We start from the raw sequence: 115343 nt of genomic DNA, 5'->3' as shown, positions 1-115343 counted from the left end.
ACTCCGCTTTCACAGGGGGGCAGGTGTCGTCATGGACGAGCGTAGTCCCCGGTTCGAGCACAGAAACTCGCGCCAACGGACCGTCGCACTGCGGTCCTTCGGCTCCATCCGGGGTTCTCGTGAACCGTATCACAAACTATTTGATGAGGTCTTTACCTGGCTGGTGTGCTCGGTGTCACACATGAGAGTGAACCTGCGCGTCTGTGCAGTTCCGGCGCCGACTTGTCTGGTATTGGGCACTTTATCCGCGAGACGCTCTCTCTGTTTCAAGCAAAGTGTTAGTCAGATTCTTACCTTGGGTCAGCGTGACGACCCTGCCTTGCGCCGGTCCAGAGGTCGCGATCGGGTTCCGATCGCGGTCGCTCCGTTGACTCCCGAGACCCCGGACCGCACCGGAGAGCGGTGCTCCGCGGGGGCGGCGGGCACGGAGGCTGCGGGCGCCGTCGCGGCGGCCTCCGCCACGGTCGCGGCACGGGCGCGACGGTAGCGCGGCGGCACGAAGCGCTCGGCCCAGCGCGGGGTGCGGGGCGCGAAGCGCGGCAGCAGCAGGAGTACGAGGCCGATCGCGCTCAGAGCCACCACACTGAGGACGATCCACATGGACGCGTTGTTGACCGAGTAGGACAGCGCCCCGAAGCCGATCAGCGCCGACCAGAAGTACATGATCAGGACGGCCCTGCTGTGCGAGTGGCCGACCTCCAGGAGCCGGTGGTGCAGATGCCCCCGGTCGGCGGCGAACGGCGACTGACCGCGCCAGGTGCGCCGCACGATGGCCAGCACCAGGTCGGCGGCCGGGATGGCGATGATGGTGAGCGGCATCAGCAGCGGGATGTAGACCGGCACCATCTGGTGGACGGTGTTGCGCTCGGACCCGGAGAACAGGTTCATCGCGTCCGGGTCCATCTGCCCGGTGATGGAGATCGCGCCGGCCGCCAGCACCAGGCCGATGAGCATCGACCCGGAGTCGCCCATGAAGATCCGCGCGGGGTGCATGTTGTGCGGCAGGAAGCCGAGGCACATGCCCATCAGGATCACCGCGAACAGGGTGGCCGGGGCGGCGGCCTCGATGCCGTACGAGACCCAGATCCGGTAGGCGTAGAGGAAGAACGCGGCCGAGGCGATGCACACCATGCCGGCCGCGAGGCCGTCCAGGCCGTCGACGAAGTTCACCGCGTTGATGGTGATGACGACGAGCGCGACCGTCAGCAGGGTGCCCTGCCACTGGGTCAGCGCGACATTGCCCACCGACGGGATCGGCAGCCACAGGATGGTCAGACCCTGCATGACCATGACGCCGGCGGCGATCATCTGGCCGCCCAGCTTGATCAGGGCGTCGATCTCGAACTTGTCGTCGAGGACCCCGATCAGCCAGATCAGCGCGGCACCCGAGAGCAGTGCTCGCGGTTCGTTCGAGTTGACGAAGACCGTGTGCAGGTTGGTGAGGTGGTCGGCGACCAGCAGGCCCGCGCACAGGCCGAAGAACATCGCGATCCCGCCGAGCCGCGGAGTGGGTTCCCGGTGCACGTCACGGGCCCTGATCTCCGGCATCGCTCCGGCCACGATCGCGAACTTCCGTACCGGCCCTGTCAGCAGATACGTCACCGCGGCCGTGATGCAGAGCGTCAGCAGGTATTCACGCACGGGCTTCCCCACAGGTCTCGCTGGCCATCCAGGCCCCACACCCTAGCGAGGGACGCTTAAGGATGGGGACTTCCGGGTAGCGACGATGGTTGCACGCGTGCCTGTGCACAGGTTGACGATTACCCCTCACCGCCCGGGATACGGCGGAAATCTACCGGCCAGCTCCCGCACCTCTTCACGCGCCCCACCACTCTCCAGGGCCCCACGCAGCACACCCGCGAGCAGTACGGCGACCCGTGCCATCTCGGCCTCGCCCATCCCCTGGGTGGTCAGCGCGGCGGTCCCGAGCCGCAGCCCACGCGCCTCCCCGTGCGGCAGCGCACAGCAGTCCAGAACCACTCCGGCGGCGGAAAGCAGCCCCCGCGCGGTACGCCCGTCGACGCCGAGCGGCGCCGGATCGACGGTGATGAGATGCGTGTCCGTCCCCCCGGTGGTGACCGTGAACCCCTCGGCGGCCAGGCCCGCCGCGAGCACGCGCGCGTTGGCGACCACCTGATGGGCGTACGCCGTGAAGGCCGGGGTCGCCGCCTCGCCGAAGGCGACGGCCTTGGCGGCGATCGTGTGCATCTGCGCACCGCCCTGGGTGAACGGGAAAACCGCCCGGTCGACCCGTTCCGCCAGCTCGGCACCGCACAGCAGCATCCCGCCGCGCGGCCCGCGCAGCACCTTGTGGGTGGTCGCGCAGACGACATCGGCGTACGGCACCGGACTGGGCGCCGCTCCCCCGGCGACGAGCCCGATGGGATGGGCGGCGTCGGCGATGAGGTAGGCGCCCACCTCGTCGGCGATCTCGCGGAAGAGGGCGTAGTCGATGTGCCGGGGGTAGGCGATGGAGCCGCAGACGACGGCCTTGGGCCGATGCGTACGGGCAAGCGTCCGCACCTGCTCGTAGTCGATGAGCCCGCTCTCGGCGTCCACTCCGTACGGAACGAACTCGAACCAGCGCCCGGAGAAGTTGGCGGGCGACCCGTGGGTGAGATGGCCGCCGTGGGGCAGCCCGAGAGCCAGAACGGTGTCACCGGGGCGCAGGAGGGCGGCGTAGGCGGCCAGAACGGCCGAAGACCCGGAGTGGGACTGGACGTTGGCGTGTTCGGCCCCGAACAGCGCCCTGGCCCGTTCCACCGCGACCCGCTCGGCGACGTCGACGATCTCGCACCCACCGTGGTGCCGGGCCCCGGGATACCCCTCGGCGTACTTGTTGGCGAGCGCCGAGCCGAGGGCGGCCAGCACGGCGGGAGAGGTGAAGTTCTCGGCGGCGATCAGCTGCAGGGTCGTCGCCTGCCGCCGGGCCTCACCGAGCAGCACTTCGGCCAGCTCGGGGTCCTGCCGCCGCAGTACGTCAACATCGCTCTCAATGGCATGCGTGACCGACATGGTGGGCTCCGGACGTCGACGGTGACGTGTAGTCCAGAGTAGGCCCCAGCGCCCCGAAGGGGCGCGAGGAACTGCGCGACAAGCCACAACGGACCCGCAGCCACAGACCAAGCCCCCGAGGCACCCCGATAGGCGCTCAGGCCTTGGCAGGAACCCCGGTCAGCGCAGTCACCACCGGATCCAGCGCCTGCTGTATCTCGTCCCCGATCGACCGGAAGAAGGTCAGAGGGGCCCCGTACGGGTCGTACACCTCGTCCGCCTCCGCCGTGGGCGCCAGGAGCCACCCGCGTAGAGCCGCCGCCGCGCGGACCAGGGCACGGGCGCGTTCGATCATGCCGTCGTCCAGGGGCGGCAGGGTCGCCGGGTCGATCGCCTTCACCAGGCGGGTGAACTCCTTGAGGGTGAACGTGCGCAGGCCCGCCGAGTGGCCCATCGAGATGACCTGCTGGCGGTGGTCCCGGGTCGCCGTCAGCACCAGGTCGGCCCTGATCACGTGCTCGTCGAGCAGCTCGCGCCCGGTGAAGCCGGAGGCGTCCGCGCCGAACTCCGCGAGGACCGCCTCCGCGTTGGCCTCCATGGGCGCCCCCTCGTGACCCCACGTACCGGCGCTCTCCACGATCAGGCCGCCCCACAGCGGGTCGCCGAGGCGGTCCGCCAGGGCATGCCTGGTCAGCCGCTCGGTGATCGGTGAGCGGCATACGTTGCCGGTGCTGACATGGAGGATGCGGAAGGCGTCCCGCGAGGCCCCGTCCCAGTAGTGAGCCCCCGTGACCCCCTGACGCGTGCCTATGCCACGCCCCGCGTCAGGGGCTGTCAATTCGCCACCTCGAGGTCGGGGACCACCTTGCGCAGCTCGTCCGCCGACAGCGCGCCCGCGCGCAGCAGGACCGGCACCTTGCCCGTGACGTCGACGATCGACGACGGGACGATTCCGGGCGTGGGGCCGCCGTCCAGGTAGACGGAGACGGAGTCGCCGAGCATCTCCTGCGCGGCGTCACAGTCCTCCGGCGACGGGTGGCCGGTCAGGTTGGCGGAGGAGACCGCCATGGGGCCGACCTCGGTCAGCAGTTCGATGGCGACGGGGTGCAGGGGCATGCGTACGGCGACCGTGCCACGGGTGTCCCCCAGGTCCCACTGGAGGGACGGCTGGTGCTTGGCGACGAGCGTGAGGGCGCCCGGCCAGAAGGCGTCGACGAGTTCCCAGGCCATCTCGGAGAAGTCCGTGACGAGCCCGTGCAGGGTGTTCGGGGAGCCGATCAGGACGGGCGTGGGCATGCCACGGCCGCGGCCCTTCGCCTCCAGCAGGTCGGTGACGGCCTCGGAGGAGAACGCGTCGGCGCCGATGCCGTAGACCGTGTCGGTCGGGAGGACCACCAGCTCGCCGCGGCGGACGGCGGACGCGGCCTCGCGCAGACCGGTCGTGCGGTCGGTGGCGTCGTTGGTGTCGTATCGCCGAGCCATTTAGCGGGCCTCCTCGTACACGTACTGCTGGGGGTAGGAAGTGCGGGTGACGTTCACGGCATGGCCCTGCGGGCGGTCGCGAAGCGCGGGCGGTTGTTGAGGTCCGGGTGGTCGGCCGCGTCGGCCCAGCCCCGTTCCTCGGTGAAGATCCACGGCACCTGGCCGCCCTGGGTGTCCGCGTGCTCGACGACGACGACGCCGCCGGGACGCAGCAGACGGTGGGCGGTGCGTTCCAGGCCCCGGATGAGGTCGAGGCCGTCCTCGCCGGAGAACAGGGCGAGTTCGGGATCGTGGTCCCGGGCCTCGGGGGCGACGTACTCCCACTCGGTGAGCGGGATGTACGGCGGGTTGGAGATAACCAGGTCGACCTGGCCGTCGAGGTCCGGGAAGGCGTCCAGGGCGTTGCCCTGCCGCAGGTCGACCCTGGACCCCTCCATGTTCTTGCGGGTCCACGCCAGGGCGTCCTCGGACAGCTCCACGGCGTGCACCCGGGAGCGCGGGACCTCCTGCGCGAGGGCGAGCGCGATGGCGCCCGAGCCGGTGCACAGGTCGACGATCAGCGGCTCGACGACGTCCATCGCGCGGACGGCGTCTATCGCCCAGCCGACGACCGACTCGGTCTCGGGGCGAGGCACGAACACCCCTGGCCCGACCTGGAGTTCCAGGTACCGGAAGAACGCCCGCCCGGTGATGTGCTGGAGCGGCTCACGTGCCTCGCGGCGCGCGATGACCTCCCAGTAGCGGGCGTCGAAGTCGATGTCCTTGACGGTGTGCAGCGTGCCCCGCTTCACGCCGTGCACGAACGCGGCGAGTTCCTCCGCGTCGTTGCGCGGCGAGGGCACGCCGGCGTCGGCCAGCCGCTGGGTGGCCTGGGCCACCTCGGCGAGCAGCAAGCTGCGGGGGCTCGGGGGCCGTCCCCCAATGTTCTGCTGCACGCTGGTCCTCCGGTACTTGTTGCTCGTACGGGGCTATGGTCCACGGTCCTCGTACGGGTTTACGCCGCCGCGAGCTTCGCCGCGGAGTCCGCGTCGACACAGGCCTGGATGACGGCGTCGAGGTCGCCGTCGAGGACCTGGTCGAGGTTGTAGGCCTTGAAGCCGACACGGTGGTCCGAGAGTCGGTTCTCCGGGAAGTTGTACGTACGGATCTTCTCGGAGCGGTCGACGGTGCGGACCTGGCTGCGGCGGGCGTCGGCGGCCTCCCTCTCCGCCTCCTCCACGGCTGCCGCGAGGAGCCTGGAGCGCAGGATACGCATCGCCTGCTCCTTGTTCTGCAGCTGGCTCTTCTCGTTCTGGCAGGAAGCGACGACTCCGGTGGGAATGTGCGTGATGCGCACGGCGGAGTCGGTGGTGTTGACGGACTGCCCGCCGGGCCCGGAGGAGCGGTACACGTCGATGCGGAGGTCGTTCGGGTTGATCTCGACGTCGACCTCCTCCGCTTCCGGGGTCACGAGGACACCGGCGGCGGAGGTGTGGATCCGGCCCTGCGACTCGGTCGCGGGCACGCGCTGTACGCGGTGCACGCCGCCCTCGTACTTCAGGCGGGCCCAGACGCCCTGGCCGGGCTCGGTGGCGCCGTTGCCGCCCTTGGTCTTCACAGCGACCTGGACGTCCTTGTAGCCGCCCAGCTCGGACTCGGTGGCGTCGATGATCTCGGTCTTCCAGCCGACGCGCTCGGCGTACCGCAGATACATCCGCAGGAGGTCACCGGCGAACAGGGCGGACTCGTCGCCGCCGGCGCCCGCCTTGACCTCCAGGATGACGTCCTTGTCGTCGTTGGGGTCACGCGGAACGAGCAGCAGGCGCAGCTTCTCCGTCAGCTCCTCGCGCTGCTTCTCCAGTTCCTTGACCTCGGCGGCGAAGTCGGGGTCGTCGACGGCGAACTCCTTCGCCGTGCCGATGTCGTCCCCGGTCTGCTTCCAGGAGCGGTACGTCGCGACGATCGGGGTCAGCTCGGCGTAGCGCTTGTTGAGCTTGCGCGCGTTGGCCTGGTCGGCGTGGACCGACGGGTCGGCGAGCTGCTTCTCCAGGTCGGCGTGCTCGGTGAGCAGATCCTCGACGGCCTCGAACATGGGGGCTCCTGAAAACGTGTGGTGCGTGGGGGAAGGCGGGCGACCAAAAACGCCGGTCCAGGTACGCCCCGCAGGGCGACCGTGGACCGGCGCTGGTGCCTCGCTACTTCTTGGAGCCGGCAGCGGCCTTGCCGAAGCGGGCCTCGAAGCGGGCCACGCGGCCACCGGTGTCGAGGATCTTCTGCTTGCCCGTGTAGAACGGGTGGCACTCGGAGCAGACCTCGGCGCGGATGTTGCCGCTCGTGATCGTGCTGCGGGTGGTGAACGACGCGCCGCAGGTGCAGCTGACCTGGGTCTCGACGTACTCGGGGTGGACTTCGCGCTTCAAGGGGTTCTCCTAGGTTCGGGAGGGCGCCGGGTCGCTGCCGCGGGGTGCGGTGGCGTGAACCGGGGCCGACGTACCAGTCTGCCAGGACTGGGCGCATCCCCCAAAACGGGGGGTGGGGGTTGGATATTCCCGGGGGGCGCGGGAGGGGGTGGTGGGGTGGTGTTCGCGGGCGGGTGCGGGTGCATTGTGGCTTGTCGCGCAGTTCCCCGCGCCCCTGAAAAACGGAGGGCTGCGCCCTCCTGTTTTTCAGCTCACGACACCCGCCGCGTCGCCCTTCGCCGTGCCCTTTGTCGCTGCTGCCGGGATGGGCTTGTCGGCCTTCAGGGCGTTCCAGACCAGTTGGGCCTTGGTGTCGTCGACTATGACCCTGTTGGGGTTCGCCGGGTCGTACTCCACCGGCATGGTGATCATGGTCATGTGGGTGGAGCTGAGGTTCTTCAGGCCTGTCGCGAAGGAGGTCAGGGAGCCGACCGAGCCCAGGTCGGAGTCGGTGGTGACCGCCTTAGTGGCCGTGTCCGCCAGGTCGAAGAGTTTTTTCGGGTTCGTCAGGACTCCTACGTCCTTGATCTGGTCGACCAGGGCCTTGATGAACGCCTGCTGGAGCTGGATGCGGCCCAGGTCGGAGCCGTCGCCGACGCCGTGGCGGGTGCGGACCAGGCCCAGGGCCTGCTTGCCGTTCAGCTTGTGGGTGCCGGCCTTGAGGTTCAGGTGGCTGTCGGAGTCCTTGATGTTCTTCGTCGTGGTGATCTCCACGCCGCCCAGCTCGTCCACGAGCTTCTGGAAGCCGGTGAAGTCGACCTCGATGTAGTGGTCCATCCGGATGCCGGTGAGCGACTCGACGGTCTTCACGGCGCAGGCGGCGCCCCCCGTGGAGTACGCGGAGTTGAACATCACGCCCGTCGACGCGTCGTGCGTGACGCCCTTGCTGTCGGTGCAGGCGGGCCGGTCGACCAGGGTGTCGCGGGGTATGGAGACGACACTGGCCTTCTTGTGGCCCTCGTACACGTGGACGATCATCGCGGTGTCGGAGCGGGCGCTGCCGTCGTCCGTACCGCCGCCGAGCTTCTTGTTGGCGCCGGAGCGGGTGTCCGAGCCCAGGACCAGGATGTCCTCGGAGCCGTTGTCGACGTTGGTCGGGCGGTCGGTGCCCAGGACCTGGTTGATGTCGACGCTCTTGATGTTGCCGTTGAGCTTGAAGTACACGTATCCGAGTCCGGTGCCGCCGAGCACGACGATGGCCGCGGCGATCCAGGCCGTGACGAGGAACGCCCTGGAGTGCTTGCCGCGGGGCTTGCGGCGGCTGCCCTTCGCGCGGACAGGCGGATTGCTCTCGGCGGACATCTGTTTCCCTCGGTCGGTGTCGTCCCGGTCGGTTACCCCCTGCTTTCAGGGCCAGTCCTGGTTCCGTCGTACCCGGTCAGTCAGACGGTCATTACGGAAAAAGGGTTGCACAACGAACTGTGCCCTTCGCGTGGTGCGAAGGGCACAGTGTGTGACGGAGCGGGTGGGGCTCTCGGTCGGAAGATCCCGGAGAACCCCTCTCACCTGCGGGTTAGGTGATGATGTCCCACTGCTTGTAGTCGGAACCTACGGACTTCGGTGTGCCGAAGATCTCGCTCGTGCCCTTGCCGGTGCCTGGGTAGAGGTACATCACTCCGGCGGGCGTACGGGCCAGGAAGTCGGCCTTTCCGTCGCCGGTGACGTCACCGGGGGTGACCAGGGTGTTGAAGCCGCTCCAGCTGCGGACCTTGACCCGGGGCACGAAGGCCTGGGAGCCGGTCTTGCCGTTGCCCTTGAGGAGGTAGCCGACGCCGCCGGTCTTGGTGCGGGCCAGCAGGTCGGCCTTGCCGTCGCCGGTGAAGTCGCCGTGGCCGACGATGGTGCTGTACTGGTTCCAGCCGCTGGAGACCTTGGACGGCGCCCCGAAGGTGCCGTTGCCGTTGCCCGGGTAGATCCACAGGACGCCCGCGGAGTCGACCGAGAGGACGTCGGGCTTGTAGTCGCCGGTGACGTCGCCCGGGGTGATGATCCGGGTGCGGCTCTTCCAGTTGGCGAAGATCTGCTTGGTCTCCCAGGTGCCCGCACTGCCGTCGGTCGTGGGCACGTAGTGCATCCAGTAGACGGCGCCCGAGGCGCTGTCGCGGATCACCAGGTCCTGGTAGTCGTCCCGGTTCAGGTCGGTCTGCAGGACGACGTTGACGCCGTCCCAGTTGCCCCAGACCACGCTCGGGCCGAAGCTCGTGCCCTTGGAGTCCTTCTCGTAGCCGACCTTGGTGGACGCGCGGCGCAGCCACAGGTCCGCCAGATGGTCGCCGCTGAGGTTGGCGTCCTCGACGCGCGGGTACACGGCGCCGACGTACGAGGTGACCTTCGAGAAGACGCTGTAGGCGCCCTTCTCGACGCAGTCCGTCACACCCCACGACACGACGCCCACGACCTTGCCGGCCACGACCAGCGGGCCGCCGGAGTCGCCGTTGCAGGCGGTGGTGGTGCCGGTGTCGCTGCCGGTGGCGGGCGTGCCCGCGCAGACCATGTGCCCCGCGACGAAGTCCGTGCCGTACGCGCCCTTGCAGGTGGCGTCCGACTGGATCGGCAGCGTGGCCGCCTTCAGCGTCGGGGAGATGTCCTGGGAGGTGGAGCTGGTGCGGCCCCAGCCGTAGACCTTGGCGTTGGTGAGCGCCTTGTAGGAGACGGTGTCACCGGCCGTCGTCATCCGGATCGGCGCGGCCTTGACGGGCCGGTCGAGGGTCAGGACGGCGATGTCGTTGTCGAACGTCGTCGAGTTGTACGACGGGTTGTTCCACTGGCGCCAGACACCGGCCTCGGACCCGTCGGTGTTGCCGTCGGCGTCCGGCAGCGACGCGGTGCCGGTGATGACACCGCCGTTGGCCTGCCAGTTGTAGCCCTTGACGCAGTGCGCGGCGGTGAGGATCTTCGTCGGCGCGATGACGGCGCCGCCGCAGAAGAACCCGATGTCGTCGCCGGTCGCGGCGGTGCCCTTGTCGTCGTAGTACCAGAGCTGCGCCATGTACGGCGCCGCCGAGATGGTGGTCGTCGCGCCACCGATGATCTTCGCGTCCTTGGTGCCGGCGACGGTGCCGGCGGTGAGCGCGGACTTCTTCGTGGTGGCGCCCGGGGTGTCGTCCCCGGCGACGGCACCCGCGAAGCGCTCCTTGAGGTCGGCGGAGCCGGCCACCGCGCTGTGGCTCAGGTCCGCGGTGGGCTGCGGCAGGGCCGTGGCAGCGCTCGCGGACGACATCATCAGCGCACCGGTGACCGCGGCGGCGAGGCCGGCGGCCACCAAGGGAACGGCGATCCGCGCACGACGTCTGTGGCGGCGCTCACCGGACAGGGATATACCCACTCAAGTCCCCCCTAGGGATCGTCAGTTCGGGCACACCACGAGAACCGGCCCGAAGAGCGCGATCGTACACCTGTCCCAAACGGCACAAAGGGCCACCCCTGGAACAGGAAGTGACCCTTTGTGCGTTGCTTGCCGACCGTTTACCGGACGTCAGGCATTCCGTTCGTCCGGACGTCAGTCGTTGCTGTTGCCGTTGCCGCCCGGCGTCGTCTTCTGGATCTGCATCAGGAACTCGGCGTTCGACTTCGTCTGCTTCATCTTGTCGAGGAGCAGCTCGACCGCCTGCTGCTGGTCGAGCGCGTGCAGCACCCGGCGCAGCTTCCAGACGACCCCGAGTTCGTCGGGGGCGAGCAGGATCTCTTCCTTACGGGTACCGGACGCGTCGACGTCCACCGCCGGGAAGATGCGCTTGTCGGCGAGCTTCCGGTCCAGCTTCAGCTCGGCGTTGCCGGTGCCCTTGAACTCCTCGAAGATGACCTCGTCCATGCGGGACCCGGTGTCCACCAGCGCGGTGGCGAGGATGGTCAGCGAGCCGCCGTCCTCGATGTTGCGGGCCGCACCGAAGAAGCGCTTCGGCGGGTACAGCGCGGTCGAGTCGACACCACCGGACAGGATGCGGCCGGAGGCCGGGGCGGCGAGGTTGTACGCACGGCCCAGACGCGTGATCGAGTCGAGCAGTACGACGACGTCGTGACCCAGCTCCACCAGGCGCTTGGCGCGCTCGATGGCCAGCTCGGCGACCGTGGTGTGGTCCTCGGCCGGGCGGTCGAAGGTCGAGGAGATGACCTCGCCCTTCACCGACCGCTGCATGTCGGTGACCTCTTCCGGACGCTCGTCGACCAGGACGACCATCAGGTGGCACTCGGGGTTGTTGTGCGTAATCGCGTTGGCGATGGCCTGCATGATCATGGTCTTGCCGGTCTTCGGCGGGGCCACGATCAGACCGCGCTGGCCCTTACCGATCGGCGCGACGAGGTCGATGATGCGGGTGGTGAGGATGCCCGGGTCCGTCTCCAGACGGAGGCGGTCCTGCGGGTAGAGCGGCGTCAGCTTGTTGAACTCCGGGCGGCCACGGCCGTGTTCGGGCGCCATGCCGTTGACGGAGTCGAGGCGGACGAGCGCGTTGAACTTCTCGCGGCGCTCGCCTTCCTTGGGCTGCCGGACCGCGCCGGTGACGTGGTCGCCCTTGCGCAGGCCGTTCTTGCGGACCTGGGCGAGGGAGACGTACACGTCGTTCGGGCCCGGCAGGTAGCCGGAGGTCCGGATGAAGGCGTAGTTGTCGAGGATGTCGAGGATGCCCGCGACGGGGATCAGGACGTCGTCGTCGGCGACCTGCGGCTCGTTCGGGCCGAACTCCTCGCGCCCGCGCCGGCCCCGGCGGTCCCGGTAACGGCCTCGGCGGCCACGGCGTCCGCCGTCGAAGTCGTCGTCGTCCTGGGGGCCGTTGTCACGGGGGCCGAGGTCGCGCGGTCCGGTGTCCCGCTGCTGGCGGTCCTGCCGGTCCTGGCGATCCTGCCGGTCGGGACGGTCCTGCCGGTCCTGGCGGTCCTGTCGGCCGCCGCCCTGCTGGCCCTGGCTCTGCCCCTGGCCCTGCTGCGTACCGCGCTGCGGGGCGCCGCCCTGCTGCTCGTCGCCCTTGTTGCCGCGGCGGTCGCGGTCCCGGCCGCGGTCACCGCGGTCCCGGCGGTCGCGGCGGCCCTGACGGCCGTCGCCGTCACCGGCGTCGGTCTGCGCCTGCGGGGCGGGCGTCTCGGCCTTGGGCTCGCTCTTCACCTCGGCGACAACCGTCTCGGGGCTGCCCGCCTCGGCGGTGGCACGACGCCGACCGCGCCCGGCGGGGGCATCCTCGCTGGCGGGCTGACCGGGGATCTCGATCTGCTGCTGGGCCACGGCCTTCTCGGCGGGCGCCTCGACCTGTACGGCCGCCTTCTTCTCTACGGCGGCCACGGGCGCGGCGTCCTCGCCCGTACGGGCCTTGGAGGTGGCGCGGCGCTTCGGCTTGGCCTCGGCCGCGTCCCCGGCGGCGGGGGAGGCGGCCTTGGAGGTCCCGCCTCCGGCCTGCGCCTCCTTGATGACCTCGATCAGCTGGCTCTTGCGCATCCGCGCAGTGCCCTTGATGCCGAGGCCGGATGCGACCTGCTGCAGCTCGGCCAGCACCATGCCGTCGAGGCCGGTACCGCGGCGCCGCCGGGAGCCGGCACCCGTGGCAGGCGCGGAGGCGTCCGTGGAGGGCGCGGCAGCGGTCTCCTCGACACGTGCGCCCATCAGATCGGTGGTGTCGCTCACGAAGGGTCCTTCCCTGGAGCGGACGTCGGCCTGTCTGGCACGGCGACCGGTTGTGCTGTCCGGCTTCGGTCCTTCATGAGTGGACCGTGCCGGGGCGGTGGTCCGCCGAAGCGGCGGAAGAGGTTTCTGGTGATGGCGTTTCCCAAAGCCATGACACTGAGTGTCCGTGTCAGGCGGCTTGGTCACACCGGTTCCGGAGCGTGCCCTGAATGCCGCTCAGCGCCTGCATACGACGAATGGAACGCCGCATGAAACACAGAGTGGCTTGGGAGGCTCCCGGAAGAATGTCTGTCCCGGACGGGGACACAAAGCACCTCGCCATGGTGGGGTCGGGTGCAGACTTGAGGTTAACACTACCGGATCCAACAAACATTCCCCCTCTCCAAATCCGGCAACCGTATGTAGTTGAATCTCATAGCGTCGGAGGTCACGGCGTCGGTTCAGCTCTCCCCGGGCGCCGCGAGCGGCAGCACGCTGGCCCCCCGGGCGTCGAGACCGAGCCGGTTGGCGGCCCAGCCCTCGCCCGCGAGCCGGGAGACCTTGTCGGCCGTGGCCTCGTCGGCCAGCGCCAGGACCGTGGGCCCGGCGCCGGAGATCACCGCGGGGATGCCGTCGGCCCGCAACCGCTCCACCAGTGCCGCGCTCTCCGGCATGGCGGGGGCGCGGTACTCCTGGTGCAGCCGGTCCTCGGTGGCCGGGAGGAGCAGCTCGGGGCGCCTGGTCAGCGCCTCCACGAGCAGTGCGGCACGGCCCGCGTTGGTGGCGGCGTCGACGTGCGGGACGGTGCGCGGCAGCAGCCCGCGCGCCGTCTCGGTCAGTACCGGCTTGCCGGGCACGAAAACCACCGGAACGATGGAACGGGCGGGCTCCATCCTGATCGCCCGGGCGGCTCCGGACTCCATCCAGGAGAGCGTGAACCCGCCGAGCAGACAGGCCGCGACGTTGTCCGGGTGGCCCTCGATCTCCGTGGCGAGTTCGAGCAGCGCCTCGTCGTCGAGCCGGCTGTCGCCACCTATCGTGACGGCCCGCGCGGCGACGATCCCGGCGCAGATGGCGGCCGAGGAGGACCCCAGTCCCCGTCCGTGCGGAATGCGGTTGGCGCACACGATCTCCAGCCCGCGCGGCTGTCCGCCGAGCAGGTCGAAGGCGGTGCGCAGGGACCGTACGAGCAGGTGGTTCTCGTCGCGCGGGAGGGTCTCGCTGCCCTCGCCGGCGATGTCGATGTGCAGCCCGGAGTCGGCCACCCGGACGACCACGTCGTCGTACAACCCCAGCGACAGGCCCAGGGCGTCGAAGCCCGGACCGAGATTGGCGCTGGTGGCGGGGACGCGCACCCGGACGGCGGCGGCTCGGAACGCTGGACCGGCCATCGCTCGATGACTCTCCTTGAGCTGCGAGTTCGTCGAAGACACTCGATACGACACTGGAAAACTGCTGCTGAAAACGGCTGAGGACCTACGCGGAGACCCTCAGGGCCGCTGAGACGTCGCGGCGCCGTGCCATATGCCGGGGCATATGCGGCGGGCGGGTTCACCCCAGCTTATCGAAGGAAGGTTCTGTGGCGACATAGGGCGCACAGGAGGCGCACGATGCGTGTCGTAAGCCCCCTGTGCACCCGCCGTAGGGACTACGTAGGGAGTACCCAGGTTCGGATGGTCAGTACCCGGTCTACGCGAGTCCGAGTCGCTCCGCGGCCGTCGCGGCGTCCACCGGCACGACGACCGGCTTCGGTGCGCCCTCGGTGGCCCAGCCCGGGTCCTTCAGGCCGTTGCCGGTGACCGTGCAGACGATCGTCTGGCCCGGGTCGACCTTGCCCTGCTCGGCCAGCTTCAGCAGACCGGCGACGGACGCGGCGGACGCGGGCTCGACGAAAACGCCCTCCTGCGCGGCCAACAGCCGGTAGGCGCGCAGGATCTCACGGTCCGTCACCTCGTCGATGAGGCCGCCGGACTCGTCGCGCGCGGCCAGCGCCTGCTTCCAGGACGCCGGGTTGCCGATGCGGATCGCGGTGGCGAGCGTCGAGGGGTCCTTGACGACCTCGCCGCGCACGATCGGGGCACTGCCGGCCGCCTGGAACCCCCACATGCGCGGGGTGCGCCGGGCGATGCCGTCGGCGGCGTACTCGGTGTAGCCCTTCCAGTACGCGGTGATGTTGCCCGCGTTGCCGACCGGCAGGACGTGGATGTCGGGGGCGTCGCCGAGCATGTCGACGATCTCGAAGGCGGCCGTCTTCTGCCCCTCGATGCGCACCGGGTTGACCGAATTCACCAGCGCCACCGGGTAGTTGTCGCTGAGCGACCGGGCGAGGGTGAGGCAGTCGTCGAAGTTGCCGTCGACCTGGAGGATCTTGGCGCCGTGCACGAGCGCCTGGCCCATCTTGCCGAGGGCGATCTTGCCCTGCGGCACGAGGACGGCCGAGACCATGCCCGCGCGCACGGCATAGGCGGCGGCGGAGGCAGACGTATTGCCCGTAGAGGCACAGATGACGGCCTTGGCCCCCTCCTCCTTCGCGCGCGTGATGGCCATGGTCATGCCGCGGTCCTTGAAGGACCCGGTGGGGTTGGCACCCTCCACCTTGAGGTGGACCTCGCAGCCCGTGCGCTCGGAGAGCACCTGCGCGGGGACGAGGGGCGTGCCGCCCTCGCGGAGCGTCACGACCGGCGTGCTGTCGGAGACGGGCAGCCGGTCCCGGTACTCCTCGATGATTCCGCGCCATTGGTGGGTCATTGCTGGTTACTCTCCTTCAACCCGCATGATGCTGGCGACACCCCGCACGGTGTCGAGCTTGCGCAACGCCTCGACGGTTCCGCCCAGGGCGGCGTCGGACGCACGATGGGTGACGACGACAAGGGAGGCCTCGCCGTCCTTGCCCGTCTGGCGAACCGTATCGATCGAAACACCGTGCTCGGCGAACACGGTGGCCACCTGGGCGAGAACACCCGGTTTGTCGGCGACGTCGAGGCTGATGTGATAGCGCGTGACGACGTCACCCATGCCGGACACGGGCAGCGCGGCGTACGCCGACTCCCCCGGCCCGGTCGATCCGTTGAGCCGGTTGCGGCACACGGCGACGAGATCGCCGAGCACGGCGGAGGCGGTCGGCGCACCGCCGGCCCCGGGCCCGTAGAACATCAGCTGACCACTGGCGTCCGACTCGACGAACACGGCGTTGTAGGCGCCGCGCACGGAGGCGAGCGGGTGCGTCAGCGGAATCATGGCCGGATGCACCCGCGCGGTGACGGACTGCCCGTCCGCGGCCCGCTCGCAGATGGCGAGCAGCTTGATGGTGCAGCCCATGTTCCTGGCGGAGGCGAAGTCGGACGCGGTGACCTCGGTCATGCCCTCGCGGTATACGTCGTCCAGCCGCACGCGCGTGTGGAAGGCGATCCCGGCGAGGATGGCGGCCTTGGCGGCGGCGTCGAACCCCTCGACGTCGGCGGTCGGGTCGGCTTCGGCGTACCCCAGGGCGGTGGCCTCGTCGAGGGCCTCCTGATACCCGGCGCCCGTGCTGTCCATCTTGTCGAGGATGAAGTTGGTGGTGCCGTTGACGATGCCGAGCACCCGATTGACCTTGTCCCCGGCGAGGGACTCACGCAGCGGCCGGATAAGAGGAATCGCACCGGCGACGGCGGCCTCGTAATAAAGGTCGGCGTCGTGGTCCTCGGCGGCGGCGTGCAGGGCGGCGCCGTCCTGGGCGAGGAGTGCCTTGTTGGCGGAGACGACGGAGGCGCCGTACTCGAAGGCGGTGGTGATGAGGGACCGGGCGGGCTCGATCCCACCGATCACCTCGACCACCACATCGATGTCACCACGTTTGACGAGGCCGGTGGCGTCGGTGGTGACGAGGGCGGGGTCGATGCCGTCACGCACCTTGGAGGGCCGCCGAACGGCGACACCGGCAAGCTCGACGGGGGCGCCGATGCGGGCGGCGAGATCGTCGGCGTGCGTCGTCATGATGCGCGCCACCTCTGAGCCGACAACCCCACAGCCCAGCAGCGCCACCTTCAGCGGACGCTTACGCATCATCCGACCTCGTTTCCTCATACCGTCTACGGTTCGACAAGTCTCACTCACCGGACCGAAGTTTCTACCAATCGTCCGGATCGTGAGATGTTTATTTCGTTTTCCGAGCGGCGGAAGACAGGAGATCTTCCGCCGCGAGGCGTACAGCGGGTTTCTGCGCTCTCATCTCATCCCACGTCTCATCCCACGTCGAGACGGAGAAGATCCTCCTCGGTCTCCCGCCGAACGATCACACGGGCCTCCCCGTCGCGCACGGCGACGACGGGCGGCCGGAGTGCATGGTTGTAATTGCTGGCCATGGACCGGCAGTACGCACCGGTCGCCGGCACCGCGATCAGGTCACCGGGTGCCAGGTCGGCGGGCAGGAAGGCGTCCTTGACGACGATGTCCCCGCTCTCGCAGTGCTTGCCGACCACGCGCACGAGCATGGGCGCGGCCTCGGAGGTGCGGGAGACGAGAGCGACGCTGTATTCGGCGTCGTAGAGAGCGGTCCGGATGTTGTCGGACATCCCGCCGTCGACAGAGACGTACGTGCGAAGGTTTTCGAGGGGCTTGATGGTGCCGACCTCGTAGAGCGTGAAGGCGGTGGGCCCGACGATGGCCCGCCCGGGCTCGACGGAGATCCGAGGAGTGGAGAGCTGGGCCCGCTCACACTCCCGACTGACGATCTCGTTCAGCGCCTTGGCGATCTCGTGCGGCTCGCGGGGATCGTCGTCGCTGGTGTAGGCGATGCCGAGCCCGCCCCCGAGGTCGATCTCGGGCAGTTCGACACCGTGCTCGTCCCGAATGTCCTTGAGCAGCCCGACGACACGATGTGCGGCGACTTCGAAGCCCGACATGTCGAAGATCTGGGACCCGATGTGCGAGTGAATCCCGACGACGTCGAGCCCGTCGAGCTGAAGCGCCCGCCGCACGGCCTCGGCGGCCTGCCCACCGGCGAGCGGAATCCCGAACTTCTGGTCTTCATGGGCGGTGGCGATGAATTCATGTGTATGGGCTTCGACACCGACGGTGATACGGATCTGCACGCGCTGCCGCTTACCGAGGGAGCCGGCGATGTGGGCGACACGGACGATCTCCTGGAAGGAGTCGAGCACGATCCGCCCGACACCGGCACGGACGGCGGCCTCGATCTCCTCGACGGACTTGTTGTTGCCGTGGAAGGCGATGCGGTCGGCGGGCATACCGGCGGAGAGCGCGGTGGTGAGTTCACCCCCCGAGCAGACGTCGAGGTTGAGCCCCTCGTCGTGCAGCCACCGCACGACAGCCCGCGACAGGAACGCCTTCCCGGCGTAGAAGACGTCGGCGTCGGGCCCGAAGGCGGTACGCCAGGCGCGGGCACGCTCACGGAAGTCGGTCTCGTCGAGGAGATAGGCGGGAGTCCCGAACTCCTCGGCGAGCGTAGTGACCTCGACCCCACCCACAGTGACGACCCCGTCGGGGGTACGGGTGACGGTGGACGCCCAGACCTTCCGGTCGAGGGCGTTGAGGTCGGCGGGCGGCGCGGAGGGGTGCCCCTCGGGCAGTACATCGGCGTGACGGGGCCCGGCGGGGTGTGCGGAACGGCTCATGGCTGTGCGGCTTCCTCAGAGGTGTCAAGACATGTCAGAGGTACGGAGAGAGGAACGGAGGGGAGAGGAGAAGAGATGGGGCGAGATACAGCGAGACATGGCGAGATATGGCGAGCGACATGTCAAAGATATTCGGGTGCGTCGATGCCGAGCAGGGACAGGCCGCCGGCCAGCACCGTCCCGGCGGCTTCGGCGAGCGCGAGCCGGGCCCGATGGGCGGCCGAGGGTTTCTCGTCCCCGATGGGCAGCACGGTGGGCACGAAGGCGAGCGTGGCATCGGCGACGGTGACGAGATGCCGGGCAAGCCGGTCCGGGGCGCGGTGGGTGGCGGCGCCGAGGAGAAGGCGGGGGTGGTCGGCGAGGGTGGCGAGGAGGGGGTGGGCCGCGGTTACGTCGGCGAGATCGCCGGGGTGGGCGGTGAGGCCGAGGTCGACGGCGTTACGGCCGAGCGCGCGGGTGCGGGCGTAGGCGTAACGCACCCGGAAGAGGGGGTTGCTCTCCCGCTGGACCAGATGCTCGGGCCCGAGCCGGGGCCGGTCGTGCGGGGCGGGGTGGAGAAGGGCCCAGCGGGCGGCGTCGGGGCCGAGGGGGGTGGGGTCGGCTGGGGCAGGGGGCAGGGTGCGCAGATCGAGGACATCGGGGACATCGGGGACATCGGGGATGAGGATGTCGACAGTGCCTTGCGGTTCACCGCCGCCGCGCTGGACACGCACCCGGACCCGACCCCCTTGGGTGGCGACGATCCGCGTGACGGCCTCGGCGACGGCGTCGGCGCGGGGCTCGCTCCTACCGGGCAGCCGCAGCTCCAGCACCTGCCCGGCGAGGGCGTCGCTGTGCCCGTACCGCAGCCCTTGGGTGCGGATCTCGCGTACGAGGGCGGCAGGGGCGGCGCTGTCGAGGCTGATATTGAGGAATCCCGGCCCGGTGATCTCGACGTCACGGACACCGGGGGCACCGCTGATCCGCTCGCGCAGCACTTCGGCGACGTAACGGGGGGTGCGGCCGGCGGGGCGGGCCAGCTGAAGGGCGATGTTGGTGGCGTAGTCCCCGGTACCGCCGGCCCCGGGCACGGAGACGACGGCACGTGCGGGGACGGCGACACTCAGTTCACCGGCGTCGACAGCATGGCGTACCGCGCACAGCACGGTACGGGAGAGCTCGACGGGGGTCACGGGACAAGCGTATGGGAGGAGGGGGGTGGGTATGCGACTGGGTTTGGGGGGGTCCGGAATGTGGACGGGCGGGGAGTGGGGGTGGCGAGGAGGGGTGGGGGGAGGCTGGGTTTCGGAGACGGGCGGGGGCCGGGGCGCGGGCCCGGACATGAACGCGGGGGCGGGGCTGGGATACGGGGGCAGAGACGGACGCGGGCTCCGACGCGGGCGTGGCCTCGGGCTCGTATACAGGCTCGGGCTCGGGCTACAGGTTCGGGCTCGGATGTGGGCTCGGGCCCAGTCGTAGACCGTAGAGGGAGCCGACGGAACGGTGCCCGGTTCAGGCGCCGGCGGCTCGGCCGGCGCGCTCGGCTTCGCCGGGTGTGCCGAGTGAGCCGATGGAAGGGGGCCCCAGAGGACCGACCGAAGGCCCGAGAGAGGTAATGGAAGAGGGACCGAGGGCGCTCTCCAGAGTGGCGCCGTCTCTCCCCCGCTCGGCCAACTGCTGTACGAGGCTGATGAGTTCGGCGGGATCGAAGGGCTTGGCAAGGAAGGCGTCGACCCCGACCTCGAGCCCGGCCTCGACCTCGTACTGCGAACAGGCGCTGATGATGGCGAGGGGCAGGTCGCGGGTACGGGGGTCGGCGCGCAGATGGGCGGCGGTACGCAGGCCGTCGAGGCGAGGCATGGCGACGTCGAGGGTGACGACGTCGGGGCGCACCTGATGCACGACATCCAGACACTCGGCACCGTCAGCCGCGGTCACGACCTCGAAACCCTCCAGTTCGAGGTTGACCCTGATCAGCTGCCGGATGACCTTGTTGTCGTCGACAACAAGCACCCGGCCGGACACGCCTGGCACAAGTCGAGGGTAGGTCGAGACCGGCCACCGCGTCCGGCTTTTCCCCACTTCCACGACGGCGACCTCGTCCGCGACGGCCCCCAAAACCCGTTCCTGATCACCCCGAACGAGCTGGTAGTGTTCTACCCGTCACCGCGCAACGCGCAGGACACGCCCCCGTAGCTCAGGGGATAGAGCAACGGCCTCCGGAGCCGTGTGCGCAGGTTCGAATCCTGCCGGGGGCACCTTGAATGAGGTGCCTAAAGACCCCGCCATCAGCGCTTCAGCTGAGGACGGGGTCTTCGCGTGTGCGCAGGCGGATGCCGTCGAAAGCAGCTGTTTGCCAGTGGTCACGTAATGGTGACGTAATGATCTTGATGTCTCTTCCGGCAGGTCAACGGCGATAATCCGCCCCGCGCGGGTCTGGCCCATCGAGTTGCGCGCCGTGACATCACTCGCTCTTGCTTGCAAGGCCAATGGCTAGCATCGCTCCAGCAGCGGCGATCACGACCGCGCAGATCAGGTAGGGAGGAGCCGCGCCCTGACATCCTGGCCACTTGTGGAACGCTGCGGATACTGCTGCCCCACATGAGTACGTTGCACCATCCACGTCGCTGGTAAAGCTGACAGGCAACAACGCGACGACAACAGCAACGGCACCTGACGCTACGGCAGCGAGTTTGGCGCGGGTACGAGACGGCACTTGCGTCCTCTCACGGGAGCCCATGCCGTCGGCCTGGCAGCCAGAGTGATCGTATGACTCCACGGAGTTGCCAGTCGTCGTCTTCGCAGTTCTCTCGAAAAGACTCCAGAGCACGACGAAAGCCCCGGATCTCGCCGAGGCTTTCGCTAGCGGCACCGTAGGACCGCCCCAATCGTTGATGCCCTCTCCACGCCATCAAGGCTCGCTGCGCTCACTCGTCCAGCGACCGATGGCGCTCCTCGAACGCTAGCCGCAACTCCCACCCATGCGCATCGAGGGCCGCTTCCGGCTCGCACGCCGCCGCCACCACGATCCGGCCTCGAAGAGGGAACAGAACAACAGCCGCCAGGCGCCAACTCTCCCGTTTCGGGGGCCATCACGCACCCATTTCCACCCAATTGCCTACACACGTAGGTCGGATCAACCGAGGGCCGCGCCGCCCGTCCGTCGCCACACGCAGCGGCCACATTCCAACACGGGCACGGGGGCAGATGCGATCCCCAACGGTGCAGGCCAACGACGCTTTGTACTACCGAAAGAGGACGGATCGTGGTGGCGGTGGCACGCGGACCGACGCGGCCAGAAGCGCAGGCATACGAGCGACGCGACGAGTCGACGCCAAGCCGCCGGCCGGACGGCGGGCGTAGCCATCCAGGAGGGGAAACCCGACGTGGCCGGGGCGGTCGGCTCCGCGACTTTAGCCAGCCACTTTGGGGGGAGCCTCGAAGATCATGGCCCCCACGTCGCGCTTTAACGGGCAGGTCCACAGCCTGCCCGACGCGCCGGAGGCTTACGGGGCCATGATCACTCCCCCAAAGCAGCTCCCGGCCAAAGTCGCTCCATCGACCTTGGAGCAACCCTCAGCTCCTGCAACAGGGCACTCCATCCGGGCTGGGAATACAATGACGCCATGAGAGGAGTTCCACACTCAAGTGCTGAATTTCATCACGGGGTTGACCTCAAAGTTGAGGTTTCTACCAATGACCACCAGGGGGCATCTCAGGGCACGACGGCTGGCTGGAGATCACGCTTAATAATCTCACGTTGATGAACATGCCGAATGAGTTCGGCCATACAGATCGTCTCGCCGTCCCGGCTGGAGAAGACTTCAAACTGGCCTTGTTCGCAAGTGGCCTTGAGTGGGCACGGCGGGAGCTACACAGGCTAACTAAAACGGACGTCATAGACCCCGCGAATAGGACGCCGAAGCATCTCATCTGAGAGGTGGCGGGTCATGCAAGCTTGGGAAGTAAGTCTGGTAGTCGCTGGCTTGGGTGCGCTCGGAGGTATCCCCAGCGCCCTACTCTCCGAGGACAAAGGGTTCGCACTACCCCACAAGGTAGATGCGCCGGACAACACGAAAGTTATTCGCCCTGGTTTCCTTGGGCACATCATCGTGGGAGCTTTTGCGGCGTTCTTGTCATGGACCTTCTACGGCCCTCTTACGGGTAACTTCATCATCGGAGGGCCGGACAGCGAACCAGGCAAAGACGACTTTGGCCTGACAGGGACAGCCGTGGCAGGCGCAATCGGTGTGGGTATAGGCGGGGCACGCTGGCTTGCCAACTATGTGGACAAAGAGATTCTCCAAAAGGCGGCAGCGACTGCTGCGGGGCGTCAAGCTGACCAGCTGGCGCAAAACAAAATCGCCAATGCCGATCCCAGCGAAGCTCTCGAAATCGCCATGAAACTACCGGTTCAGGGGGATCAAGTCCGTGCGGCTGACAGCCATACAATCACTACGATTGAGGGCGGTTAAGTCGGCCCGGGTGAGCAGTGAGCTCCCCGATCACGTGCGTGGAAGCACCCGGCCAGCCTTCCGATCGGCCAGATAGAGCTGTATCGGATCACCGCCCCGCATGCCGACGAGCATGAGGTAGTAGGCGTCAAGCTCCCGGGCACACCGCGCGCACACCCAGCCGTAGACTGGCTTTTCGGTCCGGCAACCGGCTCCACACCGCTCGCATGTACCGCTCGACTTGGTCTTGGACTCCCCACTCATGAACGCGAGTCTGCGTGGTCGAGACATCCGCCACAAGACCACTTGTGGCCGTGCCACTCTCGTGCCAGAACGAGCAGGGAACAGCGGGGAATCAGGGTTCAGAGCGGGACCCCCCGAAGATCAGTCCAAGCCCAGATGTCCGCAACTCAGAGCCGTGATCGCCCAACCTCGCTCCTAAAGCGGTGCCCACTCGCCTGTCCGACGTACGCCAGTGCAGGCCACCAGTGTGCCGCCCTCTTCGGTGAGGAAGAGCATGAAGATCCATGCCCTATCGGCAGCTGTGAGTTGCCCCAGCCGGTCGGCTGAGGAACTGCACCGCTCGATCCAGTCCCAGAGTCTCGATGCTCTTCCGCCGCGTTTGCCGAAGCTGGCGCGTATAGGTCCGGGCAAGCAACTCGGCGGCGAGAGTCCCATCCCATGCAACGTGGTTAGCGCCGCTGGGGAGGGCAGCCAGGGCAGCCATGGATGCCTCGTCGTCGCCGGTCAGCAGCCGCATCAACAGATACCGTTCCATGGTCACTTCCTACGGGATCCTGTTGTACAGCAGTGAGGTACAGCGACCCTCTCGCCCCTGAGTGACCGACAGCAGCCGTAAGGCCCCACCGACCAACTCCGCAGCCCTCAGTGACCATCCCGCCCATAGTTCGCATCGAGGGGGCGAGCACGTGCAGCAATGACTTGACTCGGTCATTGAGACTCCGCCAACCTTCGCGAAAAAACAACTGCCGCGTGTATTTAAAAGCGGAATCCGAAAAGGCCCCCATCTTCCAAGGCATCTGTCAGACGCGGTTCGCGCACAAACGGAGCATCATCGAACCCCAGGCGAACTGCCTTAGCTAGGTCGTCAGAGTTGATCGTCGCAATGTACTGCATTCCCTCCTCTGTGCTTACTTCTGCAGCAAGCGCAAAAGCCTTTACTAGTTGCCGCTCGTCAACACCGTCAAAGAGATGGCTATCGTGTACAAGGAAGTCCGGGCCACGCCCGTGCCGGTGCGCCAGAACAGAAATTGCGAGATCGAAACAAAAGATGACCATGTTTCCGATGCCGCGACTGTTGTCGCTGCGGATGTACGGCGTGATTTGGAGATTCTCACGACCTGCCTCGATGCGCAGGTAAGCTTCTCGCTCGCCGTACAACTCTCGCGCAAACCGCGAGAAAAGCAGTGTCGCCTCAGCTTGCTGCTCACGTCGCTCATTAAGATCAGTTGCGACAGCTTGTTGTTGTTGCAAACGCTGGGTCGTTATTTGCCGCGCGCTGGCTTCAAGTGCTTGAGCTGCCTCATATCGGTGGCGCAATGCCTCAACGTTCGCCCGCTCGCGAGCCAAAGCCTGCTGAAGAGCCGTCAGAGCTTCGAGAGCACCGCCTTCACTCAGCGTACGCAAAAGCTGTGCTTGCTGCTCGCCGAGCCGAGCTCGCTCCCCTCGCCGCTCAGCCAATCGAATTGTTATGGCCTCGATTTCAGCTTCAAGGAATACCCGACGGTTCCGCACCACAGATTGATGGAAGGTTTGGACATCTTCAAACCGTCGCCGGACTTGATCTCCAAGCAGTATGCCCAGTTCACGGTATGCCGACTCCACGTAGTCAACTGCAACATCTCTGGCCTCCGTAACGGCTTGCTGCAGCTCTTCGAGGTTGCTTTGGTCAATGATGTCTTCTTGTGCAAGCTGCTTGATTCGTCGGGCTAGTACGTCCGCTTCCTGTTTTACACGCTCGTATTCCGGAACCACTTGGAAATCAGAAGTCTGATCTTCCAAGCGTCGAAATTGCGCCTCGGCGAGAGTGATCTGACCGCGCAGGTCTGCGGTCGAACCGACAATCCGACCCCATACGGGATCATTAACCGCCTTAAGCAACTGCGTACGAGTGGCCTTCTGCGCGGAAAGTTTGCGGTACCCATCGGCCAGCTCATAATCAAGACCCAAGAGGTAGGCCAGATTAGTTGCAGCGTCGGCTTTCCTCTGCTTGGAAAAACTCTCTGTCGCCTGATTAAATCCATGCGCGGACGCCCGCCGAACCAAGAAAGACAGCATAGTGCGACCGCTCACGCCAGAAGCACCTGAGCGAACACCAAAAAGATCCTTCTCGATTAGCTTGTTCCACTCATCAAGCGAAACCTCTGCCGGCCCTCCTGCCGAGAACATCTCCTCTTGTCTGCCCGAGCGCATATCCGGATCAAGTTGCACTATGTTAGGTCGACTGGCCCGGCGCCCCACAGTCAGAGCGCCATTATTGGGCCAATCCATCTTCAGGTGAAATCTGATATTACGAAGATTCGCATCACTCACTAGCGAACGCTTGTCTACACGCGCACCAAGCAGGAAGTGGATAAGCTCAATGAGACTTGATTTGCCAGCACTATTGCGACTGTCAGTCGCTGCGGAGGAGGCCCTCTTCTCCGCCACAATCAAATTCATTCCGCTGGTGAATGATGCGGTTTTGAACCGCGGGTCGTCAGCGCTGAGCTGATGCAGCATGGATCCTCCTCGCGACAAGCAAGTCCTGGCGAAGCTCCACGGCGTCCAAGCTGTACAACATATCCAGCGCTAGGACGAACCATTCGAACGACACCGGAGAAAAGTGTTCATTGTCAGCACGCCATGCTTTGAATCGCGCCCATGTTTGACTCACAGTACGCGGTTCTTCAAGTTGCATGAGGATCTGTGCACCAACAGCCAAGAGGCACCGGTCGGGAGAAATCCCTTTCGTAGGAGTAATCATGCAGACGCCTCAAGGGTATGCGCAGTCCATCCCGGTGGTGGAACTTCGAAGATGTCACATCGGTCGAAGAAATGAGCTAGAACTATCCATGCTGCGCGATGCACCTTGGGATGCTGTCGTTCATTTCCAAGGACGTACATTTCCAGTTGCCAAAGGACTTCCTCAGCCTCCTCCCATTCTGCTTTCAGATGCTCGTAATAAATTCGGAACCCTTCTGCAACCTCGTCGTGTTCGATCTCCCTCAATGACCCGTCGTAAAAGGCCTCGACGAGGTGGGCCTGTCGCCTTCCTTTCTGCAAGTCTTCGCGGGCCTCTTCATCCAGGCGGTTATAGTCCATCTTGGTAGGCGGCACATCGTCCAGAGGCATCAAGGGATCAGACTTAACCCTAAGTTCCCTCAGATGCTTCAGCAATGGGGCAAGGTCTTCCATTCCGACGCCATACACGACTGGGCGTACGGGTATCTCGCAGTCAAGGACATCTTCCACTGACTCAAGATCTAGGCGCATACACTCTTGCCAGAGACGCCGGATACCCATCTGCTCGAATTCCAGATTAGAATTTTCGGCTTTCGCGTCAACCAGGAGTGTTGCGATCTCCGGATGCATACCTCTGCGATCGTTATGGACAAAGACAAAGGCATCGAATTGCCCCGACCGCTTTTGTTTCGCTTTCTTCAAGTCTGAATTGAACTTAGCTTTAACGTCGGCCGCATTAAAGGCGTGAGGTGCATAACTGGCGAACAGCTTCCTACTGTGGAGCGTCAGCCCGTCGGCCCCCTGATCTCCGAGATTTCCGTGAGTGCGCACATCGAGAAATTCGGGGTATCGTGCACACATCAAATCATGGAAGAAGTCCTCGAAAGCAGACCCGGCCAAATCGCTCATGCGTTCAAGAAAGCGGATACGCGCGAACAGCCGTTGCTCGTGGCTCATCCTCATATAGCCCCCCTCACCCCTACGCATAACGTATCTCTTCGTGATACCCGCTGGAACCAGCTAGACACAACTTGTCACGGGCTAACGTCACCTAGCTGGGACCCGCCCTAGTCTCGCCACCGCCCCGAACCACACCAGCAACCAGCGTGTGTTGGGTCCGTCTGGAAGGCCTCGGTGACGCAGAGAGATCCTGACGAGCTGTCGGAATCTCGGAATAGACACTCTGCCAGCTTCTTGCTGCTCTGGAAGCCTTCCACACCTAGTCTCAATCGAAGGCTCCGGGAGAGCCGCCCATAACAGTCGCACCACGGGCGCACCAGACGAGCGGGGAACAGCAGGGAATCAGGGGGGGGCAAGCTCACCGGACCGAAGAGGCCGTCACACAGCCGTCCATGCAGGTCAACGTCAAGATCAGCCGCCAATGCCCTCAGCTTCCCAAGCTGATGTCACCGTTCGACCTGCCGCTTCGTCCGGGCTGCGGCGCTGGGGCGTCGGTCCCGGCCGAGCGGCAGGCGAGCCTGACGGCCCGGTACGCCGGCAAGCAAAGGAGCCCCGTACGACAGCGCGGGGGACGGTGTCGTACGGGGGCCAGGCCAGCGGATCGAGCGAGCAGTCTCGGACCGCGAACCGCTGGCGTCTGAGGAACGGTTCAAGCCGCCGGCGTTTCCTACCGCATGGACGGGGATGTTTCAGCCGCTGTGCCATGCAGCTCTGCTTCCAGTCCCGCCGTGATCAAGTTCGCCAGTAACTCGGCCCCTTCAGGGTGAGCGGTCCCGAGTTGTACCGGCCCGTCGCCGAAGACGCTCACGTCGGCCAGCAGACCGGGGAAGTCGGTGTCCAAGGCCAGCAGGACAAGTTGGTCGGCCAGGGGCCCGCACTTCGTCGTGCGCGGTTCCAGCCTCAGACGTATGGCACGCCGGGCATCAGGTCTTCCGCCCGATTGGCGACCGGTCGGTCATGGCGTCAGGTTCTTCCCTGGCGTTCCTCGACGGTGGTCGGTGCATGGTTGTCGTCGTCGTCACGGTCTGCGCCGAATCCGTTTGTCAGGGCCAGGCGCAGGAGTTCGGCGAGACGCTCGGCCGTGTCCGGGGTTACCCGGCCCAGCTCGACGAGGCCGTGTCCGAAAGCGTTCAAATCCGCGCGCAGGTACAGGAAGTTCTTCTCCAGGCCCGCGTGCATGAAAGCATCCCGCAAAGCCGTTGTCGCGTTTCGGGCCGCGTACCATCCGGCGCTTTCGAGAGGCGACCACGCGGCAGCGTCGCGCCCGTCTGGTGGCTCATCCGGCATCGGTGGTCGGCTCCTAAGGGAGGGCGGCGACCGCCGAGTACGGGGTCGGGTACTGCTCGTCGAAGCGGTCCATCCTTGCCAGGAGTTCCGCGGAGGCGACCAACGTCGTTGCCAGGGCGACCGGACGCAGCGGATTGGCCTCCGGCCGGCGCGTCGGCGCCATGGAGGCCCGTGCCCTGGCGCGAACCGGTGATGTCAGCGCGTGCGAGGCCGTGTTGAGCGCGGCGACGAACGCCCTGGAGAGCCGGAACAGCGGTGACGAGCCCGAGTGGATCAGTTACTTCGACGAGGCCGAGCTTGCCGCCGAAGCGGCGCACTGCTTCCGGGACGTGAACAGCGCTTGCAGGGCTGTGGCACACGCTGAGAACGCCATGAGCGGCAGCCACGTGCGGAGTGATTTCTTCGCGACCATGGTTCTGGCGGACGCCTATCTACGGGCTGGAGAGACCGAGGAAGCGTGTCGCGTCGCGCTCGATGCGCTGGATCTCGGTGAGCAGCTCAAGTCCGGCCGATGCGTCAGCTATCTCGCCGAGTTCCGGCGGAACCTTGCCGCCGCCAGTGTCAGTGCCATCTCGCGGAGCTTTACGGGGCAGGCTCAGGAACACCGGTTGTGGATGGCCTCGGAGACTCAGCTCAGCATCTGAATCTGAGTGCACCTCAGAACGGACCCCACTCGTCTCGTCCCTCGCCGGTTCTGAGCGACCGCACTCGTCGGGCAAACTCCGCCGCGGAACGGTCGCTGGCACCGACCTGGTGGCCGAGCCAGGCAACCATCATCAGTTCGCGGAGATCCGCCAAGGTCTCGTAGCCGGGCCAGTTCATCAGGTCGAAGCCGTAGCGGTGGACGAACTCCGTGTACTCCGTCTTCGTGTGCCAGCCGTACCTGTCGTAGAACATCGCTGTCTGGATCAGGTCCCACTCGCGCGGGGCCAGGGAGACGCTGTCGAGGTCGATCAACGCCGCGTGGCCATCCCGGTGGCGGAGCACGTTGCCTATGCTCGCGTCTCCGTGGATCAGCCCGAAGGGGAGCACGAAGTCCAGCCGGTCGTAGTCCTTGTGGAGGTTCGCGGTCCGCTTCTCCAGGAACCTACGGTCGTCCTCCGGTACGCCGTTCATCTGCCTCAGGGACGCCGACAGCTTCGCGAACGGATCGAAGTACGGGAGTCTCAGGGACTCGGGCTCCTCAAGCCGGTGAAGCCGGCGGAGCAGATCGGCCAGCTCGCCCACCGTGGCGTACTCCTCGTGCTCCTGCACGCTCTCCCAGAACGTCACAACCCTGCCGCCGACCACCAGCGGTTGGGAGACGTCCGCCAGTACTCGGGTAGCCGGAAGATCCTCCGCCTCCAGCCACCTTGCGACCCCCACCGCCCGCTCCATCTCCTCCCGGACATCGGGGTCACGGGCAACACGGACGATAGTCGGCGACGTCGATAACCTGTACACGGCGTTGGAGCCGAGCCTCAGCAACTCGGCGCCGTCCGGGTCAAGTTGGGCCGTCGCGCACGCCTCGCGCAGGACAGGCCCGAGGCTTTCCGCCGTGAACTCCGTACCGCCGTCCTTGCCCTCGCCTCTGCCCGAGATCATGCCTTCGACCATACGGCGCCACCCAGCACCCCGACAGGTCAGCCACGCAATGGGGGCTTCGCGTATGTGCCGCCGCAGGCGAATGCCGGCGCGCGCTCACTCAGCGTCCAGGTCGATCCCTGACAGTTCGGGGACCGCCCCGAGGAAGGCCGCTACGTCGGGCAGGCTGTCCGCCCGCTCTTCGAACGCCTCGATCCGTCGTGCGAAGTCGTTTGCCAACTCGTCGAGTCGTGGCTGGAGGTCGGTGTGGGAGGCGACCGTGATCGCGTCGTAGTAGTCGACGTCGCTGCCGATGGTCAGGTCGACGAAGATTTCCGTGTCCCTGATGACCGAGGGCAGGCTGGGTCTGGACGGGCCGGACAAGGCGGTGACGAGATCCTTCAGGCGGGCGGGGCCGGGGGTAATCGCGAAGACAGTGATCTCCGAGGACGCGTCCAGCAGTACGGCCTGCAGTAGGCGGACGAGGTCTCGGGGGGTCGAGAGATTGAACAGGCCGGCGCGGTTGGTGTCCTTCCAGGTAGTTGGCCGGAGACCAGCGGCAGTTGATTGTCCCGGGACGAAGCCGTTGTCACGCACCTCGTGCGGAACCTCTGCTTCGATTTCGTACTCCCAGTCGACGAGTATCGGCTCGCGTCCCAGAGTCTGCGCGGCCTCTTCCCGGTAGTAGGAGGGGATCGCGTATCTAGCCAGTCCCGCGGTCAGGCGCCAGACCAGACCGGTGTAGACGGCCACCTCCTCCGTGTTGTTGTTGTTCACCGCGTACTCGGTGAAAGGCGTCGGCTCGGGTGGCCAGTCCTGGAACAGGCCCGGCCAGTGACGGGTCACGGCTGTCTGCGCGCCGGGAAGGTAGCGGTAGACATTGATGCCCTGTTCCGGTGCGTACTGGAAGTGAAGGGGATGCACAGTCGTAGTTTGTTCCTCGTTCCGCTCGACGCTTGTCCTGGCGATCCGATCGCTGCATGCGCGCCGAGCGGGCCGGTCTCCAGGCATGACGACGTCGCGACCGCGTTGCTCCGCCCGATTCGTCAGCCGTCTCGCCGAGGTGTAGAGCGATGGGTGGATTCCGCGTACTCCGCCGATTTCCCCGTACTTCGCCTTCGTGTGCCCGGTGTATCGGTCGGGGCGAGTCGAGTGGGGCTTTGTGTGTTTGTGTTTGCCGCGCGGAGTTTCTCGTGGTCCTCCGTAGCCGGCCGCTTACTTCGGCTCGGGCTTGTGCAGCAAGTGGGTCAGCAGCAGTGCGCCTCCCGCTGCCGCCCCTACCGCTCCTGCTGCCAGGAAGCTGTGAGATGAGCGCCAGGAGAGTACCGACCAGCGGGAGTGGGCCGAGAACAGGGAGCCGGTGCTCAGCCAGGAGCCTGTGGAGAGGAAGGAGAGGGACGAGCCGATCGAGGCTACCGACAGGGCGCTTCCGATCGAGGCCACCGACAGGGCCGAGCCCACGGAGCCCACGGACAGTACCGATCCCACCGAGCCGATCGACAGCACGGAGTCCTGGGACCACAGGGACAACACTGAGCCGGAGGAAGGGCACCTGGTCGGCTGTGCGGGCTGTTTTGTCATGAGGCCATCTTGCCGGGCTCGGGGCCGGTTCGTGTGTTCGAGTGGGATTCGAGGTGTGGTGGTGAGACTGGGCGGTCACTTGCGCGGTGGACGGACCCTGGGGGATGAACGAGTGAATACCGTACGCACCTTGCCCGATCTCCTGATCCGGCGGGCGGAGGCGGAGCCGGAATCGGTGGCCTACTCGCTGCTCGACTGGTCCGTCGAGGAGGGCGGGCGGGAGCGGATGCGGGTGCGGCAACTGGGGTACGGGGAGTTGGACCGCGCCGCGCGGCGGCTGGCCGGGTGGTTGCTGGAGCGGGGGTTGCGGGGCGAGCGGGTGCTCGTTCTTCAGCAGCGGCCCGAGTCGTTCATCGTGTCGCTGTTCGGGTGTCTGTACGCCGGTGCCATTCCGACTCCCTGTCCTGTGCCGGAAGGGCGGCGCAGTGCGGACGAGAGGGTGCTCAGTGTCGTGCAGGACGCCCAGGTCTCGCTGCTGCTCACCGACCGGGAGTGGGCCGCCGACGTCTCCCGGCTGGTGTCGGCGGTGGGGCGGGCCGACCTGCCCTGTCTGGCGCTGGACGACTCGACGGAGTTGCCGGACGCCTCGGACTGGCGGCCTCCGGGGTGGGACCCGGACTCGGTCGCCGTACTCCAGTACACCTCGGGGTCGACGCGGGAGCCGCGCGGTGCCCGGCTCACCCATCGCAACCTCCTTGCCAATCAGGAGGAGTTGGTGGCGTTGCTGGGTACGGGAAAGGGGGCTCGTGTCGGTGGCTGGCTGCCCTTCCACCACGACATGGGGCTTTCGGGGCAGTTGCTGCATCCGCTGTGGTTGGGGACCACCGGTGTGCTGATGTCCACCTCCGACTTCACCCGTCGCCCGGGGCGGTGGCTCCGGGCGGTGAGTGAGTGCGGGGTGACCGTGAGCGGGGGGCCGGACATCGCCTACGAGCTGTGCACCCGCAAGGTCACCGACGAGGAACTGGCGGAGCTGGATCTGTCGGGGTGGCAGGTCGCGGTGAACGGTTCCGAGCCGGTGCGGGCCGAGACGATGGACGCCTTCGCCGAGCGGTTCGCGCCGGCGGGTTTCCGGCCGAGCGCGTTCGTGCCGGCGTACGGGCTGGCCGAGAGCACCCTGCTGACGGCCGGGCGGCGGGCGGGTACGGGCGGTCCGCCTCGGCCCTTCCACGCGGACATCGCGGAACTGGAGCTGGGGCGGCTCGTGCCGGCCGGTCCGGGGCGGCCCTTCCGTGCCCTCGTCGGCTGCGGTACCGCGATGGTGCCGCACAGCGACCTGCGCATCGTGGACCCGGACACCGGCCGGGTGCTGCCCGAGGACGGGGTCGGCGAGATCTGGACCCGTGGGCGGAGTGTGGCCGACGGGTACTGGAAGCGTCCGCTGGAGACACGGGAGACGTTCTGCGGGACGACCGTGGACGGCGAGACCGGGTTCCTGCGGACCGGTGATCTCGGGGCGCTGCACGGTGGGGAGTTGTTCGTCACCGGGCGGATCAGGGACATGATGGTGCTGACCGGGCGGAACGTGTATCCGCAGGACGTGGAGCACCGCGTACAGCAGGTCAGTGAACTCTTCGGCGCCACCGCCGTGTTCACCGTGGAACCCGACCGGGACACGCTGGTCGTGGTGCAGGAGGTGCGGATGGGGCGCCGGTACGACCTGGACCTGGGCGCGTTGGAGCGGGCGGTACGGGACTGTGTGGCGCGGGACTTCGAGGTGGCCGCCGTGAAGGTGGTACTCGTCAGGCCGGGGACGGTACGCCGGACGTCCAGCGGCAAGGTCCAACGGCAGGCCATGCGGCGGCTGTTCGGGGGCGGGCGGCTGCTGCCGTTGTTCGTGCGCGGTTGACCCCGGAGCGGCGCTCGCGGCCCAACTCGGTTGTGCGAAACGGCTGTTGATCTTTGGCGTTCGTTGGCCGGGAAGGTACGGTTGCGACTTGCCGGGGATTTTCGGGGGCTCGGCATCTGGCAGGAGGAGACGCATGATCCGCGTGCTGCTTGCCGAGGACATGCACATGGTTCGTGGTGCTTTGGTCGCCCTGCTCTCGCTGGAACCGGACATCATGGTCGTGGCGGAGGTCGACGACGGTGACCGGGTGGTGCCCGCCGCGCTGGAGCACCGGCCCGACATCGCGGTCCTCGACGTGAACCTGCCCGGTACGGACGGACTGACCGCCGCTGCCACGCTCCATGAGCTGCTGCCGTCGTGCGGCACCCTCATGCTGACCAGTCTCGGCAGACTCGCCCCGTTCAAGCGGGCGTTGAGCATGCGGGTGTCCGGGTTCCTGCTCAAGGACGCGCCGCCGGAGCAACTGGCCAGCGCCATAAGGAAGGTGGCCGCCGGGGAGCGGGTCGTCGACCCCGAGCTGGTGCTCTCGGCCTGGGACCATGCGCAGAGCCCGCTCACCGCCCGCGAGCTGGAGGTGCTGCAACTGGCCGCGCAGGGGGCGCGGGTGGGTGAGATCGCCGGGGCGCTGTTCCTCTCCGCGGGGACCGTCCGCAACTACCTCACGACGATCGTCAGCAAGCTCAACGCCCGCAATCGGGTCGACGCGATCCGTATCGCCCAGGAAGCGGGCTGGCTGCCCTGAGGGCCGGGCCGCCACCTGACGGGTACGTGAGGTAGTTGCGCCCGGCCGGGTAATGGAGGGGGCTCCACCTCCGCCCCCTCCCCCACCACCCTCACGGCTCAGCGCCGTACCCCCGTGGAGTCGGTGTCGACGCCGGGTGTTTCCAGCCGAGCAGGTGGTCGCAGCGGGTCGCGGCGGTGCCCGGGACGCCGTTCGGGTCGGGTCTCTGGGCTCGTGGGTCGCGGCGGCGTTCCTGTTCCGGGCGCCAGTCCCGGGCGCCGGAGGACAGGAGTTGCCGGCCGCCCCAGTGGCCGTCGGCCGTGTCGCCGGTGGCCCAGCCGTCCGGGACCTCGGCCAGCATCTCGAAGTGGCCGCCGGGGCGGCGGCCGGCCGTCAGGGTGCCGCCGACCGCCGCCAGTCGGGTCTCCAGGTTCGTCAGACCGCGACTGCCCCGCGAGGGCGAGGACTTGGGGCCGTCCGCTCCGTTCGCTCCGTTCGCTCCGTCCACGCCACCCGCGTCGGCCGCGTCGTACTCCTGGTCCGTGCCGTCGTTCAGGATGCGCAGGCGCAGGCGGGTGCCCCTGCGGTCCAGCGCTATCTCGCAGTGCCGCACCTTGCTGTGCTGCAGCATGTTGGTCACCGCCTCGCGCAGCACGATGGCGAGGACGGTGCCGGTCCGGCCCTCCGGCGGGGGCACCGATGTGCGTACGTCCACGTCGATCGAGGCCGATCGGAGCAGGGCCACGCACTCCTCCAACTCCGTGGCCAGCGACAGCGATTGATAGCCGTGAGCCACGTGGCGTACGTCGCTGAGGGCCTGACGCGAAATGGTCAGGATCGACGTCAGCTCCTCTTTGACCTGTTCGTGCCGGTGCGGAACGTACCGCATCGCCACCTCTGTCTTGAGCGTGATCGCCGAGAGGCTGTAGCCGAGCAGATCGTGCAGGTCACGGGCGAACCGCTGGCGCTCCTGGGAGATCGCGTAGCCCAACCTCGCCTGGGTCCGGCGCAGTTCGGCCATCAGGTGGGCCATCCGGCTGATGGTGTAGATCGCCAGGCCGGTGACGAGGGTGGACGAGGCGGTGGAGGTGACGAACGCGAGGCCGTTGTGGCGCAGGCCGGCGAGCACCGGGTTGCCCGCCACGACCGCGAGGAAGACCTGCCATTTCAGCCGGGAGGGCAGCAGCAGCAGTACGGACCCGGCGAGGAAGTCGCCGGCCGCTTCCCAGGGGTTTCCCAGCCAGTGCAGCGGCACATAGGTGAGCAGCACCTGGGCGGACAGCGCGGCGGCGCGGTAGCGGACGCCGCGGGCCGCCGAACGTGGCCGCGCGTGCAGGATCTGCAGGGCGCAGAGCACGGAGAAACAGGCGGCGCACGCGACCACTTGGAGCGCCGGGGCGCCGGACGCGTAGGTGTCCACCGACACCCTGGCGAGATATCCGGACAGCACGGCGTACAAGAGGTAGGTGGCGAATCGTGACGGCGGCACCCGGGTCCTGGTGTCGCCGTCGGCCGGTTGTCGACGTCCGGTCCACTTCGTGAACCCTTCACCGCTCTCCATCGAAACCCCCGTTTCCGGGCACGCAATCCACGCGAGCCGCATCTGCAGCATACGTAGGCTCACGTCAAGAAAAGGATCAAGTTTTCCCGTCCAAGAGCATTTTCGGCCCAATTACGAAACGTTCGGGACGGGCGTCGCGATATCACCGCGGAACGGGGTCCGTCGAGGGTGAACGACATGTTTTCGATGTGCGTTTCTCATGTGTGCGGAAGGTGATTCTCCCGCCCGAGTCACGACTCCCTCACTGGCGTGAAACGTGCCCGACTCCCAGGCTTGAGGTGTCGTGCCCGATGCCGCGGTGCCCCCCGAGCCATGGCGCACTTCGGGCCACGCGTCCTGCCAACTGTCACCAGTCACCGGGAAGGAGGCGGATCAGCGGTGCAGATCAAGCTCCTTGGTCCGTTCATCGCACGGGAACACCACGGGTCCATCGTCCCCAGCGCGGCGAAACCGCGGCAGATCCTCGCCCTGCTCGCCCTGCGTTCGGGCGGCATCGTCCCCGCGGCGACCCTGATGGAGGAACTCTGGGGCGACCGGTCACCGCGCAGCGCGCCGACCACGCTGCAGACGTACATCCTCAAGCTGCGGCGCCTGTTGGAGCAGGCGCTGACCCCGGGGGACGACCTGCCGGGCATCTCCGGCGACGGCCGTCCGCACGCCAAGGAGGTGCTCATGACCCGGCACGGCGGCTATCAGCTGGACGTCGAGCCGGGCGCGATCGACGCCCAGGAGTTCGAACGGCTGCAGGGATTCGGCCAGTCCGCCTTCGCCGCCGGTGACTTCGCCGCCGCCTCCACCCTGCTGCGGCAGGCGCTCGCCCTGTGGCGGGGCCCGGCCCTGGTGGACGTACGGACGGGGCTGGTGCTGGACATCGAGGTGCTGCGGCTGGAGGAGGCGCGGATGACCGCGCTGGAGAGCCGGATCGCCGCCGACCTGCGGCTGGGGCGGTACGGCCAGGTGCTCAGCGAGCTGGCCGTCCTGACCGCCCAACATCCCCTGCACGAGGGGCTGCACGCGCAGTTCATGGCGGCCCAGTACGCCTCGGGCCGGGTCTGGCAGGCGCTGCAGACGTACCAGCGGCTGCGTGCCACCCTCGGCGCCGAGCTGGGCATCGCGCCGAGTGCGCGGGTGCGGCGGCTGTACGAGGCGATGCTCGCGGCGGACTCGTCGCTGGACGCGGGGGTGCCGGCCGGGCCCGTGCTGCGGTCACCCGTCTGAGCCGGGGGCATCCGAACCGCCGTACCCCCAGAGGGATGTCGAAGGGATGCCGAAGGGATGCCGGGACGACGGTGAGAGGGGCGGCGGTCCGCGGGAGTGATCCCGTGGGCCGCCGCCCCTCTCGCTGTGGGCCGGGGTCGTCGCCGCGGTCAGCGGGTACTGGACTCGGCTGTCAGGCGCTCGTCCAGACTGTGCAGGGTGGTGGCGGCCGTCTCGGCCGTGGGGATGTCGTCGGGGGCGCCGATCATGGCCATCAGCGACTCCACGAGTGCCTGTCGCAGTTCGTCCGTGGAGCGGGGGTCGCGGGCGGCGATCGTCATGTGGTCCTCCTTGGTGGGGTGTTCGGGCGTGCGCTGTTCGGGCGTGGGGCGGCTGCCGGCGTCAGAACGCGTTGCAGGCACGGAAGATGTGGGCGAAGCCGGCGATGGACGCGGGGCCGTCGAAGGCCACGTACTCGGGCAGTACGGCGTGCGGGGCCCACTTCTCCTTGTAGTCCAGCTGGGACTGCGCCGGGTACAGCGCGGCGCCCTCGGCCCACAGGAAGTGCATGAGCCACTGGAAGGACGGGCTGTGGCCGGGGAGTTCGTTGTCCTCGGACAGACCGGTGAACGGGGTGAAGCCGAAGTGCAGCCACTCCACGCCCTCCTCGGTGAACTTCTCGATGGCGGCGGCGTTGATCGCCTCCATCAGGCCCGGGGAGCCGCCCGGGATGCGCCGGCTGAGGTCGTGCATCCAGCCGCTCCTGGTGCCGTAGACCGGTGAGTACGAGATGTAGCTGACCGGTGCGCCCTCGATGCTGCCGACGAAGAGCCGGCGGTGTCCCTGGGCGGGGCCGCCGACCTGGCCGACGAGGAACTCCAGGGGCCGGGCGTGCTCGCCCTTGGAGCCCAGCCAGGCCTCGTCGATGGTGGCCAGCGCCGTCTCGCACTCGTCGGCCGGTACCTCCTCGACGACCAGGCCGTTGCGCAGGGCGCGGGAGATCTTGTTGCGCAGCTGCATGAAGCGGGTGCCGCGCAGGCTGAACTCCGGCAGGTGGACGGCCCAGGAGGCGCCGATCTGGTTGACCGTGAAGCCGGCCTCCCGGTACCGCTCGGCGTCGGCTCGCTGCAGTTGTACGGCCACGAGGTCCAGCTTCTCCTCGCGGGCGTGCTCGCGCAGTCCCGTGAGGAGCTGGGCGTAGGCGCCGGGGGCGGCGAAGGGGCCGCCGAACTGTACGAGGTGGCGGCCGGTGCGGCGGTGGACGGCCACGCCGTCGACGCCGGGGAGGGTGAGGACGGAGTTCCCGGTGTTGAGGGCCAGGAACGAACTGGGATTGTCGGACTGGGTGTGTGTCCTTATGGCTCGCAGGACGGGACTGTCCAGGGTCGTTGCGCTTGTCGTCGACACAGCGGTCCTTCCTAGGTGACGCGGTTCTTCTCCGGAAAGTAGAGCACCGCCGAATAGAGCGGCGGTAGAGCGGAATGAGGGCCGAAAATCCGCGTCAGGGCGGTGTCAGCGCTATGTCAGAGGGGGCTGGCACAGTATTTCTTGTGAGCGGGACGGGAAACCGGAACGAACACAGGGAGAGGTGCCCGGAGCGGCTTATCGGGGACCAGGTGATCGGTCGGATCCTTCGGGGTCCACGCAGGTTCGAATCCTGCCCTCTCCGCGCAATACCAATACAGGGAGAGGTGCCCGGAGCGGCTTATCGGGGACCAGGAAATCGGTCGGATCCCTCGGGGTCCACGCAGGTTCGAATCCTGCCCTCTCCGCGCTGTGCCATGCCTCGCCGACAGGGCCGGGTGGGCCGGAAATCCCCCTGCGGCTGGGGTTCCGGTCCACCCGGTCCTGTCGCGCGCGTGGGCTGCCGGCCGGGTATCAGTGACCGGTCAGGGGGGCGTCAGGGCGGGCTGATTGCATCTGCTCATCCGTTCTCTGACTCTATTCCTCTGACCGTATTCCTCTGACTGTATTTCTCTGTCCTCGTTTCCCCGTCCGCCTTCCACGGAGCATGCAATGAGCGAACAGGCCCCGGCGGTGGAGCAACTGTCCTCGCTTCCCCGGTCCGAGCGGTCGGAATTCCTGGAGAGCATCGTCGTCGCGGAGTTCAAGGACGTCCTCCTCATGGGCGGCGACGAGATGTTCCCCATGGATCAGAGCTACTTCTCCCTGGGCTTCACCTCACTGCGCATCATGGAGGTGAAGACCCGGTTGGAGAAAGCACTCGGCTGCGTACTGAGCACGACCGTGCTGTTCAACAGCCCGACCATCGAGAAGCTGGTCGAATACCTGGCGGACGAGGTTCTCGCCGACCTCATTCCATGACCGCTGCGGGCTATCGAGAAGATCGAGAAGAGGGAAGACCGTAATGGCGACGACCGTCGAGCAACACCCTGAGCCCATCGCGCTGGTCGGCATGGGATTCCGTATGCCGGGCGGCAACGACTCCCCCGAGGACTTCACCGAGTTCCTGAAGGCGGGCGGCAACGGCATCCGGCCCGTGCCCGAGGACCGCTGGGACGTGGCCGCGCTGACCCCGCGGCCGGAGGCGGCGGCCGGGGACGGCTCCGCCGCCGAGCCGGAGCGGGGCAAGGTCAGGACGACGGGCGCCGGTTTCCTGGACGGGATAGACCAGTTCGACGCCCAGTTCTTCAACATCTCGCCCAAGGAGGCCTCGTTCGTCGACCCCCAGCAGCGGCTGCTGCTGGAGACGGCCTGGCAGGCCCTGGAGCAGGCCAACATCAACCCGGCCACCCTGCGGCACGGCAACGGCGGCGTCTACATCGGCGCCAGCTCCATCGACTACGCGCTGGAGATGGAGGGCCTGCCCTACGAGGAGCTGGACGGCCATCTCGCGGCCGGCATCACGCTGTTCCCGCTGTCCGGACGCCTGTCGTACTTCTTCGGGCTGCGCGGCCCGAGCCTCACCGTCGACACCGCGTGCGCCTCGTCGCTGACCGCGACCCATCTGGCCGTGGAGGGCCTGCGCAGCGGGGCGTGCGACATCGCGCTGGCCGGCGCGGTCAACTGCCTGCACCACCCGCGCATCTTCGTGATGTTCTCGAACGCGAACATGCTGGCACCGGACGGCCGCTGCAAGACCTTCGACGAGGACGCCGACGGGTACGTACGCGCCGAGGGCTGCGGTGTCCTCGTACTGAAGCGGCTGTCGGACGCCCGGCGCGACGGCGACCGGATACTCGCGCTGATCCGCGGCACGGCCATCGGGGAGGACGGCGAGAGCGCCGGGCTGACCGTGCCCAACGGCACCGCGCAGGAGACCGTGATCCGGGCGGCGCTGCGCAACAGTGGGCTGACGCCGTCCGACATCCAGTACGTCGAGGCGCACGGCACCGGCACCCCGCTCGGCGACCCGATCGAGATGGGCGCCATCAGCGATGTGTTCGCCGACTCGCACACGGCCGAGCGGCCGGTGACCGTGGCGTCCGTGAAGACCAACATCGGGCACACCGAGCCGGTGGCCGGGATCGCGGGGGTGATCAAGACCGTGCTGCAGATGCAGGAGGGCACGATCTTCCCGCATGTGAATTTCAGCAAACCCTCCGGGCGCATCCCGTGGGGAAACATCCCGGTGACCGTGCCGACCGAGAACCGTCCCTGGACGGCTGAGGGCACCCGGCGGGCCGTCGTCAACAGCTTCGGCTTCGCGGGCAGTATCGCCGCGGCCGTCCTGGAGGAGCCGCCGGTCCTGCCCGCTGCCGGGTCTCCACCGGCAGCGGACGGGGCCGGTGAGAGCGGCGCCGACGAGGGCGGGCACGTCTTCACCCTGTCCGCCAAGTCGCGCCGCTCGCTCGCCCTGCAGATCGAGCGCTACCGGCAGCACCTCGCCGACCACCCCGACGTGGACCTCGGCGACCTCTGCTACACCGCCCACGTCGGCCGCAGCCACTTCACCCACCGCGTCGGCGGCCTGGTCACCGACCACGAGTCGCTCGCCGCGCTGCTCGACCGGCACGCCGGGACCGCCGAGGCCGCGGCCCCCCGCAACGCCGTACGCAAGACCGCCTTCCTCTTCGCCGGCCAGGGCTCGCAGTACCCGGGCATGGGAGCCGCCCTCTACCGGCAGTTCCCGGTGTTCGCCGCCCGGGTCGACGCCTGCGACGAACTGTTCGCGGCGAAGCTCGGCCGGTCGGTGCGCGAGCTGATGTTCGCCACCGGGGAAGGGGCGGCCGAAGAACTGAACCAAACTCTGTACGCGCAGCCCGCGCTGTTCACCCTGGAGTACGCGCTGGCCGAGCTGTGGATGTCGTGGGGGCTGCGGCCCAACGCGCTGATCGGCCACAGCATCGGCGAGGTCACCGCGGCGGCCGTGGCCGGGCTGTTCGGCCTGGACGACGCGACCACGCTGGTGGCCGCCCGCGCCCGGCTGATGCAGTCGGTGTCCGCGCCGGGCGGGATGGCCGCGGTGGGGGCGCCCGTGGAGGACGTGGCGCCGCTGCTGGAGAAGTACCAGGACCTGGCGGTGGCGGGCGTCAACTCGCCCGAGCAGACGGTGATCTCGGGCGGCGAGGAGTCGCTGGCCGAGGCCATGGCGGCGTTCACCGAGCGCGGTCTGCGGGTCAAGCGACTGACCGTCTCGCACGCCTTCCACTCGCCGCTGATGGCGGAGGTGTACGACGCCTTCCGCGCCGAGATCGCCGGTATCGAGTTCCACGAGCCGGAGCTGACGCTGATCTCCAACGTCACCGGGGAGATCGCCCGCTTCCGCGACCTCGCCACCCCGGACTACTGGGTGCGGCACATCGGCGCCCCCGTCGAGTTCGCCAAGGGCATGCGCACGCTGGAGCGCCGGGGCCGGCACGCGATGGTGGAGATCGGCCCGTCGCTCGGGCTGAGCGCCCCGGCCAAGCAGTGCGTCACCGCCCAGGACCATCTATGGGTGGCCAGCCTGCATCCGCGCGACACGGACGGCCGCACCGTCCGAGGCGCCCTGGCCCAGCTGTACACGGCCAACTTCGCGCTCTCGTGGACCGGCTTCCACACCGGCCGCGAGCGCCGTACCGTCCCGCTGCCCGGCTACGCCTTCGACCGCAGGCGCTACTGGCTGCCGACCGGCGCCAACCGGCACGGCCTGGGCGCCCGGATCGCCGACACCGCCGACGTACGGCACCCGCTGCTCGGCGCGGAGACGACCACCGACGAGCAACGCACGGCAGGCGTACGGGAGTTCTGCACCGTGATCAGCGCCGCGAGGCCCGGCTACCTCGCCGACCACGTGGCGATGGGCAAGGTGGTCTTCCCCGGCACCGGCTATCTGGAGATCGCCCTCGCGCTGCAGGACACGGTGTTCGGCCACACCCGGCGGGCGGTCGGTGACGTCGCGCTGCGCGAGGCGCTGCTGCTCGACGCGGACGCCCCGACCCGGCTGCGGACCCGGCTGCGCCCGGCCGCCGACGGCACCTCGCTGGTCGAGGTGGCCAGCCTCACCGGCAGCGGCCGGGACGAGGTCGAGCGGCTGCACGCCACGGCGGTGCTGTCGGCCGAGGACGAGGTGCGGGACGGCCCGAGTACGGCGGCGCACGCGCTGCTCGGTCTCGCGGCCGGCGGCGAGCGGCCCGTGGACCTGCTGCGCTCCGACGACGTGTACGCCGCCTACGCGGGCGCCGGTCTCGACTACGGACCCGCGTTCCGGCTGATGCGCTCGGTCACCCGCTTCCCGAGCGGGCTGACCGTCGGCGAGCTGCGCGGGGTGACCGCGGGCCCGCTGGAGCATGTCCCGCCGGCGCTGCTCGACGCCGCCATGCACAACATCGGGGCGCTCGCCGACGACGGCAACTCCTATCTGCCCGTGCGCTTCGGCCGCTTCACCCTCTTCCGCAAACCGCGCGCCGAGTCGCTGCGCACCCTGCTGCGGCTGGTCCCGGCCGACTCGCCGGACGTCGACGTGTGTGCCGATGTACTGGTGCTTGAGGGCGACGAGCCGGTCATGGAGCTGCGCGGGCTCGGTATGAAGCAGCTCGCCGAGGCGCCGGGCGCGGCGCGCCGCAGCTTCTTCCACCAGCTGCGCTGGACCAAGCGCTCGGCGACCGCTCAGGACGGTGTCTCCGACCGCCGGGTACTGCTGGTGGGCCGACCGGCCGACGGCTTCCAGGAGGCGTCGGCCCGGCTGGCCGAGGCCGGCGGCCGGACGGTCTTCGCGGACGACGCCGACGAGGCGGGCGCCGTACTGGCCCAGGAACGGATCACCGACGTCTGCTGGTTCTGGCGGTCCGACCCGGACGCCGGGAGTACGGGAACTGCCGGGGGCGCGGCGGGGCTGCGGGCGGAGTCGGAGCGGAACTACGGGCGGCTGCTGGCCCTGCTCGCGGTGCTGGACCGGCACGGCTTCGGGCGCGACCAGCGGCTGTGGCTGGTCACCGAGCAGGCTCAGCTGCTGCCCGGGGACGACCCGGAGCGGGCCCGGCCGGCCGGGAGTTCGCTCTGGGGCTTCGGGGCGGTGATGCTCAACGAGTACCCGTCGTACCGGACCACGCTGATCGACCTGCCGGCCGACGGCACCGGTCCGGACGCGCTGGTCGGCGAGTTGACGGCGCGGGAGAGCGGTGACTTCCAGGTGGCCTACCGGGGCGCCCGCCGGCATGTACGGCGGCTGGTCGCGGACGACGCTCGGGCCCGGCGGGACAACGGGTTCGGGCTCGCCGTGAAGGAGTACGGCACGTTCGCCGGCATCCGGCCGGAGCGGAGTGCGGAGGTGGCGCCCACCGGTGACGAGATCCAGGTCCAGGTGGCGGCGGTCGGCCTCAACTTCAAGGACGTGCTCAACGCCCTGGGCATGATGAAGGAGTTCGGCGAGCAGCCGCTCGGCTTCGAGTGCGCCGGTACGGTCGTCGCGGCCGGCCCGGAGGCGTCCTTCGCGCCCGGCGACGAGGTGATCGTGAACTACCTCGGGCTGATGCGCCGCCGGGTGACCGTGCCGTCGGCGGTGGCCGTGCGCAAGCCCGCCGGGCTGGACCTCGCCCAGGCCGCCGGACTGATCTCGGTGTACGTCACCGCGTACTACGCGCTGCACCGGCTGGCCGGGATGAAGGCCGGTGACCGGGTGCTCGTGCACGCGGCGGCCGGCGGGGTCGGGCAGGCGGCGGTCCAGCTGGCCCGGCTGGCCGGGGCGGAGGTCTTCGCCACCGCCAGCCCGCACAAGTGGCCGCTGCTGCGCGAGCAGGGCGTCGAGCACCTGATGAACTCCCGCACGCTGGACTTCGCCGACGAGATCGGGCGGCTCACCGGCGGGCGGGGTGTGGACATCGTGCTCAACAGCCTGAACAGGGAGTTCATCCCCGCCGGGATGCGGTCGCTGGGCGAGGGCGGCCGGTTCGTCGAGCTGGGCAAGGTCGGGGTGTGGACGCCGGAGCAGGTCGCGGCGGAGCGGCCGGACGTGTCGTACTTCAACTTCGACCTCAGCGAGCTGCCGCAGGACCGGCTGATCCCGCTCAACCAGGAGATCATGCGGGTGATCGTCGAGCTGGTGGAGGCGGGCAAGCTGCCGCCGCTGCCGGTGACCGCCTACACCCTGGACGAGGTCGAGGAGGCGTTCGGCGTCCTCAGCCGGGGCGCCAGCATCGGCAAGCTGGTGATCGGGTTCGACGATCCGTCGGCGGCCGAACCTCGGGCGGTGGACGTCCGGCCGGACCGGGTCTATCTGGTCACCGGCGGGCTGGGCGGGCTCGGTCTGGTGGCGGCGGAGAAGCTGGTGGACCTCGGTGCGCGGAAGCTGGCCCTGGTCGGCCGGCGCACCGAGGCGGCGCCGGACGTGGCGCCCCTGCTGGAGCGGCTGAAGGAGCGGGCGGAGGTGACCGTCCTCCAGGGCGATGTCTCCGACGCGGCGGACGTCGGCCGGATCACCGCGGAGCTGTTGCGCTCGGGCACACCGGTGGGCGGCATCGTCCACGCGGCGGGCACCACCGCCGACCGGCCGGTCGCCGAGCAGACCTGGCAGAGCCTCGACGAGGTCTTCGAGGCGAAGGTCTACGGCTCCTGGCTGCTGCACGAGGCCGCGGCGGCCTTCCCGGAGCTGGAGTTCTTCGTCGGCTTCTCCTCGGCGGCGCCGGTGGTCGGGGCGCCCGGCCAGTCCAACTACGCGGCGGCCAACGCGTTCCTCGACACGCTGATGGCGTGGCGCCGGGCGCGGGGCCTGCCGGGGCTGTCGGTGAACTGGGGGCCGTGGGCCGAGGTAGGGATGTCGGCCCGGCTGGACGAGTCGCTGATCCGGCGCTGGGAGGAGGAGGGCATCAAGCTCTTCTCGCCCGGCCGTGGGGCCCGCGCCTTCGCGTCGGTGCTGGGCCGGCCGCTGAGCCAGATCGTGGTCGGCGAGGCGGACTGGGACCGGTTCACCTCGGCCAAGCCGGTGCGCAACGCGCTGTACGAGCGGCTCGTCCAGCCCGGCGGCGGACAGTCCCGCACGCTGGACCTGGAGGACCTGCGCCGGCGGGCCCGGCCCGAACGGCTGGCGGCACTGGAGGAGTTCGTCCGGGCGAAGACCGCCGACGTCCTCCACCTGGAGGACCCGGACTCCATCGACCCGTACACCGAGTTCGTGCAGTTGGGCCTGGACTCGCTGGTGGCGGTGGAACTGAAGAACTCCCTGGAGGCGGCCCTACGTCTGCCGCTGCCACCCCAGCTGGCCTTCGACCACCCGTCACCGGCCCGGCTGACGGAGTTCCTGGAGCAGCAGCTCGGGGAGTCGGGGGCGGGGGCGGAGTAGAGGGCAGGAGGGCTGAGGGTTCGCGGAGGTTGAGGGGCGAGGAGGGGGCCGGGGCGCGCTACGGCGGCTCCGCGCCCCCCATTGCCCCAGCGCACGAAAGCCCCAGCCCAGCGAAGCCCCGGCCCACCGAAACCCACGCTCACCGAAGCCCCCGCCCCTCCACCACCCCGCGACACCTCGCACCCCGAACCCCGGCACCCCCTGAAGGAGATCTCCGTGGCCGGACCCAGTACGGACACCATCGCCGCCCGTGCCTCGTTGCACGCGGCGCGGCAGCCGGAGCATCCGGCGATCATCTGTGAAGGGCGTGAGACCACCTACGCCGAACTGCACCGGGCCAGCAACCGCACCGCCCATGCCCTCGCCGCGTCCGGGCTGGGGCGCGGGGACCGGGTCGCCTTCCTGGGCCGGGAGAACGAGCACTACTACGACCTGGCCCTCGGCTGCGCCAAGGCCGGGGTCGTGCTGGTGCCCATCAACTGGCGGCTCACCGCCGACGAGGTGGACCACATCCTGCGGGACTCCGGTGCCCGTACGGTCTTCGTGCAGCAGGAGTTCCTGGCCGCCGTCGAGCAGGCCCGGGGAGGGCTGCCCCAGCTGCGGGAGGTGCTGCTCTTCGACGGCGACAGCGGCAGCGGCCGTAGCGGGCGCCTGGCCGGTGGGTTCCTTCGGTGGAAGGGCGACGTCCCGGACTCCGACGTCGATGTCCGCGTCGGGCCCGAGGATCCCATGGTGCAGATGTACACCAGCGGCACCAGCGGCCTGCCCAAGGGCGTGGTGCTCGCGCACCGCACCTTCTTCACCTTCATCGACAACATGCGCGAGGCCGGCTGCGACTGGATCGACTGGCGGCCCGAGGACCGGACCCTGATCTGCTTTCCCGGCCTGCACTCGGCCGGTATGGCGTGGTTCATGCACGCCTTCAACGTCGGCGCCACCTCCGTGGTGATGGGCATGTTCGTCGCCGACGACGCCGTACGGCTGATCCCCGAGCACGGGGTCACAACCGTGTGGGCGGCGCCCGCGATGCTCGACATGATGGCGGCGGAACACGGCGCGGGACACGAGGCGTTCGCCTCGCTGCGCAAGGTGGTCTACGGCGGTGCGCCCATCTCGCCGTCGCAACTGGAGCGCTGTCTGGCCGTGTTCGGCTGCGAGCTGGCCCAGATGTACGCCGCTGCCGAGACCGGCAGCGTGGTCACCTGTCTGACCCCGGCCGACCATGTGCTCGGCAACCACCGGCTGACCTCGGCCGGCCGGGTCTGCCCGGGCAACGTCGTACGGATCGTCGGCGAGGACGGCGAGGAGCTGCCGGCCGGGGCCATCGGCCAGGTGAGCGTGTGGACGCCGGCGCACTTCGTCGAGTACTTCCGGCAGCCCGGGGCCACCGCCGAGACGCTGACGGACGGCTGGCTCAGGCTCGGCGACGCCGGGTACCTCGACGAGGACGGCTATCTCTTCCTGTGCGACCGGATCAACGACACGATCATCGTGGCCGGCCAGAACATCTACCCGGTCGAGGTGGAGAACGCGCTGCGCGCGCACCCCGCCGTCGCCGACGTGGCCGTGGTGGGCGTGCCCGACGCCCGCTGGGGCGAGACGGTCCGGGCCTGCGTGGTCGTCGCGCCGGGCGGTGAGACCGGCGGGCGCGAGCTGATGCTCTTCCTGCGCGGCCGACTGGCCGACTTCAAGATCCCCACCAGTTACGAGTTCCTGGACGTCCTGCCGCGCAACCCGACCGGCAAGGTGCTGCGCCGGGAACTGCGCCGCCGCTATGCGGCAGCGGGCGCGGGAGCGGGGACGGGCGCGAGCTGAGTGGCTCCCCCACCTTCCCCACCCGTACCTCCCTCCGATCCCCCGTACCTTCCCTCCCCTCCCCTTCCGAAGGAGCACGATGACCGAGCCAGGCGCCGTCCTCGCGGACCGCTGGTTCCAGCCGGAGAGCGCGCCCGACGCCGGAACCCGGATCTTCCTGCTGCACTACGCGGGGAGCGGGGCGTCGGTCTTCCGCGACTGGCCGCCGCTGATCCCCGCCGACGTCTCCGTCCAGTGCGTCCAGCTGCCGGGCCGTCAGGAACGGTACGGCGAGGACATGTTCACCGAGGTCGAACCGCTGGTGCGGACGCTGGCCGACTGTCTCGCCGCCGAGCTGGACGGGCGCCCGTACGCCGTGTTCGGGCACTGCATGGGCGCGTTGATCGGCTACCGGGTGGCCGTCGAGCTGCACGAGCGCGGTGAGCGGGCGCCGGTGCTGCTGGGTGCCTCCGCGTGGGCGCCGAAGGGGTTTCGCACCCCGCCGCCCGAGCAGCTCCAGGTGCCACAGGCGGAGCTGGTGGAGTGGGCCCGCGGGCTGGGCTCGCTGCCGGAGAGCATCCTGAACGACGCCGAGGCCCTCGGCCTGATGATGCCCGCCATGCGTGCCGACCTGGAGGTCTGCGCCAGCTACCGGGACGACGACGCGAGGGTGCCGTGCCCGGTCGTCACGTACAGCGCCGACCAGGACCCGCTGGTGGACCCGGAGGCGATGGCGTCCTGGGTGCCGCGCACCGAGTCGTACCTGGGCAACCGGCTCTTCCGGGGCGGCCACTTCTTCCTCCACGAGCAGACGACGTCGATCACCGCCGACTTCGTCCGCCTGCTGCTGGGCCGGGTCAGCGGGACCCGGCCGGACATCCCGTACCGAAGGAGCGTTTCATGACCGTGCCCGTGACCAGCGCCAACGAGTTCGCCGACCGCTATGTCGCGGTCTGGACCGAGACCGATCCCGAGGCCCGGCTCAAGGCCGTCGAGGAGCTGTGGGCGCCCGACGGTGTCTACGCCAACGCCATCGCGGTCGTCGGCGGCCACGAGGCCATCGCCACACAGGTCGGCTACGCCCACGACGCGTACGCCACCGGCGGTTTCACCTTCCGGTCCTGCAACAACGCGCGGGGCCAGCACAACACGCTGCGGTTCAACTGGGTGATGGTGTCGGCGTCCAGCGGTGCGCTGGAGGCCGTCGGCTTCGACTTCGTCACGCTGGACGACGAGGGCCGGATCGTCTCCGACCACCAGTACTTCGACATACCGCCGAGCTATGTGGTGCCGGCGCCGGGAGAGGCGGGCTGACCTCGCCGTACGGCCAGTCCTGTCCTGTCCCGTTCCGTTCTGTCCCCGTCCTACGCTGCCCCCGCCGGGTCCGAACCGGTGGGGGCAGCGGTGTGCAGGCGCTTGAGCAGCTCGCCCGTCGCCTCGTCCGTCGGCAGGAACGCCTCCACGGCCAGTTCGGCGACGGTGACGTCGAGGGGCATGCCGAAGGTGGCGATGGTGCAGATGAGGGAGAGTTCCGTGTCGCGGTAGCGCAGCCGCAGCGGCAGGGTGAGGTCGGCCTGGTCGGTGCGGGGCGGGCGGGTGGGCTCGCCGCCGGCCGGGTAGGCGATCAGTTCCTGGTACAGCCGGGCGAGGCCGGGTTCGGCGGTCAGTTCGACGCGGCGCTGGAGGCGCATCAGCAACTGGGCCCGCCAGTCGGGGAAGTTGACGATGCGTGGCTGCATGCCGTCGGGGTGCAGGGCGAGCCTGAGCGCGTTGACGGGGGGCTGCAGGAGTTCGGGCGCGGCGCCCTCGGCGAAGAACTGGAAGCCGCTGTTGCTGAGCACGATGTTCCAGTTGCGGTCCACGACGAGGGCGGGGAAGGGTTCGTGGCCGGTCAGGATCTGACGCAGCGCGGCACGCACGGGAAGCATCTCGGCAACGTCCAGGGGAGAGTCTGTGTAGGCGGGCGCGTAGCCGGCCGCCAGCAGCAGCTGGTTCTGCTCGCGCAACGCCAGGTCGAGGTGCCGGCCCAGGCGCAGCACCATGTCCCTGCTGGGCTTGGACCGCCCGGTCTCCAGGAAGCTGAGATGACGCGCGGAGATCTCGGCCCGGGTGGCCAGGGCGAGCTGGCTGTAACCCCGCTGTTCCCGCCACCGGCGCATCAACTCGCCCACGGGCCGGGACACTTGCCGACTTTCCTGCACCTCGGTCATCTCATCACCCTGCATCATCCCCGCCATCGGGCACAACCGCGGCAGCGGGGCGCGGGCGGTGCCGGGCGGGGGGTACGTGTGCGGTGCACGACACCGGGCACACCGCACCCGGCCACCGGCGCCCCGAGCCGGGAGCCCGCCGCGGGCCACCGGCCCACTCCGCCGACCGGCACCGCGACCGACCGGCCCCCGCGGCCCCCGCACACCGGAACTCCCGGGCCGGGCAGCTCACACCCGGCACGATCCCGCTCCGGCGAGGCGGGGGCACGTACGCGCCCTGGTCGATCCGGCTCACTGGTGCCTTCGGCGGGGAAGGCCCGACGTTCGGCGCCCATGCCCTCCGGCGAGGGGGCGTCGGGCCGGGCCGGAGGTGGTCACACCGCGAAGCGGCCCGCCCCCGTGAAGCGGTAGTGCGTGTGCACCACGCCCTGGTTGTCGCGGAGGAGGAAGTCCACGCCCGTTTCGCCCGTGTCCGTGCGCCAGGGGTAGCGGAAGGCGTCGTGCTGGGCCGACGCGTTGCCCGATCGGTGTCGGGCGGGGGCTGTCGTGAGCGCGGTGGCGATGGCCTCCGGGCCCTCGTGCACGCCGTTCTCGTCGATCAGGCGGGCGTCGGGGAGGTAGAGGTCGGCGAGTCGCTTCGCCAGGTGTTCGGGGGGTGATCCGGCCGTGGCCAGGTGGCGTTCGGCCTGGGTGTCGAGGTCGGGGTCCGGGGTCGGGGGCTCGTTGAACTGGTAGTCGGTGCGGATGCGGCCCCCGGTGTCCAGCAGGACCACGTCGAAGCCGACGGCCAGGACGGTGTCGTCGGCGGCAGGTGACATCGCCCAGTTGAAGGCCACCGCGTCGTGGTGACCGACCGGGTCGCCCGCCTCGCGGAAGCGCAGGCCCTGGCCGGACACGAACTGGTCGTGGGCCTCGGTCACCCGGGCCACCAGGCTGTCCGTGCCCTGGAAGCGGCGGGTCTGGGTGTGGTGCAGGCCGTCCGGGGTCCACAGGTCGGCGATCTCGGTCCGGCGTGCGGCGGGGTCGGGCTCGTTCCAGACGGCGACGTAGCGCTTCAGCAGTTCCTTCGCACTCACGTGCTTACTCTCTTTCGGTCATGGTCAGGAGCCCGGGGCGGCGCGGGGGTTCGCCGCCCCGGGGGTTCAAGGGGAGGGTGTCGTACCGGGGTGTCGTATATAGGGGTGCCGTACAGGGGTGGGGTCGGTCACTTGCCCGCGTTGGTGCGGGGCAGTGCCTGGACCAGGAGGGCCAGGGTGGCCGCCACCGCGACGAGGAAGATGATCCCCATGTCGAAGGCGTGGGCGTAGGCCGAGGTGTCGGGCCGCTCGCCGAGCGCGTTGTAGAAGATGACGCCGATCACCGCGACGCCGATCGAGTTGCCGATCTGCAGGCCCGTGGTGAGCACCCCGGAGGCGGAGCCCGCGTACTGCGGGTTGACCCGGGCGAGGACCGTGGAGGCGAGCGGGGCGACCGCCAGGCCCATGCCCGCGCCGTCGATCACCAGGCCGGGGATCAGCCACGCGGTGTGGCCGCCGGCGCCCAGCTGCGCGGCCGTGACGCCGAGCACGATCAGGCCCGCCGCCATGAGCAGCGCGCCGACCGCGAGGACCTGGCGGCCCAGCTTCGCGGCGAACTTGGTGGCGTTCATCGAGGTGTACATGTAACCGGCGCCGATGGCGGCGAAGAGCAGGCCCGCCTCCAGCGCGCTCAGGCCGCGGCCGGCCTGCATGTACAGGGCGAGCACCAGGAAGAAGGAGGCCTGGCCGATCCAGAAGACCACCTGGCAGGCGAGTCCGACGACGAAGGCCCGGTCACCGAACATGGCGATGTTCACCAGCGGGGAGCCGCCCTTCGCGGCGATGGACCGCTCGACCGCCACGAACACGGCCGTCAGCACCGCGAAGGCCGCGAACGACAGCCAGGTCCACAGCGGCCAGTCGTGCTCGCGGCCCTCGATCAGCGGGAGCACCAGGGCGACCAGCGCGAGAGTGATGACCACGACCCCGAGCAGATCCAGCTTGGGCCTGCCCTCGGCCCGTGACTCGGGCACCACCCGCAGCGTCAGGAACATGATGAACAGGCAGAACGGCAGGTTCACCAGGAAGCAGGAGCGCCAGCCCCAGCCCGCGATGTCGGCCTCGATCAGCAGACCGCCGATGAGCTGGCCGAACACCGCCGCCAGCCCCATGGCCAGGCCGTAGCCCGCGAACACCTTCAGGCGCGCGGCGCCGGTGAAGATCGTGCCCAGCAGGGCCAGCACCTGGGGCGCGAGCATCGCCGCGGCGAGGCCCTGGAGCACCCGGGAGAAGATCAGGAAACCGCCGGTCTGCGCGACGCCGCAGAGCAGCGAGGCGACGGTGAACAGGCCGAGGCCCAGCAGGAACATCCTGCGCCGGCCGTACAGGTCGCCGAGCCGTCCGCCGGTGATCAGCCCCACGCCGTAGGCCAGCCCGAAACCGGCGACCACCCATTCGATGGCGGAGGCGCTCGCCCCCAGGTCGGTCTGTAACGAGGGGATGGCGACGTTGACGATGAAGAAGTCGAGGGTGGTGATGAAGACGCCGGCCAGCACGGTCGGCAGGATCAGCCGATGCGGCGCGGCCGGGCTCCCGTCCGTCGGCGTGGGCGGTGACGGTGTGGCGGGGCTGCGATTGGTCTCGGTACTCATCCTTCATACTCCCGATCGATCACATGGGGTGTTCGCTGCTTGTCCAGCGTGGCGCCCGGTGATCAGCGGGGTCAATTACCTACCAGGTAATCAGGGCGAGGGCCGTGGGGCACCGGTCGTGGGTGTCCGTTCCCGGATCAGCACCGCGTCAGTATCCGGTCAGAGCGGACTGCAATCATCAATCCGATTTCGCCTCTCATCAGATTTCGATTGCTTTTCCGGAGGGTCCGCAAGATGAATCCCGGGAAAAAGTTCCACAGTTATGGGCTGTTTATCGCGGGGAAAGACATCGAGGGCGACGGCTGGGTTTACACCGTGAGTGCCAAATCCCTTCTCGAGGATGTCTTCACCAGCGTCGGCCTCAAGCGCACCCTTGAGAAGGACGCGGATTCGCCCGCCGCCGGGCACCCCTATGTCATCGGCCGGTGCGCGATAGCCGACGACGCCGCGATCGACCTCGCCAGCGAGGCCGCCGCCGCCGCGGCGCCCGGCTGGGCGGCGGTCCCCCTGGAGCGGCGGCTGCGGCTCGGCACCCTCTTCCGCGAGGAACTCCTGCGCCGCGAGGAGGAGTTCGTGGAGATGCTGGTCGCCGAGTCGCACCCGGTGAAGCTGGCCCGCTGGGAGCTGAGCTGTCTGCTCCAGGTGTACAGCGAGGAGAGCATCAGCTGGTACGCGCAGCAGATGCACACCGAGTTCGAGCAGGGCGGGCGCCGGCTGATCGTCCGTCGCCAGCCGGACGGTGTGGTCGCCTTCAACCCGCCGCAGAACGCCCCGGCGCCCAGTGCGGCCCTGGCCGTGCTCGCCGTGATGGCCGGGAACGCGGTCGTGGTGCGCGCCCCGCGCAGTATCGCGCTGAGCACCCTGTGGGTGCTGCGGGAGGTGGCGGCACCGCTCCTGGACGAGGTGGGGGCGCCTCCCGGCACCCTCAACGTGGTCTGCGCCAACCCCAAGCAGACCCTGGACCGCTGGCTCGCCAGCCCGCTGATCGACGACATCTTCTACATCGGCGGCAGCCAGGAGGGCCTGCGTTTCCAGGAGCGGTGCGTGGCCCACGGCAAGAAGCCGATCCTGGAACTGGCCGGCAACGACGGGATCATCGTCTGGAAGGACGCGGACCTGCGCTACGCCGCCGAGGCGATCACCGAGTCCTTCTACGGCTCCGGGCAGATCTGCATGGTGCCCAACTACGTCCTGGTGCACCCCGAGGTGGCCGACGACCTCATCGCCGAGGTGAAGCGGCAGGTCGCCGGGGTACGGCCCGGCCACCCGGACGAGGAGGACGTCCTGCTGTCGCCGGTGCGCCGCACCGAGCGGTTCTTCGGGCTCCTCGACCGGGCCCTGGAGCAGGGCGCGCGGCTCGTCACCGGCGGCCTGCGCACCGAGCTGGACGGCACCCCGTCCGAGACGGGCGTCTTCCTGCAGCCGACCGTGCTGCGGGTGGACGGGCTGGCGTCGGCCCGTGAGCACGACGTGGTGCGGCACGAGACGTTCTTCCCGCTGCTGCCGATCGTGGTGGCCGAGCCGGACACCGACGAGGTGCTCCTCGACCGGTTCCTCGACTTCGTCAACACCAACGAGTACGGGCTGCGCAACTCCCTGTGGGCGAGGGACGAGAACGTCGTCGACACCTTCGTCCAGCGGGTGGTCAACGGCGGCCTGCTGAAGGTCAACGACTCGCACATCGGCTTCCTGCCCTACCTGCCCAGCCACGGCGGAACCGGCCTGACCGGCGGGGTCTTCGGCGAGGCCAACTACCCGATGCTCAAGACCTCCCACGCCCAGGGCGTCAGCATCGCGCGCGACGTCAGCCCGTACCACACGGTCTTCGGCGACTGACCCACCCGGCAGCGCCCGACGGACTGGAGGACGCCTGTCCGCACGACCGGAGCCGCCAGTCCGCGGCGTGCCGTCGGCCGCCGCTCACCCCGTACCGCCCGCGCTCCCCGCACCGCCCACGCCCGCCGTACCGGCCGCACCCGCCCGTGCCCGCCCGCGCCGCTGAGGTGCCGTCCGTATCCCGCGGCCCGATCCGGCGGACGAGCCCCGGGGGGCGACCGGCCGGTCACGACCCGCGAACAACGCTGAACGAGGTGACATCCGTGAGATCTCTCGACATCGCCCGCGACACCTGCGAGCGCTTTCATCCCGGGCTGGTCAAGGCCCTGTCGGATCTGCCGTTCGAGGAGCGGGAGGCGGCCGGCAGTCCGGTCGTCGACCTGTTCAGGTCGGCGGCGGGCGTGGGGCTGCTCATTCCCGCCGAGTACGGCGGACTGGGCGCCGATCCCGTCGACGCCCTGCTCGTCCAGCGGGCCGTCGGCTCGCTGTCCCCGTCGCTGGCGGTCGCCTCGACGATGCACCACTTCACCGCCGCGATGCTGTACGCCCTCGCCGACGGCCCGGGCCGGCTGACGCCCGCGCAGACCGGCGTACTGCACACGGTGGTGCCCGAGCAGCGGCTGATGGCCTCCGGCTGGGCCGAGGGCCGCACCCAGCAGAACATCCTCGCCCCGGCGGTCACCGCGACCCCGGTCGACGGCGGTTATCTGCTCAACGGCGCCAAGAAGCCCTGCAGCCTGTCCCGTTCGATGAGCCTGCTCACGGCGAGCATCGCGGTGCCCGGCGCGGACGGCGCTCCGGAGCTGGCGCTGGCCCTGGTGGACTCCGCGTCGCCGGGGCTGACCCTGCACCCCTTCTGGGGCAGCGAGGTGCTGGCCGCCGCGCAGAGCGACGAGGTGCGGCTGGCCGACGTGTTCGTGCCCGAGGACATGGTGGTGCGCACCACCGCCGACGACCCGGGCCGGATCGACGACCTGCAGAACGCCGGCTTCGTCTGGTTCGAGCTGCTGGTGTCGGGCGGGTACGCGGGCGCCGCCGCCGGGCTGACCGAGGAGGTGCTGGCCCGGGGACGCGGCAGCGTGAGCGAGCGCGGCGCCCTGCTGATCCGTACCGAGTCCGCGTTCCAGCTGCTGCTGGGGGTGGCCCGCGCGGTGCGCGACGGCGTCGGCGGGGAGGAGGCCGTCGCACAGGTGCTGACCGCCCGGTTCGCCGCACAGGAGGCGCTGTCGCTCGCCACGCAGCAGGCCCTCGAACTGCTGGGCGGCATCGACTTCATCCGGTCCTCCGCGCACCAGCGGACGGCCGCCTCGGTCCGTCCGCTCGCCTTCCACCCGCCGTCCCAGGGTTCCACGGCCGAGCCGCTGCTGGCCTACGCGGGCGGCGCCGCGCTCGACCTGTCCTGACCGTCCCCGGATCGAAAGCGAGTCACCCATGACCACGAGCGTCGACGCACCGGTCAGCCAGGAGGAGGAGGTTCTCCGGCTCTACCGGGCCCATCTGAGCAAGGGCCGGGCCACCCTGGCCGAACTCTTCGGCACCCATATGGAGGTCGAGTCGCGGGGCGCCTGGCTGACCACCTCCGACGGCTCGCGCTTCCTGAACGCGGGCGGCTACGGCGTCTTCATCATGGGCGCCCGCCACCCCGTCGTGATGGAGGAGGTACGGCGGCAGCTGGAGACCCACCCGGTGGCCACCCGCATCCTGCTGGAGCCGACCGTCGCCCGCGCCGCCGAGGCGCTGGTCTCGGTCGCCCCGGAGGGCCTGGACCGGGTGCACTTCTCCCTCTCCGGCGCGGAGGCCGTCGAGACCGGCCTCAAGCTGGCCCGGGCGAACGGCCGCAAACGGACGGTCTCCATGAACGGCGGCTACCACGGCAAGACGCTCGGCGCCCTGTCGGCCACCGCCAAGGACGTCTACCAGGCGCCCTTCCGCCCGCTGCTCCCCGATGTCACGCATCTGCCCTTCGGCGACATCGACGCGCTGCGCGCGGAGCTGTCACGGCACCCCGGCGAGGTCTGCGTGATCGTCGAGCCGGTGCAGGGCGAGGGCGGTGTGATCATCCCGCCCAAGGGCTACCTCAAGCAGGTCGAGGAGGCGGTCCGGGAGTTCGACGGCTTCCTGGTGCTCGACGAGGTGCAGACCGGCTTCGGACGGCTCGGCGAGTGGTGGGGACTGGACGCCGAGGGTGTCCGCCCGGACGTCCTGCTGGCCGGCAAGGCGCTCGGCGGCGGGGTGGTGCCGGTCTCGGCGGCCCTCGCGACCCGGCAGGCGTTCCGTCCCTTCGACAAGGACCCGTACGTCCACACGTCGACCTTCTCCGGACAGCCGCTGCTGATGGCGGCGGTGCAGGGCACGGTCCGGGCGATCCGTGAGGAGGAACTGGTGCCCCGGGCCCGCGAGCTGGGCGCCCGGCTGCTGCCGCGGATCACCGAGATCGCCCGGCGCAACATCCCCGACCTGGTCGTGGAGGTGCGCGGCCAGGGCCTGCTGATCGGCGTCGAGCTGGTCGAGCCGGGGCTCGCCGGGGAGCTGCTGATCGAACTGTTCAACCACGGGGTGGTCGCCAACCACTCGATGAACGGCTCCTCCGTGGTGCGGTTCACACCGCCCGCGATCCTCACCGACCGGGACGTCGAGTTCCTCCTCGACTCCTTCGACAAGGCCACCGTCGACCTCGTACGGGGCTCGGCCACGATGCCCGAAGGCGGCAACTGACCATGCGACACGTCGAACTCCACGCCCTCGTGCGCCTCGCCTCCGCCGAGGACGTCTTCACCACCGTCCCGCGCTGGGAGCGCTACCCAGAACTCGCCCCGCACGTGCGCTCCACCGAGGTGCACGCGACGCTGCCCGAGCCGGTCGGCTCCTCCAGCTGGGAGCTGCACTTCCGCAGCGGGCTGCTGCGCTGGACCGAGGAGGACACCTTCCTCCCCGACCTGCTGGAGATCCGGTTCCGGCAGACCGACGGCGACTTCGACAGCTTCGAGGGCGTGTGGACGCTGCGTCAGGAGGGCCCGGACGTCTCCGTCGTCTTCCGGGCCGACTTCGACTTCGGCATCCCGAGCCTCGCCAGCATCCTCGACCCGATCGCCGAGCGCGTCATCCGGGAGACCGTCGCCTGGGCCGTCAGCGGCCTCTTCCCCGGCACCACGGTCCTCGACCCGGACCTGAACCTCGACACGGCAGCCGCGCCGAGCGCGGGCTGACCCCGGGCGGCGGCGCGCACCCGGCCCGCAGTCCACCCGTATCCCTCCCCATCTGTCAGGAGTCCACCGTGGACCAGGCAAATCCCTTCGAGACACCGAGGACCTTCTCGCTCCACCGCGCCGAGTACCTGGTCGGTCTGGCGGTGACGACCGGTCTGATCGTCTGGCACTTCACCGACATCCGCTGGCTGCCCGCCATCGGGCTGTTCCTCTACATAGACCTGATCGGCTACATCCCGGGCGCCATCGCCTTCCGCCGCTCCGGCGGCCGGGCCCCCATCCACAAGGGCTACTACGTCGCCTACAACGTCATGCACAGCCTGATCACCCAGGGCGCCGTCGCCGCCCTGTGGTGCTGGCTGGTCGGGCCGGAGTGGGCGCTGCTGGTGCTGCCCTTCCATCTCTTCGGCGACCGGGGGCTGTTCGGCAACTTCATGAAGTCGTACGCGCTGCCCTTCGAGCCGGTCCGCCAGTCCGGCTATCTGCGCCTCCTCGACGACCTGGGTCTCCAGCACCCCAAGCCGGTCGGGCACGCGAGCGACCCGGTCGCGGTGGGGCACGTCCCCGGGGCCGGCGCCCGACCGCTCGACGTGTCCGTCCCGGCCGGTCGGGAGGCGACCCGATGAGCCGGGTGGCACTGCGCAGCCGCTGGAGCGCGCACGACCGGGCCATGCGCCGGCTGGCCACGCCCGTGTCGGTGATCACCGCCGACCACGACGGCCGCCGTCACGGCACCACCGTCAGTACGGTGACCCGGATCTCCCGCCGCCCGCAGGTGCTGGGCGTGTGCCTGAAGCCCGACTCGGTGCTGGCCAAGCTCGCCACCGCCGAGGGCCGGTTCGCGGTCAACGTGCTCAGCGACGAACAGGCCCTGCTGGCCCGCCACTTCGCCGAGAGCTCCCGGCCCGACGGCGCCGCCCAGTTCCGGGGCATCGACTGGCGTCCGGCCACCTATTCGGGGGCGCCGCTCTTCCACGGCGCGCTGGCGCACTACGACTGCCGGGTGGTCGGCCGCTTCCAGGTCGGCGACCACGAGGTGCTGCTCGGCGCGGTCGTCCACGCCGACACCGCCGAGGGGGACCCGCTGATCAGCTGCTCCGGGGAGATCTTCGCCGGGCGGCTGATCCCGGTCGCGGAGAACGACACGGACAACGACGCCGGGAACGACGCCGGGAACACCGAGGAGGAGCTGCCCTCATGACGAACGCGCCCGCCGCCGAAGAGGCCGACTGGGACACCGCCCCCGGCCTGCTCGACGGGGCCAAGGAGCTGACCCTCGGCCCGGACCACTGCAACCTGGCGTACTGGTTCACCGAGGTCGCCCAGGGCACCCTGCGGGACCGCGGTGCCACCGGGCACCACGAGAAGGCCGAGGTGCCGGAGTTCCTGCGCCGGCCGGGACCGCTGCGCGAGGCGCTGGTCCTGGAGTTCGGCTTCCGCAGTCTGTCGGAGGAGATCGCCACCCGTCTGCTGGGCCACTACGTCTCGCGCGCCCCCGGCATCCCGGAGCTGGAGTTCTACGCCACCCAGCTGATGGACGAGGCCAGGCACGCCCGGGTGTTCCGCAACCACCTGGTCGAACTGGGCCTGCCGGAACGGACGTTGGCGGCGGACATCGACGAGATGGCCGCCGAGTACCGGCGCGAGGTCCTCCAGCCGGTGGAGGACTTCACCCTGGAGATCATCCGCGACCAGGGGGACTTCCACGGCGGGGTGGCCGTCTTCGCCATCGTCATCGAGGGCGTCCTCGCCCCGGCCGCCGAGCTGAGCGAACGCAAGTGGACCCCGCTGTCGGCGGCCACCCAGGAGATCTCCCGGGGCACCGCGATCGACGAGATCCGGCATCTGACCGTGGCCAGCACCATCCTGCGCGACCACGTCCGGGACCACCCCGAGTACCTGCCCCGGCTCCTGGAGATCCTCGCGGCCGGCACCGAGCTGTGGGACCGGGTCCCGGACCGGCCCTACGTCATCCACCGCGAGGAGCTGTTCCAGCGGGGCATGCTCGAACAGGCCGAGCTGATCGGCGACTACGAGGTCTGGCCGGGCGTACGCCTGCTCGACACCACGCCTGTGCAGCGCTACGACATGGCCGAGCGCTGGACGGACGAGATGGCCGCGAGCCGGATGGCGTACATGGGCCTGCCGACGGACGCGACGGCACGGGTCACCGGCGAGACCCGCCCGGCCGCCGGTGCCCCGGTAGGGGGTGGGCGGCCGTGACCGCCCCCGTCTTCGGGGCCCGTGCCGGGCGGGCGGCCGTGATCGCCGGGGTCGGTGGCCACGTACCGCCGACGGTGGTCACCAACGAGGAGCTGACGGCCCGACTCGACACCTCCGACGAGTGGATCCGCTCCCGGACCGGGATCGCCTCCCGGCACGTGGTCACCCCGGGCACCGCCACCTCCGACCTCGCCGTCGAGGCGGGCCGACGGGCCCTGAAGTCGGCTCAGGACTCGCAGGTCGACGCGGTGGTGCTGGCCACCACCACCCCGGACCACCTCTGCCCGGCGACCGCCCCGGCGGTGGCCGCCCGGCTGGGCCTCAACGGCGTGCCCGCCTTCGACGTGGCGGCGGTGTGCACCGGCTTCCTGTACGCCCTGGCCGCCGGGGCCGGGTTCATCGCGTCCGGGCTGGCCGACCGGGTGCTGGTCGTCGCGGCGGACGCGTTCACCACGATCATCGACCCGGCCGACCGCGGTACGGCGGTCATCTTCGCGGACGGCGCCGGTGCCGTGGTGCTGCGGGCCGGTGCGGCGGACGAGCCGGGCGCCCTCGGCTCGGTGGTCCTCGGCAGCGACGGCGAGCTGAGCGACCTCATCACCGTGCCGGCCGGCGGCTCGCGCCAGCGCTCCTCCGGGATCCCTCCGGAGCCGGGCGACGAGTACTTCCGGATGGCCGGCCGGGCCACCTACCGGCACGCGGTGGAGCGGATGACCGCGGCCTCGCTGCGCTCGCTCGCCGACACCGGCTGGCGGCCGGAGGACGTCGACCGGTTCGCCGCGCACCAGGCGAACGCGCGCATCCTCGACGCGGTCGCGGAGCGCCTCGGCATCGGGCCGGAGCGCCGGCTGTCCAACATCGAGCACGTCGGCAACACCGGCGGCGCCTCGATCCCGCTGCTGCTCGACCAGAGCACCGCCGACGGCGGCCTGCGGGCCGGCGACCGCCTGCTGCTGACCGCCTTCGGCGGCGGTCTGGCCTGGGGCGCGGCGACCCTGACCTGGCCCGAGCTGTAGCCGGGCCGCACACCCTCACCCTCACCCTCACCAACCGTCGCCTTGGAGGCGAGCACGTCATGTTCGAGAAGCTGAAGGAAATCCTGGTCAACAAGCTCAAGGTCACCCCCGAGCAGATCACCCTGGAGGCCACCCTGGAGGACATCGAGCTGGACTCGCTCGCCGTGGTCGAGCTGTCGCTCGTCCTGGAGACCGAGCTGGGGGTGTCCGTCTCCGACGACGAACTGCTGGAGGCGGAGACCGTCGGGGACATGGTGAAGCTGATAGAGCAGGGAAGCGCGCGGGTGTGATGGCCGGCCCCGACATCGCCGTCACCGGTCTCGGCCTGGTCACCCCGGCCGGGATCGGCACCGCCGCGAGCTGGGCGGGCGTCCTCGCCGGCCGCTCCGCCGCCGCCCTCGACCCCGCCCTGGACGGCAATCCGGTACGTATCTCGTGCCGGGTGCCCGACTGGGACCCGGACGCCCTGCTCGGCGCCCGCCGGGCCCACCGGCTCGACCGCTTCAGCCAGTTCACGCTGGTCGCGGCGCGCGAGGCGATCACCGACGCCGGTCTCGACCCGGCCTCCTGGGACGGCGCCCGGGTCGGCGTGGTCCTCGGCTGCGCCGACGGCGGACCCGGCACCGTGGAGGAGCAGCACCGGGTGCTGGTGGAGCACTCTGCGCACCGGGTCTCCCCGCTGCTGCTGCCGATGCAGCTGCCGAACATGCTGGCCGGCCAGACGGCCATCGAGTTCGGCGCGAGGGGCCCCAACCTGGTGGTGGCCACGGCGTGCGCGTCCGGCACCACGGCCGTCGGCGTCGCCCGTGACCTGCTGCTCCTGGACCGGTGCGACGTGGTCCTCACCGGGGGCGGCGAGGCCATGATCACGCCCTTGGTGATGGCCGGCTTCGCCCGGATGGGCACGCTGTCGCGCCGCGCCGACGACCCGGCGGCGGCCTCCCGGCCGTTCGACGCGGACCGGGACGGCTTCGTCGCCGGGGAGGGCGCGGGCGTACTGGTCCTGGAGCGGTCCGCCGACGCCCGCGCCCGGGGTGCCCGCGTCCGGGCCCGGGTGGCCGGGTACGGCGCCTCCGCCGACGCCCACCACGTGACGTCCCCGCACCCGGACGGGCTCGGCCTGGAGGCGGCGATGCGGGCCGCGCTGGCCGACGCCGGGTGTGCGCCGTCCGACGTAGGGCACGTCAACGCGCACGGTACGGCGACCCGGCTGAACGACCTGGCCGAGGCCCGGGTGGTGCGCCGGGTGCTGGGCGACCCGCTGGTGACGTCCACCAAGGGGGTCACCGGTCATCTGCTCGGCGCGGCGGGGGCGGTCGAGGCCGCGTTCACCGTGCTCGGCCTGGAGGAGCAGCTGGTGCCGCCCACCGCCAACCTCGAAGTCCCCGACCCCGCCTGCGAGATCAAGGTGGCCGCGACGGCCACGGCGACCCGGTTCGACCTCGCCCTGAGCAGCTCGATGGGCTTCGGCGGCCAGAACGCCGTACTGGCCCTCACGACCGCCTGAACCGACCCGGGACGCGCGGTCCCGTCCAGCACCTCCGCCGTTCCCCTTCGCCGTTCCCCTCCGCCCGCCACGCCGGATACCCGGTCCACGATCCCAGGAGCACGCCATGACCGCCGGAAGTCCCGCCCCCGCCGCCCCTACGAGAACCCTCACCACCAGCCATATCGTCTTCATGATCGTCGCCGCCGCCGCGCCGCTGTCCGCGATGGTCGGCACCGTCCCGCTGGCGTTCGCGATCGGTACCGCCGAGGGGGTGCCCGCCGCGTTCCTGTTCGCCGGGCTGACCCTGCTGTGCTTCTCCGTCGGGTACGCGATCAGTGCCCGCAGGACCGGCGGCTCGGGCGGCTTCTACGCCTCCGTCGCCGACGGCCTCGGCCGGCCCGCGGCGGTCGGCAGCGGCTGGACGGCGGTCGTCTCCTACAACTGCGCGACGATCGGACTGGTCGGCGCCTCGGGCTACTTCACCAGCCTCGTGCTGGCCGACCACGGCGCGCACCTGTCGTGGGAGTGGTGTGCCGCGATCGGCCTCGCGCTGATCGCCGTACTGGGGTACCGGGACATCGCCCTCAGCGCCCGGGTGCTGGCCGTGCTGATGGTCGCCGAGATCGGCGTCCTGGTCGCCCTGAACGTGGCGGTGCTGGCCCGGCACGGTCTGTCGGCGCTGCCGGGCACCTCGTTCTCCTGGCACGCGGCCACCGGACCCGGGCTCGGTGTCTCGCTGATGTTCGCCTTCGTGTCGTTCATCGGCTTCGAGTCGGCCGCCCTCTACGGCAAGGAAACCCGCAACCCACGGCGCAGCGTGCCCCGGGCGACCTATGTCGCCGCCGTCCTGATCTCCGGCTTCTACGCCCTGACCAGCTGGGTGGCGGTCGGCGCGATCGGCGCGGGCCAGGTGCGGGAGACCGCAGGGAAGCAGCTCGGCGACCTCTTCTTCGTCCTGGGCGACGACTACCTCGGGTCCGCCGGCAGCACCGCCCTGCAGATCATGCTCTGCTCCAGCCTGTTCGCCGCGACCCTGGCCCTGCACACGGCCTCCAACCGGTACGCCCAGGTGCTGGCCGACGACGGTCTGCTGCCCGCGTTCCTCGGCCGCCTGCACCCGAGGTTCGGCTCGCCGCACCTGGCCGGGATCGTGCAGGTGGCGGTGTGCGCGGTCGCCGCGGTCGCCTTCGCGGCCGGTGGTCTGGACCCGTACGCGAACATGACGACCAGCATGCTCGGCCTGGGCACCCTCGGGATCGTGGTCCTTCAGGCGCTGTCCGCGCTGTCGGCCGTGGCGCTGCGCCGCAAGGGCGTCCGGGCGGGCTGGTGGCGGGGCACGGTGGTGCCGCTGCTGGCGTTCGCCGGGCTGGCCGCCACCGTGTGGCTGGTGGTCGGCAACTTCGACGTGCTGACCGGCGCGACCGGTGGCGTCGTGGCCCAACTGCCCTGGGTGATCGTGCTGGTGGCCGTGCTGGGCGTGCTGTGGGCGCTGCGGCTGCGGACGGTCGCGCCCGAGCGCTACCGGGCGCTGGCCACCGCGCATGTCGCCGCCGAGCCGGACCGCGCGGACACCGCCGCACCGGCCCGCACCCCCGCGACGGTCTCCGACCTGAGCTGACACCGGCCCTTGCCGCTCACCCGACCTGGAGGGGAACCACGTGCACGACGTACGCGAGCTGCTGGAGAGCGGTCCTGAGGCACAACGCCGGCTGGCCCGGCGCGGTCATCCGCTCGACCTCGACACACTGCGGGCCGTACAGGAGCGACGGCTGGCCGCGCTGGCGGAGGTGAGCGGGCTGCGGGCCGAGCTGAAGAAGGCGTCCCGTGGCCCGCGCCGGGCCGAGGGGACACCGGCCGGGGAGGCCGCCGACGCCTCCGGCGAGGACCCGCACGTCCGCAACCGGCGGCTGCGGGAGCGGGTGCAGGCCGCGGAGGCCGAGGCCCGGGAGGCCGACCAGGAGCTGGAGCGGCTGCTGCTGACGGTGCCGAACCTGCCCTCGGACGACCTGCCCGACGGCTTCAGCGAGAAGGAGGCCGTGGAGATACGCCGGGTCGGCCCGCCGCGCGGCTCGGGGCCCGGCCTCGGCCGGCACCACGCCGACCTCGGCGAACGGCTGGGCGTACTGGACGCCGCGGCGGCGGGCAGGCTGTCCGGGGCCCGGTTCAGCGTCAGCGGCGGGCCCGGCGCCCTGCTGGAACGGGCCCTGGGTTCGCTCCTCCTCGACCTGCACACCCGGGAGCACGGGTACACCGAGTACGCGGTGCCGCACCTGGTCAGCCGGGAGACCATGACCGGCACGGGACAGCTGCCGAAGTTCGAGGACGACCTGTTCGCCACGTCGGTGGGCGGCCGGGAGATGTTCCTGATCCCCACCGCCGAGGTCCCGCTGACCAACCTGGTGGCGCGGGAGGTGCTCGACGAACACCGGCTGCCGCTGGCCATGACCGCCCGTACGCCGTGCTACCGGGCCGAGGCGGGCTCGTACGGCCGTGACACCCGGGGCATTCTGCGGCTGCACCAGTTCGACAAGGTGGAACTGGTCCGGGTCTGCCGGGACGAGGACGCCGCCGACCAGCTGGAACTGATGCTCGGTCACGTCGAGGCATGCCTGAAGCGGCTGGAACTGTCCTACCGGGTGGTGCTGCTGCCGGCCGGGGACATCGGCTTCTCCGCACGCAAGACGTACGACGTCGAGGTGTGGCTGCCCGGCAACGACGGCTACCGCGAGATCTCCTCGGTATCGGACTGCGGCACCTTCCAGGGCCGCCGAGCGGGCATCCGCTACCGGTCAGGTGCCGTACGAAGGCCCGCGGCCACCCTCAACGGCTCCGGCCTCCCGATCGGCCGCACCGTCGCCGCGCTGCTGGAGCAGGGACAACAGCGGGACGGCTCGGTGATCCTGCCGGATTCCCTGGCCACGTACACCGGATTCAGCCGCCTGCTGCCCGGGGGCGCCACCGAGTAGTCGACCGCCGCAACCGACCGACATCGCCGCGCCGCGACCGGCGGTGCGGGCCTTCCGGAAGTCCCGGGAGACCCGCACCGCCGGTCGCGGCGCTGGTGCGGTGGCGGTGGCGGTCAGGCGGTGTGGCGTAGCAAGGGCGTGGAGTCGTGCAGGTCCGGGTCCTGGTTGAGCATCTGGTGGAAGAGGCCGCGCAGTTTCGGGGAGGGTTCCATGCCCAGCTCGTCGACCAGCCGCAGCCGGGCCGCGTTGTAGACGCCGACCGCCTCGGCCTGGCGTCCGCTCCGGTAGAGCGCCAGCATGAGCAGTTCGGTGGTCCGCTCCCGCCAGGGATGGGCGATGCCCATCCGCTTCAACTCCCCTACGACCCTCATGGGTTCGCCCGTGCGGATGCGCAGCGAGTAGGCGTCCTCCCGGGCGGACAGGTACTCCTCCTCCCACTCCGTGGCCGCGCTCTGGCACAGCGGTCCGCTGGCGGCGTCGCCCAGCGGGGTGCCCCGCCACAGGCCGAGCGCCTGCTCCAGCAGGTCCAGGGCGGCGGGCAGGTCATCGGCCGCCATGGCCTGCTGGGACCGGCGTAAGTGGCCATGGAACCGGTTGACGTCGATGTCCTCCGGCCGCACGTCGAGGCTGTAGCCGGAGCTGCGGGTGCGCAGCAGGTCCGCCGCCGCCGGGTCGCCCGACAGCTGGACGAGCGTGCGGCGCAGTCGCGACACATGCGCCTGGAGGGCGTTCTCGACGGTGGCGGGCGGACTCTCGTCCCACAGCTCGCCGTAGAGCGTCGAGACCGGTACCACCGCGGGTGCCTGGATGAGCAGGCTGGCCAGCAGACAGCGCTGCCGGAGCCCCGGGACGGCGTGGACCGCGCCGTCGATGCCGACCGCTACCGTGCCCAGTATCCGGAACTGCATGAGAACCCCCCGTGTGGTCGCAGACCGCGGCTGCACGCCGCCCGTTCCGTTCCTTTCGGAAGCGCTGGCATTGTGCGGCGCCGACCTAGAGCCCGACTTGACACCGTGGGGGCCGGTATCAGCACGCCGCTCACCCTGCCGGTCAGGTCCGGACCCATGCGGCCACCCGGGGAAGCGGTGCGAAGCCGGGTGCGGCCGGCACAACGGGCACGATCGGACGCCGGCCCGGGGCATCCGGTGCCGGCGGACCGTCAGGTCCGGCCGCGCCGCCCCCGCCCCGTCCCCTTCTCCCCCGGTGGCCGCACCGACTGCCGGATCACCAGCTGCGTACCCAGGATCACGTGGTCCCCGCCGGACGTCCGCCGTTCGCCGTCCAGGGCCAGGCGTACGGCCGTGCGGCCCAGGTCCTCGTACGGGACCCGGAGCGTGGTCAGTGACGTCGACAGGTCCGCCGCGAAGGGGACGTCGTCGAAGCCCATGATCGAGACGTCGCCGGGGACGTCGAGGCCCGCCTCGCGCAGGGCCGCCAATACGCCTGTGGCGACCATGTCCGTGCCCGCGAAGACCGCCGTGAAGTCCAGGCCCGCCTTCAGGGCGTCGCGCATCCGGTCGTAGCCCGAGGCGCGGGTGTAGGTCCCCGGGATGTCCAACTCCTCGGCGTACGGCACCCCGTGGGCGCGCAGCGCCTGGAGGTGTCCCGCCCGGCGCTGCTCGGCCGTGCTCATCGCGGGGTCGCCGCCCAGGTACAGGATGCGGCGGTGGCCCGCGCTGAGCAGGTGGTCGCCGGCCTGGAAGGCGCCGCCCCTGTTGTCGTACTCGACGACGGTCACCGGGAGGTCGCCGGGCAGCGGCGGGCGTCCGCACAGCACCAGCCGGGAGCCGACGGCGTCCAGCGCCCTGGCGTACTCGGCCATGCGTTCGTGGTACGCCTCGTCCAGTACCGCGCCGCCGACCAGGATGACCGCCGCCGCGTGCTGTTCGCGCATCAGCTGGACCAGGTCGTGTTCCCGGCCCTGGTCGCCGTGGGTCGTGCAGACCAGGCTCAACCGGCCCCGGGCGGCGGCCTCTTGCTCGACCCCGGCGGCGACATCGGCGAACGACGGGCCGATGATCTGCTCCATGACGAGGGCGACCGGGCCCGCGACCCCGCCGGACAGCGCCTTCGCGTGGACGTTCACCACATAGTGCAGGGACTCCACAGCCGCCATGACGCGGGCCCGGGTGGCCGCCGAGACGGGGTGGCTGCCGGCCAGGGCCCTGGAAACGGTTGCCACCGAGACGCCCGCCCGGGCCGCGACATCGCGGATCGTGCTGGGCCGGTCGCCGTCCGCCCCGCTCCGTCTGCGCCTGCCCGCACCGCCGCGAGGGCCCGAATTCCGGGCTTCGGTTCCGTTCTCCGTCACGTTCCGACGTTACTGCATCGCCGGTACGTCGACCGGTGGCTGTGCAGCAACTGCCTCCCCTCGCGATGAAACCCGTTACATCCCACAGGGCTGGTCACGGCAGTGCCCGTACCCCCAGCGGTGCTTGTACGTCCCACAGCGCTCGTACGTCCCACAGTTCGCGTACGCCCCGCAGTTCGCGTGCGCCCCGCAGTTCGCGTACGCCCCGCAGTGCTCGTACGCCCCGCGCTCCCCCCACTCCCCCGCCTACGCACTCCGGGCCAGATCACTGCGCCGCACCCGGTGCCCCAACGGCAACCCCGCCCCCAGAAGCGCCAGTTCCTCCACCACGGTCCGCCCCAGCCGGGCCAGCTCGTTGCCCAGCGACCCCGCGATGTGCGGGGTGAGGAACACGTTCGGCAGGTCGTACAGCGGGGACCCCGCGGGCAGCGGCTCCGGTTCCGTCACGTCGAGCACCGCACCCAGCCGACCCGACACCAACTCCCCGGTGAGCGCGTCGTGGTCCACCAGCGCGCCCCTCGACGTGTTGATCAGGACGCCGCCGTCGGGGATCAGCGCGAGGCGGTCGCCGTCGAGCATGCGGTACGTCTCCGGGATGTCGGGGGCGTGCAGGGTCACGATGTCGCTGGTGCGCAGCAGTTCCTCCAGCGGGAGCGAGCGGGCGCCCAGGGAGCGGGCCTCGTCGGCGTCCACGTAGGGGTCGTACAGCGTCACCGTCAGCTCGAAGGGGCGCAGCAGTTCCAGGACCCGGCGGCCCACCCGGGAGGCGCCGATCACGCCGACCCGCCGGCCCAGGTTGCCCACCGCCGTGTAGTCGGCGGGGGCCGGGTAGACGCGCTCGCGGCGGAAGCGTTCGCGCAGGCCGAAGGCGTCCTTGCCGGCCAGCAGGACGGCGGCCAGGGTGTACTCGGCCACCGGGAGGGCGTTCGCCCGGACCGCGCTGGAGACGGCGAGGCCGCGCTCCCAGGCCGCGTCACCGACCAGGCTGCGGACGCTGCCCGCGGCGTGCAGGACCGTGTGCAGCCGGGGTGCGGCGGCCAGTGCGGCGGCGCCGATGTGCGGGCAGCCCCAGCCGGTGATCAGCACCTCCGCCTCGGCCAGCGCGGCGGCGGCACCCGGGTCGGTGAAGTCCCGTACGACCAGGGCGGGATCGATCCGTACCAGCTCCCGCAGCCGTGCCATCAGGGCGGGCGGGAAGAGTTCGGGCAGGTGCACCGGGTCCATCGCGAACAGGGCGACCGGAAGGCGGGGGGCGGCGAGGGGCATGGGACTCCTGCTTCGGGGCGGGACACGCACCACGGAGGTGCGGGATGTAAACGTATTCCAAGCTAGGACCGCTGCTCCGACCCGGTCAATGCCCCGGGGTGAGACGCGATCACGCGTGCCACATCCGCCGGAACCGTTGCGGGAGAAGAACCGCAGGTCATCCGTGCCAAGCCGTAACTCGCCCGCAAGGCAGGCGAAACAGAGATCTGACGACCTCTTGCTTCTCGGCTGGACCCGGCCTACCGTCCAGCACGGCAAACGGTTACATCCTCGGCCTCATACGGCCCTCGGCCTCAAGTCGCTCTCGGCCTCGTGGCGATACCTGGTGATACCCGGTGACACCTAAGGAGCACGCTCATGTCCGTCCGATTCAGGCGCCCCGCCCTCGCCGGAGTCATCTGCGCCCTCGCGCTCACCGCCTCCGCCTGCGGCGGGTCCGACTCCGGTGACGACGCCTCGGGGTCGTCCGGTCCCGTCACCCTCGACTTCTGGGGCTGGGCCAACGGTCAGGAGGCGGTCGTCAAGGCGTTCAACGCCTCGCACAAGGACGTCCGGCTGAAGTACACCAAGGTGACCGACCAGTTGACGATGCAGAAGCAGCTGAGCAACGCCGTGAAGGCGGGCAACGCTCCCTGTCTGCTGCAGAACACCGGTGAGTACGTGACGAGTTGGGTGGCTCAGGACGCGCTGGCCGACATCACGAAGTACGTCGAGTCGAGCAAGGACAAGTTCAACCCGGGTTCGTGGGCCGTCGGCCAGGTGCAGGGCAGGATCTACGGCGTGCCCACGGCCTCGGCACCGGCGTTCACGATCTACCGTACGGACATCTTCTCGAAGTACGGGCTGAAGGCCCCGGCGACCTGGGACGACTTCATCGCGGCGGGCAAGGTGCTGAAGAAGCACGGTGTGAAGATCACCAACTACGCCGGTGAGGACCCCAGCACGCTGGAGGTGCTGGCGATGCAGGCGGGCGCCCACTGGTACTCCATCGACGGCGACGCCTGGAAGGTGGACTTCCAGGACGCGGGCAGCCTCAAGGCCGCCAAGGTGATCCAGGACATCATCGACAACGACCTCAACTCGACGCTGTCCTTCGCCGACTACGCGGCCGTGCAGCGCAACTTCGACAAGGGCGGCACCGCGACCCGGCAGATCTCCACCTGGCAGATGTCGGGCATGGTGCAGAACTTCACCGACTCCTTCGGCAAGTGGGCGCTCGCGCCCTGGCCGACGTACAAGGGCGAGGCCGCGAAGACCCCGGCCGGGACCAACCAGAGCGGCAACCTGACGCTCGTGTCGAAGCAGTGCGAGCACCAACAGCAGGCCGCCGACGCCGCGTTGTGGATGTCCACCGACACCGGCGCGGTCAAGACGATGGCCAGCCCGGAGACCGGCAGCGGTGTGATGCCCGCGCTGGCCGACAGCGCTTCGTACGTCCCCGAGGCGATCTCCGAGAAGCTGCTCGGCGCCAACTACCAGCCGGCGCAGCAGATCGTGAAGGACAGCCTGTCGACCGTGACCACCGACTGGACCTTCGGGCCCGACTGGACCGCGATGTTCTCCGAACTGCAGAGCCAGTGGGGCCAGGTGGTCGGCAAGAAGCAGACGGTCGCCGAACTCCTGGCCCACATGCAGGAGTGGACGGTCAAGGACCTGAAGTCCCGCGGTATCAACGTCAAGGGCTAGAGACCTAAGGCTGACATCTGATGATTCGCTCACTGCGCTGGAAGGGTGCCGCCTTCACGGTGCCCTTCCAGCTCGGCTTCGTCTTCCTCTATCTGCTGCCGATCGGGTACGCCGTCTACCAGTCGCTGTACCGGTCGCAGTCCTCCGGTCTCGGTCTGGGCGGCACCACGGACGAGTTCTCCGGCCTGGACAACTACCAACAGGGCCTGACGGACCCGAAGTTCATGGGTTCCGTGCTGCGGGTGGTGCTGTTCGCCCTCGTACAGATCCCGGTCATGCTGGTGATCAGCCTGGTCCTCGCGCTGCTCCTGGACTCGCTCACGTCCAAGGCCGCCGGCCGGTTCCGGATCATGCTGCTGGTGCCGTACATGATCCCGGGTGTGGTCGCCGCGATCGTGTGGATCAACCTCTACAGCCCGGACGTCGGCCCGCTGACCCCGCTCGGCCAACTCTTCGGCCTGGACTGGAACTTCTTCGCGCCGTCGATGGTGTGGCCGTCCATCGGCAACCTGCTGACCTGGCACGGCATCGGCTACAACATGGTGATCATCTACGCGGCGCTGCAGGGTGTCCCGCGCGAGCTGTTCGAGGCAGCGCGGCTGGACGGCGCGACCGAGTGGCGGGTCGCGACGAGCATCAAGATCCCGTTCGTGCGGGGGGCGTTGGTGCTGACCGGCATGCTCTCGATCATCCAGATGCTGCAGATCTTCAACGAGCCCGCGCTGTTCCGGAACATCACCCCGCAGACGGTCGACGACAGCTTCACGCCCATCATGATCATCTACAACCAGGCGTTCAACGCGGGCAACTACCACTACGCCGCCGCCCTTTCGGTCCTGCTCGCGCTGATCCTCGGCGTCGCCTCCTTCCTCTTCTACCGGCTGACTTCGAAGGAGACCGACTGATGGCCACCACCGCCGCTTCCACCACTTCAACCACGACCACCACGGCAGACTCCTCGAAGCAGCCTCCGCCTCCGACCGCCCGCCGCCTGGGCCGGCCCGATCCCAGGGCGCGTTCGCGCGGTGGCCAGCGGTTCGTGCTGGTCGGGCTCGTCCTGGCCAGCGTGTACAGCCTGTTCCCGGTGTACTGGCTGATCATCGCCGCCACCAAGGACCGTACGGGGCTCTACCAGTCCAACGGCCTGTGGTTCTCCGGCTGGCACCTCTGGGACAACCTGCATCAGGTCTTCACCTACGAGGACGGCATCTTCCTGCGCTGGACGGCCAACTCGTTCCTGTACGCGGGTGTCGGCTCCCTCGGCGGCACGCTGATCGCGCTCGCGACCGGCTACGGCCTGGCCCGCTTCGACTTCCCCGGGCGCGGGGCGGTGTTCGCGGCCGTGGTCGGTTCCTTCCTGATCCCGATCGCGCTGCTGACGCTGCCGCTCTACCTGCTGTTCTCGGAGATCGGGCTGGTCGACACCCCGTGGGCGATGCTGATCCCGTGTCTGATCAACCCGTTCAGCGTGTATCTCGCCAAGGTGTACGTCGAGGCGACGATCCCCTTCGAACTCCTTGAGGCGGCCCGCATCGACGGCGCGGGCGAACTGCGGATCTTCTTCAGCATCGTGCTGCGGATGATGACGACGGGCGGTGCCACGGTCTTCCTGCTGGCCTTCGTCAACACCTGGAACGCCTTCTTCCTGCCCCTCACCGTTCTGCGCGGCGAGCAGAACTGGACGCTCAACCTGGGCCTGTACAACTGGTCGGGCAAACGCGCCGAGTCGGGCGTCGACCTCACCAGCCTGGTGCTGACCGGTGCGCTGCTGTCCATCGTCCCGATGGCCATCATGATGATCGCGATGCGCCGCTACTGGCGTACGGGCGTCACCATGGGCGCCCTCAAGTGACCCGGTCTTCGGGGCACTTGAGGGCGGTGCGCTGTGCCCGGCCGCCTACTTGTTGGTCTTGGGCAGGCCGGGCGGGTTGATCTCCGAGGTGGTGATCGCCTCCTCGGTGAGGCCCCAGCGCTCCAGCACCTGGGCGTAGGTGCCGTTGTCGATGATCTCGTTGATCGCGGCGGCGAGCGCCTTCACCAGGCCGCTGTCCTTCTTGGTGGTCGCCGCGATGAGGCCCTGGAGGGTCGAACCGGCACCGGAGTAGGTGCCCACGACCTCAGTCCTGCCGGTGCTTGCCGCGTGGTAGGCGGCGGTCGGGTTGGGGCCGAGGTAGAGGTCGATACGGCCGGACTGGAGGGCGAGATAGGTGTCGCTGTCGTTCTGGTAGTACTTGATGTCCGCCGGCTCCAGACCCGCGCTCTCCGCCTCCTTGCTCCACTCGATGAGCAGCTTCTCCTGGTTGGTGCCGCTGCCGACGGCCACGGTCTTGCCCGCCACGTCCTTGGGCCCGGTGATGTTGAGACCGCTGCCCTTCTTCGCCTCGAAGCCGAGGTTGTCCTCGCGGTAGGTGGCGAAGTCGTACTTCTCCTTGCGCTCCTCGGTGACCGTGATGTTGCTGAAGCCGACGTCGTACTTGGCGCTGTCGAGGCCGACGAAGATGTTCTCCCAGGAGACGGTGTTGAAGTCCGGCTTGAGGCCCAGCACTTCGGAGACGAGGTAGGCGAGGTCCGACTCGACGCCGATCCGGGTCTTGTTGTCGGTGGCGTAGAAGCCGAGCGGGGCCGCGCTGCCCGAGGAGTAGACGACCTCCAGGGTGCCTCTCTCCCTTGTCTTCGCGGGCAGTTGGGCGGCGATGGAGTCGACCTTCTCGGTGGTGACCCGGTTCTGGTCGGGGCTCAGGTTGATCTTCGTGCCGCTGCCGGCGCCCTTCGTGGCCGCGACCTCGGTGGTCCCGCCGTCCGAGGGGTTCGCGCAGGCGGCGAGGACCAGGGCGGAGACCAGGCCCAGGGCGGCTGCGGTGGATCGGCGGGCGAGGGTGTTGGTCACGGGCGTACTCCTTGTACAGAGGAAGAGAGACGGAAGAGAGAAGGGAGATGGAGAAGATCGGGCGGAGGCGGTTCAAAGAGGCTTGGTTCAGAGGACCTTGGAGAGGAACGCTCGGGTTCTTTCGTGCTGCGGGGTGTCCAGAACCGCCGTGGGCGTGCCCTGTTCGACGATGAGTCCGCCGTCCATGAAGACCACGGTGTCGGCGACCTCGCGGGCGAAGCCGATCTCGTGGGTGACGACGATCATGGTGGTGCCGGTGCTCGCCAGGTCCTTGATGACGTCGAGGACTTCGCCGACCAGCTCCGGATCGAGGGCCGAGGTGGGCTCGTCGAAGAGGAGCACCTTCGGTTCGAGGGCGAGTGCGCGGGCGATGGCGACGCGCTGCTGCTGGCCGCCGGACAACTGCCGTGGATAGACGGCCTTCTTGTCCGTCAGACCGACCCGTTCGAGGAGACGTTCGGCGGTGGCCACGGCCTCCTTGCGGGAGCGGCGCAGGGCGGAGACGGGGGCCTCGACGAGGTTCTCCAGCACGGTGAGGTGCGGAAAGAGGTTGAAGTTCTGGAAGACGAACCCGATGTGGGTGCGCTGCTTCAGTACGTCCCTCTCGCGCAGTTCGTGCAGTTTCCGGCCGGAGCGGCGGTAGCCGATCAGTTCGCCGTCGATGCTGATCCAGCCCTGGTTGACCTTCTCCAGGTGGTTGATCGTGCGCAGGAGCGTGGACTTGCCCGAGCCGGACGGGCCCAGGATCACGGTCACCTCACCGGCCCGGACCTGGAGGTCGACACCGCGCAGGACCTCCAGCGGGCCGAAACTCTTGTGGACGCCCCGGACGTCCACCATGACGGCACTCATGAGACTCCCTTGGCGAGGTGGCGGCGGACGCGCTGGAACGGGGTGGGCGGTGGGGTGCGGTTGGCGCCCCGGGCGTAGTGGCGCTCGACGTAGTACTGGGCGACCGTCAGGAGGGAGGTGAGGACGACGTACCAGGCGGTGGCGACCAGCAGCAGCGGGATGACCCGGCCGTTGCGGCCGTAGATCACCTGGGCCTGGTAGAACAGCTCGCCGATCGCCATCACGTAGACCACCGAGGTGCCCTTGAGGAGGCCGACGATCTCGTTGCCGGCGGTCGGGAGGATCGCGCGCATGGCCTGCGGGAGCACGATCCGCCGGATCTGGCGGAGCCGGGGGATGCCCAGCGCGGCGGCGGCCTCCAGCTGGCCGTGGTCGACCGCGATGACCCCGCCCCGGACGATCTCGGCGGCGTACGCGGCCTGATGCAGCGTCAGTCCGATGATGGCGGCGCCGATCGTGCCGATCAGGGTGTTGCTGTCGACGGACCAGAACACCGGGCCGAAGGGGATGCCGACGCCCAACCGGTCGTACAGCGCACCGAGGTTGAACCAGAACACGAGCTGGACGATCATCGGGATCGACCGGAAGATCCAGATGTAGGTCCAGGCGACGGTCTGCAGCACCGGGCTCCTGGAGAGCCGCATGAAGGCGAGAACGGCGCCGAGCAGGAAGCCCAACACCGTTGCGTAGGCGGTGAGTTGGAGGGTCACGCCGACTGCCTGGACGATCGTTTCGGAGAGTACGTAGTCGGCGAAGACCTGCCATTCCCATACGGGGTTGGTGATCAGGCCATGGGCGAACTGGGCGGTGAGGATGGTGACGGCTGCGGCTGCCGCCCAGCGGGCGTAGTGGCGTACGGGGATGATTTTCAGGGAGGTGGGGTCCTCCGGACGGGGGGCGGGGGAAGCGGTTCTGCTGTCCCCGGGTGGCGCTGTGGAGTCTGTGGTTGTGCCCATGGTGGGGCTCCTGTCCGGGGGTTGGGGGTGGGGGTCGGGGTGGTCAGGGTTGGTGGTTTGGTGCGGGGTCGTGGGGGCTTGTCGCGCAGTTCCCCGCGCCCCTTTGGGGCGCGCTCGTGGGGCCCTTCGTCAATTCCTGCTAGCCGAGTTGCTTTTCGAAGGGGAGTTTGTCGATCGACTCCGGGTCGGCCCCTGCGTCGAAGAGGGGCGTGTAGCCCGTGGACAGGTAGAGGCCTTGGGCCTCCGGCTGGCGGGGGCCCGTGGTGAGGTAGATGCGGCTGTAGCCCCTGGTCCTGGCCTCTTGCTCCAGTTCTGCCACCACCCGGCGGGCCAGGCCCCGGCGGCGGTGGGACGAGTGGGTCCAGATGCGCTTCAGCTCCGCCGTGGTCGCGTCGTATCTGCGGAACGCGCCGCCCGCCACCGGCTCGCCGTGCTCCAGGAGCAGGAGCAGGACCCCGCCGTGCGGTGCCGTGAACTCCTCGTCGGGGTAGCCGGCCAGTTCGGCGCGGGCGTCCTCGCCGTAGCGGGTCGAGTACTCGTCGCCCAGTTCGCGCAGCAGCGGTTCGGCGAGGGGGTCGGCTGTGGTGACGTAACGGATCGTCAATTCACCTGCCCTCTGGGGTGGTTGGGCGAACGACGTCATCCGTTCACCGCCGTCGCCAGGACCACCTGCGGGCCGCGGGCCGCGCGTTCGGCGTCGCGTTTGGCGACCTCCTCGCGGACGATCGGGATGACATGGCGGCCGAAGTCGATGGCGTCGCCGAGGAGGTCGTAGCCGCGGGCGGAGAGGATGTCGACGCCGAGGTCGTAGTAGTCGAGGAGGGCGCGGGCCACGGTCTCGGGGGTGCCGACCAGGGCGTTGGAGTTGCCCGCTCCTCCGGTGGCGGCGGCGGTCGGGGTCCAGAGGGCGCGGTCGTAGCGTTCGCCCGCCTCGGCTATCGCGATCAGGCGCTGGGAGCCCGAATTCTCGGGTTGGGCCTGGGCGTTGTGGCGTTTGCTGACCAAGTCGCCCCTGTCCTTGCGGGTCCTGATCACGCCGACCGTGCGGTGGGCCTTCTCCCAGGCCAGTTCCTCGGTCGGGGCGATGATCGGGCGGAACGCCACCTGGATGCGCGGGGCTTCGGTGCGGCCGGCGGCCCTGGCGGCGGCCTTCACAGCCTCGATCTGCTCGGCGGTCCGCTCCAGGGGCTCGCCCCAAAGGCAGTAGATGTCGGCCTCGGCGCCCCCGGCGGCGTACGCGGCGGGTGAGGAGCCGCCGAACGAGACGTTCGGGCGCGGCTGTTGGACCGGGAAGACATCGCTGACGAAGTCGTGGAAGCGGTAGTGGTCGCCCTCGTGGTCGAAGGGTTCATGGGTGGTCCAGATCTTCTTGACGATCCGGATGTACTCCCGGGTGCGCGCGTACCGCTCGTCCTTGCCGAGGGTGTCGCCCTCGCGGCCCTGCTCGTGGTCGTTGCCGCCGGTGATGAAGTGGACGGTCAGCCGGCCCTCGCTGATCTGGTCGAGGGTGGCGAACGTCTTGGCGGCGAAGGTCGGGTAGGAGACGTTGGGGCGGTGGGCCAGGAGGAGTTGGAGGCGGTCCAGTCTGCTCGCGATGTACGCGGCGGCCGGGGCGGGGTCGGGCGAGCCTGAGCCGTAGGCGAACAGGACGCGGTCCCAGCCGTGGTCCTCGTGGGCCCGGGCCAGCCGGAGGGTGTAGTCCCGGTCGAAGGCTGCGCCGGAGCGCGGGGTGGTCTCGGAGGCGTCGTTGGTCGCGGCGATGCCAAGGAATTCCACGGGCATGGGAGAGGGCCTTTCGGAGGGCCCCCTGAGTCGTCCGGCCCGGCGGGCCCCGCACGGGGGCAGCACGGAACAGCCCCGCGTACGGCCGTGCTTGACGGCTCGTCAGGAAACGGGGAGGCGCGGAGGAATCAGGGAGAGGGAGACATGGAGAGAGGGGCCGGTCCGACGGCCCGCTGCCGAGTCGGAGCAGGTCAGGCGCGACACGCGGCGGAGCACACTCGACAGAGGTCGATGTGGCCGCGCGTCACCAAGCGCTGCTGCTGGGCATCCATGCGAACAATTGAGCAGTACGTCTCGCCCTACGTCAACTACCGCTCGGATACTGGGCAGTTGGACCAGATTTTAGGAGCGGGTCACGGGCGGGGGCACAACCGGCCCGGCGGTCAGCTCCGTGGCCGGAAATGGGCCTCCGTCGACTCCACCCCGGTGACGGTCGCCACGCAGCGCATGACGCGCAGTCCGTCGGCGTACTGGGTCTGGGTGGGCGGGAGTACGTCGATGGTCCAGCGGTCGGGGGCGATCTTGAGGGCGTCGCCCTGCCGGGACGCGGCCATGACCTCGCGGGAGCAGAGCTTGCGCACGTCGGGGTGCTTGATCAGTTCCTGCTGGTTGTTGGTCATGCCGTCGGACGGCAGCGGGGCTATCGCGAAGGTCTCCCACGGGTGGGACACCAGGCAGTCGGTGCGGTTCACGGCGACGATGCCCACGGTGACGACCATGCCGCCCCAGCACTCGGCGGTCGTGGTGCAGCGCCCGCCGACGTCCGCGACCCCGGCCGCCGGACAGTCCTCGGTCGTGGTCGGCACGCCGAAACCGGCGGTCCCGGCACTCCCGGCCTGGGCGGACGCGCTCGCCTCGCCCGTACCGGAAGCGGAGGATGAGGCTCCGGTGGTCGGGGCGGCGGAGGTCGACGGCGGCAGGTACTGGTACGCCACCGTCCCGCCCCCGCCGACGACGACCACCGCCACGGCCGCGATCGACACCCGCAGCCGCGCCTTCTCGCGCTTCTTCCGGCTCGGGACGGTGGTGGTGGAGAGCACGACGGGCGGGCCAACCGTGGGGGTGAGGACAGGGGCAGGGACGGGGACGGGGGCGGGCGCGAAAGTGGTGCCGCTCGCGTTCGCCAGGTCCACGGCGGCCAGCGCGTCCCGCAACGCCGCCGCGCTCGGGATGCGGTGGGCCGGGTCCGGGGCCATCGCGTGCCGGAGTACTTCGGTGAGGCGCGGGCTCACTCCGGGGAGGTCGGGCAGGGGCCAGTCGTGCCGGACGATGACCTCAGCGATCCCGAGGCTGCCCTGCTCCGGGAAGTGCGCGGGTCTGCCGTGCACGAGGGCGTAGATCGTGGCGGCGAGGGAGTAGACGTCCCCGGCGTACGTCGGCTCGGCCAGCCGGAAGGCCTCCGGCGGAGCGTACGCCGGGGTCAACGCCTCGCGGGTGACCGAGAGTTCCTGCCCGGGCCGGGGCATCGCGGCCAGCCCGAAGTCGGCGAGGCCGACATTGCCGTACCGGTCGATCATGATGTTGCCGGGCTTGATGTCCCGGTGCAGGACCCCGGAGGCGTGGGCGGCGGCCAGCGCGTCGGCGACGCGTACGCCGATGTCCCGGGCTTCGGCGGCGGGAAGCGGCCCGTGTTCGTGGAGCCGGTCGGCGAGCGAACCGCCGGGGCACAGCTCCAGGACCATGTACGGGCGGCCGTTGTCGAGCACCCCGGCGTCGTACACGGCGACGACGTGCGGGTGGCCGGAGAGCTGACCGGCCGCCGTGACCTCGCGCAGGAAGCGCTGCCGGTCGCGGTCGGTGGCCAGGACGCGGCTGTCCATCTTGAGGGCGACCTCGCGGCCGACGGCCAGCTGGCGGGCCCGGTACACGGTGGCGAAGCCGCCCTGGCCGAGGACCTCGACGACCTCGTAGCCGGGCACACCCGTACGTTCGAACTGCATGCTGCCGTACTCCCCCACCAGCGAGGCGTGTTGAGAGCGTTGAGAGTAGTGCACCGGAAAGTCCCGGGCGCTCCCGGTCCGCCCGATGACATGCTGATCGGATGAGCAGACCGGAGATCGTCATCAGTTTCGCCCCTGAGCTGCGGCTTTTCGTCCCGTCCGAGCGCCGTGCGGGGCGCACGACCGTGGTCACCGACGGTTCGTCCTCGCTCGGGCATGTGGTGGAGTCGCTGGGCGTGCCGCTCACCGAGGCCGGGCGGCTGCTGGTCGACGGCCGCGAGGTGCCGGTCTCCCATGTGCCGGGCGCGGGCGAGACGGTGGAGGTCTGCGCCGTCGTACGACCGCAGCCGGTGCCGGGGGCGCCGCTGCGCTTCCTGCTCGACGTGCACCTCGGCACGCTCGCGCGCCGGCTGCGGCTGCTGGGCGTGGACGCGGCGTACGAGAGCGAGGACATCGGCGATCCGGCGCTGGCCGCGCTGTCGGCGGCGGAGCGGCGGGTGCTGCTGTCCCGGGACCGGGGGCTGCTGCGGCGCCGGGAGCTGTGGGCGGGCGCGTACATCTACAGCGACCGGCCGGACGACCAGCTCCGGGACGTACTGGACCGGTTCGCGCCCGCGCTCGCGCCCTGGAGCCGGTGCACGGCCTGCAACGGGCTGCTGGAGCGGGCCGCCAAGGAGACGGTCGGGGAGCGGCTGGAGGACGGGACGCGGCGGACGTACGACGTGTTCGCGCAGTGCGTGGAGTGCGGGCGTCTGTACTGGCGGGGCGCCCATCACGCCCGGCTGGAGGCGATCGTCGAGGGCGCGCTGAGCGAGTTCGGCGGGGCGGCCGACGCCGTCGCTCCCCCTCGCCTGCCCATGTGATCCGGCTCACGATTGAGGCATCGACCGGTGGAGTCGGGGGGAGACTCCGTAAATAAAGATGCAGGGATCATTTGTGTCACCCGTCCGCCCTCACCCCTTCTGTTCCTGGACACCATCCCGTCACGCGGACTGGGAACGCTCCTGCCGTCCCGCTTGCTTCGCTCTTCATCTCCCCCCGTTCGCCCCGTTCCGCGTGGGCGCCACGCGGAAGGACGACGCGCGCTGTGTCCTCATTGCCGATAGTCCCCATAGCCCCGCCCGCTCCGACGGTCCAGCCCCATCCCCAGGGCATCCCGGACTGTCCTCTTTCCCTTCCGGCCGCCCGCTCCCGCCGGTTTCCCGGCGCCCGGCACGCCCGCCGGGTGCTCTGTGTGCTGCCGCTCCTGCTCATCGGGGTGTGGGCGGCGGACAACTGGCGGGTGCTGCACGACGGCGCCCGGCAGCTCACCACCGCCGACCCCGGCTGGCTGGCGATCGGGGGTGCGTTCACGCTGCTGTGCTGGGTGTCCGCCGCCTTCGCCCGCCAGGGCGCGATCCCGGAGCGGCTGCCGCCCGGGCTGCTGCTGGCCTCGCAGTTCGCGGCGGGCGCCGCGAACAACGTCCTCCCGGCCGGTCTCGGCGCCCACGCGGTCACCCTGCGCTTCCTGACCGGCCGAGGCATCCCACTGGCCCGCGCCACGGCCTCCCTGGCCCTGTACTCCCTGGTCAAACCGGTGGCGAAGCTCCTGGTGATCCTCGCCCTGCTGGCCACCTTCCCGACGTCCCTGGGCGCGACGGACCTGCTCCCGGGCAAGGGCACCCTGATCCCCATCGCGGTGGGCGTGACGGCCACGGCGGTGGCGGTGACCCTGATCCTCTCCCTCGTACGTCCGCTGCGGCGCCCCCTGCTCGACGGTCTGCGCACCGCCCTGACCGACGCGCGGCGCCTGCACAAGAGGCCCGTCCGGGTGGCCGCCCTGTGGGGCGGGTCGGCGGGCTTCTCCCTGTGCCAGGCGGCGGTACTGGCCTGCGTCGGCGCCTCACTGGGCCTGCCCGTGCCCTGGCCGGACGTGCTGTTCGCCTACCTGGCGGCGAGCGCGGCGGTCGGCGCGGTACCGGCTCCGGCGGGCATCGGACCGGTGGACGCGGCCCTGGTCTTCGCCCTGGCCGCACTGGGCGCCCCGCTGTCACTGGCGGCGGCGACGGTCGTCGGCTTCCGCGTCCTGACGGTGTGGCTGCCGCTGCTGCCGGGGGCGCTGGTGCTGTCGCTGCTGGTGCGCAACAAGGTGTTGTGATGTGACGTCCGCCGTCGCCCGCCGTCCTCGTCCTCATCCTGGTCAGTCGCGGCGGGCCACCAGGCGGTACGCGTTGGAGACGCCCAGGCGGTGCGAGATCGGCCGTACGGCGAAACGGTCCAGCAGGGTGCCCAGGATCAGGGCGGGTACGCCGGCCAGCAGCAGGGCTCCGCGCAGGGTGCGGCGCCAGGCGTTCGGCGGGGTCGGCAGCCACGGGAGGTTGTCGCGCGGGGCCGCGTTGTCGAGGGCCAGCCAGATCGCGGCCAGCAGGTCGACGGGGTCGTGCGGCTCGGCGTGCTGCTCCAGGACGACCGTGAAGCCGAGGTCGGTGAGCCGCTGCCGAAGGTTGTCGACCGGCACGAAGTGCAGGTGCTGGGGCTGAAGCCAGGGCAGCCACCAGCGGCCGAGGAGGCGGGCGTACCGGCTGTCGGGGTCCGGGACCTCGATCACCAGGTGACCGCCGGGCCGGATCGCCTGCCGGGCGGCCTCCAGTTCGCGCGGGGGCTCGGTGCTGTGCTCCAGGTAGTGGAACATGCTCACGACGTCGTAGCGGGCGGCCAGTTCGGGGGCCAGCTCGGTGAAGCTCCCCCGGTAGCCGCGCTCGACCCGGCCCGCCCGCTCGGCGAGTTCGGCGCCGTCGGTGAAGTCCAGCCCGTCGAAGGTCGTGCCGGTGTGGACGTTCCGGGCGGCCTCGCAGAAGTGACCGTGGCCGGTGCCGACGTCGAGCCAGGTCTTCGGCGCGTCGTCGAAGGCGAGCAGAGCCCGGGCCCGCTGCTCGTACATCTTCGTACGGCCCGCGAAGGTGTTGCCGAGCTGCTTCTCGCCGAGTCCGTCGTAGAAGTCGCGGTAGTAGAACTCCAGCCCGGCGGCGCTGAGTCGGGGGTTCTGGAAGGTGTGCCGGCAGTCCTGGCAGCGGTCGAGCGTGAACTCTCCGGGCTTGTGCTGGAGCAGGTCGGTGGTCCGGACTCGCGTCTCCAGACGGGCCGAGCCGCACCAGGGGCAAGTGGTGCGCGGGGCTTCGAAGAAGCGGTCGAGTCCGAAGGCCAGGTCACCCTGGTAGGTGGGGCGGAGGGCGGCCACCTGCTCGGTGCGGGTCGGGGTGGCCTGGGCTTCCGGTGCCGTCGGTGCGTTGGTCCCGTGCTCGTCGTCACTCATACCGTCTCCTTGGCGGGCGCGCCGATGGCGAGTTGCTCAAGATGGGTGGCCGCCGCGGAGGCACCCCCGGCGGCCCGGAACGCGGTACGGATCCGGCCCGCCGCGAAGCGGTAACCCGGCTCGTGCAGTACGGCGTCGATCGCGGCGCCCAGTTTCGGCGCGGTGACCCGCCCGAACCGCACCCGGATGCCCGCCCCGGCCGCCACGACCTGACCGGCGACCACGGGCTGGTCGTCCCGGATGGGCGCGACGACGAGCGGCACCCCGTGCCAGAGCGCCTCGCACACGGTGTTGTGCCCGGCGTGGCAGACGACCGCGTCGACCCGTTCGAGGAGCGGGAGTTGGGGGACGGAGGGAACGATCAGCACACCTTTGTCGTCCTCCCCGCCCGGGGTGCCGCCGAGTACGCTCGCCGGGTCGACGATCACCGTCTGCATCCGGTCCGCCAGCTCACGCGCGGCAGCCTGACACTCGCTCAGGAAGCGTGCTCCTACGTCGGTGTTGGCGGTCCCGAGCGTGACAAGGACCGTAGGACGGGCCGGGTCGAGCCAGTCCCAGAGGAAGCCGTCCGGGGCGGGCCGGTCGGCGACGGACGGGCCGACGTAGCGGATCTGCTCACCCGTCCGGGCCTCCGGACCGACGAACTCCGGTGTGCTGAAGGCCAGTACGAGGTGCGGGGAGAACCGGGGATCGGCGGTCCCGGTGCTGCCGATCCGGTCCCGGAGCCCGGCCAGCAGCTCGTCCAGCCACTCCTCGACCTTGGGCATGCCGGACAGTACGTCGGTGAACTCGGCGGAGGTGGTGGCCGAGGTGGCCCAGGGCAGACCGAGCCGCTCGGCTACCAGGCCACCGGCGAGGGCCTGTTGGTCGGCGACGACGACGTCCGGCGCGAACTCCCGTACGGCGGCGGCGACTCCGGGGGCCATCTCCTCGGCGAGCGGGGCGAGGAACCTCTCCCAGAGGAACTTCAGCGCCTCGGGTCCGCGCAGCTCCGGCGGCCGTACGCCCTCCCCCGAGCCGGGGACGGGCCCGGCGCACGGGAAGACGGCGGCGTCCGCTCCGGCGAGCCTGCGCACCAGTTCCGGATCGGCGCACGCCCAGGCCGACTCGTGCCCACGCGCGGCGAGTTCGGCGGCGACACCGACGGCCGGGTTGATGTGCCCGACGAGCGGCGGTACGACGAACAGGAATCTGAAGGTGGAGGTGGAGACGGGGGTGGGGGTGGAACTGGCGCTGGAAGGGCTCACCGCGCGTCCGCCCCCGCCAGCGCGACCGGAGCGGCGGTGGCGCCGTGGATGAGCGACAGGATGTGCCCGCCGACCGTCCCCGACGCCTCGACGAGCACGGAGTGTTCATGCCCCGGCACGACGACGGTCCGGCAGTCGGGCAGCACGGCCTCCAGCCAGGGCGCGTGCTCGGCGAGGTCGGAGTCGCCCCCGTAGAGGCCGAGTACCGGGCAGCGTACGGAACTTATCTCCTCCTCGGTCAGGACCCGGCTGGCCGGGATGTCCTGGGCGAGGGTGGTCTCGCGGGCCAGCCGGGCCGCCCCCTTGGCCAACCGGGCGGTGTTCTGGCTGCGGTTGGCGGTGATCCAGGCGATGGCGTCGGCCTCGTTGTGGGCGAGTTCGTGCATTACGCGGCCGAGGATGCCGTCGAGTTTGCCCGCCCAGGCGGCAGTTGCCGGTTCCGACTCGATGAGGGAGACGCTGGCGGCGCGCTCGGGGTGGCGGGCCGCGTAGCCGAACGCGACTGTGCCGCCGTAGGAGTTGCCGACGAGATGGACCGGTCCTGTCACCTCAAGCCGGTCGAGGAGGGCTTCGAGGTCGTCGATGTTGTCGTCGAGGGTGTAGCCGGTGGCGGGGCGGGTGGACCGGCCGTGGCCGCGCAGGTCGTACATCACGACGTCGATGCCGGAGGCGGCGAACGCCGGTGCCACGGTGAAGTAGTAGCTGGCCAGGCTGTCGGTGAGCAGGCCGTGCACGAGTACGGCGGTGGCGGTGACCGGGCGGTCGCCGCGCGGGCCGATGCGCTGGGTGTGCAGTCGCAGGCCGGCCCCGATGTCGACGATCGCCATGGTCAGCCCGCCTCCGCCGCTTTGAGACTGGCGACGACGTGCTCGACGAGCCGTCCGACGGTGAGTTCGATGATCTCGTCGAACTCCATCCCGGCCAGGAACTCGGCGAAGTTGACCCGGTTGCCGTACTTCTCCTCCAGCAGCCCGGCGAGGGTCACCAGGTCGATGCTCTCCAGCTCCAGATCGCGGTTGAAGGTGGTGTCCATACCGATCTCGACGTCGTCGAGGCCGTACTCGTCGAGGAGGGTCGCGAGCATGCCCGCGATGTCGGCGAGCACCGCCTCCTCGTCAACGGTTCCGATCCTCTGCCCGTTGAGGCTCATCGCTGCAACTCCCTTTCCTCGTACGGTTCCTGTTGCTGTTCCTGCTCCGCTGTGGCTGATCCGGTCGTCCAGGCCACGACGTACTCCCTGTCCGGCAGCCCAGGGGGATTGCCGGTCCGCTCGTGGTGCACGGTGTAGGCGGGGGCGAGCCGCCCGGAGACCAGCAGCCGGTCGGCGGCCGGTACCTCCCGTACGGCGAAGTCCCGTGGCCTGCCCCCGAATCCGGTGCCCTCCGCCTTCGCGACGGCTTCCTTGGCGGCCCAGAAACGGGTGAACCAGAGCGCCTCGGACTCGCCGGTTGCGGCGGACTGGGCCTGGAGGAGGGCGAGTTCGGCCGGGGAGAGGGCGGTGGTGAGGGTGGAGGCGTCTCGGTCCACTACCTCCTCGATGTCGATGCCGGGTCCGGTTGCAGGGGATGATTCGGGATCGGTCCGGCGCGGTCCCACGATCGCCACGCCCGCCTCTCCGCGATGAGCGAGGGAGATGTCCAGCGGGGGCAGGGTCCGGCCGTGCACGCCGGTGACGTACGGCCGCCCGTTCGGGTCGTTGTGCACCCGGATCTCCGCCGGGAACACGTCTCCCTCGCCTTCGTGCTCCCAGAGCCACCGCCGCACGGCGTCCTTGGCCGCGATCCGGCCGAGCAGCCACTGGCGGCGCCCGCGCGGCGCGTGCCGCTCGTACAGCGAACGCTCCTCCCCGCCAAGGGAGTTGCGCATGATGAGGTCGCGGGAGGCGAGGTCGGGCCAGCGTTCGTGGAGCAGTACCCAGCCGCCCGGGCGGGCCTGGGAGAGGGTGTTGCGCTCGGGGAAGCGTTCGACGGGCCTGGTCTGGGGGTCGTTGTCGAAGCGCCGGTCCTGCCAGCCGCTCAGCACGGCCCAGACCCGGCCGCCGACGGTGAGTTGTACGTCGGCTTCGAGGACGGTGTCGGTGAGCGAGGTGATCCGTACGAAGCAGTGGACGTCGGTGCCGGGTGCGGGGTGCGGCCCGTAGAACCTCATCTCCCGCATGCCGACCGGGAACACGACCGTCCGCTCGGTGCGGGTCGCCATGATCCAGTACCCGAGGATCTGCCCGACGTTGTCGAGCAGCGAGCCTGGTGCGGGCGGGGTCGTGATGATTCCGCGTACGTGTGCCTCGCCCATGGCGGTGAGTTCGGTGACCCCCTGGAACGCCGGGCCGTGGAACATCCAGCGTTCGGCGTAGAGCTGGGCCGCGGTGTGGTCGGGGGTGCGTTCGGTGGTGGGGGTGATGGGCCAGGGGGTGGGGTGGGACTCCAACTCCGGGTAGGTCGGCGCGAGTTCGATCGTGGCTCGGGCTCGGGGGCCGAAGGTGACGGCTCGGTGGGTGGGGGTGCCGGGGACGGGGGTGACTGTCACGGCCACGTCGAGGGGCGGGGTGGCGGTCAGCCACTGGTCGAAGCGGGCGTTGTGAACGGCGACCGCTACGGCTACGGCCGCGGCTGAGTGCCGGCCGGGTTCCGCCGTCTCTGCGGCGTCCATGATGTGCTGCACGATCGTCGTCGCCGGGACCACGGGCCAACGGTCGGCCACGTCCGGCCAGTTGGGGCGCTGGGGGAAGAAGCAGTGGTCCAGGAGGTACGGCATGGTGTCCGGGGATACGTGGACTGTGGTGTGGGTGGGGGGTGGGGGCGCGTCGGTGGGGGGAGGCGTGGGCGCGGGTGGGGGGAGCCGGCGTCCGGCGGGGACCGGACTGCGGTGGCCCGCGCTGATCAGTTCGGCTGCGGTGTCTGCGGTCTCTCTTAGCAGGGCGCGGAGTTCGGCGGCGGCGGGGAAGCGGGTGGCGAGTGCGTCCAGGGAGGTGGTCAGTGCGGAGTTGTCCGGGGCCTGGGCGGCTTTTCTCGCCCCCGCCGCCCCTACCCGTTCCCATCCCTGGGGGCTGGCGCCCCCAGACCCCCGCCTGTCGCGCTGAACGCGCTCGTCCTCAGACGCCGGACGGGCTGGGGGGTGGGGGCCCGGGGTGGGTGGGTGAAGCGGGGATGGATGGGCGGGGAGATCGGCCTGAACGGCCTCGTCCTCAAACGCCGGACGGGCTAGATGTGCCGGGCGTGGGCTGGACAGCGCAACGGGTCGGTGGGACAAGGCACTCGCCTGAACGGCCTCGTCGGCAGGCTCCCCCAGACGGGCCGGATGTCTCAGCTCCGCACGCAGTCGCGTGAGCGTCTCCTCGTCGAGCGAGACGAGGGCTCCGTCCAGGTCCAGGCGGACCGGCGGACGAGCCGCCGGCCGGTCCCCCCGCACGGGGCTGCCGGGCTCGGCCGGTTCCGTGGAGCGGTCGGGGGGACCGGCGGCGTGGGTGGCGGGCGACGGCAGCGCCGGTGTCGTCGCCCGGCCCGTCACCCACAACGCCGTTGCCACTCGCCGGAGTTGCGCCAGGCCGTCGCGGTGCGGGGAGTTGGCGGGGACGACCAGGTGGTCGCGCCCCGAGAGGGTGTCGCCGATCAGGGAGCCGAGCTGGCCGGTGCCGACCTGGATGAAGGTCCGGTGTCCGGCCGCGTACATCGCCTCGACCAGTTGGCGAAAGCGCACCGGTTCCAGCAGATGCCGTACGAACAGCTCACGCACCGCCGACTCGCCCGCCGGGAAAGGTGCCGCCGTCGTCCCCGACCAGACCGGAACCGTCAGCGGGCGCAGCCGGAAGCCGCTCGCGGCCTGCTCGATGGGGGCCAGGTAGGGCGCCAACATCGGGGTGTGGAAGCCCGATTGGAAGGGGAGCACCTGGCTCAGCACACCTCGTGCACGGAACGCTCGGACGAACTCGTCGACCGCCGCCTCCGGGCCGCACACCATCGACTGGTTGGGCGCGTTGTCGTGCGAGAGCACGATGCCGGCGTCCGCCCAGCCCTCCTCCGCCAGGGCTGTGAGGACCCGTTCGGCGGGTGCGCCGATCGCCCCGAAGGCCAGCCCCGGCACGGTCACCGAGTCGGGGTCGAAGGTCGCCATGAAGGCGCCGACCTCGTCGGCGTCGTAGAGGCCTGCGGCGGCCATCGCCGTCCACTCGCCGACGCTGTGCCCGGCCACCGCGTCCGGGACGACGCCCATGCGGCGCAGCGCCCGGTCGAGCAGCAGCCCGACGCCGACCACGCCGAACCCGTGCCGGCCCACGTCCCCGACCTCGGCCCGTTCACCGGCGGGCAGTACCCCGGCCAGGCCGAAGTGGGCGGCTATGTCGTCGACGCGGGGGTCGAAGTCGCCCTCCAGGCCGGGGAAGACGAAGGCCAGGCCTCCCAACTCCCCGTCCGTGTGCGCCTGTAGCGGTCCCGTGCGGAACCAGACATCGCTACGGCCCTGCCACGCCCGCCCCTTGGCTACCGCCCTGCGCGCCAGCGTGAGCCGCTTCGCGGTCGGGTCGACTATGCCCAGGCGGGTGGGACCGGCCCCCGGATGCGTACGGGTGGCGTCCAGACCGGCGGCCAGTACGGTCGGGTCGTCCGCGTCGAGGAGGGCGGCGAGGCCCTCTGGGGTGTCGGCGGCCAGCAGCAGGACCCGCTCGGGCTCGGTCACGGTCGCCGTCACTGTCACCGTCGGTACGACCGGGGGTGCCGCCCTTCTCGCCCGCGCTCCCGGCGCCTCCTCCAGCACCACATGCGCGTTGATCCCGCCGAACCCGAACGCGTTCACCGCCGCCCTGCGCACCGGCTGCTCGGCCGTCGTCTCCCAGGGCGCCGCCTTGTCCAGCGGGCGGAAACGGGTGGCCGCCAGGGCCGGGTTCGGGTCGTCGCAGTGCAGGGTGGGCAGGAGCATGCCGTGGTGGACGGCAAGGGCCGCCTTGACCAGGCCCGCGACCCCGGCGGCGGGCATGGTGTGCCCGATCATCGACTTCACGGAGCCGATCACCGCCGTACCAGCCGTACCGCTGCCATCGGCCTCGGCTCCCCCGAACACCTCCGCCAGCGTGGCCAGTTCGGCCGCGTCACCTGCGGGGGTCGCCGTGCCGTGGGCTTCGAGGAGCCCCAGGGAACCGGGCTGGGCCGGGTCGAGTCCGGCGGCTCGCCAGGCCTGGCGTACGGCGTGGGTCTGGCCGCCGGGGTCGGGGTTGACGAGCCCGGCGGCGCGGCCGTCGCTGGCCACGCCGGTGCCCCGGATGACGGCGTAGATCCTGTCGCCGTCGCGCTCGGCGTCCGCGAGGCGCTTGAGGACGACCACGCCGGTGCCCTCACCGATCAGGATGCCGTCGGCGCCCCGGTGGAAGGGGCGGATGCGCTGGCTGGGCGAGAGGGCGCGGAGTTGGGAGAAGACGCTCCAGAGGGTGATGTCGTGGCAGTGGTGGACCCCGCCGGCCAGCATCAGGTCGCAGCGGCCGGACGCCAGTTCGCTGACCGCCTGGTCCACCGCCACCAGCGATGACGCGCAGGCCGCGTCCACCGTGTACGCCGGTCCGCGCAGGTCGAGCCGGTTGGCGACCCGGGAGGCGGCCAGGTTGGGGACGAGGCCGATCGCCGACTCGGGGCTGTCGGGGCCGAGGCTGTCGGTGAACGCCGTGCGGACGCGGTCGAGTTGGGCGGGGTCCAGGTCGGGCAGCAACTCGCCCAGGGTGCGGACGAGTTGGCTCGCCGTGCGGACCCGCTGGTCGAGGCGGACGAGTCCGGGGGTGAGGTAGCCGCCCCGGCCGAGGATCACGCCGATCCGGTGGCGGTCGGGCAGCCAGCCGGTCAGGTCCCCGCCGCCCTCGCCTCCCTCGCCTCCTTGCTGCGTGTCGGCCAGGGCGGCGGCGGCCACGTTGAGGGCGATGAGCTGGTCGGGTTCGGTGCCGGGGACGGAGTTCGGCATGATCCCGAACCGGGTGACCTCCACCTCCGCCAGCTCGTCCACGAACCCGCCGCGCCGGCAGTACACCTGGTCGGCGACGGCCCGGTCACCGGCGGAGTCCGGTCGGTAGTAGGCGTCCGCGTCCCAACGCCCCTCCGGAACCTCGGTGATGGCGTCCGTACCGGCGAGCAGGTTCCGCCAGTAGGCGTCCAGGTCGGCGGCGCCGGGCAGCAGCACCGACATGCCGACGATGGCGACGGGGGTGGACGTGCCGCCCGCCCCCTCCGAGTGACGATCCGTCATGTCCGTTACCAGCCCGACGAGGTGTAGACGACGGCGCCCGCCGACTCCTCGCCCCAGGCCAGTTCCCGGAGCAGCGCGGCCGTGCCCTCCTCCGGGTCGATGAGCCTGACCCCGCGCCGGGCGTACTCGCGCCCGAGTTCGGGGGTGACCATCCCGGTGTGGCCGCCGGTCGGCGCCCACGGCCCCCAGTGCACGGTCAGGGCCCGCTGTCCGGTCCGGGCGGCCCAGGCGGCACCGAGGCTCTCCAACGCGTCGTTGGCGGCGGCGTAGTCGACCTGGCCCCGGTTGCCGAGGACGGCGGAGATGCTGCCGAACAGGACGGCGAAGGTGGGGGTGTTGGGGAGCTGCTCCAGCGCCGTGAGCAGGGTTTCGGCGCCGTTCGTCTTCGTGCCGTACACGCGCTGGAAGGACTCGGTGGTCTTCTCGGCGATGAGCCGGTCCTCGATGACCCCGGCCGCGTAGACGACCCCGTCGAGGCGGCCGTACTCGGCGTGGATCTCCTTGACGGCCTGGAGCGCCGCGTCCTGTTCCCTGAAGTCGACGGAGTGGTAGCGGGCGGGGCTGCCGAGGGCCCGGAGTTCGTCGAGGGTGGCGGTGATCTCCCGCTGGGCGAGCAGGAGTTCGGCCTCGCGGTTGATCTCGGCGGGCTTCAGTCCGCCCCGGGCGGCGAGGACCGCGCGCAGTTCGGCCCGGGTACCGGCGGCTGCCGTGGCCGCGTCCTCCGGGCCCTCCGGTGCGGGGGTCCGGCCGAGGAGTTCGATCCGGCAGCGGGAGGCGGCGGCCAGCGCGGCGGCGAACTTGGCGGTGATTCCCCGCGCCCCGCCGACCAGCAACACCACGCTGTCGCGGTCGAGTCCGACGGCGGCGGCCTCGGCGGCACCGTCCCCGGCGGGTCCGGCGCCGGTGGTACCGAGTGCGCCGAGCGGGCTCTCGACCAGCTCAAGTCCCTGGCGCCCGGCGGCGGTTCGCAGGACGACCGGGGTCCGGTCGGAGGCGAGCAGCTCGGCCACCAGCGCATCGGCGACGGCAGCGGCACCCGTCTCACCGACCCCCAGGTCGATGATCCGCGCGTCCGTCTCCGGGTACTCCCGGGCGACCGTACGGAACAGACCGTGCAGCCCGGCCGACCTCGACTCGGCCCCGTCCGGGGCGCTTTCGCCAGCCGCCCGGACGGCGAACAGCCAGCGCGGGTCGAGCCCCAGCGCCGCCTTGAACACGGGGAACGCGTCGGGCAGCACCGGCGGGCGGTTCGCGGCCAGCGGGTCGAGGAACAGGACCCCGTCGACCGGCCCGTCCGCCCCGGTCAGCAGTTGCTCGGGCCCGAGGACCACCGCCTCGGCGCCATGCCCGACGAGCCGCGCCTCGACCTCACGGGCCACCGTGCCCTCGTCGTCGTCACCGAGGAGCACGAACCGCTTTCCGGCCAGCAGAGCCCGGACATCCTGTACGGCGGAGGCGTCGCCGTCCTGCTGTTCGAGCAGCACCGGCCGCAACTGGAACCGCTTCGGCGCCTCACCGGTGGCCTCCGGCTGGAGCGTCCCCGGCGCGGTCGGCGGTTCCTGGGCCTCGGTGGCCGGTCCGGCGAGCCGCGCCACCAGCCATCCGGTCACCGCAGCCGCCGTACGGGCCTTGGCCAGCTCCTCCAACTCCGCGTCGTCGAGCACGGCGACGTCTCCGCCGCCGACGCCCAACCGCTGCGCCAACTCACCGGCGATCTCAGCCCGTTTGATCGAGTCGATGCTGAGGTCCGCCTCCAGATCGAGATCCGGCTCGATCATGTCCACGGGGTAACCGGTGCGCTCACTGATGATCTCCAGCACCACCCCCAGCACCTCCGCCTCCGAGAACCCGGCAGTGGCGGGAGCAGCGGCAAGTACCGGCGTGGACCCGGCAGTCGTGGACACCCGCGCCACCAGCCATCCGGTCACCGCAGCCGCAGTACGGGCCTTGGCCAGCTCCTCCAGCTCCGCGTCGCCGAGCACCGCGATGTCACCCGCGCCCCCGATCCCGAGCCGCTGCGCCAACTCACCTGCGATCTCGGCCCGCTTGATCGAGTCGATACTGAGGTCCGCCTCCAGGTCCAGATCCGGCTCGATCATGTCCACCGGGTAGCCGGTGCGCTCACTGATGATCTCCAGCACCACCCCGAGCACATCAGTCGGCTCCACGACGGGAGCGGGGCTGGGCACCGCGTAGAGCGCGGGCGGATACGTGGGTACCGGCACCAGCTGCTCGGCCTGAACGGACTGGACGGACTGGACCGCGGCGACCTGCGGCAGCCCCGGTGCCGGTACCCACTGGCCCGGTGCCGTCGCGCCGAAGTACGTGAGGAGTACGTCCCGTTGGGCGGCGACCATCTCCCGGCTGGTGCGCAGGAACTCGGAGATCAGCGCGTCCCTGCCGCCGGTCCCCTGGGCGCCGTCCTGGTGGTTCGCGGTCACTGTCGTCGTCTCCAGTACGCGTCGGGCCGGTGCGAGGGCACCGGGGAGGAGGTCTCCGGCGGCGGTGCGGACCAGGTGGCCGTCGACCGTCCAGCCGGGCCGCTTGGGCGCCTTGGTCCGGGTCGCGTCGACGGCGTCACGCCCGTGGAAGAGCCAGCCGGTACGCACCGGCAGTCCCGCCACGGCCAGTTGGGCCAGCGCGTCCAACCAGCCGCGCAGTCCGCTGTCGGGCCGCGGTTCGCAGGCGACCGTGCGGTGCGGGCGGTCGCCGAGGATCTGGCCGACCAGCCGGGTCAGTACGGAACCGGGCCCGGCCTCGACGAAGATCCGGGCGCCCGCCTCGTACATGGCCTCGATCTGCGCGACGAAGCCGACCGGTGCGCCGATCTGGGCGGCGAGTTCGGCACGTACCGCGTCGGCGTCAGTGCCGTACGGGGCTGCCGTACGGTTCGACCACACCGCGAACTCCGGCGCGCGGACCGGCTGTTGGGCCAGAGCCGACGCGAACCGCTCTCCCGCCCCGGCGACCAGCGGGCTGTGGAAGGCGCAGGCGACGGGGATACGCTTCGCGCCGAGCCCGGCGGCGCGCAGCAGCCGTACGGACTCCTCGACCGCTTCCGTCGGGCCCGAAATGACCGTCTGCTTCGGCGAGTTGTGGTTGGCGACGACGACGGAGGCGGGCGCGTCGGCAGTGCGCAGGGCCGCCGCGACCTCCTCCGCACCGGCCGACACCGCCGCCATGGTGCCGGGGTCGGCGCCGTTGGCCTCGTCGGCGGCCGAGAGGATCGCGGTCGCGCGCTCGGCACTCAGCGCGAGGAGGGCCTCGGGGTCGATGGCCCCGGCGGCGCTGAGGGCGACGAGTTCGCCGTAGCTGTGTCCGGCTGCCATGTCGGGGCGGACGCCCGCCGTGGTGAGCAGGGCGTGCGCGGCGAGACCGGCGATGCCCAGGGCGGGTTGGGCGACCCGGGTGTCGGTGAGGGCGGTGTGCTGGCGGTCGCGGGCGGAGTCGTCGAAGGCGGCGGGCGGGTAGAGGGCGTCGGCGTGGTCGCGGCCGAGTTCCAGGTAGTACTGGAGTTCGGGCAGCGCGACGAACACGTCGGCGAGCATCCCGGTCCGCTGACTGCCCTGCCCCGGGAAGAGGAAGGCGACCTGGCCCGAGGGGTCCCGTTCGGAGGTCTCCTGGCCGGAAGCCCCCTGCGAGTCCTGGGCGGCGAGATGGATGCCCGCGCGCGGGTCGTGCTCCCCCGCCACTGCTCGCCGCAACTGCACGGCCAGCCCTGCCACATCGGTCGCCACGACCGCGACCTGTACGGGCTCGTGCCGGGCGTCGGAGCGGCGGGAGGCGGCGAGTGCGAGGTCGCGCAGCCGCCACGCGGACTGCTCGTCCTCCGCCGCCTTCAGCACGTCCTCGATGGCGCGTCGCGCCCCCGCCGGATCGGCCGCCCGGAAGGTGAACAGCTCGGCCGGCCAGGCGTCCAGGCCGTGCACGGGCGGCGCGGAGTCCGCGTACGCCTCAAGGACCACATGGAAGTTGGTGCCGCCGAAGCCGAACGCGCTGAGCCCCGCGACGCGTTCGCCCGCCGGAGCCGCCCAGGGCCGTGCCCGGTCGTGGAACTTGAACGGGCTGCTGTCGGCCTCCCAGGCGGAGTTGGGCCTGCTGACGTGCAGGGTGGGCGGCTTGACGCCGGTGTGCAGGGCGAGGACGGTCTTGATGAGCCCGGCGAGTCCGGCGGCGCACTTGGTGTGCCCGATCTGCGACTTGACCGAACCGAGCGCCACCGCACCCGACTTGGCCCCGGCCTCGCTGAACACCTCGCTCAGGATGGTGAGTTCGGTGCGGTCGCCGACCACGGTCCCGGTGCCGTGCGCCTCGACGAGCCCGACCTCGGCGGGCGAGACACCGGCGTTGCGGTAAGCCCGTTGCAGCGCGGCCCGCTGCCCCTCGGGCCGGGGAGCCGTCAGCCCGAGCGAACGACCGTCGCTGGAGCTGCCGACTCCCTTGATGACGCCGTAGATCCGGTCACCGTCGCGCTCGGCGTCGGCCAGCCGCTTGAGCACGACACACGCGACGCCCTCCCCCAGCGCGATCCCGTCCGCCGAGCTGTCGAAGGCGCGGGAACGCCCGGTCGGGGACAGGGCGTGCACGGAGGAGAAGAGCACGTAGTCGTTGATGCCGTTGTGCAGATCGGCGCCGCCGCACAGCACGACGTCACTCGTCCCGCCCACCAGCTCCTTGCAGGCCACGTCCACGGCCGCCAGGGACGAGGCGCACGCGGCGTCGACCGTGAAGTTGGCGCCGCCGAGGTCGAGCCGGTTGGCGATCCGCCCGGAGATGACGTTGGAGAGCATGCCCGGGAAGGAGTCCTCGGTCAGCTTGGGCAGTTGGTCGGCGAGACCCTCCGGCACCTTGCCGTAGTACGACGGCAGGACGGCCCGCAGCGTGCCCGCGTTGGACAGGTCGCTGCCCGCCTCCGCGCCGAAGACGACCGAGGTGCGCGAGCGGTCGAACTCCCGCCCCCGCTCGCCGTATCCGGCGTGCGCCAGGGCCCGCCGGGCGGCTTCGAGGGCCAGCAGCTGGACGGGCTCGATGCTGCCGAGGGAGGTGGGCGGAATGCCGTACGACAGCGGGTCGAAGGGGATGCGGGGCAGGAAGCCGCCCCACTTGGAGGGCGTGACGCCGCCGTCCCCGTCCGTCGCCGAGTAGTGCACGGCGGGGTCCCAGCGGTCGGCCGGTACCTCGCCCACCGCGTCATGGCCGCCGAGGACGTTCGCCCAGAAGGAGGCGAGGTCGGGGGCGTCCGGAAACATGCAGGCCATGCCGACGACGGCGACATCGAGCGGCGCGGGGGCCTCGGCCTCCTCAGGTGCGCGCACCCCGAACCGCTCCCGCAGCTCCGCCGCCCGGCCGGTGAGGAAGTCGGCGGCGCCCTCCGCCACGGAGTGGTGCAGCGCGTCGACGGTCGTGATCGCCGAGCGCAGTACGACTACCTCCCCGGCCATGAACATGCCCTCGGCGAACTGCCGTTGCTCGTCCACGGCCGCCAACTCGCCGTCGGCGCCCCGCTCGATGCCCTTGCTGGCGATCCGCAGCCGACCGACGTTGAGCCGTTCCAGCCGCTCCCAGATCTGCCGCTCGGGCACCCCGCTCGCCCGCAACTCCGATTCGAACTCACGGTAGTTGTCACTGAACGGGCTGGGCACGCACCGGGTGGCATGACCGGGCGCCGTCTCAAGGAGCGCGGTACTCGTCGCGTCCACGACCTGCCGCTGGAAGAGCGGCTGGACCGCCCCGCAGTCCACGGCCTCCTCGGTGAACAGGTAGGCGGTGCCCATCAGTACGCCGACGGCCGCACCGCGCGCGGTCAGCGGGGCGGCGAGCGCGGCGACCATCGCGGCCGACCGCTCGTCATGGACGCCGCCCGCGAAGAACACCTCGATCCGTTCGGCGGCGCCCTCTCCGGCCCCCGTCAACCAGTCCTCGATGACGGCGAGTTGGGCCTCCCAGAGCGGAAAGCTGCCACGCGGGCCGACATGCCCGCCGCACTCGGACCCCTCGAACACGAACCGGCGGGCCCCGGCCTCCAGGAACTGCTTCAGCAGCCCCGGCGACGGCACATGCAGGAAGGTGGCGATCCCGGCCCGCTCCAGCGCCTCGGCCTGGGCGGGCCGGCCGCCCGCGATGATCGCGTGCGTGGGCCGCAGCTCCCGTACGGCTTCGAGCTGGGCGTTGCGCAGCTCCTCGGGCGCGAAGCCGAGGACGCCGACACCCCAGGGCAGGTCGGCGCCGACGGCCTCCCTGGTCTCGGTCAGCATGGTCCGGGTCTGCTCGCCGGTGGCGAGGGCCAGCGCGACGAACGGCAGCGCGCCGCTCCCTGCGACGGCGGCGGCGAACCGCGCCTGGTCGCTGACGCGGGTCATCGGCCCCTGGGCGACGGGGAGTTGGGTGCCGAGGGCGCGGCTCATCGGGGAACCGGTGCGCAGGGCACGTACGGGATCGTCGTCCCGTACGACGTCGTGGATCGCGTCGGTGAGGCCGCGGACCGTGCGGGCGGTGTCGGTCCAGCGGGCGGCGAAGCGGGCGGCGAGGAAGCCGTCCTGGCCGACCGGGAGGAGCTGGGTGCGCGGGTCCTGGGCGCCGAGCAGGGCCGCGACGGCCGCCGGGTCGTCGGCCGGGGCGGGGATCGCGTCGGGGCCGCGTCGGTGCAGTACGCGGTGACCGGCCACGACGACGGTCTCCGAGCCGTCCATCGAGCGCAGCGCGGCTGCCGTGGCCTCCGGCAGGGACGACTCGGCGAGCAGGGCCAGCTGGCTGTCGAGCACGACGCCCGCCGCTCCACCGGCGACGGCGGCAGCCGCCGTACGGGGACCGATGCCGCCGCGGGCCCAGACCGGGAGGTCGACGGCCGGGTCGGCGAGGAGCCGTTGCAGGAGGACGAAGGTGCTCAGTTCGCCGATCCGGCCGCCGCCGTCGCTGCCCCGGGCGATCAGCCCGTGCGCACCGGCGCGGACGGCCGCGAGGGCCTCCGCGAGGTCGGTGACCTCGGCGAGGACGCGCTGGTGGGCGGCGGTCCAGGGGGCGTCCAGGAGGCCGGGGGCGAGGATCACGGTGTCGGGGCCGTCGGCGCCGGTGAGGTCGGCGGGCGTGAGTCGGCAGTGGGGGCCGATGCGTACGCCGTACCGGAAACCGGAGTCGGGGGCGGCGAGGCGGCGTATTCGTGCGAGCGCGTCTCTCGCTCTCCGGTCGCCGAGGCCCAGGTCGAGTACCCCGAGGCCACCGGCGCGGCAGACGGCCGCGGCGAGCCGTGCGTCGGGCTCTCCGAAAGGGGTGACTCCAATGATCATGTCAACGGCGCGCACGACAGACGTCATGATTCTCCGAAATAATCGGTGAAACTGCACGGTGGGGGGGTTGAGTGGCGCGGAAGCACTTCACCTCAGAGGGAAACCACCGGGAAGTTAGCGCCGTCATTACTCGCGAGTCAACATGGCGTGGAACATTCCGTGTGCGGCCGATTCCATTCGGCCAGCACCGACCAGACGCCCAAGTCCCGAAAAACCGTCCAATTCCATTCGGTGAGGACGTCACCGCAGCCCCGGCAACCGGCCCCTCGCGTCAGGCAGTCGTCAGTTTCCCGGTTTAATTCACTTCCGCCTCATGCCTCGGAAACACGATCAGCAGGCGAAGGAAACCTTGTAAATTCCTTTTTAACAAGAGTCACGACACGGCAGAACGAGCCGACCTCCCCGTCGGAAACCCGGGGAGGTCGGCTCGTTTCGGGAGCTGGACGGCGGTCAGACCTTGGCCTCCGACGCCTCGGACGGCTCGGACGGTTCCGACATCTCGGGCTCGTCCGCCGTCGCCACCGGGCGGACCGGGATGAGGAAGGCGACGACCGCCGCCGCGAGGCCGACACCGCAGCCGAGCATCATGGCGGCCCGGAAACCGGCCTCGGAGGGCAGCGCGTAGCCGCCGAAGTCGGTGGTCATCTGGGCCAGGACGACGCCGATGACGGCAGCCGAGACCGAGCTGCCGATCGAGCGCATCAGGGTGTTGAAGCTGTTGGCGGAGGCGGTCTCGGACTGCGGGACCGCGCCCATGATCAGGGCCGGCATGGCGCCGTAGGCGAAGCCGACACCCGTGTTGCAGACGATGGTCACCGCGAGCAGCGCCCAGGTGGAGCCGGAGCCGACGAGCGGCAGGGAGATGCCGTATCCGAGGGCGATGAATAGGCTGCCGACGGCGAGCGTGACCTTGGGGCCGCGGGCGGCGGAGAGCTTGGCGCCGATCGGCGACATGACCATCATCATCAGGCCGGCCGGGGCCATCCACAGGCCCATCGCGAGCATGGACTCGCCGAGGCCGTAGCCGGTCTCCTTGGGCAGCTGCATCAGCTGGGGGATGACGAGGGACTGCGCGTACATCGCGAAGCCGACGAGGACCGAGGCCGCGTTGGTCATCAGCACCTGCGGACGGGCGGTCACGCGCAGGTCGACCAGCGGTTCGGTGTTGCGCAGCTCCCACCGGCCCCAGGCCAGCAGCACGACGACGGCGACGGCGAACAGCCCGAGGGTGGTGCCGCTGCCCCAGCCCCAGTCGGCGCCCTTCGACACGGCGAGGAGGAGGCAGATCAGCGCGGTGCCGAGCCCGATCGCGCCGAGGACGTCGAAGCGCCCGGCGGCGGTGTTCTCGCGCCCGGCGGGCACGAAGACGGCGATCAGCGCGGCGACGGCGGCGGCCAGCGCGGCCACCACCCAGAAGAGCACCCGCCAGCTGGCGTTCTCGGCGATGGCCGCGGAGAACGGCAGCCCGAGCGCGCCGCCGACCCCCATCGACGCGCTCATGATGGCGATGGACGAGCCGAGCTTCTCCGCCGGTACGACGTCCCGGAGCAGGCTGATGCCCAGCGGTACGACGCCCATGCCCATGCCCTGGAGTCCGCGCCCGGCGATCATCGGGAGCACGGCGGAGGACAGCGCGCAGACGACGGAGCCGAGGATGAGCGGCACCAGCGAGACGAGCAGCATGCGCTTCTTGCCGTACATGTCACCGAGTCGGCCTGCGACCGGGGTGACGACCGCCGCGGCGAGCAGGGTGGCGGTGATCACCCAGGACGCGTTCGAGGCGGAGGTGTCGAGGATGCTCGGCAGCTCCCCGATCAGCGGGACCACGAGGGTCTGCGTGATCGCGGCCACGATGCCGGCGAAGGCGAGGATGCCGACAACTCTGCCGGGGCCGGCGTCGGGCTTGGAACTGTCCACGGGGGTACTCCCTCTCGGAGTCTCGAATGATGTGCATCATGCACGAGATGTGCATCCTACATATCTCTCGTGAACGCATTAACTTGGGACCGGGCCCGCCACGGGGAGGACCCGTTCAGGAGCCGAAGGCCGAAGGAAGCAGCCGCATGGAGAAACCCGTTGACCTGGTCGAGTTCGAGACGATGCTCCTCGGTCGGTACATGCATCTGCTCTCACCGAAGGCGCGGGGGGCCGTGGGACGGCTCGACCGCAGCGCCTACATCCTGCTCAGCCGCATCCAGGCGGAGGGGCCGATGTCCATCGGCCAGCTCAGCACCGCGTTCGGCCTGGACACATCGACGCTCAACCGGCAGACCGCCGCGATGCTCCGGGCCGGAATCGTCGAGCGCATCCCCGACCCCGAGGGCGGCATAGCGCGCAAGTTCGCGATGACGGAGGAGGGCGAGCGCCGGCTGGCCGCCGACCGCGCGGAGAACCGCGAGGGCCTGGCCAAGGTACTGGCCGACTGGACGGCCGAGGAGGTCGCGGAGTTCGCGGCCCAACTCAGCCGCCTCAACCGGGATGTGGAGCGACTGGACGGCCGGCCGTGGCCGCGCGAACGATCGACGCCGTGTGCAGACAGTGAAGGGACATTCAGTGAAGGCACGTTCACGATTGAATCGTGAACAATCCGGGGCGTTTTCGGTATGAAGTGCCCCTGGCATGGGCAGAGTTGAGGTGCGCCGACCGTCCCGCGCCGCACTCCGGGAGGCAGCTCCACCATGTGCCCCGAGCCGCAGATCCCGTACCCCAGGCCTGACTTCACCCGCCGCGCGTACGCCCGCAGGGTCGTCGTCACCGGCCTCGGCGCCGTCACCCCGCTGGGCGTCGGAGTCCCCGACCTCTGGCAGGGCCTGCTCCAAGGGCGGTGCGGGATAAGGGAGTTGACCGGCGAGGAGTTCGCCGGACTGCCGGTCCGCTCGGCGGGCACGGTGCCCGTGGACCCGGCCGGACTGCTCCCCCGCGCCCAGGCCCGCCGGATGAACCGGGCCGCGCAGTTCGGCGTACTGGCCGCGCGGGAGGCCTGGCGGGACGCGGGCCTCGACGACTCGGGCACGGCGGCGAGCGGCCTGGCCCCGGATCGCGTAGGGGTATCGGTCGGCGCGATCCTGGGCGACGCGTCGGTCCTGGTCGGCGGTGACCGCAGACTGCGCGAGCGGGGCCCGCGCGCGGTCTCGCCGCTCACCACGCCCATGACGGTGCCGTCGCAGGCGGCGTCCCAGATCTCGCTGGCCCTGCGCATCACGGGCGAGGCCCGCACGGTGACCAGCGCGTGCGCGTCCGGTACGGAGGCCATCGGCCAGGCGATCGACCGCATACGGTACGGCCATGTCGACGTCGCCATCGCGGGCGGCGCGGAGGCGGTGGTCACCCCGGCGATCATGGCGTCGTTCGCCGCGATGCGCGCCCTGTCGACGCGTCCCGCCGGGGAGTTGCCGTCCCGCCCCTTCGCCAGGGACCGGGACGGTTTCGTGAACGGCGAGGGTGCGGGTTTCCTGCTCCTGGAGTCCGAGGAGCACGCCCGTGCGCGTGGCGCCCGCGTCTACTGCGAGGCAGCGGGGTGGGGCCTGTCGGCCGACGCCCACCACATGGCGGCGCCCGACCCGTCCGGCACGGGGGTCGCCCTGGCGCTCCGCCGCGCGCTCCACGACGCGGGCGGGACCCCGGCCGACGTCGTCCACGTCAACGCCCACGCGACGGCGACGATCGACGGCGACCTGGCGGAGGCGAACGCGCTCCGGGCGGTACTGGGCGCGACACCGGCCCCGGTCACGGCCCTGAAGGGCCACCTCGGCCACCTCCAGGGCGCGGCGGGCGGGGTGGAGGCGGTGGCCACGGCGCTGACGCTGCACCACGGGACGATTCCGCCGACGATCGGGGGTGGGGCGGGGGAGCAGGACGAGGGGGTCGATCTGGACGTGGTGTGGGGTGGGCCGCGCGCGTTGCCCGGGTACGGGGATCTGGCGCTCAGCAACTCGTTCGGGTTCGGGGGGCACAATGCGGTCTTGGCTCTGCGGCGGACTGGGGATTCCGACGGTTAGTCGCTCCGTCGGTTGGTCGCTCCGTCGGTTGGTCGCTCCGTCGGTTAGGTGGTTCGTCGGCTGCGGGCCGGTGGGGGCTGGTCGCGCCCCGCGGCGGAGCCGCAAATAGATACAGCCCCGCGCCCCTGTCGGGGCGCTGTCATGCAGGGCGTTTGCGGGTGGTCGTCTTCTTGGTGGCGGCCTTCTTGGCCGGGGCCTTCTTGGCGGTGGTCTTCTTCGCCGGTGTACGACGCCCCCGCAGGGGTTGGGACTGCTCGCCCCGGGACTCTTTGGCCTCCCTGACGCTCTTCTCCAGGGCTGCCATCAGGTCGAGCACCTTGCCGCTGCCTGCCGGTGCCGGAGCGTGCGCGGCTTCCTCGCCGGAGGCCTTCGCGGCGATGAGTTCCTCCACGGCCTCGCGGTAGTCGTCGTGGAGGTCGGCGAGGTCGACCTCGCCGAGGGTGGCCATGAGGGCGTCGGCGAGATCGAGTTCCTGGTCCCGTACGGTGACGCCCGTGTCCGGCGCGACACCGTCGGTGGCCCTGATCTCGTCGGGCCAGAGCAGCCCGTGCATGGCGATGACGTCGTCGACGACCCGCAGCATGCCGAGCCGTTCCCGCCCCCGGAGCGCGTACTTGGCGATGGCGACCTTCTGGCTGCGCTTCAGCGCCTCGCGCAGCAGAGTGTAGGGCTTGGCGGCGGGCACGCCGTTGGCGGAGAGGTAGTAGGCGGTGTCCATCTGCAGCGGATCAATACGATCCCCTGGCACGAAGGCGACGATCTCGATGGTCTTGGCGGTGGGCAGCGGCAGACCGGCCAGATCCTCGTCGGTGATCGGGATCATCGCCCCGTCGGCACCCTCGTACGCCTTGCCGATCTCGTCGCCGCCGACCTCACGGTCCTCCAGCTCGCAGAACTTGCGGTACCGGATGCGCCCGCCGTCCTCGACGTGGACCTGCCGGAAGGAGATCGCGTGGCTCTCGGTGGCGTTGACGAGCTTGATCGGGATGCTGACCAGCCCGAAGGAGATGGCACCGTTCCATATGGATCGCACGAGAAACCCTCCTCTTGTCCCATTTTCATGGGATTCTCATCGTATGACGCCGATCACGGAGGTGGCGGGGCGAAGGGTGGCCCTGTCCAACCTGGAGAAGGTGATCCACCCGGCGACCGGCTTCACCAAGGGCGAGTTGCTCCACTACTACGCGACCACGGCGGACGCGCTCCTCCCCCACCTCCACGACCGCCCGCTGTCCTTCCTGCGCTATCCGGACGGCCCCGACGGCCAGACCTTCTTCGCCAAGAACGTGCCGCCGGGTACGCCCGACTGGGTGGCGACGGCGGAGGTCCCGCGCTCGGAGGGCCCGGCGCGCATGATCCTGGTCCAGGACCTGCCCTCGCTGATGTGGGCGGCGAACCTGGTGACGGAGTTCCACACCCCGCAGTGGCTGATCGACGCCCCCGGCGAGGCCGACCGCCTGATCCTGGACCTGGACCCGGGCGCCCCCGCGACGATCGTCGAGTGCTGCGAGGTGGCCCTCTGGCTACGGGAGCGGCTGGCGGCGGACGGGATGGAGTCGTACGCGAAGACGTCGGGCTCGAAGGGCCTGCACGTACTGGCGCCACTACCGGCCCGAACCCCTTCGTCGGAGGTGACGGCCTACGCGAAGACCCTGGCGACGGAGGCGGAACGCGCCCTCCCCCACCTGGTCGTCCACCGCATGACCCGCAGCCTGCGCCCGGGAAAGGTCTTCGTCGACTACAGCCAGAACGCGGCCCGAAAGACGACGGCGACGCCGTACACCCTCAGGGCACGCACCGAGCCGACGGTGTCGACACCGGTGACGTGGGAGGAGGTGGCGGAGTGCACGACCGCGACCGAACTGACGTTCAGGGTGGAGGACATCGCGGCCCGGCTTCGGTCGTACGGGGACCTGCTGGCACCGCTGCTACCGACGCAGCCACCTTGAGCCAGCGCTCAATGTCTTCAGTTCTGCGTCTTCAGTTCTGCGTCTTCAGTTCTGTGTGTCTTCAGCTCTGTTTTCCCTCGCACACGACGGTTCCGTCCAGCGTGCGAGGCACTCGCGAGCCGCAGGCGACCATCTTCCAGTCGAGGCGCAGCGTGTACGGGTCTCCGTTCACGTGGTAATCGATCCACGCGGTGTCGATGTAGCCGCCCTGCCTGCCCACGTCCAGGACGAACAGGAGCTCGGTGAAGCCCGCTCCCTCCTTGTGCTGGTCGGCGCAGCTCTGCGTGATGCGGCTGCCCGCCCGGGCGTCCTGGTAGTCGCCGGGCGCCTTGCGCTGCTCAAAGCGCGGCGGTGCCCCCAGGGCGGCGCCGATCTGGCCGGCGTCGACGGTCGCCCGCCACATCTTGGGGGTCACGGTGCGCAGCTTCAGGGAGACCGACCGCGGCTTGACCGGCGTTCGGTAGCGGATGCCGTCGATGGTGATGGGGTCCCCGCTGGTCGAGCAGAGCAGATAGCTGCCGAAGGTCACCGCCCACGGAATGTTCTTCGGCGCGTAGACAGAGGTGGTGCCGGTGTCGGTGTGGGACTGGAGCGGGCCGTCCCCGCTGACGTGCTCCACGCGCTTGTCGCCGAACGGCCAACCGGTCAGCAGAGCCACAGTCACCACCACGGCCGTCACCGCCACGGACAGGATCAGTACGGCCTTTCTCCTGCCTGCGCCGCCCCCACTGCCCTCGCGAGGAAGCCCCCTGGTCACAGTTCCTCTTGGATGCGGTTGTAGTACTGCTGAACCTTGGAGGCGTACGCCGGTTTGTCCGTGTTGCCGCACAGCGAGTCATGTCCGGCGTCCATCTTGTAGCTGAGCGTGGAGCCCTTGGTGTAGACCCGCGAGGTGCTCAGGTCGATGCCGATCACCGACTCGAACTTGACGCCGCCGGAGTTCGAGTACGCCTTGCCGGTGCTTTTCGTCCAGGTGCCGGCGGGCATGTCGAAGGTGCACTTCGCACGGGAGAGCCAGTACGGCGCGTTGGCGTTCACGTGGATCGTTCTGACGCCGCCGGTCTCCGAGACGGCCTTCACCTTGCGGTTGATGATCACGCCGCCGCAGTCGTACTTGTACTTGTAGTAGCGAGCCTCGGCCCGGTACGCGATGTTCGGGTTGGTGTCCGGATCCCACTGGAAGTCGAAGCCCTTGGTGTTGGCGACCGAGGCGCTGCCGGACGCGGACCACTTCGTGCCGTTCGTGGTGACCGCCGCACCGTAGGTGACCTCGGAGCCGTTGCTGTGGGTCATCCAGGCCGTACCGCGCTTCGTGCCGTAGCCCGGGGCGGCCGGGAAGCCCTCGCCTATGGTGGCCCAGGCGTCGTTCTGGCCGATCTTCGTGGTCGTGCAGGTGTCCGCGCGGGACGTGAAGGCGGCCTTCGCTCCCTTCGGTGCCTTGCCCAGGTGCACCTTGACCTTGGGTGGCGTCCGGCTCGCGGCGGAGCGTGCGGTCGAGCTCCGGCCAGCGGCGAGCGGGTCGGCCCAACTCCGGGCCGAGGCTGACCGGGTGGCCGCCGCGGTGCCGACGAGCCGTACGGACTGCGTCGTCCACGCGTAGCTGTCGCTCTGCGCGTCGTAGATCTCCAGCTCCAGCGAGACCAGGCCGTTCGAGCCGACGTAGCCGTCCGGTACGTCGGCCGGAGCGACCGCGACGCTGAACGAGTTGCCCGTGGTGGTTATCCCCGCCGTGGGCAGCTTCAGCATCGGGACCTTCGCGCCGTCGGCGAGATCGGCTGTCCGCGTGGCGGGCAGGTCCGCGCGCAGCGTGAACCTGGCCCGGTCCAGCGGTATCGCCGTGTCGACCTGTCCGGTGAACGCCACCGGATCCCCGGCGGCGGCCTGTGAAGCGGGCACGTTGACGAGCCCGGCGACGGTGCAGACACCCGCCGCGAGCACGGCGGCTTTCTTTGCGATCATGAGGTTCCCCCTGTGTGCGCTTCTTGGCCACCCCGGACAGCTCCCGACAGCCCCGAGTGATCCCGGGTGATCCCGGGTGATCCGAAAGCCGCGGTTGACGGGGTGGCTCGGGCTGGTCAGGCCCTCGTAGCGGGATCAAATCACGCGACCGCACGGGCAATCGGATCACATGATTCCGCTCATGATGGGGAGTTGCCCCAACTAGGCCCGTTCATCAGCTATCTGACGATCACGCCTTGGGGATGCCCCGAATCCTGACAGCCATCCTTTACTCAGCCATGACTGATTTGCGACTGCACCCATCACAGACGGAGACCGAGCCGAGACCTAACGCGTCGTGAAGGCACCCCCGTTGACATGGATGGTCTGGCCGGTGATGTGGCGGGCTCCCGGGGAGGCGAGGAAGTACGCCGTCCGGGCGATGTCGTCGACCGTGCCCGGGCGCTTGTTGTGGGTCTCCTCCACCAGCGCGCGGTGCCGTTCCTCGGACAGGTTGCCCCGGAAGAAGTCCGTGCCGGTGACGAAGCCCGCGGAGATCACGTTGCAGGTGACTCCCTTGGGAGCGAGTTCGGCGGACAGCGAGGCGTTCCAGGCCGCCAGGGCCGCCTTGGCCGCGCCGTAGGAGCCGCCTCGGCGTTCGGCGCCGATCGAGCCGATGTTGATGACGCAGCCGTCACCGGTGAGCCTGCTCTGGACCGCGACGGTGGTCAGTACCGCGGTGAGCAGGTTCTGGGCCAGGCTGCTTTGCCACTGGGCCAGTTGGGCCGCAAGCGTCGACGGGTCACCGGACGCGGGCTCGGGCAGTCCTCCGGCAGCGTTGACCAGGACGTCCAGGTCGCCGAGCCGGGCGGCAAGCGCCTCGACCTGCTCGACCGAGGTGGCGTCGCACACCACACCGCGCACACCACCGCGCATCCCGATCTCCTTGGCCACCCGCTCGACGGCCTCGGGGTTCCGGCCGGTGATGAGGACCTCTTCCCCATCAGCGGCGAACCTCTCGGCAATGGCGCGGCCGATACCGCTGGTGCCACCGGTGACGAGCACGGTACGGGTCACAAGTCCTCCTGCGTTCCTACTATGTTTAGGCCTAAACGTAGCCGACGACGACAGGGATTCACACCGTGCCCGCTCCCACCCCCGACCCCGCCCCTTCCGCGACCGACATCGCCACCGCCTGGCAACGGGAACGGCCAGGAACCCCGACCGAGTCGATCGAGATCGTCACCCCCATCTGGCGGCTCGCGAAGCTCTTCACCGACGACCGCAACCGGGCCCTTCGCGAGGCCGGGATCGACGCGGCCACCCTCGATCTGCTGGCCGTCATCCGCCGCTCGGGCCCGCCCTACACGCTCAGCACACGCGAGATCGCCCGGCGCACCCTGGTCACCGCCGGTGCGATCTCCCAGCGGGTCGCCCGCGCCGAACGGAACGGCCTCGTCCGGCGGACACCCGGGAGCGTCGGCCGCCGGACCGTGCTGGTGGCACTGACCCCCGAGGGCCACGCCCTCATCGAGCGATCCGTCGACACCGTCCTGGGCCGCGAGGCGGCACTCGTCAGCGGCCTGTCGGAAGACGAACGCCCGGCCCTCATCGCCCTCCTGGACAAACTGATGACCGACGTCCGACTCCGCACCGCCCGCGAGGAGAGCTGATCACCGGCACTTGCCCCACGTAAGACTCTTACGGCGCCATCAATGGCACCACTCGCGCCATAAAAGCCTGGCGAATGGCGTCATGCATGTGCCACTATGGCGCCATCGGTAGCGCACCCCCTCCGTCCAGCCGGCCGAGGGGTGTGCGTTCGACGAGGTGAGCCTCAGGGGGTCGGACCATGGAGACAGCACACAGTCGACAACAGGCAGCGCCCAGCGCCGTCACCGCCTTCGCGCGCTTCGTGTTCTGTGGCGGCGGGGTGGGACTCGTCTCCAGCTTCGCCGTCGTGGGCCTCGGCTCGTGGATTCCCTGGGTCCTGGCCAACGCCCTGGTCACCGTGGCCTCCACACTCCTCGCCACCGAGCTGCACGCCCGTTTCACCTTCGGCGCGGGCGGGCGCGCGACCCGGCGTCAGCATGTGCAGTCGGCCGGGTCGGCGGCAGCCGCGTACGCGGTGACCTGCGGGGCGATGCTCGTGTTGCAGCAACTGGTGGCGGCGCCCGGTGCCGTGCTCGAACAGGTCGTCTACCTGTCCGCCTCCGCACTCGCCGGCATCGCACGGTTCGCGGTACTGCGCCTCGTCGTCTTCGCACAGCACCGCTCGCAGTCCGCGACCACCGTCCGCACCGCCCGTCCCGCGCACACGCCCGTGGCCGATCCCGCGAAGCTCTGCCCCGCCGCCTGAACGTTCCGCCCGGCGCCGAAAGCCACCCGGCGGCCCGAAGCCCGAGTACCCCTACACGCGCCCCCAAGTACCCCGATCCCGAGCCACCGCGTGCAGCGCCTCCACGTCCGCCGGTTTCAGCACGCCCCCGAGCCGCGCCAGCCCCGACAGGTCCGCGTCCAGCAGGACCCTGACCTCGCGCAGCAGCACCGTCACCGTCAGGTCGGCCGGGCCCGCCAGGGCCAGCACCGGGTGGACCTCGGCCGTCAGCGCGTACGAGGCGCGGTCGGCGTCCGAGCGGACCCGGCGCAGCAGGGGGCGGGGGTCCTTGCGCCCCAGGGACACCATCGGGTCGGCCACGTGGACCCGCTGCTTGCGGGCGTACAGGGTGTGGACCGCGAACAGGCCGCCGGGGCCGATCACCAGGTGGTGGATGCGGTCGCCGCCGGGCAGCGGGAGCGAGTGCAGGGTGTGCCAGCCCGCGCCCTCCAGCGCCTCCAGGGCCTCGCCCACCGCCTGTTCGGCCGCCAGCGCCCGCCTGCGGGGGTCGGGGCGGAGCCGGTGCGGGGGGCCCGGATCGCGGTCCAGGGCGACCTGGAGGGCCTCGCCGGGACGGTTCGGGGCCAGGTCGTCGTCGGGGTGGAGGGAGAGCCGGGCCAGCTCCGCCGGGGTCGGCACCGGGGGCGGACCCACCGTCACCGGGCCGGTCAGGAACGGGGTCAGCGCTTCCAGTACGTCGCCTCTGAAATCCTCGCTCAGCAGGTTGACCCGGGACGACTCACGGTCGTACCAGGCGATGTTCCGTCCGTCCGTCATGCACACGTACAGCCGCTCATGACCCTGACGCCAGGCCGGCACGACGCGCAGTCCGCTCATCCGCCATCACCCCATTCCCCGCATGACCATGGGAACAGGCGGGGTGCTGCCGGGGCAAGAAGCCGGTTACCTTTGGGAGGAGTTGGGTGGCGGAGTTCGGCCCGAGTGGGGGAGGCGGCGCAGTTGCGGACCCGCAGGAAACAGCCCGACGTACCGGCTCCGGGGGAGCCGTGGAGCGAGATCGTGCCCGGCCTGTGGATGGGTGGGCACGAGTTCACGAGACGGCCGGGAGAGCTTGAGTTCGCCGTCGTGCGCGATGAGTTCGACCTGGTCATCACCCTGCTGAGACGGCCCGGGCACGGCCCCGACCCCGGTGTCGAGCACCATGTCTGGCCCGTCCCGGACGGGCCGCTCGACGGGACCCAGCTCGCCGGGGTGATCCGCCTCGCGGAGGCCGTGTGCACCGCGCTGGAGGACGGGCGCAAGGTCCTCGTCCGCTGCTACAGCGGCTACAACCGCTCGGGTCTCGTCGTCGCCCACGCCCTCGTCCGCGACGGACACACCACCGACGAGGCCATCCGCCTCATACGGGCCCGCCGCTCCCCCTGGGCCCTGCACAACGAACTCTTCGTGGAGTATCTGCGGACCGGTCTGTCCACGGCCCGGCTGCTGGAGGAGCTGGCGGAATAGACCTACTCGGCAGAGTCGGCGGAATGAGCGGAGCAGGTGGAGCAACCCGTTCCGTGCGGGTGGCATCCCTCTGAATAAAGTGGTGTACGTCCGTCCCGGCCCGACGCAGGAGTGCAGTGAACCCCAGCCGCACCTCCCGCGTCGCACTTCTCGCCCTCGCCCTCGCCGCCCTCACCTCCGCCTGCGGCGACGCCGGTGAGCTGCGCGGCGCCGGGCCCACCGCGACCGCCGTGAGCCCCGCCCGGCTCTGGCCCGATCTGCCCGCCGCCTCCAGCCCCGCCTGGGACTACGGCGAGGCCGAGACCGAGACCGTCAAGGGCGTCACCGCCCCCGGCGACGACATCCACCAGGTCGACCCGGTGGCCGTCGTACGGGCGGAGATCGCCGCGCATCCGGACATGTACACGGGGGCCAACGCCCCGTACTCCGGTACGGCCGACGGGATGGCGGCCTGCGGGCGCACCCGTGACACCGGCTCCTGTCCCGTCCTCAAGGCCTACTACCGCGACCTCACCGGCGACGGCCGCGACGACATGGCCCTCGGCTTCCGGCTGCTGCCGGGCAACGGCACGGCCGTGCGCGTGTACACCTTCCAGCGGCACAAGCTGGTGCAGATCATGGCGAACGACGACGCCGTGACCGCCGTCGAGCTGGCCGGGCGGGCCGTGATCATCCGGTCGCCCTCGCAGATCCCGGGGTACGAGTACCGCACCCAGTGGACCTGGGACGCCGACCAGAAGGCGATGCTGCTGACCCGGGACGAGTTCCTGCGCACCGGCGGCCCCCAGCGCACCCACCCGCCCCTCGCCTCCGCCTCCGGCTCCGCCTCGCCGTCGGCCGCTTCCGCGAGCGCCCGATGAGGGTCGGGCTGCCCGCCTGGGCAGGCACCCTCGCCGCCAAGGCCGCCCTCTTCATCACCGGGATGTGCTGCGCCCTCGCCGCGCTGCTCGGCATCCTCGTACACGTGTCGGTGACCCATCAGACCGTCGACCAGGCCCGCGACCGCGCCCTGTCCCGGCTGGTGGAGGCGACGGCGGCGTACGAGGCGGGGGACGCGCTGCGGCCCCACACCGGGATCGACCCCGAGGGGCTGCCCGCGTCGCTACGGGCGCTCGCGGCGGCCGGGGAGCGCGGCACGATGGTCACCGACCACGACGGCGTGCCGACGATGTGGGCGGCCGGTCCCGCCGCCGACGGGCACGCGCTCGCCGTGGCGCTCGACTACTCGCAGAGCGCCCGCACGATCGAGGGCCTCGACCGGGCCATCCTCTGGTCGTCCGGCGCCGCCATCGGCACGACGCTGCTGGTCGGCGCCTTCGCCGTGACCCGGGTGACCCGCAGACTGCACGCCACCGCCCAGGTGGCCCGCCGGATCAGCGCAGGCGACCTGGACGCCCGGGTCGGCGACGCCCGTACGCAGGACCCGAACCGTCCGCCGGACGAGGTCGCCGCCGTCGCCGCCGCCCTCGACACGATGGCCGCCTCGCTGCAGCGCAAGCTGCTCAGCGAGCAGCGCTTCACCGCGGACGTGGCCCACGAGTTGCGCACCCCGCTCACCGGGCTGCACGCGGCGGCCGAACTGCTGCCGCCGGGGCGGCCGACCGAGCTGGTCCGCGACCGGGTCGCCGCGCTGCGCACGCTCACCGAGGACCTGCTGGAGATCTCCCGCCTGGACACGGGCCGGGAGCGGCTGGAGGCCGGCACCGAGCGACTCGGGGCGCTCGCCGAGCGGGTCGTCCGGGCCTCGGGTGCCGCCGGGGCCGACACGGAGATCGTCGTCGCCCGGGACAGCCGCGTCGACACCGACCGACGCCGCCTCGAACGGGTGCTCGGCAACCTGGTGGCCAACGCCCACCGGCACGGCCGTACGCCGGTGACGCTGACCGTGGACGGTCCGGTGGTGACCGTACGGGACCACGGTGACGGCTATCCGGAGTACCTGGTGGAGCACGGGCCGCAGCGGTTCCGTACGGAGGGCGGGGCGACCGGACACGGGCTGGGGCTGACGATCGCGTTGGGCCAGGCGGAGGTACTGGGCGCGCGGCTGGACCTCGCCAATGTGCCGGAGGCGGACGGCGGCGGCGCGCTGGCCACGCTCACGCTGGCCGAATCACGGGGGCCCGCCACCAACGGCCCAGCGTGACGGGCGCCTTACACGAGCCGCTCCTAGCGTGGCGGGTAGTCAGCTCTGCCCCCGGCAAAGGAGCCAACATGACATCGCGGACCACCCTCACCCGCCTCGGCATATCGGCCGCGGCCACCGCGCTCTCCGTCTGCGCAGTCACCCCGGCACTCGCGAGCCCCGCCGACGACGACTGGGGCACCAGCTGGAACCAGCAGCAACAGCAGGCCCAGCAGCAGAACCCGCAGCAGCAGAGCAACCAGAACCAGAACCCCACTCCGAACCCGAACCAGAGCAGCGGCACCGGCAGCTGGAACCAGGGGAACAGCAACCAGCAGGGCGGCAACCAGCAGACCGGCAGCCAGCAGAGCGGTGGCGGCGACTGGGGCCAGCACAACAACGGCAACTCCAGCACCAGCAGCTCCGGGCCCTACCAGGGGGTCGTCACCGCCAACGGCGGACTGCGGCTGCGCAGCGCGCCCAACCGGGGCAGCGCGATCATCCGGGTCGTCCCGCAGGGCGCGATCGTCAACATCTTCTGCAAGACCGGCGGCGAGAACGTCGACGGCAACTCCCTCTGGTACCTCCTCACGGACGGCACCTGGGCCTGGGGCGCCGCGCGCTACATCGACAACATCGGTCCCGCGCCGCGCGTGTGCTGACCGGGCGCACATAGACCGCATCACACAACATTCTGTGAACTTTGGGTAAGTTCCGGACATGACGAAGCCCGGATCCACCGTGGCGACGGAGTACGAGGAATCCCCGAAGCCCTGGCTCTCGGAGCCGGCCGATCCCTCCGCTCCCGCCCCGCGCGTCCCCCGGCGCCGTGGCATCGAGCTGGCGCTCATCGTCGTAGCCGTACTCCTCTCGGTGTACGGCTACTGCGACGTCGGCCTCGCGCGGACCGGCACCGTCCCGCCCGGCGCGGCCGGTTACGGCGCCGGGCTCGGCGTCCTCGCGCTCCTCGCCCATCTCGCGGTCCGCCGGCGCGCGCCCTGCGCCGACCCGCTGCTGCTCCCGATCGGCGTGCTGCTCAACGGCCTCGGCCTGGTCCTGATCTACCGGCTGGACCTGGAGACGCCGGGACACCGGGCGGCGCCGACCCAACTCGTCTGGTCCACGGTCGGAATGGCCCTGTTCATCGCGGTCGTGGTCCTGCTCCGCGACCACCGCGTCCTCCAGCGCTACGCGTACGTGTCCGTGGCCGCCGCCCTGGTCCTGCTCACCCTCCCGATCTTCTTCCCGTCCGTGAACGGGGCCCGCATCTGGATCCGGATCGCCGGATTCTCCATCCAGCCGGGCGAGTTCGCGAAGGTACTGCTGGCGGTCTTCTTCGCCGCCTACCTGGCCGCCAACCGCGGCGCCCTCGCCTACACGGGCCGCCGCATCTGGCGCTTCAGCCGCCTCCAGCTCCCCACCGGTCGGGTCCTCGGCCCGATCGTCGCGATCTGGCTGATCAGCGTCGGCGTCCTGGTCCTGGAACGCGACCTGGGCACCTCGCTCCTCTTCTTCGGCCTCTTCGTGGTCATGCTGTACGTCGCCACCGGCCGCACCGGCTGGATCGCGGTCGGCCTGCTGCTGGCCGGGCTCGGCGCCTTCGCCGTCGGCACGCTCGAACCGCACGTGCACAGCCGGGTCGAGGACTGGCTGCACCCCTTCGCGACGATCGAGGCGGGCCAGGGCCCCAACCAGCTCTCCCAGTCGCTGTTCGCCTTCGCGGCGGGCGGCTTCCTCGGCACCGGCCTGGGCCTCGGCCACTCGATCCTGATCGGCTTCGCGGCCAAGTCGGACTTCATCCTGGCGACGGCCGGCGAGGAACTGGGCCTGGCCGGACTGTCGGCGATCGTCATCCTCTACGCCCTGCTGGTGGAGCGCGGCTACCGGGCCGGCCTCTCCCTCCGCGACCCCTTCGGCCGCCTGCTCGCGGTCGGCCTCGCCTCGATCGTGGCGCTCCAGGTGTTCGTCATCGCGGGCGGGGTGTCGGGCCTGATCCCGCTGACCGGCATGGCGATGCCGTTCCTGGCGCAGGGCGGCTCGTCGGTGGTGACCAACTGGATCATCGTGGCGCTGCTGATCCGGATCAGCGACTCGGCGAGGCGGGGGTACGAGGGCGAGGGGCGCCCCACGCCATGAAGAGAACCGCCATGAAGAGAACCGCGATGAAGAGAACCGCCGCGAACAGCCGCGCCGTGCGGAGAACCGTCAAGCAGAGAACCGCGCGCCCGATGACGCGCTGCATCAGGCACGCGGCCGTCTTCTGCGCCCTGTTGCTGCTCGCCCTGCTCGTCAACATCACCCGCGTCCAGGTGGTCCAGGCGGAGCGCTACGCCGACAACCCGGCCAACCGCCGCCAGGTGATCGCCCGTTACGGCCAGCCGCGCGGCGCCATCCTGGTCGGCGACCGTCCGGTGACCGGGTCCACCGACACCGGGGGGCGGCTCCGCTACGAACGCACGTACCGGGACGGCCCGTTGTACGCCCCGATCACCGGCTTCGCCTCCCAGGTGTACGGCACGACGTTCCTGGAGCACACGGAGGACGGCATCCTCTCGGGCACGGATTCGCTCCTCTCCCCGCTCCCCCTGTGGAACGACGTGACGCGGGCCCAGAACCCCGGCGGCAAGGTGGTGACGACCATCGACGCGCGGGCCCAACAGGCGGCCTACGACGGCCTGGACGGCCGCAAGGGAGCGGTGGCGGCGGTGGAACCGTCCACGGGCCGTATCCTCGCCCTGGTCTCGACCCCGTCCTACGACCCCACCTCCCTCTCCGGCAACGGCCGCTCGGTGGAACGGAGTTGGCGACGCCTGAACGCCGACCCGGACAAGCCGATGCTCAACAGGGCGGTACGGCAGACCTATCCCCCGGGTTCGACCTTCAAGGTGGTGACTGCGGCGGCGGCTCTGGACGCGGGCGTCGTCACCGACCTGGACGAACGGACCCACTCCCCCGACCCGTACCGCCTCCCCGGTACGTCGACGAGGCTCACCAACGAGGGCGAGGGCTGCGCGGACGTCTCGATGCGGGAGGCGTTCACCTGGTCGTGCAACACGGTCTTCGCCAAGCTGGGCGTGGACGTGGGCGTGACCGACCTGGCGGCGACGGCGAGCGGCTTCGGCTTCAACGACCCGGGACTGCGCATCCCGTTCTCGGTCGCGCCGAGCACCTTCGACACGGCCGTGGACAAGGCGCAGTTGGCGCTGTCGTCGATCGGGCAGTACAACACGCGGGCGACGCCGCTGCAGATGGCGATGGTCGCGGCGGCGGTGGCGAACGGCGGCCAGGTGCCGTCCCCGTACCTGGTCGAACGCACAACGACCGCACGCGGCACGACAGTTGCGACCTCGAGCGTACGCCGCCAGCACCGGGCGATGCATCCGGCGACGGCGGTACGGATGCGGGAGCTGATGCGGGACGTGGTGGAACGCGGCACCGGCAGGAACGGAGCGATCCCGGGCGCGGTGGTCGGCGGCAAGACGGGCACCGCCCAGCACGGCATCGGCAACGCGGGGGTTCCGTACGCCTGGTTCGTGTCCTGGGCGCAGGGCGAACGGGACGTCCAGCCGTCGGTGGCGGTCGCGGTGGTGGTCGAGGACGCGTCGGCGGACCGGACGGACATCAGCGGGGGCGGGGTGGCTGCGCCGATCGCCCGGGGGGTGATGGAGGCGGTGCTCGGAGAGTGAGACGGGGGGTGCCGTCGGACGGGCGCCCGACCTACCGTTCGGTCATGACATCAACCGGAGCCGCGTACGAACTCGCCCAGGTCAACATCGGTCTCCTCAAAGCCCCTTTGGATTCACCTCAGTTGAAGCCGTTCGCCGACGGTCTCGACCCGGTCAACGCCGTCGCCGACGCCTCGGACGGTTTCGTCTGGCGGCTGGAGGGCGAGGCGGGCGACGCGACCGACATCCGGATGTTCGACGACGAGTGGATCCTGGTGAACATGTCGGTGTGGCGGGACACCGACGCCCTCACGGCGTTCATGTACCAGGGGCAGCACCGGGAGTTGCTGGCCCGCCGCCGGGAGTTCTTCGAGCGGCTGGAGGAGGCGGTCACCGCGCTGTGGTGGGTACCGGCGGGACACCGGCCGACGGTGGAGGAGGCGGAGACCCGCCTCCTGCATCTGCGCGCACACGGACCGACCGAGTACGCGTTCACCCTGCGCACGTCGTTCCCACCGGGCCCGGCGAACCCGCTACCGGAGGCGGAGTCGGAGTCGGAGTCGGAGTCGGTCAGCCGATCGGCAAAAGAAGCTACGCGCAAGTAGCGCCCAGGGGATTGACCCGCTTGCTGACAAGCGGTCTCATAAGAGCGTGACGACAGTGACGGAAGGCGAGATACTCCGCGACGCGCTGGGCGTGCTCAAGGACCGGGAACAAGTGGCCGAACGGCTCCTCGAAGCGTCCGCCAGGCACTCCTTCGACCCCGACAAGGAGCTGGACTGGGACGCCCCCTTCGAGGACGGCAAGTGGTTCTGGCCGCCCGAGCTGGTCTCCCTGTACGGCACCCCGATGTGGCAGCGGATGAGCGAGGAGCAGCGCATCCTGCTCTCCCGGCACGAGGCGGCGGCGCTCGCCTCGCTCGGGATCTGGTTCGAGATCATCCTGATGCAGCTCCTCGTACGCCATATCTACGACAAGGCGGCGACGAGCGCGCACGTCCGCTACGCCCTGACGGAGATCGAGGACGAGTGCCGGCACTCGAAGATGTTCGCCCGGCTGATCAGCCGGGGCGGCACCCCGTACTACCCGGTCAGCCGCGTCCACCAGAACCTGGGCCGCTTCTTCAAGACGGTGTCCACGACCCCCGGTTCGTTCACGGCGACGCTGCTCGGGGAGGAGGTCCTCGACTGGATGCAGCGGCTGACGTTCCCGGACGAGCGGGTGCAGCCGCTGATCAGGGGGGTGACGCGGATCCATGTGGTGGAGGAGGCGCGGCACGTGCGGTACGCCCGTGAGGAACTCCGGCGCCAGATGGTGACGGCTCCCAGGCTGTCCCAGAGCTTCACCCGGGTGACGTCGGGCGAGTTCGCGCGCGTCTTCTCGGTCGCCTTCGTCAACCCGGACGTGTACGCGAACGTGGGGCTGGACAAGGCGGAGGCGGTGGCGCAGGTGCGGGCGAGCGGGCATCGGCGGGAGGTCATGCAGAGCGGCGCGAAGAAGCTGACGGACTTCCTGGACGACATAGGTGTGCTGCAGGGTGTCGGGCGACGGCTGTGGAGGGCGTCGGGGTTGCTGGCCTGAGTTCGAAGTGCGGGTGCGTCGTGGCTGGTCGCGCAGTTCCTCGCGCCCCTAGAGGCAAAGACCCGGGCCTGCGCCCCTGAAAAGCAAGGGGCGCAGCCCTTGCTTTTCAGGGGCGCGGGGAACTGCGCGACAAGCCCCCACCGGCCCGCAGCCGAACGACTCG

At 70.3% G+C, this 115343-nt stretch carries 91 protein-coding genes, 3 tRNA genes and 1 pseudogene; 43 read left to right on the top strand and 52 right to left on the bottom strand.

The genetic code is table 11. The features are described 5' to 3' along the window. Positions 1-300: 300 nt before the first annotated feature. From CW359_RS16680 to CW359_RS16605, 16 genes are all read right to left on the bottom strand, one after another. A complete protein-coding gene (locus CW359_RS16680; protein WP_105970727.1) occupies positions 301-1641 on the bottom strand; it encodes an MraY family glycosyltransferase in 1341 nt (446 codons plus the stop codon). A gap of 126 nt (positions 1642-1767) precedes the next feature. Further along, the gene (locus tag CW359_RS16675; RefSeq protein ID WP_105970726.1) at positions 1768-3015 is read right to left on the bottom strand and encodes a serine hydroxymethyltransferase; all 1248 of its coding nucleotides are present in this window, start codon (positions 3013-3015) and stop codon (positions 1768-1770) included. Positions 3016-3151: 136 nt separating this feature from the next. Continuing rightward, a complete protein-coding gene (locus CW359_RS16670; protein WP_105970725.1) occupies positions 3152-3832 on the bottom strand; it encodes an arsenate reductase/protein-tyrosine-phosphatase family protein in 681 nt (226 codons plus the stop codon). Further along, a complete protein-coding gene (locus tag CW359_RS16665; protein WP_105970724.1) occupies positions 3829-4476 on the bottom strand; it encodes an L-threonylcarbamoyladenylate synthase in 648 nt (215 codons plus the stop codon). Before CW359_RS16665 ends, CW359_RS16670 begins: the two co-directional genes overlap by 4 nt. Positions 4477-4529: 53 nt before the next feature. After that, complete coding sequence (gene prmC, locus CW359_RS16660; protein ID WP_105970723.1) at positions 4530-5369, bottom strand: peptide chain release factor N(5)-glutamine methyltransferase; 840 nt, start codon at positions 5367-5369, stop codon at positions 4530-4532. Between the two features lie 101 nt (positions 5370-5470). After that, positions 5471-6547 carry a peptide chain release factor 1 gene (prfA, locus tag CW359_RS16655; protein ID WP_105970722.1) on the bottom strand — a complete coding sequence of 359 codons (1077 nt, stop codon included), beginning with the start codon at positions 6545-6547 and terminating at the stop codon, positions 5471-5473. Positions 6548-6650: 103 nt separating this feature from the next. Next, a complete protein-coding gene (gene rpmE / locus CW359_RS16650) occupies positions 6651-6875 on the bottom strand; it encodes a 50S ribosomal protein L31 (RefSeq protein WP_006381676.1) in 225 nt (74 codons plus the stop codon). Between the two features lie 246 nt (positions 6876-7121). Further along, on the bottom strand, positions 7122-8216 hold the full coding sequence (locus CW359_RS16645) for an LCP family protein (RefSeq protein ID WP_105970721.1): 1095 nt from the start codon (positions 8214-8216) through the stop codon (positions 7122-7124). Between the two features lie 211 nt (positions 8217-8427). After that, positions 8428-10239, bottom strand: coding sequence for a trypsin-like serine protease (locus tag CW359_RS16640; protein WP_105970720.1), 1812 nt, complete (start codon positions 10237-10239; stop codon positions 8428-8430). Between the two features lie 174 nt (positions 10240-10413). Next, complete coding sequence (rho, locus tag CW359_RS16635) at positions 10414-12525, bottom strand: transcription termination factor Rho (protein WP_105970719.1); 2112 nt, start codon at positions 12523-12525, stop codon at positions 10414-10416. Between the two features lie 440 nt (positions 12526-12965). Further along, positions 12966-13895, bottom strand: a complete 930-nt coding sequence (thrB, locus tag CW359_RS16630) for a homoserine kinase (RefSeq protein WP_105970718.1) — start codon at positions 13893-13895, stop codon at positions 12966-12968. A 298-nt stretch (positions 13896-14193) separates the two neighbouring features. Beyond that, complete coding sequence (gene thrC, locus CW359_RS16625; RefSeq protein WP_105970717.1) at positions 14194-15252, bottom strand: threonine synthase; 1059 nt, start codon at positions 15250-15252, stop codon at positions 14194-14196. 6 nt (positions 15253-15258) lie between these two features. Further along, positions 15259-16551, bottom strand: a complete 1293-nt coding sequence (locus CW359_RS16620) for a homoserine dehydrogenase (RefSeq protein WP_198655248.1) — start codon at positions 16549-16551, stop codon at positions 15259-15261. Positions 16552-16727: 176 nt separating this feature from the next. Further along, a complete protein-coding gene (gene lysA, locus CW359_RS16615) occupies positions 16728-18119 on the bottom strand; it encodes a diaminopimelate decarboxylase (protein ID WP_105970716.1) in 1392 nt (463 codons plus the stop codon). Positions 18120-18241: 122 nt separating this feature from the next. Then, a complete protein-coding gene (gene nrtL, locus CW359_RS16610; protein WP_105970715.1) occupies positions 18242-19291 on the bottom strand; it encodes an ArgS-related anticodon-binding protein NrtL in 1050 nt (349 codons plus the stop codon). Positions 19292-19610: 319 nt separating this feature from the next. Continuing rightward, on the bottom strand, positions 19611-20132 hold the full coding sequence (locus CW359_RS16605) for a response regulator (protein ID WP_105970831.1): 522 nt from the start codon (positions 20130-20132) through the stop codon (positions 19611-19613). A 152-nt stretch (positions 20133-20284) separates the two neighbouring features. Here CW359_RS16605 and CW359_RS16600 point away from each other — a divergent pair. Both CW359_RS16600 and CW359_RS45295 read left to right on the top strand, forming a co-directional pair. Next, a tRNA-Arg gene (locus CW359_RS16600) sits at positions 20285-20356 on the top strand. A 1692-nt stretch (positions 20357-22048) separates the two neighbouring features. Next, positions 22049-22573, top strand: a complete 525-nt coding sequence (locus CW359_RS45295) for a hypothetical protein (RefSeq protein WP_157968558.1) — start codon at positions 22049-22051, stop codon at positions 22571-22573. 978 nt (positions 22574-23551) lie between these two features. On the opposite strand, the gene CW359_RS16590 is transcribed toward CW359_RS45295, so the two are convergent. The 5 genes from CW359_RS16590 to CW359_RS47330 all read right to left on the bottom strand — a co-directional run bounded on the left by CW359_RS16590 (position 23552) and on the right by CW359_RS47330 (position 27926). Then, positions 23552-25294, bottom strand: a complete 1743-nt coding sequence (locus tag CW359_RS16590) for an ABC-three component system protein (RefSeq protein ID WP_105970714.1) — start codon at positions 25292-25294, stop codon at positions 23552-23554. Continuing rightward, on the bottom strand, positions 25272-25538 hold the full coding sequence (locus CW359_RS47575; protein WP_105970713.1) for an ABC-three component system middle component 6: 267 nt from the start codon (positions 25536-25538) through the stop codon (positions 25272-25274). Before CW359_RS47575 ends, CW359_RS16590 begins: the two co-directional genes overlap by 23 nt. Then, the gene (locus CW359_RS45290) at positions 25535-26473 is read right to left on the bottom strand and encodes an ABC-three component system protein (protein WP_157968557.1); all 939 of its coding nucleotides are present in this window, start codon (positions 26471-26473) and stop codon (positions 25535-25537) included. The genes CW359_RS47575 and CW359_RS45290 overlap by 4 nt, the downstream gene beginning before the upstream one ends. Before the next feature lie 966 nt (positions 26474-27439). After that, positions 27440-27763, bottom strand: coding sequence for a hypothetical protein (locus tag CW359_RS16570; protein WP_105970710.1), 324 nt, complete (start codon positions 27761-27763; stop codon positions 27440-27442). Positions 27764-27776: 13 nt separating this feature from the next. Then, the gene (locus tag CW359_RS47330; RefSeq protein WP_157968556.1) at positions 27777-27926 is read right to left on the bottom strand and encodes a hypothetical protein; all 150 of its coding nucleotides are present in this window, start codon (positions 27924-27926) and stop codon (positions 27777-27779) included. Here CW359_RS47330 and CW359_RS16565 point away from each other — a divergent pair. Next, positions 27922-28407 (top strand): annotated as a pseudogene (locus tag CW359_RS16565) (hypothetical protein); the annotation flags it as partial. The gene CW359_RS47330 and the pseudogene CW359_RS16565 sit on opposite strands and share 5 nt — an antisense overlap. A 13-nt stretch (positions 28408-28420) precedes the next feature. Here CW359_RS16565 and CW359_RS16560 read toward each other — a convergent pair. The 3 genes from CW359_RS16560 to CW359_RS16550 all read right to left on the bottom strand — a co-directional run bounded on the left by CW359_RS16560 (position 28421) and on the right by CW359_RS16550 (position 30907). After that, positions 28421-29347 carry an aminoglycoside phosphotransferase family protein gene (locus CW359_RS16560; RefSeq protein ID WP_198655252.1) on the bottom strand — a complete coding sequence of 309 codons (927 nt, stop codon included), beginning with the start codon at positions 29345-29347 and terminating at the stop codon, positions 28421-28423. A 96-nt stretch (positions 29348-29443) separates the two neighbouring features. Further along, positions 29444-30250 carry a hypothetical protein gene (locus tag CW359_RS16555; protein WP_105970708.1) on the bottom strand — a complete coding sequence of 269 codons (807 nt, stop codon included), beginning with the start codon at positions 30248-30250 and terminating at the stop codon, positions 29444-29446. Positions 30251-30541: 291 nt separating this feature from the next. Beyond that, entirely contained in the window at positions 30542-30907 is a 366-nt protein-coding gene (locus CW359_RS16550; protein ID WP_105970707.1) for a hypothetical protein, read from the bottom strand. A 130-nt stretch (positions 30908-31037) separates the two neighbouring features. Between CW359_RS16550 and CW359_RS16545 the strand changes: the two genes are divergently transcribed. Both CW359_RS16545 and CW359_RS16540 read left to right on the top strand, forming a co-directional pair. Next, complete coding sequence (locus CW359_RS16545) at positions 31038-32756, top strand: fatty acyl-AMP ligase (protein WP_198655246.1); 1719 nt, start codon at positions 31038-31040, stop codon at positions 32754-32756. Positions 32757-32889: 133 nt separating this feature from the next. Further along, positions 32890-33498, top strand: coding sequence for a response regulator transcription factor (locus tag CW359_RS16540; protein WP_105970705.1), 609 nt, complete (start codon positions 32890-32892; stop codon positions 33496-33498). 91 nt (positions 33499-33589) lie between these two features. Here the strand turns inward: CW359_RS16540 and CW359_RS16535 are convergent, their stop codons facing one another. Further along, a complete protein-coding gene (locus CW359_RS16535; protein WP_157968555.1) occupies positions 33590-35038 on the bottom strand; it encodes a sensor histidine kinase in 1449 nt (482 codons plus the stop codon). 378 nt (positions 35039-35416) lie between these two features. On the opposite strand from CW359_RS16535, the gene CW359_RS16530 reads away from it, so the two are divergent. Then, positions 35417-36256: an AfsR/SARP family transcriptional regulator gene (locus CW359_RS16530; RefSeq protein ID WP_198655245.1), complete on the top strand. Its 840-nt coding sequence runs from the start codon at positions 35417-35419 to the stop codon at positions 36254-36256. Positions 36257-36405: 149 nt separating this feature from the next. Here the strand turns inward: CW359_RS16530 and CW359_RS45840 are convergent, their stop codons facing one another. Then, a complete protein-coding gene (locus tag CW359_RS45840; RefSeq protein WP_198655244.1) occupies positions 36406-36576 on the bottom strand; it encodes a hypothetical protein in 171 nt (56 codons plus the stop codon). Positions 36577-36637: 61 nt separating this feature from the next. Beyond that, positions 36638-37642 carry a bifunctional lysylphosphatidylglycerol flippase/synthetase MprF gene (locus CW359_RS16525; RefSeq protein ID WP_105970702.1) on the bottom strand — a complete coding sequence of 335 codons (1005 nt, stop codon included), beginning with the start codon at positions 37640-37642 and terminating at the stop codon, positions 36638-36640. Positions 37643-37817: 175 nt separating this feature from the next. Between CW359_RS16525 and CW359_RS45280 the strand changes: the two genes are divergently transcribed. The 7 genes from CW359_RS45280 to CW359_RS16500 all read left to right on the top strand — a co-directional run bounded on the left by CW359_RS45280 (position 37818) and on the right by CW359_RS16500 (position 48062). Further along, positions 37818-37904: transfer RNA gene (locus CW359_RS45280), tRNA-OTHER, on the top strand. A gap of 16 nt (positions 37905-37920) precedes the next feature. Continuing rightward, a tRNA-OTHER gene (locus CW359_RS45275) sits at positions 37921-38007 on the top strand. A gap of 244 nt (positions 38008-38251) precedes the next feature. After that, positions 38252-38560, top strand: a complete 309-nt coding sequence (locus CW359_RS16520) for an acyl carrier protein (protein WP_105970701.1) — start codon at positions 38252-38254, stop codon at positions 38558-38560. A 43-nt stretch (positions 38561-38603) separates the two neighbouring features. Further along, a complete protein-coding gene (locus CW359_RS16515) occupies positions 38604-44954 on the top strand; it encodes a type I polyketide synthase (RefSeq protein WP_105970700.1) in 6351 nt (2116 codons plus the stop codon). 216 nt (positions 44955-45170) lie between these two features. Continuing rightward, entirely contained in the window at positions 45171-46769 is a 1599-nt protein-coding gene (locus tag CW359_RS16510; protein ID WP_105970699.1) for a long-chain-fatty-acid--CoA ligase, read from the top strand. Between the two features lie 79 nt (positions 46770-46848). Beyond that, positions 46849-47652 carry a thioesterase II family protein gene (locus CW359_RS16505; RefSeq protein ID WP_105970698.1) on the top strand — a complete coding sequence of 268 codons (804 nt, stop codon included), beginning with the start codon at positions 46849-46851 and terminating at the stop codon, positions 47650-47652. After that, positions 47649-48062, top strand: a complete 414-nt coding sequence (locus tag CW359_RS16500; protein ID WP_105970697.1) for a nuclear transport factor 2 family protein — start codon at positions 47649-47651, stop codon at positions 48060-48062. Before CW359_RS16505 ends, CW359_RS16500 begins: the two co-directional genes overlap by 4 nt. Positions 48063-48112: 50 nt before the next feature. On the opposite strand, the gene CW359_RS16495 is transcribed toward CW359_RS16500, so the two are convergent. From CW359_RS16495 to CW359_RS16485, 3 genes are all read right to left on the bottom strand, one after another. Then, positions 48113-48958: a helix-turn-helix domain-containing protein gene (locus CW359_RS16495; protein WP_105970696.1), complete on the bottom strand. Its 846-nt coding sequence runs from the start codon at positions 48956-48958 to the stop codon at positions 48113-48115. 374 nt (positions 48959-49332) lie between these two features. Further along, positions 49333-50034, bottom strand: a complete 702-nt coding sequence (locus CW359_RS45835; RefSeq protein WP_198655243.1) for a hypothetical protein — start codon at positions 50032-50034, stop codon at positions 49333-49335. Between the two features lie 128 nt (positions 50035-50162). Beyond that, positions 50163-51626, bottom strand: a complete 1464-nt coding sequence (locus CW359_RS16485; RefSeq protein WP_198655242.1) for an MFS transporter — start codon at positions 51624-51626, stop codon at positions 50163-50165. A 234-nt stretch (positions 51627-51860) separates the two neighbouring features. Here CW359_RS16485 and CW359_RS16480 point away from each other — a divergent pair, with 234 nt between their 5' ends. The 12 genes from CW359_RS16480 (at position 51861) to serS (ending at position 64362) form a co-directional block, all read left to right on the top strand. Then, on the top strand, positions 51861-53462 hold the full coding sequence (locus CW359_RS16480) for an aldehyde dehydrogenase family protein (RefSeq protein ID WP_105970695.1): 1602 nt from the start codon (positions 51861-51863) through the stop codon (positions 53460-53462). Between the two features lie 263 nt (positions 53463-53725). Further along, entirely contained in the window at positions 53726-54865 is a 1140-nt protein-coding gene (locus CW359_RS16475) for an acyl-CoA dehydrogenase family protein (RefSeq protein WP_105970694.1), read from the top strand. Positions 54866-54893: 28 nt separating this feature from the next. Continuing rightward, positions 54894-56177 carry an aspartate aminotransferase family protein gene (locus CW359_RS16470; protein ID WP_105970693.1) on the top strand — a complete coding sequence of 428 codons (1284 nt, stop codon included), beginning with the start codon at positions 54894-54896 and terminating at the stop codon, positions 56175-56177. Positions 56178-56179: 2 nt separating this feature from the next. Continuing rightward, positions 56180-56668, top strand: coding sequence for a type II toxin-antitoxin system RatA family toxin (locus CW359_RS16465; protein ID WP_105970692.1), 489 nt, complete (start codon positions 56180-56182; stop codon positions 56666-56668). Positions 56669-56736: 68 nt separating this feature from the next. Continuing rightward, complete coding sequence (locus tag CW359_RS16460; RefSeq protein WP_105970691.1) at positions 56737-57294, top strand: hypothetical protein; 558 nt, start codon at positions 56737-56739, stop codon at positions 57292-57294. After that, positions 57291-57869: a flavin reductase family protein gene (locus CW359_RS16455; RefSeq protein ID WP_105970690.1), complete on the top strand. Its 579-nt coding sequence runs from the start codon at positions 57291-57293 to the stop codon at positions 57867-57869. The genes CW359_RS16460 and CW359_RS16455 overlap by 4 nt, the downstream gene beginning before the upstream one ends. Continuing rightward, complete coding sequence (locus CW359_RS16450; protein ID WP_232838423.1) at positions 57866-58891, top strand: ferritin family protein; 1026 nt, start codon at positions 57866-57868, stop codon at positions 58889-58891. Before CW359_RS16455 ends, CW359_RS16450 begins: the two co-directional genes overlap by 4 nt. Next, on the top strand, positions 58888-59907 hold the full coding sequence (locus CW359_RS16445) for a beta-ketoacyl-ACP synthase III (RefSeq protein WP_105970689.1): 1020 nt from the start codon (positions 58888-58890) through the stop codon (positions 59905-59907). Before CW359_RS16450 ends, CW359_RS16445 begins: the two co-directional genes overlap by 4 nt. A gap of 59 nt (positions 59908-59966) precedes the next feature. Further along, a complete protein-coding gene (locus CW359_RS16440; RefSeq protein WP_105970688.1) occupies positions 59967-60197 on the top strand; it encodes an acyl carrier protein in 231 nt (76 codons plus the stop codon). Next, positions 60197-61414, top strand: coding sequence for a beta-ketoacyl-[acyl-carrier-protein] synthase family protein (locus CW359_RS16435; RefSeq protein ID WP_105970687.1), 1218 nt, complete (start codon positions 60197-60199; stop codon positions 61412-61414). Before CW359_RS16440 ends, CW359_RS16435 begins: the two co-directional genes overlap by 1 nt. Before the next feature lie 106 nt (positions 61415-61520). Beyond that, positions 61521-63014, top strand: coding sequence for an APC family permease (locus CW359_RS16430; protein WP_105970686.1), 1494 nt, complete (start codon positions 61521-61523; stop codon positions 63012-63014). Between the two features lie 40 nt (positions 63015-63054). Continuing rightward, the gene (gene serS / locus CW359_RS16425; RefSeq protein ID WP_105970685.1) at positions 63055-64362 is read left to right on the top strand and encodes a serine--tRNA ligase; all 1308 of its coding nucleotides are present in this window, start codon (positions 63055-63057) and stop codon (positions 64360-64362) included. A 113-nt stretch (positions 64363-64475) separates the two neighbouring features. Here the strand turns inward: serS and CW359_RS16420 are convergent, their stop codons facing one another. From CW359_RS16420 to CW359_RS16410, 4 genes are all read right to left on the bottom strand, one after another. Then, on the bottom strand, positions 64476-65270 hold the full coding sequence (locus CW359_RS16420; protein ID WP_105970684.1) for an AfsR/SARP family transcriptional regulator: 795 nt from the start codon (positions 65268-65270) through the stop codon (positions 64476-64478). Positions 65271-65521: 251 nt separating this feature from the next. Further along, a complete protein-coding gene (locus CW359_RS16415; RefSeq protein WP_105970683.1) occupies positions 65522-66673 on the bottom strand; it encodes a LacI family DNA-binding transcriptional regulator in 1152 nt (383 codons plus the stop codon). A gap of 94 nt (positions 66674-66767) precedes the next feature. Next, positions 66768-66911 carry a hypothetical protein gene (locus tag CW359_RS45270; RefSeq protein ID WP_157968554.1) on the bottom strand — a complete coding sequence of 48 codons (144 nt, stop codon included), beginning with the start codon at positions 66909-66911 and terminating at the stop codon, positions 66768-66770. Between the two features lie 8 nt (positions 66912-66919). Then, positions 66920-67939: a hydroxyacid dehydrogenase gene (locus CW359_RS16410; RefSeq protein ID WP_105970682.1), complete on the bottom strand. Its 1020-nt coding sequence runs from the start codon at positions 67937-67939 to the stop codon at positions 66920-66922. Positions 67940-68296: 357 nt separating this feature from the next. Here CW359_RS16410 and CW359_RS16405 point away from each other — a divergent pair, with 357 nt between their 5' ends. The 3 genes from CW359_RS16405 to CW359_RS16395 are packed head-to-tail and all read left to right on the top strand — an operon-like array spanning position 68297 to position 71477. Continuing rightward, positions 68297-69625 (top strand): ABC transporter substrate-binding protein, encoded by a 1329-nt coding sequence (locus CW359_RS16405; RefSeq protein WP_105970681.1) that lies wholly within the window; start codon positions 68297-68299, stop codon positions 69623-69625. A 20-nt stretch (positions 69626-69645) separates the two neighbouring features. Next, entirely contained in the window at positions 69646-70530 is an 885-nt protein-coding gene (locus CW359_RS16400; protein WP_105970680.1) for a carbohydrate ABC transporter permease, read from the top strand. Then, positions 70530-71477: a carbohydrate ABC transporter permease gene (locus CW359_RS16395; RefSeq protein ID WP_198655241.1), complete on the top strand. Its 948-nt coding sequence runs from the start codon at positions 70530-70532 to the stop codon at positions 71475-71477. The genes CW359_RS16400 and CW359_RS16395 overlap by 1 nt, the downstream gene beginning before the upstream one ends. 45 nt (positions 71478-71522) lie before the next feature. Here CW359_RS16395 and CW359_RS16390 read toward each other — a convergent pair whose 3' ends face one another. The 6 genes from CW359_RS16390 to CW359_RS16365 all read right to left on the bottom strand — a co-directional run bounded on the left by CW359_RS16390 (position 71523) and on the right by CW359_RS16365 (position 78042). Continuing rightward, positions 71523-72512, bottom strand: a complete 990-nt coding sequence (locus CW359_RS16390; protein WP_105970679.1) for an ABC transporter substrate-binding protein — start codon at positions 72510-72512, stop codon at positions 71523-71525. 87 nt (positions 72513-72599) lie between these two features. Next, positions 72600-73364 carry an amino acid ABC transporter ATP-binding protein gene (locus CW359_RS16385; protein WP_105970678.1) on the bottom strand — a complete coding sequence of 255 codons (765 nt, stop codon included), beginning with the start codon at positions 73362-73364 and terminating at the stop codon, positions 72600-72602. Beyond that, the gene (locus tag CW359_RS16380; RefSeq protein ID WP_105970677.1) at positions 73361-74320 is read right to left on the bottom strand and encodes an amino acid ABC transporter permease; all 960 of its coding nucleotides are present in this window, start codon (positions 74318-74320) and stop codon (positions 73361-73363) included. Before CW359_RS16380 ends, CW359_RS16385 begins: the two co-directional genes overlap by 4 nt. 139 nt (positions 74321-74459) lie before the next feature. Further along, positions 74460-74963 (bottom strand): GNAT family N-acetyltransferase, encoded by a 504-nt coding sequence (locus CW359_RS16375; RefSeq protein WP_105970676.1) that lies wholly within the window; start codon positions 74961-74963, stop codon positions 74460-74462. Further along, positions 74960-76102, bottom strand: a complete 1143-nt coding sequence (locus CW359_RS16370; RefSeq protein ID WP_105970675.1) for an LLM class flavin-dependent oxidoreductase — start codon at positions 76100-76102, stop codon at positions 74960-74962. The genes CW359_RS16375 and CW359_RS16370 overlap by 4 nt, the downstream gene beginning before the upstream one ends. 383 nt (positions 76103-76485) lie before the next feature. After that, positions 76486-78042 carry a serine/threonine-protein kinase gene (locus tag CW359_RS16365; protein ID WP_105970828.1) on the bottom strand — a complete coding sequence of 519 codons (1557 nt, stop codon included), beginning with the start codon at positions 78040-78042 and terminating at the stop codon, positions 76486-76488. A 101-nt stretch (positions 78043-78143) separates the two neighbouring features. Between CW359_RS16365 and CW359_RS16360 the strand changes: the two genes are divergently transcribed. Next, a complete protein-coding gene (locus tag CW359_RS16360; protein ID WP_105970674.1) occupies positions 78144-78905 on the top strand; it encodes a Mut7-C RNAse domain-containing protein in 762 nt (253 codons plus the stop codon). A 224-nt stretch (positions 78906-79129) separates the two neighbouring features. Further along, positions 79130-80179: a lysylphosphatidylglycerol synthase transmembrane domain-containing protein gene (locus CW359_RS16355; RefSeq protein ID WP_105970673.1), complete on the top strand. Its 1050-nt coding sequence runs from the start codon at positions 79130-79132 to the stop codon at positions 80177-80179. A 42-nt stretch (positions 80180-80221) separates the two neighbouring features. On the opposite strand, the gene CW359_RS16350 is transcribed toward CW359_RS16355, so the two are convergent. The 7 genes from CW359_RS16350 to CW359_RS16320 form a co-directional block, all read right to left on the bottom strand. Then, positions 80222-81334, bottom strand: a complete 1113-nt coding sequence (locus CW359_RS16350) for a class I SAM-dependent methyltransferase (protein WP_198655240.1) — start codon at positions 81332-81334, stop codon at positions 80222-80224. Further along, a complete protein-coding gene (locus CW359_RS16345; protein WP_105970672.1) occupies positions 81331-82581 on the bottom strand; it encodes a glycosyltransferase in 1251 nt (416 codons plus the stop codon). The genes CW359_RS16350 and CW359_RS16345 overlap by 4 nt, the downstream gene beginning before the upstream one ends. Continuing rightward, entirely contained in the window at positions 82578-83408 is an 831-nt protein-coding gene (locus CW359_RS16340; protein ID WP_105970671.1) for an alpha/beta fold hydrolase, read from the bottom strand. The genes CW359_RS16345 and CW359_RS16340 overlap by 4 nt, the downstream gene beginning before the upstream one ends. Positions 83409-83410: 2 nt before the next feature. Beyond that, entirely contained in the window at positions 83411-83731 is a 321-nt protein-coding gene (locus CW359_RS16335; RefSeq protein WP_105970670.1) for an acyl carrier protein, read from the bottom strand. Beyond that, positions 83728-88800, bottom strand: coding sequence for a type I polyketide synthase (locus tag CW359_RS16330; RefSeq protein ID WP_105970669.1), 5073 nt, complete (start codon positions 88798-88800; stop codon positions 83728-83730). Before CW359_RS16330 ends, CW359_RS16335 begins: the two co-directional genes overlap by 4 nt. A gap of 5 nt (positions 88801-88805) precedes the next feature. Beyond that, positions 88806-96110, bottom strand: a complete 7305-nt coding sequence (locus CW359_RS16325; RefSeq protein WP_105970668.1) for a type I polyketide synthase — start codon at positions 96108-96110, stop codon at positions 88806-88808. Between the two features lie 423 nt (positions 96111-96533). Then, positions 96534-98000 (bottom strand): MFS transporter, encoded by a 1467-nt coding sequence (locus CW359_RS16320; protein ID WP_105970667.1) that lies wholly within the window; start codon positions 97998-98000, stop codon positions 96534-96536. A 146-nt stretch (positions 98001-98146) separates the two neighbouring features. Between CW359_RS16320 and CW359_RS16315 the strand changes: the two genes are divergently transcribed. Further along, complete coding sequence (locus CW359_RS16315; protein ID WP_232838422.1) at positions 98147-98665, top strand: MarR family winged helix-turn-helix transcriptional regulator; 519 nt, start codon at positions 98147-98149, stop codon at positions 98663-98665. Positions 98666-98761: 96 nt separating this feature from the next. After that, a complete protein-coding gene (locus CW359_RS16310) occupies positions 98762-100081 on the top strand; it encodes a beta-ketoacyl-[acyl-carrier-protein] synthase family protein (RefSeq protein WP_105970666.1) in 1320 nt (439 codons plus the stop codon). A gap of 139 nt (positions 100082-100220) precedes the next feature. Here CW359_RS16310 and ku read toward each other — a convergent pair whose 3' ends face one another. Continuing rightward, positions 100221-101114, bottom strand: a complete 894-nt coding sequence (gene ku / locus CW359_RS16305; RefSeq protein WP_105970665.1) for a non-homologous end joining protein Ku — start codon at positions 101112-101114, stop codon at positions 100221-100223. Positions 101115-101157: 43 nt separating this feature from the next. Between ku and ligD the strand changes: the two genes are divergently transcribed. Beyond that, positions 101158-102030 carry a non-homologous end-joining DNA ligase gene (gene ligD, locus CW359_RS16300; protein WP_105970664.1) on the top strand — a complete coding sequence of 291 codons (873 nt, stop codon included), beginning with the start codon at positions 101158-101160 and terminating at the stop codon, positions 102028-102030. A 61-nt stretch (positions 102031-102091) separates the two neighbouring features. Here ligD and CW359_RS16295 read toward each other — a convergent pair whose 3' ends face one another. From CW359_RS16295 to CW359_RS16285, 3 genes are all read right to left on the bottom strand, one after another. Next, positions 102092-102787 (bottom strand): hypothetical protein, encoded by a 696-nt coding sequence (locus CW359_RS16295; RefSeq protein WP_232838421.1) that lies wholly within the window; start codon positions 102785-102787, stop codon positions 102092-102094. Next, a complete protein-coding gene (locus tag CW359_RS16290) occupies positions 102784-103989 on the bottom strand; it encodes a hypothetical protein (RefSeq protein WP_105970662.1) in 1206 nt (401 codons plus the stop codon). The genes CW359_RS16295 and CW359_RS16290 overlap by 4 nt, the downstream gene beginning before the upstream one ends. Positions 103990-104316: 327 nt before the next feature. Then, positions 104317-105045, bottom strand: coding sequence for an SDR family NAD(P)-dependent oxidoreductase (locus tag CW359_RS16285; protein ID WP_105970661.1), 729 nt, complete (start codon positions 105043-105045; stop codon positions 104317-104319). Positions 105046-105110: 65 nt separating this feature from the next. Here CW359_RS16285 and CW359_RS16280 point away from each other — a divergent pair, with 65 nt between their 5' ends. Both CW359_RS16280 and CW359_RS16275 read left to right on the top strand, forming a co-directional pair. Further along, entirely contained in the window at positions 105111-105641 is a 531-nt protein-coding gene (locus CW359_RS16280; RefSeq protein WP_232838420.1) for a MarR family winged helix-turn-helix transcriptional regulator, read from the top strand. A gap of 179 nt (positions 105642-105820) precedes the next feature. After that, complete coding sequence (locus CW359_RS16275; RefSeq protein ID WP_105970659.1) at positions 105821-106327, top strand: GtrA domain-containing protein; 507 nt, start codon at positions 105821-105823, stop codon at positions 106325-106327. 51 nt (positions 106328-106378) lie between these two features. Here CW359_RS16275 and CW359_RS16270 read toward each other — a convergent pair whose 3' ends face one another. After that, on the bottom strand, positions 106379-107182 hold the full coding sequence (locus CW359_RS16270; protein ID WP_105970658.1) for a nuclease-related domain-containing protein: 804 nt from the start codon (positions 107180-107182) through the stop codon (positions 106379-106381). A 123-nt stretch (positions 107183-107305) separates the two neighbouring features. On the opposite strand from CW359_RS16270, the gene CW359_RS16265 reads away from it, so the two are divergent. The 8 genes from CW359_RS16265 to CW359_RS16230 all read left to right on the top strand — a co-directional run bounded on the left by CW359_RS16265 (position 107306) and on the right by CW359_RS16230 (position 115180). Further along, positions 107306-107812: a protein-tyrosine phosphatase family protein gene (locus CW359_RS16265; protein ID WP_105970826.1), complete on the top strand. Its 507-nt coding sequence runs from the start codon at positions 107306-107308 to the stop codon at positions 107810-107812. A 116-nt stretch (positions 107813-107928) separates the two neighbouring features. Further along, positions 107929-108672 (top strand): hypothetical protein, encoded by a 744-nt coding sequence (locus tag CW359_RS16260; protein WP_105970657.1) that lies wholly within the window; start codon positions 107929-107931, stop codon positions 108670-108672. Next, on the top strand, positions 108669-109955 hold the full coding sequence (locus CW359_RS16255; RefSeq protein ID WP_105970656.1) for a sensor histidine kinase: 1287 nt from the start codon (positions 108669-108671) through the stop codon (positions 109953-109955). The genes CW359_RS16260 and CW359_RS16255 overlap by 4 nt, the downstream gene beginning before the upstream one ends. A gap of 68 nt (positions 109956-110023) precedes the next feature. Continuing rightward, positions 110024-110596, top strand: a complete 573-nt coding sequence (locus CW359_RS16250; protein ID WP_105970655.1) for an SH3 domain-containing protein — start codon at positions 110024-110026, stop codon at positions 110594-110596. A gap of 58 nt (positions 110597-110654) precedes the next feature. Beyond that, positions 110655-112070, top strand: coding sequence for an FtsW/RodA/SpoVE family cell cycle protein (locus CW359_RS16245; protein WP_232838419.1), 1416 nt, complete (start codon positions 110655-110657; stop codon positions 112068-112070). 92 nt (positions 112071-112162) lie between these two features. Further along, positions 112163-113620: a penicillin-binding transpeptidase domain-containing protein gene (locus tag CW359_RS16240; protein ID WP_105970824.1), complete on the top strand. Its 1458-nt coding sequence runs from the start codon at positions 112163-112165 to the stop codon at positions 113618-113620. Positions 113621-113664: 44 nt separating this feature from the next. Then, positions 113665-114204 (top strand): DUF3291 domain-containing protein, encoded by a 540-nt coding sequence (locus tag CW359_RS16235; protein WP_105970823.1) that lies wholly within the window; start codon positions 113665-113667, stop codon positions 114202-114204. Between the two features lie 46 nt (positions 114205-114250). Then, a complete protein-coding gene (locus tag CW359_RS16230; protein WP_105970654.1) occupies positions 114251-115180 on the top strand; it encodes an AurF N-oxygenase family protein in 930 nt (309 codons plus the stop codon). Positions 115181-115343: the final 163 nt, after the last annotated feature.

This window comes from Streptomyces geranii (assembly GCF_002954775.1).
GTDB classification, from domain to species: domain Bacteria; phylum Actinomycetota; class Actinomycetes; order Streptomycetales; family Streptomycetaceae; genus Streptomyces; species Streptomyces geranii.
This window is presented reverse-complemented; position numbering and strand designations above follow the sequence as displayed.

Excerpts from the sequence above, each read along its gene's own strand:
- CW359_RS16325 (WP_105970668.1), bottom strand. The coding sequence starts at position 96,110 with ATGACGTCTGTCGTGCGCGCCGTTGACATGATCATTGGAGTCACCCCT.
- CW359_RS16450 (WP_232838423.1), top strand. The coding sequence starts at position 57,866 with ATGACGAACGCGCCCGCCGCCGAAGAGGCCGACTGGGACACCGCCCCC.
- ligD (WP_105970664.1), top strand. The coding sequence starts at position 101,158 with ATGACGCCGATCACGGAGGTGGCGGGGCGAAGGGTGGCCCTGTCCAAC.
- CW359_RS45290 (WP_157968557.1), bottom strand. The coding sequence starts at position 26,473 with ATGAGCCACGAGCAACGGCTGTTCGCGCGTATCCGCTTTCTTGAACGC.
- CW359_RS16340 (WP_105970671.1), bottom strand. The coding sequence starts at position 83,408 with ATGGCGATCGTCGACATCGGGGCCGGCCTGCGACTGCACACCCAGCGC.
- thrB (WP_105970718.1), bottom strand. The coding sequence starts at position 13,895 with ATGGCCGGTCCAGCGTTCCGAGCCGCCGCCGTCCGGGTGCGCGTCCCC.
- CW359_RS16470 (WP_105970693.1), top strand. The coding sequence starts at position 54,894 with ATGACCACGAGCGTCGACGCACCGGTCAGCCAGGAGGAGGAGGTTCTC.
- CW359_RS16405 (WP_105970681.1), top strand. The coding sequence starts at position 68,297 with ATGTCCGTCCGATTCAGGCGCCCCGCCCTCGCCGGAGTCATCTGCGCC.
- CW359_RS16665 (WP_105970724.1), bottom strand. The coding sequence starts at position 4,476 with ATGGCTCGGCGATACGACACCAACGACGCCACCGACCGCACGACCGGT.
- thrC (WP_105970717.1), bottom strand. The coding sequence starts at position 15,252 with ATGACCCACCAATGGCGCGGAATCATCGAGGAGTACCGGGACCGGCTG.
- CW359_RS16255 (WP_105970656.1), top strand. The coding sequence starts at position 108,669 with ATGAGGGTCGGGCTGCCCGCCTGGGCAGGCACCCTCGCCGCCAAGGCC.
- CW359_RS16520 (WP_105970701.1), top strand. The coding sequence starts at position 38,252 with ATGAGCGAACAGGCCCCGGCGGTGGAGCAACTGTCCTCGCTTCCCCGG.
- CW359_RS16310 (WP_105970666.1), top strand. The coding sequence starts at position 98,762 with ATGTGCCCCGAGCCGCAGATCCCGTACCCCAGGCCTGACTTCACCCGC.
- CW359_RS16275 (WP_105970659.1), top strand. The coding sequence starts at position 105,821 with ATGGAGACAGCACACAGTCGACAACAGGCAGCGCCCAGCGCCGTCACC.
- CW359_RS16540 (WP_105970705.1), top strand. The coding sequence starts at position 32,890 with ATGATCCGCGTGCTGCTTGCCGAGGACATGCACATGGTTCGTGGTGCT.
- CW359_RS16365 (WP_105970828.1), bottom strand. The coding sequence starts at position 78,042 with ATGCAGTTCGAACGTACGGGTGTGCCCGGCTACGAGGTCGTCGAGGTC.
- lysA (WP_105970716.1), bottom strand. The coding sequence starts at position 18,119 with ATGAGCCGTTCCGCACACCCCGCCGGGCCCCGTCACGCCGATGTACTG.
- CW359_RS16435 (WP_105970687.1), top strand. The coding sequence starts at position 60,197 with ATGGCCGGCCCCGACATCGCCGTCACCGGTCTCGGCCTGGTCACCCCG.
- CW359_RS16245 (WP_232838419.1), top strand. The coding sequence starts at position 110,655 with ATGACGAAGCCCGGATCCACCGTGGCGACGGAGTACGAGGAATCCCCG.
- CW359_RS16410 (WP_105970682.1), bottom strand. The coding sequence starts at position 67,939 with ATGCCCCTCGCCGCCCCCCGCCTTCCGGTCGCCCTGTTCGCGATGGAC.
- CW359_RS16370 (WP_105970675.1), bottom strand. The coding sequence starts at position 76,102 with ATGCCCGTGGAATTCCTTGGCATCGCCGCGACCAACGACGCCTCCGAG.
- CW359_RS16290 (WP_105970662.1), bottom strand. The coding sequence starts at position 103,989 with ATGATCGCAAAGAAAGCCGCCGTGCTCGCGGCGGGTGTCTGCACCGTC.
- CW359_RS16400 (WP_105970680.1), top strand. The coding sequence starts at position 69,646 with ATGATTCGCTCACTGCGCTGGAAGGGTGCCGCCTTCACGGTGCCCTTC.
- CW359_RS16350 (WP_198655240.1), bottom strand. The coding sequence starts at position 81,334 with ATGAGTGACGACGAGCACGGGACCAACGCACCGACGGCACCGGAAGCC.
- CW359_RS16315 (WP_232838422.1), top strand. The coding sequence starts at position 98,147 with ATGGAGAAACCCGTTGACCTGGTCGAGTTCGAGACGATGCTCCTCGGT.
- CW359_RS16420 (WP_105970684.1), bottom strand. The coding sequence starts at position 65,270 with ATGCAGTTCCGGATACTGGGCACGGTAGCGGTCGGCATCGACGGCGCG.
- CW359_RS16485 (WP_198655242.1), bottom strand. The coding sequence starts at position 51,626 with ATGAGTACCGAGACCAATCGCAGCCCCGCCACACCGTCACCGCCCACG.
- CW359_RS16550 (WP_105970707.1), bottom strand. The coding sequence starts at position 30,907 with ATGACAAAACAGCCCGCACAGCCGACCAGGTGCCCTTCCTCCGGCTCA.
- CW359_RS16235 (WP_105970823.1), top strand. The coding sequence starts at position 113,665 with ATGACATCAACCGGAGCCGCGTACGAACTCGCCCAGGTCAACATCGGT.
- CW359_RS16465 (WP_105970692.1), top strand. The coding sequence starts at position 56,180 with ATGCGACACGTCGAACTCCACGCCCTCGTGCGCCTCGCCTCCGCCGAG.
- CW359_RS16430 (WP_105970686.1), top strand. The coding sequence starts at position 61,521 with ATGACCGCCGGAAGTCCCGCCCCCGCCGCCCCTACGAGAACCCTCACC.
- CW359_RS16645 (WP_105970721.1), bottom strand. The coding sequence starts at position 8,216 with ATGTCCGCCGAGAGCAATCCGCCTGTCCGCGCGAAGGGCAGCCGCCGC.
- CW359_RS47330 (WP_157968556.1), bottom strand. The coding sequence starts at position 27,926 with ATGGCGCCGACGCGCCGGCCGGAGGCCAATCCGCTGCGTCCGGTCGCC.
- CW359_RS16440 (WP_105970688.1), top strand. The coding sequence starts at position 59,967 with ATGTTCGAGAAGCTGAAGGAAATCCTGGTCAACAAGCTCAAGGTCACC.
- CW359_RS16495 (WP_105970696.1), bottom strand. The coding sequence starts at position 48,958 with ATGACCGAGGTGCAGGAAAGTCGGCAAGTGTCCCGGCCCGTGGGCGAG.
- CW359_RS45295 (WP_157968558.1), top strand. The coding sequence starts at position 22,049 with ATGCAAGCTTGGGAAGTAAGTCTGGTAGTCGCTGGCTTGGGTGCGCTC.
- CW359_RS16335 (WP_105970670.1), bottom strand. The coding sequence starts at position 83,731 with ATGAGCCTCAACGGGCAGAGGATCGGAACCGTTGACGAGGAGGCGGTG.
- CW359_RS16500 (WP_105970697.1), top strand. The coding sequence starts at position 47,649 with ATGACCGTGCCCGTGACCAGCGCCAACGAGTTCGCCGACCGCTATGTC.
- CW359_RS16590 (WP_105970714.1), bottom strand. The coding sequence starts at position 25,294 with ATGCTGCATCAGCTCAGCGCTGACGACCCGCGGTTCAAAACCGCATCA.
- CW359_RS16480 (WP_105970695.1), top strand. The coding sequence starts at position 51,861 with ATGAATCCCGGGAAAAAGTTCCACAGTTATGGGCTGTTTATCGCGGGG.
- CW359_RS16395 (WP_198655241.1), top strand. The coding sequence starts at position 70,530 with ATGGCCACCACCGCCGCTTCCACCACTTCAACCACGACCACCACGGCA.
- CW359_RS16250 (WP_105970655.1), top strand. The coding sequence starts at position 110,024 with ATGACATCGCGGACCACCCTCACCCGCCTCGGCATATCGGCCGCGGCC.
- CW359_RS16570 (WP_105970710.1), bottom strand. The coding sequence starts at position 27,763 with ATGCCGGATGAGCCACCAGACGGGCGCGACGCTGCCGCGTGGTCGCCT.
- CW359_RS16240 (WP_105970824.1), top strand. The coding sequence starts at position 112,163 with ATGACGCGCTGCATCAGGCACGCGGCCGTCTTCTGCGCCCTGTTGCTG.
- CW359_RS16675 (WP_105970726.1), bottom strand. The coding sequence starts at position 3,015 with ATGTCGGTCACGCATGCCATTGAGAGCGATGTTGACGTACTGCGGCGG.
- prfA (WP_105970722.1), bottom strand. The coding sequence starts at position 6,547 with ATGTTCGAGGCCGTCGAGGATCTGCTCACCGAGCACGCCGACCTGGAG.
- CW359_RS16620 (WP_198655248.1), bottom strand. The coding sequence starts at position 16,551 with ATGATGCGTAAGCGTCCGCTGAAGGTGGCGCTGCTGGGCTGTGGGGTT.
- CW359_RS16535 (WP_157968555.1), bottom strand. The coding sequence starts at position 35,038 with ATGGAGAGCGGTGAAGGGTTCACGAAGTGGACCGGACGTCGACAACCG.
- CW359_RS16330 (WP_105970669.1), bottom strand. The coding sequence starts at position 88,800 with ATGACGGATCGTCACTCGGAGGGGGCGGGCGGCACGTCCACCCCCGTC.
- CW359_RS45840 (WP_198655244.1), bottom strand. The coding sequence starts at position 36,576 with ATGACGATCGCCGCCCGCGACCCCCGCTCCACGGACGAACTGCGACAG.
- CW359_RS16505 (WP_105970698.1), top strand. The coding sequence starts at position 46,849 with ATGACCGAGCCAGGCGCCGTCCTCGCGGACCGCTGGTTCCAGCCGGAG.
- CW359_RS16270 (WP_105970658.1), bottom strand. The coding sequence starts at position 107,182 with ATGAGCGGACTGCGCGTCGTGCCGGCCTGGCGTCAGGGTCATGAGCGG.
- CW359_RS16375 (WP_105970676.1), bottom strand. The coding sequence starts at position 74,963 with ATGACGTCGTTCGCCCAACCACCCCAGAGGGCAGGTGAATTGACGATC.
- CW359_RS16515 (WP_105970700.1), top strand. The coding sequence starts at position 38,604 with ATGGCGACGACCGTCGAGCAACACCCTGAGCCCATCGCGCTGGTCGGC.
- CW359_RS16380 (WP_105970677.1), bottom strand. The coding sequence starts at position 74,320 with ATGGGCACAACCACAGACTCCACAGCGCCACCCGGGGACAGCAGAACC.
- CW359_RS16385 (WP_105970678.1), bottom strand. The coding sequence starts at position 73,364 with ATGAGTGCCGTCATGGTGGACGTCCGGGGCGTCCACAAGAGTTTCGGC.
- CW359_RS16560 (WP_198655252.1), bottom strand. The coding sequence starts at position 29,347 with ATGATCTCGGGCAGAGGCGAGGGCAAGGACGGCGGTACGGAGTTCACG.
- CW359_RS16360 (WP_105970674.1), top strand. The coding sequence starts at position 78,144 with ATGAGCAGACCGGAGATCGTCATCAGTTTCGCCCCTGAGCTGCGGCTT.
- CW359_RS47575 (WP_105970713.1), bottom strand. The coding sequence starts at position 25,538 with ATGATTACTCCTACGAAAGGGATTTCTCCCGACCGGTGCCTCTTGGCT.
- CW359_RS16455 (WP_105970690.1), top strand. The coding sequence starts at position 57,291 with ATGAGCCGGGTGGCACTGCGCAGCCGCTGGAGCGCGCACGACCGGGCC.